This window comes from Janthinobacterium sp. PSPC1-1 (assembly GCF_049897625.1).
GTDB classification, from domain to species: domain Bacteria; phylum Pseudomonadota; class Gammaproteobacteria; order Burkholderiales; family Burkholderiaceae_D; genus Janthinobacterium; species Janthinobacterium tructae.
Genome location: NZ_JAFCWP010000006.1, coordinates 1 through 110,063 on the forward strand (window position 1 = coordinate 1; position 110,063 = coordinate 110,063).

118 protein-coding genes and 2 pseudogenes (1 of these 120 running past the window's edge) are annotated in these 110,063 nt (G+C 61.6%); 64 read left to right on the plus strand and 56 right to left on the minus strand.

The features are described from left to right. Positions 1–84 (plus strand): IS3 family transposase (locus ACP7EG_RS18770; RefSeq protein ID WP_426087111.1); only part of this gene is annotated, 84 nt, incomplete at its 5' end. Positions 85–665: 581 nt separating this feature from the next. Continuing rightward, positions 666–1,166, plus strand: coding sequence for a UmoC family flagellar biogenesis regulator (gene umoC / locus ACP7EG_RS18775; RefSeq protein ID WP_426088836.1), 501 nt, complete (start codon positions 666–668; stop codon positions 1,164–1,166). Between the two features lie 381 nt (positions 1,167–1,547). Here the strand turns inward: umoC and ACP7EG_RS18780 are convergent, their stop codons facing one another. Continuing rightward, positions 1,548–3,023, minus strand: a complete 1,476-nt coding sequence (locus ACP7EG_RS18780) for a serine hydrolase domain-containing protein (protein WP_426088837.1) — start codon at positions 3,021–3,023, stop codon at positions 1,548–1,550. Positions 3,024–3,596: 573 nt separating this feature from the next. Between ACP7EG_RS18780 and ACP7EG_RS18785 the strand changes: the two genes are divergently transcribed. Next, on the plus strand, positions 3,597–3,971 hold the full coding sequence (locus ACP7EG_RS18785) for a VOC family protein (RefSeq protein WP_426088838.1): 375 nt from the start codon (positions 3,597–3,599) through the stop codon (positions 3,969–3,971). Positions 3,972–4,118: 147 nt separating this feature from the next. Here the strand turns inward: ACP7EG_RS18785 and ACP7EG_RS18790 are convergent, their stop codons facing one another. The 6 genes from ACP7EG_RS18790 to ACP7EG_RS18815 all read right to left on the minus strand — a co-directional run bounded on the left by ACP7EG_RS18790 (position 4,119) and on the right by ACP7EG_RS18815 (position 7,158). Beyond that, positions 4,119–4,346, minus strand: a complete 228-nt coding sequence (locus tag ACP7EG_RS18790) for a GPW/gp25 family protein (RefSeq protein WP_426088839.1) — start codon at positions 4,344–4,346, stop codon at positions 4,119–4,121. Then, positions 4,343–4,780, minus strand: a complete 438-nt coding sequence (locus tag ACP7EG_RS18795; RefSeq protein WP_426088840.1) for a phage baseplate assembly protein V — start codon at positions 4,778–4,780, stop codon at positions 4,343–4,345. The genes ACP7EG_RS18790 and ACP7EG_RS18795 overlap by 4 nt, the downstream gene beginning before the upstream one ends. Beyond that, positions 4,719–4,868 (minus strand): hypothetical protein, encoded by a 150-nt coding sequence (locus ACP7EG_RS18800; protein ID WP_426089128.1) that lies wholly within the window; start codon positions 4,866–4,868, stop codon positions 4,719–4,721. The genes ACP7EG_RS18795 and ACP7EG_RS18800 overlap by 62 nt, the downstream gene beginning before the upstream one ends. A 175-nt stretch (positions 4,869–5,043) precedes the next feature. Further along, positions 5,044–6,357, minus strand: coding sequence for a hypothetical protein (locus tag ACP7EG_RS18805; RefSeq protein WP_426088841.1), 1,314 nt, complete (start codon positions 6,355–6,357; stop codon positions 5,044–5,046). A gap of 133 nt (positions 6,358–6,490) precedes the next feature. Then, positions 6,491–6,943 (minus strand): phage virion morphogenesis protein, encoded by a 453-nt coding sequence (locus ACP7EG_RS18810; protein ID WP_426088842.1) that lies wholly within the window; start codon positions 6,941–6,943, stop codon positions 6,491–6,493. Beyond that, positions 6,940–7,158: a hypothetical protein gene (locus ACP7EG_RS18815; RefSeq protein ID WP_426089129.1), complete on the minus strand. Its 219-nt coding sequence runs from the start codon at positions 7,156–7,158 to the stop codon at positions 6,940–6,942. The genes ACP7EG_RS18810 and ACP7EG_RS18815 overlap by 4 nt, the downstream gene beginning before the upstream one ends. Between ACP7EG_RS18815 and ACP7EG_RS18820 the strand changes: the two are divergent. The 5 genes and pseudogenes from ACP7EG_RS18820 to ACP7EG_RS18840 form a co-directional block, all read left to right on the plus strand. Beyond that, positions 7,126–7,383, plus strand: a pseudogene (locus ACP7EG_RS18820) (phage portal protein); the annotation flags it as partial. The gene ACP7EG_RS18815 and the pseudogene ACP7EG_RS18820 overlap by 33 nt on opposite strands. 385 nt (positions 7,384–7,768) lie before the next feature. Beyond that, complete coding sequence (locus ACP7EG_RS18825) at positions 7,769–8,098, plus strand: ArsR/SmtB family transcription factor (RefSeq protein ID WP_426088843.1); 330 nt, start codon at positions 7,769–7,771, stop codon at positions 8,096–8,098. A 56-nt stretch (positions 8,099–8,154) separates the two neighbouring features. After that, positions 8,155–8,655 carry an arsenate reductase ArsC gene (locus tag ACP7EG_RS18830; RefSeq protein WP_426088844.1) on the plus strand — a complete coding sequence of 167 codons (501 nt, stop codon included), beginning with the start codon at positions 8,155–8,157 and terminating at the stop codon, positions 8,653–8,655. A gap of 38 nt (positions 8,656–8,693) precedes the next feature. Then, a complete protein-coding gene (locus tag ACP7EG_RS18835) occupies positions 8,694–9,374 on the plus strand; it encodes an NADPH-dependent FMN reductase (RefSeq protein WP_426088845.1) in 681 nt (226 codons plus the stop codon). Between the two features lie 76 nt (positions 9,375–9,450). Beyond that, the gene (locus ACP7EG_RS18840) at positions 9,451–9,936 is read left to right on the plus strand and encodes an arsinothricin resistance N-acetyltransferase ArsN1 family B (protein ID WP_071078698.1); all 486 of its coding nucleotides are present in this window, start codon (positions 9,451–9,453) and stop codon (positions 9,934–9,936) included. 405 nt (positions 9,937–10,341) lie between these two features. Here the strand turns inward: ACP7EG_RS18840 and ACP7EG_RS18845 are convergent, their stop codons facing one another. Further along, the gene (locus ACP7EG_RS18845; protein WP_426088846.1) at positions 10,342–11,133 is read right to left on the minus strand and encodes an alpha/beta fold hydrolase; all 792 of its coding nucleotides are present in this window, start codon (positions 11,131–11,133) and stop codon (positions 10,342–10,344) included. 209 nt (positions 11,134–11,342) lie between these two features. Between ACP7EG_RS18845 and ACP7EG_RS18850 the strand changes: the two genes are divergently transcribed. Further along, on the plus strand, positions 11,343–11,735 hold the full coding sequence (locus ACP7EG_RS18850; protein ID WP_426088847.1) for a GFA family protein: 393 nt from the start codon (positions 11,343–11,345) through the stop codon (positions 11,733–11,735). Between the two features lie 178 nt (positions 11,736–11,913). Here the strand turns inward: ACP7EG_RS18850 and ACP7EG_RS18855 are convergent, their stop codons facing one another. Beyond that, positions 11,914–12,297 (minus strand): c-type cytochrome, encoded by a 384-nt coding sequence (locus ACP7EG_RS18855; protein ID WP_426088848.1) that lies wholly within the window; start codon positions 12,295–12,297, stop codon positions 11,914–11,916. Positions 12,298–12,499: 202 nt separating this feature from the next. After that, on the minus strand, positions 12,500–12,865 hold the full coding sequence (locus tag ACP7EG_RS18860; protein ID WP_426088849.1) for a hypothetical protein: 366 nt from the start codon (positions 12,863–12,865) through the stop codon (positions 12,500–12,502). 162 nt (positions 12,866–13,027) lie between these two features. Here ACP7EG_RS18860 and ACP7EG_RS18865 point away from each other — a divergent pair, with 162 nt between their 5' ends. The 6 genes from ACP7EG_RS18865 (at position 13,028) to ACP7EG_RS18890 (ending at position 15,923) form a co-directional block, all read left to right on the plus strand. Continuing rightward, positions 13,028–13,534: a GNAT family N-acetyltransferase gene (locus ACP7EG_RS18865; protein ID WP_426088850.1), complete on the plus strand. Its 507-nt coding sequence runs from the start codon at positions 13,028–13,030 to the stop codon at positions 13,532–13,534. A 30-nt stretch (positions 13,535–13,564) separates the two neighbouring features. Then, the gene (locus ACP7EG_RS18870) at positions 13,565–14,011 is read left to right on the plus strand and encodes a hypothetical protein (protein WP_426088851.1); all 447 of its coding nucleotides are present in this window, start codon (positions 13,565–13,567) and stop codon (positions 14,009–14,011) included. Between the two features lie 106 nt (positions 14,012–14,117). Then, positions 14,118–14,681: a hypothetical protein gene (locus ACP7EG_RS18875; protein WP_426088852.1), complete on the plus strand. Its 564-nt coding sequence runs from the start codon at positions 14,118–14,120 to the stop codon at positions 14,679–14,681. Between the two features lie 10 nt (positions 14,682–14,691). Then, positions 14,692–15,000, plus strand: coding sequence for a hypothetical protein (locus ACP7EG_RS18880; RefSeq protein ID WP_426088853.1), 309 nt, complete (start codon positions 14,692–14,694; stop codon positions 14,998–15,000). 161 nt (positions 15,001–15,161) lie between these two features. Continuing rightward, complete coding sequence (locus tag ACP7EG_RS18885) at positions 15,162–15,359, plus strand: DUF3079 domain-containing protein (protein WP_096234537.1); 198 nt, start codon at positions 15,162–15,164, stop codon at positions 15,357–15,359. 69 nt (positions 15,360–15,428) lie between these two features. Further along, positions 15,429–15,923, plus strand: a complete 495-nt coding sequence (locus ACP7EG_RS18890; protein ID WP_426088854.1) for a prolyl-tRNA synthetase associated domain-containing protein — start codon at positions 15,429–15,431, stop codon at positions 15,921–15,923. Positions 15,924–15,930: 7 nt separating this feature from the next. On the opposite strand, the gene ACP7EG_RS18895 is transcribed toward ACP7EG_RS18890, so the two are convergent. Then, positions 15,931–17,076 carry an MFS transporter gene (locus ACP7EG_RS18895; RefSeq protein ID WP_426089113.1) on the minus strand — a complete coding sequence of 382 codons (1,146 nt, stop codon included), beginning with the start codon at positions 17,074–17,076 and terminating at the stop codon, positions 15,931–15,933. A 256-nt stretch (positions 17,077–17,332) separates the two neighbouring features. On the opposite strand from ACP7EG_RS18895, the gene ACP7EG_RS18900 reads away from it, so the two are divergent. Then, positions 17,333–17,950: a TetR/AcrR family transcriptional regulator gene (locus tag ACP7EG_RS18900; protein ID WP_426088855.1), complete on the plus strand. Its 618-nt coding sequence runs from the start codon at positions 17,333–17,335 to the stop codon at positions 17,948–17,950. A gap of 3 nt (positions 17,951–17,953) precedes the next feature. On the opposite strand, the gene ACP7EG_RS18905 is transcribed toward ACP7EG_RS18900, so the two are convergent. Both ACP7EG_RS18905 and ACP7EG_RS18910 read right to left on the minus strand, forming a co-directional pair. Continuing rightward, entirely contained in the window at positions 17,954–18,424 is a 471-nt protein-coding gene (locus ACP7EG_RS18905) for a GNAT family N-acetyltransferase (protein ID WP_426088856.1), read from the minus strand. A 47-nt stretch (positions 18,425–18,471) separates the two neighbouring features. After that, entirely contained in the window at positions 18,472–19,131 is a 660-nt protein-coding gene (locus tag ACP7EG_RS18910) for an XAC2610-related protein (RefSeq protein ID WP_426088857.1), read from the minus strand. Positions 19,132–19,293: 162 nt separating this feature from the next. On the opposite strand from ACP7EG_RS18910, the gene ACP7EG_RS18915 reads away from it, so the two are divergent. After that, the gene (locus tag ACP7EG_RS18915; RefSeq protein ID WP_426088858.1) at positions 19,294–19,950 is read left to right on the plus strand and encodes a tetratricopeptide repeat protein; all 657 of its coding nucleotides are present in this window, start codon (positions 19,294–19,296) and stop codon (positions 19,948–19,950) included. Here ACP7EG_RS18915 and ACP7EG_RS18920 read toward each other — a convergent pair. Further along, positions 19,937–20,914: a ribonuclease Z gene (locus tag ACP7EG_RS18920; RefSeq protein WP_426088859.1), complete on the minus strand. Its 978-nt coding sequence runs from the start codon at positions 20,912–20,914 to the stop codon at positions 19,937–19,939. The two genes, ACP7EG_RS18915 and ACP7EG_RS18920, sit on opposite strands and share 14 nt — an antisense overlap. 46 nt (positions 20,915–20,960) lie before the next feature. Continuing rightward, complete coding sequence (locus ACP7EG_RS18925) at positions 20,961–22,460, minus strand: amidohydrolase family protein (protein ID WP_426088860.1); 1,500 nt, start codon at positions 22,458–22,460, stop codon at positions 20,961–20,963. A gap of 270 nt (positions 22,461–22,730) precedes the next feature. Between ACP7EG_RS18925 and ACP7EG_RS18930 the strand changes: the two are divergent. The 3 genes and pseudogenes from ACP7EG_RS18930 to msbA form a co-directional block, all read left to right on the plus strand. Then, a pseudogene (locus ACP7EG_RS18930) lies at positions 22,731–22,919 on the plus strand (hypothetical protein); the annotation flags it as partial. Between the two features lie 58 nt (positions 22,920–22,977). Next, positions 22,978–23,361, plus strand: a complete 384-nt coding sequence (locus tag ACP7EG_RS18935; protein WP_426088861.1) for a hypothetical protein — start codon at positions 22,978–22,980, stop codon at positions 23,359–23,361. 108 nt (positions 23,362–23,469) lie between these two features. Further along, entirely contained in the window at positions 23,470–25,305 is a 1,836-nt protein-coding gene (msbA, locus tag ACP7EG_RS18940; protein WP_426088862.1) for a lipid A export permease/ATP-binding protein MsbA, read from the plus strand. Between the two features lie 4 nt (positions 25,306–25,309). Here msbA and ACP7EG_RS18945 read toward each other — a convergent pair whose 3' ends face one another. Next, positions 25,310–25,717 carry a hypothetical protein gene (locus ACP7EG_RS18945; protein ID WP_426088863.1) on the minus strand — a complete coding sequence of 136 codons (408 nt, stop codon included), beginning with the start codon at positions 25,715–25,717 and terminating at the stop codon, positions 25,310–25,312. Positions 25,718–25,794: 77 nt separating this feature from the next. Here ACP7EG_RS18945 and ACP7EG_RS18950 point away from each other — a divergent pair, with 77 nt between their 5' ends. The 4 genes from ACP7EG_RS18950 (at position 25,795) to ACP7EG_RS18965 (ending at position 29,279) form a co-directional block, all read left to right on the plus strand. Further along, positions 25,795–26,916: a toxin-antitoxin system YwqK family antitoxin gene (locus ACP7EG_RS18950; protein WP_426088864.1), complete on the plus strand. Its 1,122-nt coding sequence runs from the start codon at positions 25,795–25,797 to the stop codon at positions 26,914–26,916. Positions 26,917–26,942: 26 nt separating this feature from the next. Next, positions 26,943–27,737 (plus strand): toxin-antitoxin system YwqK family antitoxin, encoded by a 795-nt coding sequence (locus ACP7EG_RS18955; RefSeq protein ID WP_426088865.1) that lies wholly within the window; start codon positions 26,943–26,945, stop codon positions 27,735–27,737. Between the two features lie 88 nt (positions 27,738–27,825). After that, positions 27,826–28,320, plus strand: a complete 495-nt coding sequence (locus tag ACP7EG_RS18960; protein ID WP_426088866.1) for a MarR family winged helix-turn-helix transcriptional regulator — start codon at positions 27,826–27,828, stop codon at positions 28,318–28,320. A 77-nt stretch (positions 28,321–28,397) separates the two neighbouring features. Continuing rightward, positions 28,398–29,279, plus strand: a complete 882-nt coding sequence (locus ACP7EG_RS18965; protein WP_426088867.1) for a toxin-antitoxin system YwqK family antitoxin — start codon at positions 28,398–28,400, stop codon at positions 29,277–29,279. Between the two features lie 72 nt (positions 29,280–29,351). On the opposite strand, the gene ACP7EG_RS18970 is transcribed toward ACP7EG_RS18965, so the two are convergent. After that, on the minus strand, positions 29,352–30,674 hold the full coding sequence (locus ACP7EG_RS18970; protein WP_426088868.1) for a chloride channel protein: 1,323 nt from the start codon (positions 30,672–30,674) through the stop codon (positions 29,352–29,354). 83 nt (positions 30,675–30,757) lie between these two features. Continuing rightward, on the minus strand, positions 30,758–31,684 hold the full coding sequence (locus ACP7EG_RS18975; protein ID WP_426088869.1) for a LysR family transcriptional regulator: 927 nt from the start codon (positions 31,682–31,684) through the stop codon (positions 30,758–30,760). A 95-nt stretch (positions 31,685–31,779) separates the two neighbouring features. Between ACP7EG_RS18975 and ACP7EG_RS18980 the strand changes: the two genes are divergently transcribed. After that, on the plus strand, positions 31,780–32,790 hold the full coding sequence (locus ACP7EG_RS18980; protein WP_426088870.1) for a zinc-binding alcohol dehydrogenase family protein: 1,011 nt from the start codon (positions 31,780–31,782) through the stop codon (positions 32,788–32,790). A 7-nt stretch (positions 32,791–32,797) separates the two neighbouring features. On the opposite strand, the gene nhaR is transcribed toward ACP7EG_RS18980, so the two are convergent. After that, on the minus strand, positions 32,798–33,697 hold the full coding sequence (nhaR, locus tag ACP7EG_RS18985; protein ID WP_426088871.1) for a transcriptional activator NhaR: 900 nt from the start codon (positions 33,695–33,697) through the stop codon (positions 32,798–32,800). A gap of 157 nt (positions 33,698–33,854) precedes the next feature. On the opposite strand from nhaR, the gene ACP7EG_RS18990 reads away from it, so the two are divergent. Then, positions 33,855–34,817, plus strand: coding sequence for a TerC family protein (locus ACP7EG_RS18990; RefSeq protein ID WP_116743640.1), 963 nt, complete (start codon positions 33,855–33,857; stop codon positions 34,815–34,817). 69 nt (positions 34,818–34,886) lie between these two features. After that, positions 34,887–35,288 carry a TerB family tellurite resistance protein gene (locus ACP7EG_RS18995; protein ID WP_096234556.1) on the plus strand — a complete coding sequence of 134 codons (402 nt, stop codon included), beginning with the start codon at positions 34,887–34,889 and terminating at the stop codon, positions 35,286–35,288. 6 nt (positions 35,289–35,294) lie between these two features. On the opposite strand, the gene ACP7EG_RS19000 is transcribed toward ACP7EG_RS18995, so the two are convergent. Further along, complete coding sequence (locus ACP7EG_RS19000; protein WP_426088872.1) at positions 35,295–35,648, minus strand: YnfA family protein; 354 nt, start codon at positions 35,646–35,648, stop codon at positions 35,295–35,297. Positions 35,649–35,737: 89 nt separating this feature from the next. Between ACP7EG_RS19000 and ACP7EG_RS19005 the strand changes: the two genes are divergently transcribed. Then, positions 35,738–37,006, plus strand: a complete 1,269-nt coding sequence (locus tag ACP7EG_RS19005; RefSeq protein WP_426088873.1) for a glycerate kinase type-2 family protein — start codon at positions 35,738–35,740, stop codon at positions 37,004–37,006. Here the strand turns inward: ACP7EG_RS19005 and ACP7EG_RS19010 are convergent, their stop codons facing one another. Continuing rightward, positions 37,007–38,023, minus strand: coding sequence for a zinc-binding alcohol dehydrogenase family protein (locus ACP7EG_RS19010; RefSeq protein WP_426088874.1), 1,017 nt, complete (start codon positions 38,021–38,023; stop codon positions 37,007–37,009). It abuts the gene before it with no gap. A gap of 105 nt (positions 38,024–38,128) precedes the next feature. Between ACP7EG_RS19010 and ACP7EG_RS19015 the strand changes: the two genes are divergently transcribed. The 4 genes from ACP7EG_RS19015 to ACP7EG_RS19030 all read left to right on the plus strand — a co-directional run bounded on the left by ACP7EG_RS19015 (position 38,129) and on the right by ACP7EG_RS19030 (position 43,207). Beyond that, entirely contained in the window at positions 38,129–39,025 is an 897-nt protein-coding gene (locus tag ACP7EG_RS19015; RefSeq protein WP_426088875.1) for a LysR substrate-binding domain-containing protein, read from the plus strand. Positions 39,026–39,130: 105 nt separating this feature from the next. After that, on the plus strand, positions 39,131–40,678 hold the full coding sequence (locus ACP7EG_RS19020) for a DUF1800 domain-containing protein (RefSeq protein WP_426088876.1): 1,548 nt from the start codon (positions 39,131–39,133) through the stop codon (positions 40,676–40,678). A 20-nt stretch (positions 40,679–40,698) separates the two neighbouring features. Beyond that, complete coding sequence (locus ACP7EG_RS19025; RefSeq protein WP_426088877.1) at positions 40,699–41,889, plus strand: DUF1501 domain-containing protein; 1,191 nt, start codon at positions 40,699–40,701, stop codon at positions 41,887–41,889. Positions 41,890–42,106: 217 nt separating this feature from the next. Next, a complete protein-coding gene (locus tag ACP7EG_RS19030; RefSeq protein ID WP_282408649.1) occupies positions 42,107–43,207 on the plus strand; it encodes an AI-2E family transporter in 1,101 nt (366 codons plus the stop codon). Between the two features lie 106 nt (positions 43,208–43,313). Here ACP7EG_RS19030 and ACP7EG_RS19035 read toward each other — a convergent pair whose 3' ends face one another. Then, the gene (locus tag ACP7EG_RS19035; protein WP_010396348.1) at positions 43,314–43,538 is read right to left on the minus strand and encodes a hypothetical protein; all 225 of its coding nucleotides are present in this window, start codon (positions 43,536–43,538) and stop codon (positions 43,314–43,316) included. Positions 43,539–43,679: 141 nt separating this feature from the next. Here ACP7EG_RS19035 and ACP7EG_RS19040 point away from each other — a divergent pair, with 141 nt between their 5' ends. From ACP7EG_RS19040 to ACP7EG_RS19050, 3 genes are read left to right on the plus strand one after another with little or no spacing between them, the layout of a single operon-like run. Then, complete coding sequence (locus ACP7EG_RS19040; protein WP_426088878.1) at positions 43,680–44,438, plus strand: phosphatase PAP2 family protein; 759 nt, start codon at positions 43,680–43,682, stop codon at positions 44,436–44,438. Positions 44,439–44,443: 5 nt separating this feature from the next. Then, complete coding sequence (locus tag ACP7EG_RS19045; protein ID WP_426088879.1) at positions 44,444–45,358, plus strand: diacylglycerol/lipid kinase family protein; 915 nt, start codon at positions 44,444–44,446, stop codon at positions 45,356–45,358. 9 nt (positions 45,359–45,367) lie between these two features. Continuing rightward, entirely contained in the window at positions 45,368–46,186 is an 819-nt protein-coding gene (locus ACP7EG_RS19050) for a metallophosphoesterase family protein (protein ID WP_426088880.1), read from the plus strand. Between the two features lie 154 nt (positions 46,187–46,340). Here the strand turns inward: ACP7EG_RS19050 and cls are convergent, their stop codons facing one another. Together cls and ACP7EG_RS19060 are read right to left on the minus strand one after the other, a co-directional pair. Next, complete coding sequence (gene cls / locus ACP7EG_RS19055) at positions 46,341–47,717, minus strand: cardiolipin synthase (protein ID WP_426088881.1); 1,377 nt, start codon at positions 47,715–47,717, stop codon at positions 46,341–46,343. Positions 47,718–47,728: 11 nt separating this feature from the next. After that, a complete protein-coding gene (locus tag ACP7EG_RS19060; protein ID WP_426088882.1) occupies positions 47,729–49,840 on the minus strand; it encodes a site-specific recombinase in 2,112 nt (703 codons plus the stop codon). Positions 49,841–50,158: 318 nt separating this feature from the next. On the opposite strand from ACP7EG_RS19060, the gene ACP7EG_RS19065 reads away from it, so the two are divergent. After that, positions 50,159–51,268, plus strand: coding sequence for a porin (locus ACP7EG_RS19065; RefSeq protein ID WP_426088883.1), 1,110 nt, complete (start codon positions 50,159–50,161; stop codon positions 51,266–51,268). Here ACP7EG_RS19065 and ACP7EG_RS19070 read toward each other — a convergent pair. From ACP7EG_RS19070 to ACP7EG_RS19080, 3 genes are all read right to left on the minus strand, one after another. Next, positions 51,256–51,834 carry a DUF3617 domain-containing protein gene (locus tag ACP7EG_RS19070; RefSeq protein WP_426088884.1) on the minus strand — a complete coding sequence of 193 codons (579 nt, stop codon included), beginning with the start codon at positions 51,832–51,834 and terminating at the stop codon, positions 51,256–51,258. The two genes, ACP7EG_RS19065 and ACP7EG_RS19070, sit on opposite strands and share 13 nt — an antisense overlap. A gap of 67 nt (positions 51,835–51,901) precedes the next feature. Then, positions 51,902–53,449: a TerC family protein gene (locus ACP7EG_RS19075; RefSeq protein WP_071078655.1), complete on the minus strand. Its 1,548-nt coding sequence runs from the start codon at positions 53,447–53,449 to the stop codon at positions 51,902–51,904. 77 nt (positions 53,450–53,526) lie between these two features. Beyond that, positions 53,527–53,802, minus strand: coding sequence for a hypothetical protein (locus tag ACP7EG_RS19080; protein ID WP_426088885.1), 276 nt, complete (start codon positions 53,800–53,802; stop codon positions 53,527–53,529). A 280-nt stretch (positions 53,803–54,082) separates the two neighbouring features. On the opposite strand from ACP7EG_RS19080, the gene ACP7EG_RS19085 reads away from it, so the two are divergent. After that, a complete protein-coding gene (locus ACP7EG_RS19085) occupies positions 54,083–56,929 on the plus strand; it encodes a M16 family metallopeptidase (RefSeq protein WP_426088886.1) in 2,847 nt (948 codons plus the stop codon). Between the two features lie 70 nt (positions 56,930–56,999). Here ACP7EG_RS19085 and ACP7EG_RS19090 read toward each other — a convergent pair whose 3' ends face one another. The 4 genes from ACP7EG_RS19090 to ACP7EG_RS19105 all read right to left on the minus strand — a co-directional run bounded on the left by ACP7EG_RS19090 (position 57,000) and on the right by ACP7EG_RS19105 (position 59,255). Next, a complete protein-coding gene (locus ACP7EG_RS19090) occupies positions 57,000–57,635 on the minus strand; it encodes an OmpA family protein (RefSeq protein ID WP_426089114.1) in 636 nt (211 codons plus the stop codon). A 214-nt stretch (positions 57,636–57,849) separates the two neighbouring features. Further along, positions 57,850–57,996, minus strand: coding sequence for a lmo0937 family membrane protein (locus tag ACP7EG_RS19095; protein ID WP_121670992.1), 147 nt, complete (start codon positions 57,994–57,996; stop codon positions 57,850–57,852). A 185-nt stretch (positions 57,997–58,181) separates the two neighbouring features. After that, positions 58,182–58,427, minus strand: a complete 246-nt coding sequence (locus ACP7EG_RS19100) for a hypothetical protein (RefSeq protein ID WP_426088887.1) — start codon at positions 58,425–58,427, stop codon at positions 58,182–58,184. Between the two features lie 165 nt (positions 58,428–58,592). Beyond that, complete coding sequence (locus ACP7EG_RS19105) at positions 58,593–59,255, minus strand: glycine zipper 2TM domain-containing protein (protein ID WP_426088888.1); 663 nt, start codon at positions 59,253–59,255, stop codon at positions 58,593–58,595. A 231-nt stretch (positions 59,256–59,486) separates the two neighbouring features. On the opposite strand from ACP7EG_RS19105, the gene ACP7EG_RS19110 reads away from it, so the two are divergent. Beyond that, positions 59,487–60,209 carry a Crp/Fnr family transcriptional regulator gene (locus ACP7EG_RS19110; RefSeq protein ID WP_426089115.1) on the plus strand — a complete coding sequence of 241 codons (723 nt, stop codon included), beginning with the start codon at positions 59,487–59,489 and terminating at the stop codon, positions 60,207–60,209. Between the two features lie 84 nt (positions 60,210–60,293). Here ACP7EG_RS19110 and ACP7EG_RS19115 read toward each other — a convergent pair whose 3' ends face one another. Further along, positions 60,294–60,512 (minus strand): glycine zipper 2TM domain-containing protein, encoded by a 219-nt coding sequence (locus ACP7EG_RS19115; protein WP_096234572.1) that lies wholly within the window; start codon positions 60,510–60,512, stop codon positions 60,294–60,296. 185 nt (positions 60,513–60,697) lie between these two features. Continuing rightward, positions 60,698–62,746 carry an AsmA family protein gene (locus ACP7EG_RS19120; protein WP_426088889.1) on the minus strand — a complete coding sequence of 683 codons (2,049 nt, stop codon included), beginning with the start codon at positions 62,744–62,746 and terminating at the stop codon, positions 60,698–60,700. 269 nt (positions 62,747–63,015) lie between these two features. Between ACP7EG_RS19120 and ACP7EG_RS19125 the strand changes: the two genes are divergently transcribed. From ACP7EG_RS19125 to ACP7EG_RS19155, 7 genes are all read left to right on the plus strand, one after another. Further along, positions 63,016–63,420 carry a DUF4398 domain-containing protein gene (locus ACP7EG_RS19125; RefSeq protein WP_071078649.1) on the plus strand — a complete coding sequence of 135 codons (405 nt, stop codon included), beginning with the start codon at positions 63,016–63,018 and terminating at the stop codon, positions 63,418–63,420. Between the two features lie 32 nt (positions 63,421–63,452). Then, positions 63,453–64,352 carry an OmpA family protein gene (locus tag ACP7EG_RS19130; RefSeq protein WP_426088890.1) on the plus strand — a complete coding sequence of 300 codons (900 nt, stop codon included), beginning with the start codon at positions 63,453–63,455 and terminating at the stop codon, positions 64,350–64,352. A gap of 95 nt (positions 64,353–64,447) precedes the next feature. After that, on the plus strand, positions 64,448–64,984 hold the full coding sequence (locus tag ACP7EG_RS19135; RefSeq protein WP_096238373.1) for a ferritin-like domain-containing protein: 537 nt from the start codon (positions 64,448–64,450) through the stop codon (positions 64,982–64,984). Between the two features lie 58 nt (positions 64,985–65,042). Continuing rightward, the gene (locus ACP7EG_RS19140) at positions 65,043–65,345 is read left to right on the plus strand and encodes a DUF883 family protein (protein WP_034786336.1); all 303 of its coding nucleotides are present in this window, start codon (positions 65,043–65,045) and stop codon (positions 65,343–65,345) included. 18 nt (positions 65,346–65,363) lie between these two features. After that, positions 65,364–65,750 carry a phage holin family protein gene (locus tag ACP7EG_RS19145; protein ID WP_070224915.1) on the plus strand — a complete coding sequence of 129 codons (387 nt, stop codon included), beginning with the start codon at positions 65,364–65,366 and terminating at the stop codon, positions 65,748–65,750. A gap of 21 nt (positions 65,751–65,771) precedes the next feature. Next, on the plus strand, positions 65,772–66,110 hold the full coding sequence (locus ACP7EG_RS19150) for a hypothetical protein (protein ID WP_071078646.1): 339 nt from the start codon (positions 65,772–65,774) through the stop codon (positions 66,108–66,110). A gap of 135 nt (positions 66,111–66,245) precedes the next feature. Beyond that, positions 66,246–67,400, plus strand: coding sequence for a patatin-like phospholipase family protein (locus tag ACP7EG_RS19155; RefSeq protein WP_426089116.1), 1,155 nt, complete (start codon positions 66,246–66,248; stop codon positions 67,398–67,400). Between the two features lie 24 nt (positions 67,401–67,424). Here the strand turns inward: ACP7EG_RS19155 and ACP7EG_RS19160 are convergent, their stop codons facing one another. From ACP7EG_RS19160 to ACP7EG_RS19170, 3 genes are all read right to left on the minus strand, one after another. Continuing rightward, a complete protein-coding gene (locus tag ACP7EG_RS19160) occupies positions 67,425–67,730 on the minus strand; it encodes a hypothetical protein (RefSeq protein WP_426088891.1) in 306 nt (101 codons plus the stop codon). Positions 67,731–67,774: 44 nt separating this feature from the next. Beyond that, positions 67,775–67,927 (minus strand): DUF3309 family protein, encoded by a 153-nt coding sequence (locus ACP7EG_RS19165; protein WP_010396415.1) that lies wholly within the window; start codon positions 67,925–67,927, stop codon positions 67,775–67,777. A 67-nt stretch (positions 67,928–67,994) separates the two neighbouring features. Next, positions 67,995–68,441: a glycine zipper 2TM domain-containing protein gene (locus tag ACP7EG_RS19170; RefSeq protein WP_099760047.1), complete on the minus strand. Its 447-nt coding sequence runs from the start codon at positions 68,439–68,441 to the stop codon at positions 67,995–67,997. A 269-nt stretch (positions 68,442–68,710) separates the two neighbouring features. Between ACP7EG_RS19170 and ACP7EG_RS19175 the strand changes: the two genes are divergently transcribed. The 3 genes from ACP7EG_RS19175 to ACP7EG_RS19185 all read left to right on the plus strand — a co-directional run bounded on the left by ACP7EG_RS19175 (position 68,711) and on the right by ACP7EG_RS19185 (position 70,927). After that, entirely contained in the window at positions 68,711–69,265 is a 555-nt protein-coding gene (locus ACP7EG_RS19175) for a hypothetical protein (protein ID WP_046682431.1), read from the plus strand. 82 nt (positions 69,266–69,347) lie between these two features. Further along, positions 69,348–69,659 carry a BON domain-containing protein gene (locus ACP7EG_RS19180; RefSeq protein ID WP_071078641.1) on the plus strand — a complete coding sequence of 104 codons (312 nt, stop codon included), beginning with the start codon at positions 69,348–69,350 and terminating at the stop codon, positions 69,657–69,659. Positions 69,660–69,730: 71 nt separating this feature from the next. Then, on the plus strand, positions 69,731–70,927 hold the full coding sequence (locus ACP7EG_RS19185; protein WP_426088892.1) for an AI-2E family transporter: 1,197 nt from the start codon (positions 69,731–69,733) through the stop codon (positions 70,925–70,927). A 55-nt stretch (positions 70,928–70,982) separates the two neighbouring features. On the opposite strand, the gene ACP7EG_RS19190 is transcribed toward ACP7EG_RS19185, so the two are convergent. Together ACP7EG_RS19190 and ACP7EG_RS19195 are read right to left on the minus strand one after the other, a co-directional pair. Then, positions 70,983–71,930 (minus strand): YihY/virulence factor BrkB family protein, encoded by a 948-nt coding sequence (locus ACP7EG_RS19190; RefSeq protein WP_426088893.1) that lies wholly within the window; start codon positions 71,928–71,930, stop codon positions 70,983–70,985. A 70-nt stretch (positions 71,931–72,000) separates the two neighbouring features. Next, on the minus strand, positions 72,001–73,029 hold the full coding sequence (locus ACP7EG_RS19195; protein ID WP_426088894.1) for an OmpA family protein: 1,029 nt from the start codon (positions 73,027–73,029) through the stop codon (positions 72,001–72,003). A 465-nt stretch (positions 73,030–73,494) separates the two neighbouring features. Here ACP7EG_RS19195 and ACP7EG_RS19200 point away from each other — a divergent pair, with 465 nt between their 5' ends. Both ACP7EG_RS19200 and pbpC read left to right on the plus strand, forming a co-directional pair. Then, on the plus strand, positions 73,495–79,266 hold the full coding sequence (locus tag ACP7EG_RS19200; RefSeq protein ID WP_426088895.1) for an alpha-2-macroglobulin family protein: 5,772 nt from the start codon (positions 73,495–73,497) through the stop codon (positions 79,264–79,266). 17 nt (positions 79,267–79,283) lie between these two features. Beyond that, positions 79,284–81,380 carry a penicillin-binding protein 1C gene (gene pbpC / locus ACP7EG_RS19205; RefSeq protein WP_426089117.1) on the plus strand — a complete coding sequence of 699 codons (2,097 nt, stop codon included), beginning with the start codon at positions 79,284–79,286 and terminating at the stop codon, positions 81,378–81,380. Here pbpC and ACP7EG_RS19210 read toward each other — a convergent pair whose 3' ends face one another. The 10 genes from ACP7EG_RS19210 to ACP7EG_RS19255 all read right to left on the minus strand — a co-directional run bounded on the left by ACP7EG_RS19210 (position 81,381) and on the right by ACP7EG_RS19255 (position 93,006). Next, positions 81,381–83,003, minus strand: a complete 1,623-nt coding sequence (locus ACP7EG_RS19210) for a type VI lipase adapter Tla3 domain-containing protein (RefSeq protein WP_426088896.1) — start codon at positions 83,001–83,003, stop codon at positions 81,381–81,383. A gap of 113 nt (positions 83,004–83,116) precedes the next feature. Then, positions 83,117–85,432, minus strand: coding sequence for a T6SS effector phospholipase Tle3 domain-containing protein (locus ACP7EG_RS19215; protein WP_426088897.1), 2,316 nt, complete (start codon positions 85,430–85,432; stop codon positions 83,117–83,119). Positions 85,433–85,541: 109 nt separating this feature from the next. Next, positions 85,542–85,775, minus strand: coding sequence for a hypothetical protein (locus ACP7EG_RS19220; protein ID WP_426056988.1), 234 nt, complete (start codon positions 85,773–85,775; stop codon positions 85,542–85,544). Between the two features lie 55 nt (positions 85,776–85,830). Further along, positions 85,831–86,511 carry a hypothetical protein gene (locus ACP7EG_RS19225; protein ID WP_426088898.1) on the minus strand — a complete coding sequence of 227 codons (681 nt, stop codon included), beginning with the start codon at positions 86,509–86,511 and terminating at the stop codon, positions 85,831–85,833. Positions 86,512–86,586: 75 nt separating this feature from the next. Further along, positions 86,587–86,895 (minus strand): hypothetical protein, encoded by a 309-nt coding sequence (locus ACP7EG_RS19230; protein WP_426088899.1) that lies wholly within the window; start codon positions 86,893–86,895, stop codon positions 86,587–86,589. Between the two features lie 105 nt (positions 86,896–87,000). Further along, entirely contained in the window at positions 87,001–88,347 is a 1,347-nt protein-coding gene (locus ACP7EG_RS19235; RefSeq protein WP_096234587.1) for a sigma-54-dependent transcriptional regulator, read from the minus strand. Then, on the minus strand, positions 88,347–90,242 hold the full coding sequence (locus ACP7EG_RS19240; protein ID WP_426088900.1) for a sensor histidine kinase: 1,896 nt from the start codon (positions 90,240–90,242) through the stop codon (positions 88,347–88,349). The genes ACP7EG_RS19235 and ACP7EG_RS19240 overlap by 1 nt, the downstream gene beginning before the upstream one ends. Before the next feature lie 122 nt (positions 90,243–90,364). Next, the gene (locus tag ACP7EG_RS19245; RefSeq protein ID WP_426088901.1) at positions 90,365–91,156 is read right to left on the minus strand and encodes an ABC transporter ATP-binding protein; all 792 of its coding nucleotides are present in this window, start codon (positions 91,154–91,156) and stop codon (positions 90,365–90,367) included. An 11-nt stretch (positions 91,157–91,167) separates the two neighbouring features. After that, complete coding sequence (locus tag ACP7EG_RS19250; protein WP_373629728.1) at positions 91,168–91,977, minus strand: ABC transporter permease; 810 nt, start codon at positions 91,975–91,977, stop codon at positions 91,168–91,170. A 27-nt stretch (positions 91,978–92,004) separates the two neighbouring features. Next, complete coding sequence (locus ACP7EG_RS19255; RefSeq protein ID WP_426088902.1) at positions 92,005–93,006, minus strand: ABC transporter substrate-binding protein; 1,002 nt, start codon at positions 93,004–93,006, stop codon at positions 92,005–92,007. Here ACP7EG_RS19255 and ACP7EG_RS19260 point away from each other — a divergent pair. Both ACP7EG_RS19260 and ACP7EG_RS19265 read left to right on the plus strand, forming a co-directional pair. Further along, entirely contained in the window at positions 93,005–93,142 is a 138-nt protein-coding gene (locus ACP7EG_RS19260; RefSeq protein WP_157750971.1) for a hypothetical protein, read from the plus strand. The two genes, ACP7EG_RS19255 and ACP7EG_RS19260, sit on opposite strands and share 2 nt — an antisense overlap. Before the next feature lie 9 nt (positions 93,143–93,151). Further along, positions 93,152–93,331: a hypothetical protein gene (locus ACP7EG_RS19265; protein ID WP_426088903.1), complete on the plus strand. Its 180-nt coding sequence runs from the start codon at positions 93,152–93,154 to the stop codon at positions 93,329–93,331. Positions 93,332–93,386: 55 nt separating this feature from the next. Here ACP7EG_RS19265 and ACP7EG_RS19270 read toward each other — a convergent pair whose 3' ends face one another. Further along, positions 93,387–93,623, minus strand: coding sequence for a hypothetical protein (locus ACP7EG_RS19270; protein ID WP_426088904.1), 237 nt, complete (start codon positions 93,621–93,623; stop codon positions 93,387–93,389). 447 nt (positions 93,624–94,070) lie between these two features. Here ACP7EG_RS19270 and ACP7EG_RS19275 point away from each other — a divergent pair, with 447 nt between their 5' ends. The 8 genes from ACP7EG_RS19275 (at position 94,071) to ACP7EG_RS19310 (ending at position 99,994) form a co-directional block, all read left to right on the plus strand. Next, positions 94,071–94,571, plus strand: a complete 501-nt coding sequence (locus ACP7EG_RS19275) for a winged helix-turn-helix domain-containing protein (protein ID WP_226938940.1) — start codon at positions 94,071–94,073, stop codon at positions 94,569–94,571. A 237-nt stretch (positions 94,572–94,808) separates the two neighbouring features. Further along, the gene (locus ACP7EG_RS19280; RefSeq protein ID WP_426088905.1) at positions 94,809–95,681 is read left to right on the plus strand and encodes a zinc-dependent peptidase; all 873 of its coding nucleotides are present in this window, start codon (positions 94,809–94,811) and stop codon (positions 95,679–95,681) included. 110 nt (positions 95,682–95,791) lie between these two features. Then, positions 95,792–96,622, plus strand: coding sequence for a transporter substrate-binding domain-containing protein (locus ACP7EG_RS19285; RefSeq protein WP_426088906.1), 831 nt, complete (start codon positions 95,792–95,794; stop codon positions 96,620–96,622). 20 nt (positions 96,623–96,642) lie between these two features. Next, positions 96,643–97,320, plus strand: a complete 678-nt coding sequence (locus ACP7EG_RS19290) for an amino acid ABC transporter permease (protein WP_426088907.1) — start codon at positions 96,643–96,645, stop codon at positions 97,318–97,320. After that, positions 97,320–98,012 (plus strand): amino acid ABC transporter permease, encoded by a 693-nt coding sequence (locus ACP7EG_RS19295; RefSeq protein ID WP_426088908.1) that lies wholly within the window; start codon positions 97,320–97,322, stop codon positions 98,010–98,012. Before ACP7EG_RS19290 ends, ACP7EG_RS19295 begins: the two co-directional genes overlap by 1 nt. Next, positions 98,009–98,752, plus strand: a complete 744-nt coding sequence (locus tag ACP7EG_RS19300; protein WP_426088909.1) for an amino acid ABC transporter ATP-binding protein — start codon at positions 98,009–98,011, stop codon at positions 98,750–98,752. The genes ACP7EG_RS19295 and ACP7EG_RS19300 overlap by 4 nt, the downstream gene beginning before the upstream one ends. 124 nt (positions 98,753–98,876) lie before the next feature. Then, positions 98,877–99,443 (plus strand): hypothetical protein, encoded by a 567-nt coding sequence (locus ACP7EG_RS19305; RefSeq protein ID WP_426088910.1) that lies wholly within the window; start codon positions 98,877–98,879, stop codon positions 99,441–99,443. Positions 99,444–99,640: 197 nt separating this feature from the next. Continuing rightward, positions 99,641–99,994: a hypothetical protein gene (locus ACP7EG_RS19310; protein ID WP_426088911.1), complete on the plus strand. Its 354-nt coding sequence runs from the start codon at positions 99,641–99,643 to the stop codon at positions 99,992–99,994. A gap of 21 nt (positions 99,995–100,015) precedes the next feature. Here the strand turns inward: ACP7EG_RS19310 and ACP7EG_RS19315 are convergent, their stop codons facing one another. Then, positions 100,016–100,882 carry a universal stress protein gene (locus tag ACP7EG_RS19315; protein WP_426088912.1) on the minus strand — a complete coding sequence of 289 codons (867 nt, stop codon included), beginning with the start codon at positions 100,880–100,882 and terminating at the stop codon, positions 100,016–100,018. Positions 100,883–101,050: 168 nt separating this feature from the next. Here ACP7EG_RS19315 and phbB point away from each other — a divergent pair, with 168 nt between their 5' ends. After that, a complete protein-coding gene (gene phbB / locus ACP7EG_RS19320; protein ID WP_219890617.1) occupies positions 101,051–101,797 on the plus strand; it encodes an acetoacetyl-CoA reductase in 747 nt (248 codons plus the stop codon). Between the two features lie 204 nt (positions 101,798–102,001). Here phbB and ACP7EG_RS19325 read toward each other — a convergent pair whose 3' ends face one another. The 6 genes from ACP7EG_RS19325 to ACP7EG_RS19350 form a co-directional block, all read right to left on the minus strand. Then, positions 102,002–102,373 carry a TraR/DksA family transcriptional regulator gene (locus tag ACP7EG_RS19325; RefSeq protein ID WP_096234601.1) on the minus strand — a complete coding sequence of 124 codons (372 nt, stop codon included), beginning with the start codon at positions 102,371–102,373 and terminating at the stop codon, positions 102,002–102,004. 110 nt (positions 102,374–102,483) lie between these two features. Continuing rightward, positions 102,484–102,903, minus strand: a complete 420-nt coding sequence (locus ACP7EG_RS19330) for a VOC family protein (RefSeq protein WP_426088913.1) — start codon at positions 102,901–102,903, stop codon at positions 102,484–102,486. A gap of 80 nt (positions 102,904–102,983) precedes the next feature. Then, a complete protein-coding gene (locus ACP7EG_RS19335) occupies positions 102,984–103,457 on the minus strand; it encodes a hypothetical protein (protein ID WP_426088914.1) in 474 nt (157 codons plus the stop codon). Further along, positions 103,442–104,266: a hypothetical protein gene (locus ACP7EG_RS19340; RefSeq protein ID WP_426088915.1), complete on the minus strand. Its 825-nt coding sequence runs from the start codon at positions 104,264–104,266 to the stop codon at positions 103,442–103,444. Before ACP7EG_RS19340 ends, ACP7EG_RS19335 begins: the two co-directional genes overlap by 16 nt. Before the next feature lie 88 nt (positions 104,267–104,354). Beyond that, positions 104,355–105,137: a 2-oxo-tetronate isomerase gene (gene otnI / locus ACP7EG_RS19345; RefSeq protein ID WP_426088916.1), complete on the minus strand. Its 783-nt coding sequence runs from the start codon at positions 105,135–105,137 to the stop codon at positions 104,355–104,357. A 233-nt stretch (positions 105,138–105,370) separates the two neighbouring features. Then, on the minus strand, positions 105,371–106,741 hold the full coding sequence (locus ACP7EG_RS19350; RefSeq protein WP_141172373.1) for a DEAD/DEAH box helicase: 1,371 nt from the start codon (positions 106,739–106,741) through the stop codon (positions 105,371–105,373). A 290-nt stretch (positions 106,742–107,031) separates the two neighbouring features. Here ACP7EG_RS19350 and ACP7EG_RS19355 point away from each other — a divergent pair, with 290 nt between their 5' ends. The 3 genes from ACP7EG_RS19355 to ACP7EG_RS19365 all read left to right on the plus strand — a co-directional run. Beyond that, the gene (locus ACP7EG_RS19355; protein WP_426088917.1) at positions 107,032–108,753 is read left to right on the plus strand and encodes a methyl-accepting chemotaxis protein; all 1,722 of its coding nucleotides are present in this window, start codon (positions 107,032–107,034) and stop codon (positions 108,751–108,753) included. Positions 108,754–108,847: 94 nt separating this feature from the next. Next, on the plus strand, positions 108,848–109,225 hold the full coding sequence (locus tag ACP7EG_RS19360) for a BlaI/MecI/CopY family transcriptional regulator (RefSeq protein WP_034758847.1): 378 nt from the start codon (positions 108,848–108,850) through the stop codon (positions 109,223–109,225). 3 nt (positions 109,226–109,228) lie between these two features. Further along, positions 109,229–110,063: the 5' portion of a M56 family metallopeptidase gene (locus ACP7EG_RS19365; RefSeq protein ID WP_426088918.1), read on the plus strand. The gene runs 599 nt beyond the window's last position; only the first 835 of its 1,434 coding nucleotides appear in the window; the start codon lies at positions 109,229–109,231; the stop codon falls past the right edge of the window.

Below are 110,063 nucleotides of genomic sequence, written 5' to 3' on the forward strand. Positions count from 1 at the left end.
CACTACTATAATCACGACCGCATCAAGCTCAAGCTAAAAGGGCTGAGTCCCGTGCAATACAGAACTCAGCCCTGGGCAACCTAGCAAACTAAACCGTCCAACTATCTGGGGTCAGTTCATTCGGGCGGTTTTTTATTGCCTGGCGGAAGCGAGCAGGGCGCCTTCGCGCCCTGCGTGTGAGATTCGAAGGGCTGGGCCTACCGGCCCAGCCCGCTCCGAATCCTCCACCTGCTGCCGCTGCGCGGCAGCTCCGCGCGCCGTGGGCGCGCGTTCGTAGTTCTCATTAGGTCTCCAACTGAGCCACCTTCCACGCCACCCAACGCATCAGTTCGTGTCCGAATGGCGGACCAGACCCTCGCGCCCCAATCAATGCCTTGTGTACACAGCTTGAATCCGCGTGTGATGTATATTGGAAGTGAAATAAGCCTGTCTCTTGGCGGTCAGTCGGGCGTACTAGTACGAGACATTCTTCGGACAATTCCAGGTTGTGCACCGTTTGACGGCACCCTGCAGGCACTCGTTTGTCAAGCATACGAAGTGATCCCTCTGCGTTCTGTTGCCGCGATTTTTCGTCACTAGCTTCACAGCCCACACCTTGCAGCTCCCTGCTTGCGGAAAGTCGTAGGTAGCGCTGCGTTGCACGTTTTTACAAAGGATAAATACATATGAGCAAACTCATTTCTGCGGTCGTTATCACAACTGTGTTCGCTATTGGTTTAGCAAATGCTCAAGTGCCCGCTAAACCTGACATGAGTGCAATGACAAATGGCGCAGTCGATATTGCAACTACTTCTGCTACCGTCGCTGCAAAAGCTACGGTGACCAGCAACGCTCCGGTTGGGGCGTTGAACGAGTGCTACAGCGCTATTGGCGATCAACCCCGGACAGCGTTGCAGTCTTGCCTTGAGGGGAAACGTCGGGAAGCCAAGTCGCAAATGAATAGCGCCTACAAAAAATTGGAGGCGAATACAAAGGAAATTGATTCAAGTGCGACTGTCAAAGCCCTGACCTCGTTGCGCAATTCTCAGAAAGCTTTCGAGAGCTTCAAGGTTGCGCAGTGCCGGTGGGTCGGCGACTCTGTGATGGGAGGCTCCGGCGCTGGAGATCTTTTAAATTCGTGCGAAGTCGATTTAATGCGCTGGAGAACGAAGCAACTTGCCAATTGATTTTATTGCCCGCTCAGAGTTGAAATCGAGCTATTTTCGCTTGCTCGATAATATGTGCCAACCACTATGATTCCCTCGCAGTCGGGTACGCAAAGACTTTTTGTGCCGATTTTCATGCGTAGGTAGAGTAGGTACGATTGGCGTATGGCGGCTTAAAAGGCGCATAAAGCTGAGACAATCGCATTACACCGTTTCCGCCAGAACTATGGAATAGTCCTTGTTTTTTCGATCCATGCTTTACCAAAAAGACAATAATTTTTCGTTTCTTAAGTTGACTAGTTGCGGAAGTGATTTCCGCAACTAGTCTGGATACTCGTCGTGAGCGTAGCTTACCAGCACCGCCTCGTACGCGCTTGCCGAATTGGCGCTACCGTTGCCGATTCAGCTGTCCGGGCTGCGGTGGGCCTTGCGCCCCCCGATTAACAGCAGGTCTTGGGCGCCATCCTGCATCAGTTCGATGATGTCGCCGGTCTCGGGGGACACCAGGCTGTTTTTGCCGGTCGGCACCAGCCGGGTGGCGCCGATGTCCGGCATCACCATCGTCCAGTCCTTGCCGTCGAAGCGCAGTTCGTAGCGGTTGGCGAATCGGCCTTCGAAGTTGTCGAGCTGGTAGATGCCGACGTGGCGTGTGGCCGTTGCCAGGTCCAGCGGCGCCGTCTGGGCCAGGCGAGGTTTGAAGTCCGGCCAGTAGTAGGCGGACGCCACCGCCTTGACGATCTCGCCGCCAAGATAGCTACCGTTGTCGCCATCGGTCATTACTACTACACCGTTGCCGCTGTCGAGATACATCGCGTAGGTGCTCTTGAAGCCGGTGTTGCCGCCGGAATGCATGAAGCGTTTGTGCTCGCCATCGCCGACCACGAAGAAGCCTTGCGCATAATTGTTCAGCGCCGGCGTCAGCAGATCGCGCGCCTTGGTGGTGCTCAGAAAGGCCGTGCCGATTTTCCACGACTGCTGGACACCGATGGCGAAGCGCGCCAGGTCGCTGGCCGTGGTCCACAGGCCGGCGGCCGCCAGTTCGGGATAGACGAAGGCCCCGCCTTCGACTTCGCTGCCGTCGGCGTAGTGGCCGCGCGCGCGGTTGTGTTCTGCCGTCGGCAATGGCTGCGCGAATGTGCTGCGCCGCATCCGCAGCGGCTGCAGTACTTGTTGGCGCATCAACTCCGCAAAAGGCGTGCGCAGACATTGCTGCATGGCGACTTGGGCGATGGTGTAGCCGCCGCCGGAATACGCATGGGCGGCGCCCGGGATGGTCTGGATGGCGACCGCCGGCGTGAGCGACGGCGGCTCGCCCTTGATTACCTGAAGGTCCGTAGGGATCGCCTGCGACGGCGGATAGCCGGGGAAACCGGACACGGTCGCCCCTGCGGTGTGGTTGAGCAAATTGCGCAAGGTCACCGGATGCTCGGGGCTTTGCTGTCCGGAGGGCAGGCTCCACGGCCGCAGGCAGGCGTCCACCGGACTATCGAGCTGGAGCTTGTTGCTGCCCGTCAGCCGCTGCGCCAGCGCGCCGGTCACGCCCTTGCTGATGGACGCGGCCTGATACAGCGTGTCGGTGTCGGCCGCAGGTGCGGACGGTTGCCGGTAGACGCCGGCCCAGGCGATCTTGCCGTCGCGGATGACCGCCACGCTGACGCTGGAGACCTTATAGCGGCGCAGGCGCTGCTGGATATCGAAGGTCTGCGCCGGCTCGCCTGCGATGACCACCCGCTGCCGCAGCCCGCTGGCGATACGCTCGGCTATATCGGACTCGCCCGCGTGGGCGGGTCCGCTACATGCCGCCACCCCCAGTAAGGCTCCCAGGCGTAGCGCGCGGCTTGAAGCATGGACTGGCAGTAGCCATAGACGAAGGCGCATAAGTTTCCCTTTCATTAATTGGATGGGCTAATCTTATCGAACGTTGCCCGAGGCTCCCTGGATTTGCGACGGACGGTGGAAAGCTTGGTCCAGGCTGATTGTTTTCAGCAAAATCTCTACGCGGCGCTAGCATTGCCAACAAAAACAGCGGGGTCAGTGCCGACAAAAGCGGGGAGCCGCCGCCGGGGTCATGGCAGCAGACTGCCATTTGCTCGCCCTGGATCTAATGGTAGGGGGGCGCAACCAATATCACCGATCATCCGGTCAGCCGGTCGACGACTTCCTGCCCTGGAACTGCGCCGCGCAGCTCCCCTCAGCTTAAAAAACATGCCGCTTCCCAGCGGTGTGATGCCATCATCTGCCAAATCAACGCCTGGCTCAAGGCGGCGCTGACATTACGCTTACCTTGATGTCGTCGCGCCCGGGGGGCGTGTGCGCAAAGAATTTTTGTTCCAATGTTCATTCGTAGGTAGCATGGTAGGTACGAATGTTATTTGGCTTCAGCCGTGAAAACCCTCGCCGCCAGATGGCGAAAATGGAAGGATTGGAATTTTGAGAACGCAGAAAAGATGCATGGGGTATGTGGCCATCGTCGTCGACGATTACGATCGGGCTATCGAGTACTACACAGAAAAACTCGGATTTACGGTGGTCGAAGACACGCCACAAGCAGGGAAACGTTGGGTGGTTGTAACGCCGAACCTAGAAAGCGATTGTAATCTTTTGTTGGCTCGTGCCTCAAACGACAGCCAGCAGGTATTTATTGGCAATCAGTGTGGTGGGCGGGTTTTCCTTTTCCTCCACACAGACGATTTTTGGCGAGATTATGCTGCCATGAAGGCCGCAGGCGTGCACTTTTGTGAGGAGCCGCGTCAGGAAGAGTACGGAACGGTCGTGGTATTTGAGGATCTCTACGGAAATCGCTGGGACCTATACCAAAACAAATGATGTCTGGTCAGCAGTTAAGCAGATTTGATATTGCGGAACTTGTTTCTGAACCTCCAAAAGTTTTTTGGGCCAAGACTTCTACCTTTTCTGGAATTACTCGAAAATTCTTTAATGAGTATTTTGAGGGGTGTCAGTTGGCGCACGCCTTTAAAGTGGAGGCAGTTCCCAGCGGCGCAGGGTAAAGGCGGTGGCCGCGTAGATGCGCAACCGCGTGGCGCTGTTCAGGGGCTGGTCGATCAGCTCGGGCACTTCGGAGCCATAGCGGCGGCGCCGGATGCGCGAACCCCTGGGCGTGGTGAGAATGTCGGTGACCGACTGGCGCAGGTGGCCCAGGCCCGTCAGGCTGCGCCCGGTGGCGGCGTGCATGCCCATCATGATTGCGGCCCACCCGACTGGTCGCCGCCGGCCTTGACGCCGCCGTTTAGGGTAGTGGCGCCGTTGACGATCAGGTTTTTCGTGACGCTCAGGTCGCCCGTGCAGATGCTGCTGGGCGCGTTCGACGTCACCTTGTCGGCGGTGATGGTGGCGGTGCCGCCGGGGAGCACTGCCGTCAGGGTGTGGGCAGCGTGGTCGTATTGCACCACGGCGCCGTCAGGATAGTGGGTGGTGTGGATGCTGTCGCTGGTTTCGGGCGCGTCAAATTCCTGCGAGTACAGCGCCGGCACGATGATGCCGCGCATCAGATCGCCGCCCGGAGAAAAGACGATTACTTGTTCGCCCACTGTCGGCACCGACCAGGTGCGCGTGCTACCGGCGCGCCGTGTGGCCCATTTCAGCCATTCGGTGGTGAGTGTCGGCCCCAGCCGCACGCGCCTTGGCCCCTTTGACCTCGGCAATGGTGCCCAGGCGGATCAGATTTTGCAGCAAGCGGAGGAGGTCGGACAGGTCGGCGTTCATGCAGTGCATGTTGCCGAAGTCCGCGTGCGGATGCACGCGGAGGCGGGTTGATATGACGCTTATTGGCTACGAGTCTATTAATGTGTCAAATTTGACGTTATATATCAGGGTTGTCAAAAAGTAATACTCATAAAAACAAAGTGTAATTCCCGTGTTTAATTTTTTCGTATTTCCATTAGATGTCAGAATTTTCTATCTCCAATAAGATTTTATTTAATGAGGTAACTTCCTCTGGGCGATTTTCGGTGATGAAAATATCTCTTAGTGCATCAATTGCCGCAGATTCAATAATTTCAACATCAATATTTAATTGCAATGTCTGAATGACTGGCGATGCTAATGTGTCGGCAAAAATTTTTGCAGTAACAATAACTTCGCAGCTCTCGGCGGCTCCAATAAAAAAGACAGTTTCTGGGCTAAGTTTCCGTTGTGGTTGTAATGCCGGTACTTCTAGGTGGCAAGTCCATCCTTGATTCGCGTTCCCAATTAAATCATGCGGATGTTTTGGATGAGTTTCTGTTATAAGTCCAAAATAACTAACTCCGGGTCTACCCTTTGGCATTTGACTCTTTGAAATGAAACTAATTTTTCCATTGGAGCTTGAAATCGATAGATCAATATAAACGTCACGAGCGCCTACGCCACCGAGGTTTTTAAGGGAGAATCTTAGGGGTTTAAAATATTGACCTATAGCTAAATTGGTAAGAAGTTCTCGGTAATAATTTTTATTTATTTGGGATTCCATAAGTAAGCCAAGAGAGCGCTTGCTGCTTGGTGTCGTTTGCAATCCACTCTTTTTTTCGTCTGAAAATATTCCATAATCCGGTATGGATTCAAACCCTGTTATGTCCAAGTATTGAGTTTTAATAGCTTGTGAATTTCCAATTTCTTTTCCGGAAGCATCTTCTGCAAAGCTTAAAATGATATCAGTTACTGGTCTAATTTCGTTTTGCCCGATAGGTTGTTCTTTTGATTGCTCGACCAATAAGGTTCTTAATTGTAATTCGATTTGCTTTGAAAGTTTATCCTTGAACTCGATGGGGCCACTATAGTTCTCGACAAGTGCACGTGGATAGGTATTTTTTTTGAACTCTCGCAACTTTCCTAGTTGATCCAAGTCTATATTCTCTGGGTCTTTTTTTGCCCGTGAAAAATAAAGCATTACTGGCTTGCCATTTTTTGCAACTCGGTCAATTTCCTCGATAGTTCCACTATCAGCTATACCTGTAGGACTTCCGATACGTGTCCAGAAAATTCCTACTACTAGATCGCAATGGTCAACCACTTGTCGATTAATAACTTCTTGCGGACGTTTTCCATATTCTGGAGAGGAGTGTGTCTCCCACCGAAGCGGTAGAAGAACAAGTTGACGTTCCGCTGAATTTAAATCATTCCATTCTTGAATGGTGCGCACAGCAATTTCTCGCTCCTCGTCAACATCAGAGGGGGACGCGATCAAAACACGAAAAACTTGTGCTGAATAAGTCAAAATGATCTCCTATATTTTTTCGTATATTAAAATTCAAACAATATTTCGCCATTTTTAGGTTTTTTTTGCAGGAAATTTTGAGCAACTTTAACCTAAAGAGCACTTGCTGTCTTTCTGACTTGAGTACTTCAGATCAAAACTGTACCAGATGACGTAATACGGAATTGTGGATCAACGTCCGATCCGTTTCACTTAATCCTATAAGCGGCCGCTCCGGGTACTTGTATAGGCCGCCTTTTTTTGACACATGGTCTTGTTTGCCAAACTGATGCACATGCGCCACGCGCGCCACCCAGCCAAAGAAACCGACATCGATCTGATCGCCGGTCGCCTTTACTTTCAGGTGCTTGGCGGTGCGAATCTTGGCGAACATTGCCGCCTTCTGCCGTTTGATCCGCCCCTTCTTCCCCTTCAATTCCTTGCGCCGCTTGCGCGCCGGATAGGTCGCGCCATCCGGTCCCTGCTGCGCCTGGCTGCGGCGCAGGTCGATGGCCACTTTGTGATTGATGGCGCGGCGCTGGGCCGGCTGCAGCTTGGCCAGCAGGGCGCCGGCCCTGGTTTCCAGCGCGTGCAGGTCGTCGCTCATGGCGTGGCCTCGGGCGTGTGCCATTCGGCCAGCAGGGTCTCGCCGTCATACAGCTTCCAGAACTCGTCCGCGTAGGCTGGCATGTGCTGTATCTCGGCCAGGTGTTTGATATCCAGGCGGCCCGCCTCGCCGGCCTTGACGGCCACGCGCTGTGCCAGGGCGGCTTTGCTGGTGGCGGCCGCCCGCTGCAGTTCGACAAGGGCCGGGTGTTTCACCTGATGGAACCGGACGTCAACCAGGAGCTGTACGGCGTGCCGCAGTACTTGAGCGCGCTGCAGTCGGCCTGGCTTAATGAGGCGGCCACCCTGTTCCGTCGCAAGTACTACAAGAACGGTTCGCACGCCGGTTTCGTCTTCTACATGACGGACGCCGCCGCCAACACGCAGGACGTGGACAACCTGCGCCAAGCCATGCGCGACAGCAAGGGGCCGGGCAACTATCTGGGGTCAGTTCAGAAAGCGGTTTCTCTATTTCCTGGCGGAAGCGAGCAGGGCGCCTTCGCGCCCTTCGAATCCTCCAACCGCTGCCGCTGCGCGGCAGCCTCGCGCGCCGCAGGCGCGCGTTCGTGGTTCTAATCAGTTTTTCGACTGAGCCAGCCTGTAACGACGGCCAACGCATCAGTTCGTGTACGAATGGCGGACCAGACCCTCGCGCCGCTCCTACATGCCATTCGAACAGAGGGCCGCATCGAGCGCGGCCATGCGCGCAATGCTGGGCCAAACAGTTAATCCAGTCGACCTAACTTAGGGGCGGCGTGGCATAAACAGGTTTACTTTCATTCCATAATTCGACTATTATGGAATTATGGAATTGACTTGGGGATATATGGAAACTAAAAAAGTTATTGCTGCCTTGGCGGCACTGGCGCAAGAATCGCGTCTGGCCGGCTTTCGCCTGCTAGTCCAGGCTGGGCCACAAGGAATGGCGGCAACGAAGATTGCCGAACACATCGGTATCCCGCCATCGTCCCTGTCATTTCACTTAAAGGAACTGGTGCACGCGGGTCTTATCGTGCCGCGCCAGGATGGACGCTTTGTCATCTACGCAGCGGATGTTGACAACATGAATGCCCTTATCGGTTTCTTGACCGATAACTGCTGTGGTGGTGGTGCACCTTGCATTACTGGGCAAGGCATTGTTTGCGACGCTGTATGAATCCAAGCGTACAAATCGAATCGCTTACCCACCATGCATTGTTTGAAGGAGTCGTCATGACCGAAAAAGTGTACAACGTATTGTTTCTATGTACTGGAAACTCAGCTCGTAGCGTGATGGCCGAGGCGCTGGTCTCTACTATGGGCAAGGGCCGCTTTCGCGGCTTTTCAGCTGGCAGCGATCCGGGTGGCAGCGTGAACCCATTCGCCATCGAGCAAATTGAAGCGACCGGCTATCCGCTCGAAAAACTGCGCAGCAAGAGCTGGGATGAATTTGGAACTACTGACGCACCGCACATGGACTTCATCATTACTGTATGCGACAACGCGGCCGGCGAGGTCTGCCCTTACTGGCCAGGCCATCCCCTCTCGGCCCACTGGGGCTTTGAAGATCCTGCTGCAGCGATCGGTACCGACGAAGAAAAGCGCGCGGTATTTCATAAGGTGTTCCGTCAGATAATGACCCGAATGAACGTCTTCGTCAGCTTGCCTCTGCACATGCTGGAAAAAAACGCGATTCAACATGAGATCAAAGCCATCGGACAAAGCGCCGTCTGATGTGTGACGCGGCCGAGGTCTTGGCTGGAAAGGGCAACATGAAAATTTTGGTATTTCTTGGTTCGATTCGCACCAGCACGCCGCCGCTGCCGGTGCGCGTGGGCGAACGCGTCGCCAAGGCCTGCGCGGCGCAGTGCGGCCGCGATGGTCACAATGTGGTACTCATCGATCCACTCGATTACGACCTGGGTGAAGTGTTCAAGCCGCACTTTTCCTATGCAAAGGGCCGGGCACCCCTGCTGTTGGAACACCTGGCAAGTGACATTGCCAGCGCCGATGGGTATGTGATGGTCAGCCCCGAATACAATCATTCGATGAGTCCGGCACTGGCGCACCTTTTGAACCATTTTGGCAGTTCCTTGTTTGCCTTCAAACCCAGTGCCATCGTGACTTATTCGACAGGACAGTGGGGGGGGCGTACGGGCGGCGGTGGGCATGCGCGCTTTTCTGTCCGAGCTGGGTTGTTTGCCGGTGTCAGCCATGGTGCACATCCCGGCCGCGCACACTGTTTTCGCTGCAGATGGTACCTTTGCGCCCGAAGTCGACAGTACGCGCTGGGTTTCCTATATCCAGCGCACCTTTTCCCAGCTGACCTGGTGGGCCGAGGCCGCTGGACGGGAGCGGGCGCGTTCTGGAGGAACAGGGCCTTCGCCGGCATTCCTGCGCGACCCTTCCCAGCGCAATGCGCCATGAGGCACAAGTGGATCAGTTATTGCTAGAATGCTATTAAAAAGCGCCATGCGCAGCTTGCGGCCGCGCCACCGCCTGTCACTTCACGTTTATTTGGATCCCCTGATGATTCGACTTGCCACTACCGCCGATGCCGCCATGATCGCCACGATCTACAACCATTACGTCAGCAGCTCCACCATCACGTTTGAAGAGCACGTAGTGGGCACCGATGAGATGGCCCAGCGTATCGCCTCTGTCGGCGCGCAGTTGCCGTGGTACGTCTTTGAGCGTGACGGAGAGATAGTCGGCTATGCCTACGCAACACCCTGGCGTGCGCGGAGCGCCTATCGTTTTTCGGTCGAATCGACGGTGTACGTGGCGCATGAGTATATGGGGCAGGGAGTTGGCCTGCAGCTTTACAGCACGCTAATCGATGATTTACGTCAGCGAAAGCTGCAGGTGGTTATCGGCGGTATCGCACAGCCTAACGACGCCAGTGTCGCTTTGCATGAACGCCTGGGATTCGAGAAGGTGGCCATGTTCAAGCGGGTCGGCCGTAAATTTGATCAGTGGATTGATGTGGGATATTGGGAGCTGCAGCTTGCGTAGTCATTTATTTATGATTATTGGATTTCCGCATCGTCCGTGTAGGGCGGTGAAAACGGCCCGTTGTTAGGCGGTAGAAAAACACTGATTGCGGAACGAAATCGCGCGTAAGTATCTGAAATGTATGAAGTATTTTGAAGGCTTAAAAACTAGCGACGGGTTACACTGTTCGTGAGATTCGAAGGGCTGGGCCTATCGGCCCAGCCCGCCCCGAATCCTCTCCTTGCGGCCACTGCGCGGCAACTCCGCGCACCGAGGGCGCGCACTGCACTCAACGCATCACTTCGTGTGCCAAATGGCAGACCTGAACCTCACGCCCTGAGTCCCTTCGCAAAGCAATTATTGGCCAAGAATCCGCACCCGGAACCGTCTGGTGTCGCCAATGCAGATCAGCACGAAACTAGACAACTAACATGTCTTGGTAATCTGATGGATAAGAAAATCGTGCACCACCTCCATGAATAAAACAGGAGAATCTTTGTAGACCTCGTGCCCCGCATATGGGATGTTCAAGAAGGCAGAACCTTTTATTTGATCTCGTAGTTCAGCGATGCACTTTAACGAACAAAGATGATCTTCGTCGCCACGCACCAGCAACGTTTTTGCCGTGATCTGCTTGATCAGATTGCCAGGGTAAGCGCTGTGTTTGATATCTGTCCAGAGAGATACAACCGATTTGATCAACGCATCAAAGTCTGGTTCTGGATTGTTCTCTCTGTAGTAGGAGACTGCATCGGGAAACTTTGTCTCCCAGAAATCAGCCGTCACGCCACTTAACATGGGAAGGATCGGGTCGTCCGCGTCCATTTGACTTTGAGCCGCCACAGCCACCAGTCCCTTGATCCGCGCAGGGGTTTCAGCGGCCATGCGCAAGGCAGTGATACCACCGTCACTAAAGCCCAGTATGGAAAAACAATCGATGTTCAAGTACGCCAGAATAGCTTCAACATCTGCTTGATATCGTTGATAGGTCAGGCGGGATTTTCCGAGCGTCGACTTGCCGTGTCCACGAAAATCGACGCCAATCAATCTGAATTCACTTGCAAGTTGAGCGGCAATGCCATTGAAGTCTGTCAGGTTGCCTAAGCCGCCGTGCAGTAACAGCAATGGACTCCCAATCGGATTACCTATGATTTCAAAGTATATTTCGGCATCATCAACGGATAGGTACTGACCTGAAGAATGAGTAAAAGTAGCCATGGTGAATTTATCCTTGTAGCCTTTTAGTTTTTGATTCGCCGATCATACATGGGGTGACTGTCAGTTTTTGTCAGTAGCTGATCGGTATCTGGCCCTCGCGCCCACACGGTGCTTTCTGCTTTAGCTGCTGAAAAATTCCTCCATGTTGACCTTGCCTGTCCAGAAGTACTGTGTAAAAATACAGTGTCAACTTTCAAAAAGGACACCCCATGATCAAAGGCAGTTGCTGCTGTGGCTCGGTAAAGTTTGAATTGGCATCACCCCCAAGCATGATGGGCATGTGTCACTGTTCTCGTTGTCGGAAGGCCGGAGCGAGTGCCTTGGCCTTTGTTGATAAAAACTCTTTTACCTTGCTGGAGGGGCGGGAATTTATTCAACGCTATGAGCCAGAGCCTCCGTTTAAATATGCAAGAACTTTTTGCAAAAACTGCGGAACTTCATTGGGGGAAATTGGCTCAGAGAGTGATTCATTTCCAGTATCAGTTAACTGCCTGGATGATGACCCTGAGGTCAGAATACAATTTCATGTTTATGTTGGCTCCAAGCCTGCATGGTATGAAATTTGTGACAATGCAAAACAGTTTCAAGAAAGTCCAACATAAATCAAAAAAAGCCAGTCAGTTGACTGGCTTTTTTATTGCACTCTTGATATTTCGAAGAATGTCGATGTTCGTTTACTGCCGTCGCGTCCTGCGTGCGAGATTTGAAGCGCCGGGCCTGCCGGCCCAACCCGCTCCGAATCCTCCAGCTTTAACTTCTTGCACCGATATTGTCTGAAAATCATCGATTCTTTGCAATCACACCACTCATGTATTGATTCAAGTCGCGAAAATCCTGAACCTTCCATGCGTACGGCGATATTTTTACGCCATTTTCTCGCAAAGTTTTTGGAATCAAGTCGCCATTCGGGCGAAGTATGACTGATGAAACAATAACGCCCGGATAATCTTTCAGACGTTTTTTGAAGGCGGAGGTTGTAAGGTCAGGCGTGGGAGGATTACTTTTATTCGCCAATGGGCCGGTTCCCTTGATATCTGTTCCATGGCACATGGAGCATCGTTGTATATAGAGATTTTTCCCGTTGATATTATCCGCGTAGGATGGTGATGCTTGAGTTAGTGATAGTATTCCTAGCGAGGCGATGAATGATATTTTGATTTTCATGTGGTCTTGTATCAATAAAATCTGAGTCGATTATTATATCTGCCGTTGTTCGGTTACACCAGATTAGTGATCCAGAAGCGAAATTGTGGTGCCAGTGGTAAGGCAGCACCGCGTGGTTCCGCTTATCTCCTCGGTTGAGCCAGTTTCTATGACGGCCAGCACCTCAGTTCATGTGCAATGCCATGGAATGACCTCGATGTGCTCATTTATGCGCCATCGGCCCCTTGTTGATGGGTACGAACACTACCCATTTCTTTTGTATCGTCGGCTTTACGGTCTGGTCGCAACTTACCGCAACATTTGGTCCAGACAGTCCATGGCTCTTCGGAACCCATTTCACGCGCAGAGATACCGCACATTTGGCAACCAGAATCTTCCGGTTCGGCTCCATGGCTTGCCACTTTGTTCCATTTTTTAGATTCTCTGCTGCGATGAACTGTACCGCAGCCTCCCTTATCTCAAACAATCCATGTATGTCACCTCGTGTCCTATCCTCGTCAAGCGTGCTGGCAAACGCCGATGAGGCACCCGCAACAAGAAAAAAGGATCCAGCAATGGTGGTGTACACGCGTTTATGCAATCGTAACGGTAGCAACATATTTATAATCCTTGCCAAGTTTGTTCTTTATCAGATAAGTTTCAGCGTGCCTGCTTGCGTGACCTGGCCGCCTCGGTCTTGATGAGCGTTAAATGCGGGCATGCATCTTGTCGATGGCGCGACTGGAGCCTCATGACGCGCCAGCCCCTGCCCGCAAGACAGAACCGCCTATTGCGCCATTATCTGGCAGAGGAGGTTTCCCCTGCGCGATTTCCTTACACCCGTGAACCAATGAAAAACATCACTGTCGAATATCGTCATAACTTTCCGCTTGATCCGTTGGATATCGTTCGCGTGTTCGATCACTCCGGCATCAAGCGGCCCACCGGTGAGCTCCCGAGAATCGCGCGCATGTTTGCCGCGCCTTGCCTGTTGTTGTCGGCATGGGTGGATGGCGAGCTGGTGGGGCTGGCCCGGTCGCTGACCGACCATGCGTATTGCTGTTATCTCTCGGACTTGGCCGTCGACAGGCAATACCAGGGCCTGGGCATCGGCAAGGAGCTGGTCAAGCGTACCCAGGCCATCATCGGCGATGAAGTGTCCCTGATATTGCTCTCCGCTCCCGATGCCATGTCCTACTATCCCACGCTCGGTTTTGAACTCGCCGGCAATGCATACGTCATTCGGCGCAAACATTGAGTGAGCGCATGCAAGAACTCTTGCACCTTTATGATACCTGTCTACACCCTCGCCGCAGCCCTGGCACAAGACCCCGCTCGCGTCGCCAAGACGCAATCGCTCACCCTCGACAGCGCCAAGCCCCACATGGGCCTGCAAGGCAGGCACGGCCTGTTTGCCTCCGACGCATGGTGGGACAGCATCAAAGCCGGCCGCATCCAGATGCAAACGGTGACGGGCAACATCGAACGCACGTATTTCGCGGGCCAGGACAGCCGCCGTGGCGATCAAGTCAACAGCTTCACCCTGCGCCTGGCTGACGGTTCGACAGTCGACGAAAGTATCTATATGCACCGCAAGCAGGATATCGCTCTGTTCGTGCCCGGCGCCATGGTGACGATGGTGTATGCGCTGGACGAACTCAAGGAACAGCCGGCTGCGGATGGCAGTGTCAATGTCGCGCGTATCGTGCTGGAAATGTCCATTTCTACGCTGTAAAGCGATTAAATGCAGTTGATACCGCTCCCCCCATACCTCTTGTGTCGTGTCAAAACCATTCCCGCTAGCATGCATTAAATTGAGGATATATCATGATGGAGGCGCGATGGACGACGAACTCAGTGGTGAAAAATGGGGGCGAAAATTTCCTGGCAGCACCAAAACCAAGGATTTATCGGGGAATTTTCGTTTGGCAGTGGAAGACTTTCTGTCTGCAATGAAAGAGGCTGGGATCAGGGTTGCAATCAATGCCACCTACAGGCCGCCGCAGCGCTCTTACCTGATGCATTATGCGTGGAGAATCGCAAGAAAACAGCTCGATCCCAAACAAATCCCAAAAATTTCGGGAGTGAATATCGAGTGGGATCACGGTGAAATTGACGCGTCTGTCAAGGCTGCAAAGGCGATGTTGATTGTCTTGCAGATTAATAATTTACCCATCAAGCCCGCACTGCGCTCGCAACACAATTCTGGTCTTGCGATTGATATGGATTTGGTATGGAGCGGAACGGTTGAGGTGAAAGATGCGAGCGGCAATATGGTGAAGATTGCCACTTTGCCGAGGACAGGCATGAACAGACAGCTGATTGCGGTCGCTGCAACATATGGGGTAAAGAAATACAGCGGACCTGGAAGCGACCGGCCACATTGGTCAAATAACGGCTATTAAAAGGAAAATCATGCGATTTTTTTTAATGATGGTACCTGTTTACTTTGTTTTTCCTTTGGCCTTTTCAGCCGAGCTACTCCCCAAGGATGTCAACAGGTTTATCTATAACGCAGAAGCATGTGAGCACTTGGCGGGAGAGTTTGATGGGGAGCTACCTAAACGGCAGCAGGATGAGATTCTCAAGGACATACATAAATACTGCAAGGCGGCGAAAAATCAGCTGAGAATTCTTGAGATGAAATACCAAGGCAACACCAAAATAATGAAGGTCATCAAGAGTAATGCTAATGATGCGGTGACCAGTTATGAGAGGGAATGACATTCGCTGGTCTCCTGGGTGAACGCGTAGGGTGCAAGCGGCCGCGACAGCAATCTTCGCAAACTTGACTTAAGTAAATTCCCAACTGAAATTCGTTTGACCGCCCCCCGCACCAGGTCTAGAGTCGTCGAAGAGATCTCAACCGACTGCATCCCCACGCCATGGCCAAGCCTTTTCCCTTGAACCCCAAGAATCCCGAACGCATCTGCTGGGGTTGCGACAAGTATTGCCCGCCGGACGCCATGCGTTGCGGCAATGGTTCCGAGCGCACGCAGCATCCTATCGAGCTGTTTGGCGAAGGCTGGAATGACTGGGGGCTGGCGGCCGCTGACAAGAAAGAGGACGAAAGCAAGCCTTAAGGCAAGCGCACCACGCGGCGCGGCGCTACAATTGCCCATCGCACACGCGCCCGCGCTGAGAAGATCACCATGCAAGAAACCCTATCCCGCTGGCTGGCAAACAGTGCCGGTGACTACACCTTGGTCGAACACCCGGCCGTGCACACCATCGATGAAGCACTGATCCACGTGCCGGCCATGTCCGGCCTGATGGTGAAAAACCTGTTCGTGCGCGACGAGAAGGGCCGGCGGCATTTTCTCGTCATCGTGCCGTTCGACAAGCGCATTGACCTGGCGGCACTGGGGCGCTTGCTGACGGCCAGCAAGTTGAGCATGGCCTCGCCCGAGCGCTTGCTGCAGCACCTGGGTATCACGCCCGGCTCCGTCAGCCTGTTTGCGCTGATCCACGACGGCGCACAGGCGGTGGAACTGGTGCTGGACCAGGCCGTATGGGAAGCTGATTCTGTGCAAGCCCATCCGCTGCGCAACACGGCCACGGTGGCGCTGTCGCATGCTGGCTTGGCTCGTTTCCTGGCGCACACGGGGCACGTGCCCCGTATCGTGAGGGTGCCGGCGATTCAATAAGGTAATCTCAATGCCCGGCCACGGGCGCGCTGCCGCTGCGCCGGCCCGGCCGGAAACCGTGCGCGCTGGCCGACCAGGCGATCACGAAAGCCAGCACCAGCAACGCCACCATGGCCCAGGGAAAGGCGCCCGCGCCCCAGGTTTCCAGCAAGGCGCCGCCCGCCACGCCCGCAGCTGCAATTGCCGCATTCCACGCCACCACATTCATCGACAAGGCCACGTCGGCGCCGCTGCCGGCCGTGTCGGCCAGCGCCGTCTGTAACAGCGTTGCCGCGCCGCCGAAGCTCAGGCCCCAGACGGCCATGCCCAGGTAGACGACGGCAGGGAGGTGCGACGCGATGCCCAGCACGAGGGCCGTCGTGGCGAACACAGCCAGGCTGGCCAGCACGCTGGCGCGCAAGTGGCGCTCGACCAGCTTGCCCGTGATCCAGATGCCGGCCATGGCGGCGGCGCCGAAGACGAGCAGGACCAGGTCGATGCGCCCCGACAATCCGGCAGGGGCCACGAACGGGGCGATGTAGGTGTAGAGAATGTTATGCGCCAGCATCCAGGTGATGACGACGGCCAGCACGGGGCGCACGCCCGGTGTCGTGAAAACGCGGCGCAGGGGCAGGCGCTCATGGACGGACTGGCCCGGGTAGTCCGGCACTTTCGCCAGCACCCAGGCGATCAGGACCAATGTCAGGGCGGAAATGATCCAGAACGCGGCGCGCCAGCCCACCAGCGAGCCGAGCAGGGTACCCAGCGGCACGCCCAGCGACAGGGCGATGGGCGCACCCACCATGGCCAGCGCCAGAGCGCGGCCTTGCTGGTGCGGCGCCACCATGCGTCGGGCATAGCCGGCCAGCAAGCTCCACGCCAGCCCGGCCGCCATGCCGGCAAAGAAGCGGGCCGCCAGGGTCAGCCAGTAGTGGGACGACAGGGCCGTGACGGTATTGAACACGAGAAAGCCGATGATGGTCAGCAGCAGCACGTTGCGGCGGCGCCAGCCGCGCGTGGCGATGGTGAGCGGAATGGCTGCCAGCAGGGAACCGAGCGCGTAGGCCGTGACCATTTGCCCGGCCAGCGCGGCGCTGATGCCGAGGCCGGCGCTGATCTGTGGCAACAAGCCGGCGGGCAAGGTTTCCGTGACGATGCAGATAAAACCCGTCATGGCCAGTGCCAGCAGGCCGGCGACGGGGAGGCGGTCGGCCAGCGCGGGGCTGGTTCCGGTGGTGAGCGTAGCGTGATTCAAAGCTGAATATCCTTGGAAGTGTGACGAGTCGGCCGGGCGCAGGAGTGCTCCCGACCGTCATGGCGATACATATGTATCGATCGGTATGAATATAGGCGATGACGCGCTCCGTTGTCAATGACTTCTGTATCGAGTAGTATGTAAGTAGTGGTGAGTAGATGAGAAGGAGCGAGGGATGGCGCAAATGGGACGGCCGCGCACGTTCGACCGGCAGGCAGCGGTCGAGCAGGCCATGTTTTTATTCTGGCAGCAGGGATATGAATCGACGTCCTTGAGTCAGCTCAAGGCGAGCCTGGGCGGCGGCATTTCCGCGCCCAGCTTTTATGCGGCGTTCGGCTCGAAGGAAGCGCTGTTTCGCGAGGCGGCGCAATGCTATCTGGATACCTTTGCGCGCGTGACGGCGTGTTTGTGGGACGATGGCCTGGCGCCGCGCGCGGCCATCGAGCTGGCCTTGCGCCAGTCGGCCAGCATGCAGTCCGAGCCGGGGCATCCTCCGGGCTGCATGGTGGCGCTCGGCTGCATGAGCGCACCGACAGCCGAACATGCGGCCGTGGCCGCACCGCTGACCGCTTCGCGCGCGCGTACGCGTGCCGGCTTCGTGCACTGTGTCGAGCGGGGCATGGCCAGCGGAGAGTTATCTGCGCAGACGGATGGGGTAGCGCTGGCAGCCGTGTTTGACAGTTTTTTATCGGGCGTGGCTATTCAAGCCCGCGATGGCGTGGGCTACGCCGTGTTTGACCCTGCCATCACGCAGATCCTGCGCGTGTGGGATGCCAGCCGCGTGCCGGGCTAGGCGCTAGGCCGTCCAGCGAAACTCCAGCACATCGTCGCCATACTTGTCGGTCTCTCCCGTCGCGGTCCAGCCCAGGTAGCGGTAAAAGCCGTAGGAGCGCGAGGCGGGATCGCTGGAGCAGCCGAGGAACAGCCGTTGATGGCCTTGCGCGCGCAGCTCCATCATTACCAATTCCAGCAAGGTCTTGCCGATGCCCAGACCTTCGAATTCCGGCAGCAGGGCCAGGACGATGATTTCGCCCGTGTTGCGCTCGCCAAAGCAGTAACCGACCAGCTGGCCGTCATGATGGCAGACCTGGCCGGGCAGGCTGCCTGAGCGCATCATGTCCGCCCAGGATTCGGCCGTGATGCCCACTTCTTCCAGGCGTTCCTTGGGGATAGCGTTTTGCCGCGTCTTGCCGCGCAATGCGATGAAGGCCGGGGTGTCTTCCGCCTTGGCGGGATGGAAAGTGATCGATGCTGGATGTGTCGTCATGTGTGCGTTAATTGTTGGATGGTAGTGAAGGATTTACTCCCCAGGATTTATTCCCAGGATTTGCGCATGATGCGCGCATGGCGTTGCCAGTCATAGGCTTTGGTATTCTCGATGGCCTGCTGGCCGGGATTGCCGCTATCGATGATTTCATCCTTGACGATGATCAAGTCATTCTTTTCATTCAAGCGGTATTCCCGATAGCGCTCGCAATCCTGTTCGCGCCGGGCGATGGCGATCAAGGTGTTTTTCCGCCAGGCATAGCTGTCTTCATAAAAGCACTGTGCCGCGCAGCCGCAATTGGCGATACCGCCTGTGATTGCTTGATCGGCGATGCTGATATCCAGATTCGGAATCGCCGATAAGGGCTTGTTGAAACGGTATTGCTTCGCTGGCGCATCCCACAGCCACACATCGGAACAGCGGATGCGTCCCTGGCTATCTGTGTAACCGGTCACCCACAGATCGGCATGGCCGTCAAAATTCATGTCCAGCAGCAGCGCGTGCAAATTGCCCGTGCCGCTGCTGTTGCAGCTGCCAGCTATCCACTGCTTGCCGATTTTCAGCTGGTAAGTCTGCTTTTCATCGTGATTGACATAGCGGATATCGGCCGCTTGCCGCACTTTGCCTGTCGCGGCTTTGTCCAGGTGCAGCGTGGCGCCATAAGCGGAGGTGGAAAGCAGGGATAAAAGCAAAACAATCAGTTTCATGGAGATATTCTTGGGCTGGCACTTGTCGTTGTGCCGCAATTAAATCGTGCGGTGAACGATCATAACGCAGGATTTGGGCAATGCGCCACACCGTTCCTATCGTGCATTCGGCGCGGAACAGTGCTGTGTACAATGCCCAAAATCCCCGAACAAGGAATCTTCATGAGCGTATCGACAGCATCTTTTAATGAAGCGGGCATCCTCGCTTATAACGACGGCAATTACGCCGAGGCCTTTAAACAATTCGACGCGGCTGCGCGCACCGGCGATCCGGCCGGCCAGCATTTATTGGCCAGCCTGTATTACCAGGGCCATGGCGTGACGCAAGACGTGCCGAAAGCAGTGGAATTGTTCACGGCGGCGGCGCAAGCGGGCTTTCCGCCGTCGCTGGCCAACCTGGCCCTGATGTATGCGAGCGGCGATGGCGTCGTGCAAGACATGGCGCAATCGCTCGCGTACGGCCGCCAGGCGGCCGAGGCGGGCGATGGCCAGTCGCAATTCAACCTGGCGCAGGCTTACCGCAAGGGCGATGGGGTACCGCAAGACTATGCCGAAGCGGCGTTCTGGTACAAGCAGGCGGCCGAGGCCGGTTCCCTGTCGGCGCAGAATGAATACGGCTTGCTGTACGCGCAAGGGCAGGGCGTGGAACTCGATTACGTGCAGGCGTATGCATGGATCGCCATGCCGGCCGATGCGGGCAGCGCGCAATCGATCAAGAACCGCGACCAGTTGCTGGAAATCCTCACACCGTCACAGCAGCAGGCGGCGCGCGCGCTGGCGGCCGAGTATGTGGCGCAGTATGGCGTCAATCCCCACTAGATTTCTTTACCGGCAGCTTGCTGAGCACGCCTGCCGCATCGAGTTCATAGCTGTCGAAATCGCGCGCGAGGAACAATTCACCCGAGTAATGCAGCCGCGCTTCCGCTTCCAGTTCGGCCATGCCGTCCGCGTTGTGATAGCGGGCGCTGAAGTGCGTCAAAATCAGATTCGGCAGGCGCACCGCTTCGGCAAACTGCGCCACGCGCTGCACCGAACTGTGCGTGGGGCCGGGGCCCACCTTTTGCAGCATCGCTTCCGTGTAGGTGGCTTCATGCACGAGCAGCTGCGCACCGGCACAGGCGTCCGTCAGCAACGCCGGCGTGTCGTTGTCGCCGCCGATCACCACCGTGGCGCACTGCGTTTCCGTCTGGCGGAAAGCGGTGGCGTGCAAGACCGTGCCATCGTCCAGGATCGCATCCTGGCCCGCCTGCAACAGTCCCCAGGCGGGGCCGGGCGGCGCGCCGGCTGCCTGCAGGGCGGCCTTGTCCAGCTTCCATCTGCTCGTTTCCAGCGCGAAACGATAACCGACGCTCGGTGCGCGGTGCGACAGCGCATGGCGCGAGATGGTCAAGCCCGCTTCCTCATGCACGACTGGCGCGCTGTCCACGTCGATGTGGATCAGCGGATACGTCAAAAATAGTTCCGTGTGCAGCAGGGTCGCGTCGATCCAGGCCTTGATGGCGGCAGGGGCGATCAGCAGCAGGGGTTTTTTGCGCCCCGTCATCGAGGCGCTGGCGAGCAAGCCCGGCAGCCCATAGCTGTGGTCGCCATGCACGTGGGTGATGCAGATGCCCACCAGTTCGTGCACGGACAAGGGCAGGCGCTGCAGCCGGTGCTGCGTGGCTTCGCCGCAATCGATCATCCACCAGTCGCGGTTGTGCGTGGTTTGCAGGGCCAGCGAGGTGACGTTGCGGTGGCGCGTGGGCACGCCGGAAGACGTGCCGAGAAAAGTCAGTTTGAACATGCCCGCATTATGCGGCAGGCGTGCCCGCTTGCCAACGCCGCAGGCCTCAGCCTGCCAGAGGCGCGCTCAATTTGTCCTTGTAGATGCGGCCGTTTTTCATGATCAGGAACAGGCTTTCCTCGGGCTGCGCGAGGAAATCGAGGTTTTTCGTGGGGTCGCCCTCGGCCACCAGCAAGTCGGCCAGCGCGCCTGCTGCCAGCTTGCCCAGGGTGCCTGGGTAGGGCGCGCGCTGGCCGGACAGGGCCAGCAATTGTCCATTCTGCCCCGTCGCCTGTGCCAGCAAGGTCAGGGGATCGTAAAAGCGCGTGAGTTTGGCCAATTGCCGGCCCTGCGTGGGCGTGTTTTTCGCGTTGAACAGGATATCCGTGCCCCAGCCCGTTTTGATGCCGTACTTTTGCGCCAGCGCATACGCCTTCACCGTGCCTTCCGAGACGATGGCCTGGCTGGCCTTGCGCGCCGCATCGGGGTAGACATTCGCATCCGCGTCTTGCAGGAAAGGTTGCAAGCTCCACCACGTGCCCGTGTCGCGCATCATGCGCGCGGATTCGTCGTCGGCCAGCTGGCCGTGCTCGATGCTGCGCACGCCCGCGCGGATGGCCCGCTGTATGCCTTTCGGCGTGTACACATGGGCCATCACATACGTGCCCCAGTCGGCGGCCGCTTCCACGCCCGCGCGCAGTTCGCGTTCCGAATACTGCGTGCTGTCGAGCGGGTCGTACATCGACGCGACGCCGCCGCCGGCCATCATCTTGATTTGCGTCGCGCCCAGCATCAGTTGCTCGCGCACGCGGCGCAACACTTCCGCCTCGCCATCGGCGATCATGGCCATGCCCGCCGTTTCCGCCATGCCCAGCGGTGCGTTGGCCGCGCGGGGAATCTCCGAGCGCAGGCGGAAGTCGCCATGGCCCGAGGTTTGCGAAATCATGGCGCCGGACGGGAAGATGCGGGGGCCGTCGACGATGCCTTCGTCGATGGCGCGTTTTAATGCAAAGGCGGGGCCGCCAGGATCGCGCACGGACGTAAAGCCCCGCAGCAGGGTGCGCCGCGCTTCCTGCGCCGCCACCAGATATAAATAGCCGACGTCGGACGTCATGGCCGTCACCTGGTTGATGGCGGCCAGCATGGTGTGCCAGTGGGCGTCGATCAGGCCCGGCATCACCAGCTTGCCCTGGCAATCGATCACTTGCGCGCCCTCGACTTTCTCGCCGGCCGGCAGCAGGGCGGTAATGCTTGCCCCCGTCACCAGCACATTAACACCGGAACGGGGCGCCTTGCCCGTGCCGTCGAACAGGCGCAGATTGGTCAGCAGCAGGGGGCGTTCGGAGGTCTTGGGCTGCTGGGCAATGGCGTTGCCGGTGGACAGGCCGAGGCCGATGAAGGGCGCCAGCATGGCGGCCGTGCCGCCGAGAAATTGCCGGCGCCGCATGTCCGCCATCACCCGCTGGTGCAGGATGGTAAAGATGGTGCCGCCGCAGTCGCAGGCGCGCGGTTTCAAGCCGCGCGTTTGCCACGTATCCATCAGATGCTGTTCTTGTGCCAGGGCCATCGCCGCCATCCTTTCATCGCTGCCGCAGCAGGAGACTGGCAGCAGGTAAAGTTAACAATAGGAAACTATTGCCATTGAAAGCCCGCAGCGTCGGCAAGTCAAGCGTGCACTTGCTTTACGGAAAAAAATGTAGCATCGGCTTGCCAGACGGTAAGCTTGCCCCGTGTTTCCTCCGTCAATGTGGTGGCATGTCGCCAGCCGTGTAGTCGACGAAGCCGTCGCGGCGGCAAAAACTGAGCAGTTGCATGCCGGCGAGGCGGGCGTCAATTTGTCGGTTTCTGCCGCGATATCACGGTGACCATGGGCATGCTGCGGCAAATGTATGGCGTAGGCTATGATGGCGTCAGCAAGACGGACAGGCTGCTGGATTTTTCCACGCCGCTGTCGTCGGCGATCTATTTCGTGCCCAGCATCGATGCCTTGCTGGCCGTGGGTATTTCGCCGGCCGATCCCGGCTGAGGGCCGCGCCGGCGGTTCCAGGTCCTGTCCCTATTTTTTACTTTACAAGGAGTTTTCCATGCGTATTCGTCCCGCCACATTGCTGTCCGCCCTGATCTTCGGCAGCGTCGTCTTCAGCGCTTCCGCTTCCGCCGTCGGCCTGGGTTTCCTGGCCGATACGCCGATGGCTTACCTGAACAAAAACGACAAGCCCGTCTTCGTGAAAGCCGTCACCGACGTACTCAATGACAAGACGGATGGCGAAACCGTGCAATGGAGCAATGAAGGCTTGCGCAATTCCGTGCGCATCGCCGCCGAGATCACGGCCAGCGACACGCAAAAGACGGACGCGCAAACCTGCCGCAAGGTGCAGGTGGGCTTGAGCGCCAAGGGCCAGGAACAAACCCTCAAGCTGAAAGTCTGCAAGGCCGGCACGGCCGCCTGGAAAGTGGCGAAGAGCTGATTGCCCGTGCATTGCCCTTGCCGGTTCTGCACCGGCAAGGTGCGACTTTCCTCTAGGTAAGTCTGGCAGCGGTTAGAATCACGCTTTACCCTTACTTTTCTCACCTGCATGCAGCAAAGTCGCCTCCTGTTTTTCCGCCTGGCCGGCCAGTTTCGCCGCTATGGCGCCATCGTTGCCGCCACCTTGCTGGCTGTCGGCGTGGCGTCCGCCACCGATGTGTTGTTAATCCGCCAGTTGCAAAACGTCGTCGACGCCATGCGCACGACGGCCAGCGAGCAGGTCGCGCCCGTGTCCGGCGTGATGGGCATGCTGCAGGGCTGGGTCGACCGTTTCCTGCCGGCACAGGCTGGACAGGTCGATTTGTGGGTGATTCCCGCCACCATCCTGGGTCTGGCCGTGCTGCGCATGGTGTCGAGCTTTGCCGGCGACTACGGTTCCGTATGGCTATCGAGCCGGGTGCAGGCCGATTTGCGCGAAAAAATGTTCGCCACCATCATGCGCCTGCCCAGCCGCTTCTTCGATACCACCACCACCAGCCTGACGCAGTCGCGCGTGGCCTTCGACGCCAGCCAGGTGTCGCAGGCGGGCTTGAACGTGCTCAACGTGATGGTGCGCGATTCCGTCGCCACCATCGGCTACCTGATCCTGCTGTTCAGCATCGACGTGAAACTGGCGCTGTTCTGCATGGCCTCGATGCCCATCGTGGCCATCGTCGTGACCCTGGCGGGACGCCGCATGCGCCACCTGAGCAAGAGTTCGCAGCAAGCCGTGGGCGAGCTGACGTCCGTGCTGGACGAAAGCATCGCTGGCCAGCGCGTGGTGAAAATCTTTGGCGGGCAGGATTATGAACAGGCGCGCTTCGTCGACGTCGTCAAGCGCAACCGCCAGCTGGCCGTCAAGCATGCCGCCACCTCGGCCATGAATTCCGGCTTCATCATGATGCTCGTCGGCATTACCTTGTCTTCCGTGATTTACTTTGCCATGCTGCGCGCGCAAAGCGGCGCCATCACGCCGGGCGCCTTCGTCGCCTTCATGGGAGCGCTGATGGCGATGCAGTCGCCGATCAAGAATTTAACGAAGATCAATGAGCCGCTGCAGCGGGGCCTGGCGGCGGCCGAATCCGTCTTCGGCCTGATCGACACGCCGCTGGAACCGGACCCGGGCAGCATCGCGCCGGTGGCCGTGCAGGGCAATCTGTCCTTGCGAAACGTCCACTTCCGCTACAACAGCGACGATCCCGATGCGCCCACGGCCTTGAGCGATATCACGCTCGACATCCGTGCGGGCGAAACGGTGGCCCTGGTAGGCGGCTCGGGCGGCGGCAAGACGACCTTGCTGGGCTTGCTGCCGCGCTTTTACGACGTCAGCGGCGGCCAGATCCTGCTCGACGGCGTCGACCTGCGCGACTACGCGCTGCTGGCCCTGCGGCGCCAGTTCGCCCTCGTCAGCCAGGATGTGATTTTGTTCAACGACACGATGGCGGCGAATATCGCGTATGGCGACCCGGCCCCGGACCAGGACAGAATCGAAGCGTCGGCGCGCGCCGCCTACGCGCACGACTTCATCATGCAGTTGCCGCAAGGTTATGAAACGCAGGCGGGCCAGAACGGTTCGCGCCTGTCGGGCGGGCAACGCCAGCGCCTGGCCATCGCCCGCGCCCTGTACAAGGACGCGCCGATTCTGCTGCTCGACGAAGCCACCAGCGCGCTGGACACGGAGTCGGAGCGTTCGGTGCAGGCGGCGCTGGAAGTGCTGATGCGCAACCGCACCACCATCGTCATCGCCCACAGGCTGTCCACCATCGAAAGCGCCGACCGTATCGTCGTCATGCAGGGCGGGCGCCTGGTGGAGTCGGGCAGTCATGCCGCCTTGCTGCAGCAGGGCGGCGCGTATGCGCGGCTGCATGCGAGCCAGTTGTCTCCCGTCAAGAATGGCGCGGCTTAGAGTCTTAGAACACGTGAATGTCCTGTAATACCAGCGTGGCGCCCGACGCCGCGCTTTCCACGCGAAAGGTGGCAGTCAGGTCCGACCAGGCGCCGTTCAGGGGCAGGGAATGGCGCGCTTCGGCAATCGTCGCAGCGCCATCCTGGCCGTCAGGGCGCTCGACGCAGCGTTCATGCGGCGCGCCGCTGGCCAGCGCCACCGGCGTGACGCGATACACCGTGCCATCCGCATACGGCTCCGGCGAACCATACCCTTCGATCACGGCGCGCAGCAGCGCCGGCGTCCAGCCGTAATACGCGTCGTGCGCGGTGCGCGCATGGGCACACGCGTAATCGCCGCGCGCCAGGTCGGCGATCCAGGCGTCGATGATGTCCAGTATCCGGGTGTCGCTGGGGGCGGCGGGCAAGTGCATGGCTTTCTTTCGTGACAGGGGAAAACGTTGCCTTCCATTATGATGGCAGCCGCACAATAACATCGCAACGGAACACAATGCACACACCACAGACGACGCGCGCGGCACTGGCAGCACTGCTGGGCATGGCCCTGGCCTTGCCGCTGGCGGCACAGGAACAGCCGGCGGCGGCAACGCCAACCTTACAGGAGGAAGACCACAGCATGTATCTGGATGAAAATTTCATGCCGAGCAATCAGCGCCGCGCCGTGTACGCGCTGCGCACGCCGCCCGTGCGCGACGAGGCGCTGGGCGCCTGGCATGTACGGCTAGAATTTCCCGACACGCCGGGCGTACTGGCCTTCGAAACCTATTCCACGGACCTGGACTTGAGTCAGATCAAGTTCGTGCGTTTTCGCAAGTCCTACTACGAGAATGGCCAGCTGCTGCGCGAAACCTATTTCAATGCCCAGGGCGAGGAACTGCTCGGTGGCTGCGTGTACTTCGAGAATGGCCAGGTCCAGCAGCGGGTGACCGCCTTGCCGAACGGGCGCGACAGCATCTCGGAAACGTATCACGAGAATGGCCAGCTGGCGCACAAGACGCTGTATCACGGCGACGAGATGGCCGATGGCGAGCAAGTGTCGTATGGCGCGAATGGCGCCGTCAGCAGCCGGTCGTATCGACGCAATGGCGAGATGCATGGCGTGCAGGAATCGTTTTATGCGGATGGCAAGCTGTTCCAACGGGGACAGTTCGTCGATGGCAAGCGCGAGGGCGAGTTTGTCACGTATGCGCAGGATGGCAGTGTGCTGGCCAGGACCGTGTGGGTGCACGGCCAGCCGGACGGCTGGTCGTTTGAAAGCCATGGCAATGGCGTCGTGTCGAACAAGTCGCTGTACCAGAAAGGTGCCGTGCTCAGCTTGCAAACGTGGGGTCCGAATGGCCGGCCCGTGTTTGCCTGGCAGAAAGATGCGCAGGGGCGCGACCATGGCGACACGACGGACTGGCATGCCAACGGCGTGCGCGCCAGCGTGACCCCATTTGTCGAAGGCCAGCGCCACGGCTTGCTGCAGACCTGGTACAGCGATGGCAGCCTGCGGCAGATCGTGCCTTACGAACACGGCAAGAAGCACGGCATCGAGCGTCAGTGGGACCAGGCCGGCAAGCTGGTGCTGGAACAGGCGTGGCAGGATGGCCAGCCGGTGGCGGCGAAGTAGGGGATCGCATGTCATATCGACGGACTATGCGGACCATGCGCCTGGCGCTGCTGGCGGCGTTGATTGCCTTGCCGCTGGCGGCGCAGGGCGATACGTCGTTCTATGACAACGGCCAGCTCAAGCAAAAGGTGACCCTGCTGCCAAATGGGCGCGACCGGATTGTCGAGACGTACCATGAAAATGGCCAGCTGATGAACCGCATCCGCTACCACGGCAAGCAGATGGCCGATGGCGAGTACGTGTCGTACGGGCCGAATGGCAAGATGAGCAGCCACGCCTTCCTGAAAGGCGGCAAGATGCATGGCTTGCAGGAAGTGTTTTACGCCGATGGCAAGCTGTTCCAGCGCAGTCATTTTATCCATGACAAGCAGGATGGCGAGTTCCTCACCCTGGCCGAGGATGGCAAGGTGCTCGCGCGCAAGGTCTGGGTGGATGGCGAAGCCGATGGCTGGTCGTTTGAAAGCCATGACAATGGCCAGCTGGCGCAAAAGGCCCTGTACCGCAAGGGCAAGCTGCTCAGCATGCAGAAGTGGGGCAGCAACGGCAAGCCGTCGATCGCCTGGCAGCAGGATGCGCAAGGGCGCGAGCAGGGCGATGTCACGGAATGGTATGACAATGGCGTGCGCGCCAAGGTCGTCCCCATGCGCGATGGCCAGCGACATGGCTTGCTGCAAGTCTGGGCCAGCGACGGCAGCCTGCTGCAGCTTGTGCCGTATGAGCATGGCAAGAAGCAGGGCATCGAGCGCCGCTGGGACAAGCGGGGCAAGCAGGTGTGGGAGAAGGCTTGGCAGGCGGGAGCGCCAGTGCCTGCCGGGCTATAGGCAGTAGGGGCGCGAACGTCTTTGCAGGTATCATGCAGGGATTCCGGCCCGCCAGCAGGCGCGCAGCCGGGTCTGACAACTGGAGGCAATGGTGGTGGAAGCGGAAGTTTCGGCGGTGGCCCGGGCACAGGGCATGGCCTTGCAAAACATGCGCGTCGTCATGCGCGCGGCGCAGCGGCACTCGGCGCAGATCGAGAAGCAATGCGGTGTATCGGGCGCGCAATTGTGGGTGATGCAGGAATTGCTGGAGCGCCCAGGCCTGCGCATGGGCGAGCTGGCCGGCAAGATGTCGATCCACCAGACGACGGCCAGCAACCTGGTCGATGCGCTGGTGAAAAAAACCTATGTACGCAAGGCGCGCGACCAGCCTGACCAGCGCGTGGTCACGCTGACCCTGACGGCGGAGGGCCAGGCCGTGATCGCCGGCGCACCGCAGCCGGCGCGCGGCTTGCTGCCCAGCGCGCTGGCCCAGCTGGACCCCGACAGCCTGGCGCACCTGAACCAGGGCTTGAACGCCTTGCTGGCCATCGTCGCCCCAGACGACCGCCAGGCGGGCATGCAGCCGTTTCCTTTCACCATGTAGTGACGCGCAAGCGTGTGGCTGGAGCGCTCCGCTTGCCATTATCATCGGCGCCGTCGCAGCGTTGATGAAAGCATGCATTGAAGATATTCACTTCCGTTTTGCTGGCCGCCATCCTGGCCGGTTCCCCTCCCATGTCCATTGCCAACCCGGCCTTGCCTTCCGGGCAGGCGCCAGCTGCCCTGTATTTTGACGCGGATTACCAGCCCGCCACAGCCGCTGCTGCCGTGTACGAGCAGCGCGCGCCACTGCGCCACGATGCGGCCCGCCAGGCCTGGCATTGGCAGCTGCATTTCGCGCAGCCGCCAGGCAAGCTGCACATGGATGCCTGGCTGCGCAGCATGGACCTGGAGTCGCCCCGCTACACCTATCAGCGCAGCGTGTATTTCGCCGATGGCCAGGTGGCCCTGCTGGAAGAGCGCAATGGGGAGGGCGACTTCGATGGCGTGAACGTCGCCTACCATGCGGATGGAACAGTAAAAAGCCGCAAGGCTTACCGCGACGGCGAGTACGAGGGCTTGCATAGCCACTATCATGCGAATGGCCAGCTGAGTCATGCCTTGCTGTATCACGCGGGCCAGCCCGCCGATGGCGAGTACCTGAGCTTTGACGAGCAGGGCCAGATCAGCAACCGCGCGCATTTTGCCGACGGCGTGCTGTCGGGCGAGGCGCAAGCGTTTCATCCGAACGGTCGGCTGGCCGAGCGGGGGGCCGTATCTGGAAGGTCAGCGCAATGGCCTGCACCAGACCTGGTGGCCGGACGGCCGCGAAAAGTCGCGCCTCAATTTCCTGCATGGCAAGCCGCAGGGCTGGTCGCTGCTGTATTTCGCAAATGGTCAGCTGGACCAGAAAAACCTGTTCGAGGATGGCGTCATGCTGAGCACGCAAAGCTGGCGCGACGATGGCACGCCGCGGCATGCCGTGGAGTATCTCGACGGGCGCAAGCACGGCCTGGAGCGTAACTGGGCCGAGGATGGCACGCGTACCGTCTGCGCATGGCAGGACGGCCGCTTGCTGCGCCCCTGCAGCCATTTCTAGTTCGGCGGCGCTGGCAGCCGTTGCAGCTGCAATTGCGCCAGCGCTCCGTACAGCGGTTCGCTGAGCACGCGCGAGACGGTGCTGGCCACCACGGCGCAGGCCATCAGGCTCAGCACCATGCCGTGGCCGTCAACCATTTCCATGACAATGATAAACGCCGTCAGCGGCGCTTGCGTGGCGGCGGCCAGGAAACCCACCATGCCCAGTGCGATCAGGGCCGGCGCGTGTGGGTAGTGCAGCAGCACGGCGATATCGTGGCCGATGCCGGCGCCGATGGCTAGCGACGGTGCAAAGATGCCGGCCGGCACGCCCGACCACACGGTCAGCCACGTCGCCACATATTTGAAGGCGACAAAGGCGGGGGCTGCCTCGGACGAGCCTTCCAGCATGGCGCGCGTGGCCACGGTGCCGCTACCGAACGTGGCGCCGTGGCTGGCGATGCCGATGGCCGCCACCAGCAAACCGCAGACGGCGGCGAACAGCACGGGACGGCCCTTTCTCCACGCAGACAATTTCCCCAGCGGGTTGCCGCGGGCGGACGCCAATAGCAGCCGCGCAAACAGGCCGCCGGCCACACCCGCGACCAGGGTCACGAGTAAACCTGGCAGGGCCAAGGCCAGGCCGATGGGGCCGGGATGGATGATGCCGAAGTGGGTGGCGTTGCCGTGGATGGAGACGGCCATCATGCCGGCCAGCACGATGCCGGCGACGATGAGGCCGCTGTTGCGCTGCTCGGGCGAGCGTGACAGTTCTTCGATGGCAAACATGACGCCCGCCAGCGGCGTGTTGAAGGCGGCCGCGATGCCGGCCGCGCCACCGGCCACCAGCAGGGAATGGGCGCTCACCTGAGAGTGGCGGGGCAGCAGGCGGCGCGCGGCCAGCATCACGCCGGCGGCGATTTGCACGGACGGCCCTTCGCGCCCCAGCGAGAGTCCCCCCAGCAAGCCGCCCGCCGTCAGGACGATTTTCGCGGCACTCAGTTTCAGGGACACGAACAGCGAGCGCTGCTCGGGTGCCACGGCCGGGTCCAGGGTGGCCATCACTTGCGGGATGCCGGAACCGGCCGCACCCATGGCGTAGCGGCGCGTCAGCCAGACCAGCAGGGCGGCGCAGGCCGGTGTCCACAGCAGGGCGAACCACCAGGCCTTGCCGTTAAAAAAGAGAAACAGGTCCAGCGCTTCCTCCGCCAGCCATGTAAAGCCGACGACGACGAGGCCCGCGATGGCGGCCATGCCGACGACGACGGCACGCGACCACCACAGGCGCGGGTTGGCAAATTCATGCTTGAAGGCAGAGGGGATGTCGTGCAAGTGCTTCATTGCGGCAAGTCCAGGAAGGGGCGCGCAGGGCGTCGGGAAGACTTGTCATTATATAGATGTATTTGTTCAAATGTATTTCAACCTCATCTTCCGTGGGCTGCTGGCAACAGTATGTCTGTTTCTGCCAGGAAATCGACGAGGGCGCGCACTTTCGGCGCCAGGTGCGGTCCGGACGGCCACAGCAGCCAGCAACTGTGGGCCAGATGGTCGGCGATCGCGTAGTCCCTCAGCACTTCGACCAGGCTGCCGTCGGCCAGCGCGTTGCGCACATGAAAATCGGGCAGCCAGGCGATGCCCAGGCCTTGCCGCGCGAAGTGCAAACGCGCTTCGACGTTGTTGCACACCATGGACAAAGGCAAGTCTGGCATCGGCACCTCGGCTTCCTGGCGCAGCTGCCACTGTTCGATCTTGCCGCTGTGGCGGAAGCGGTAGTGCAGGCAAGCATGTTGTTGCAGCTCCAGAGGGTGGCTGGGCGTGCCGTGGCGCGCCAGGTAGGCGGGCGAGGCCACGAGGCAGGAGCGGAACTGGCCCAGCTTGCGCGCGGCCAGGCGCGAATCGCGTGGTGCGCCGATGCGGATGACGGCGTCCAAGCCGTCGCCGACGACATCGGCCAGCGCGTCGGAAAAGTCCAGGTCCAGCGCAATGGCGGGGTGCTGCCGGGAAAATGCGGACAGCGCGGGCAGGAACAGGCCGCCCAGTTCCGGCAAGCCCAGGCGCAGACGGCCGCGCGGCGCGCGCTGGCCCGCCAGCTCCTCTTGCGCTGCCTGCATTTCCGCCAGGATGCGTTCGCTGCGTGCGAGGAAGAGCTTGCCTTCCGCTGTCAGGCTCAACTGGCGCGTGCTGCGCTGGAACAGGCGCGCGCCCAGCCGCTGCTCGAGCCGGGCCAGGCTCTTGCTGACGGCCGAGGGCGAAATGCCGGCCTGGCGCGCTGCGGCGACAAAGCTGCCCGCCTGGGCCAGTTGCACGAACAGGGCCACGCCGGAGAGGTTATCGATGTCTTGGTTTTGCATGATTCATGACAGTTTGGTCAGGTGTGAAACGCATTGAAGCATATTTTTCTTTCTCGCGTGGCTGCTTACCATGCAGATTTACTTGGGAGCATGCAATGAAGATGATCGGTTTCAAGAAGGGCAGCAGCGTGGACGACGAGGATGGCTTGTTCGATATGACGGGAGAGATGCCCGAGCCCGGCCCGCGCGAGGTGCTGGTGCAAGTGCGCGCCGTGGGCGTCAACCCGCTCGACACCAAGGTGCGCGCCGGGCGGGTAGACGTGCCCGAGCGTGTCGTCACGCTGGGCTGGGATGTGGCCGGCATCGTGCATGCGGTGGGCAGCGAAGTCACCCTGTTCGCGCCTGGGCAAGCCGTGTATTACGCAGGCTCCTTCGACCGCGCGGGCGCCAATGCCGAGTACCACTTGGTCGACGAGCGCATCGCCGCGCGCATGCCGGCGACCCTGGATTTTGCGCAGGCGGCCAGCGTGCCGCTGGCGGCGCTGACGGCGTGGCAGCTGCTGTTCGAGCGTTTTGCCATCACGCCCGGCGACCGGCAGCCGCGGGGCAGCCTGCTGGTGCTCGGTGGCGCGGGCGGCGTCGGTTCCGTGCTGACGCAACTGGCGCGCCAGTTGACAGGGTTGACGGTGATCGCCACGGCCTCGCGCGGCGATAGCGCCCACTGGTGCCGCGCCATGGGCGCGCATCACGTGATCGACCATACTTTGCCCCTGCCGGCGCAGGTGGCGGCATTGAACGTAGCGCCGGTGTGCCATATCGCCGCGCTGTCGCATACGGCGAGTCACTTCGCGGAATTGGTGGAGCTCATCGCGCCGCACGGCAAGTTGGCCGTCATCGACGACCACGATGCTTTTGACGCGGCGCCGCTGAAGGGGAAAAGTGTTTCCTTGCACTGGGAAATGGTGTTTACGCGGTCCTTGTATGCTACCGACGATATGCAGGAACAGCAGCGTATCCTGACCCGCGTGGCGGCGCTGCTGGACGAGGGCGTGCTGCGCCACACGCTGCGGCAGCGTTTGTCGCCGATGGACGCGGCCACCGTGTTGCGCGCGCATGCGCTGCTGCAGCGGGGCGGGCAGCCGGGGAAAATCGTCGTCAGCGATTGAATCTGGCTTACACGAACAGCTCGTGCCGCGCGCTCTGGCTGATGGCGATGGTGGCGGGGTGGCTCAGGCGCCGTTCCGTGGTGATCGCATACACTTGCTCGATCAGGCTGTCGACCCGGCCCAGCGCCACCACGGCATATTGCTCGCACACCTGGGGCGCGATGACGGTGGGGGCAAAGAACAGGCCGGCGCCGGACTGGCCGAAGGCCTTCATCATGGCGCTGTCGTCGAATTCGCCCACGATGCGCGGGTGCAGATGGTTGTCGCCGAGCCATTGCAGCAAGCGCCCGTAAATGGCGAAGTCTTCGCCCGGCAGCAGCAGCGGCGCGCCGTCCAGGCATTCGGGGAAGCCCCCGCTCAGGGTGGCGGCCAGCGCTGGTGTGCCGAACAGGGTCATGCCGCTTTCACCGAGCAAATGGTTAAAGCCGCGCACGCTCAAATGGGCGGGCATGGGGCGGTCCGCCATGATCAGGTCGAGCCGGTGCACGGCCAGATCCGCCAGCAGGCTGGCCAGCCGGCCTTCGCGGCAAATGATGCGCAGCGGTTCGGCCAGGCCCAGCGCCGGCGCGACGAGGCGGCAAGCGATCAGTTTTGAGACGGAATCGGCGCAGCCCACGCGAAACGTCGTCGTCGCCGTGCGCGATTGGTCGCGCACGATTTCCAGCAATTCATCGCCCGTGTTGAAAATATTTTCGGCATGGCTGAGGATGCGCCGGCCCGTGTCCGTCAATTCCAGCTGGCGCCCGCTGCGGCGGAACAATTCCACGCCCAGGGTGTCGGCAAATTCGCTGAGCTGCCCGGAGATCGATTGTGGCGTCAGGTGCAGCTGTTCGGCCGCGCGCGCGATGCTGCCCGTCTTGGCCACCATCCAGAAATAGCGCAAGTGCTTGAAATTGAGTGTCGACATGCTTTTCCCTGAAGTTAATACATCGAATTTTTCGATGTATTCGTAAATTATATTCGATTTGTTCGATGTTTATATTCAGACTATGATGGCTGCTCAATTCATGCAAGGAGAGTGCCATGGTCATCAGGATAGAAACAGACAGTTGCGGAGGCCACCGATGAACGGCCTGGAGAGTATTGCAACGGCACCCATGTGGGCCGGCTTCATCGCCTTTGTCCTGGCGATGCTGGCGCTGGACTTGTTCGTCTTTGGCGGCAACAAGGCGCACAAGGTCAGCGTCAAGGAAGCGGCGACGTGGTCGCTGGTGTGGGTCAGCCTGGCCCTGCTGTTCAACGGTGGCCTGTGGTGGTATCTGAACGGCACGGCCGGACCCGAGATCGCCAATCAGAAGGCGCTGGAATTTTTCTCCGGCTACCTGATCGAGAAAGCGCTGTCGGTCGATAACGTGTTCGTCTTCCTGCTGATCTTCAGCGCCTTCCAGGTGCCGATCCAGTACCAGCGCCGCGTGTTGATTTATGGCGTGCTGGGTGCGATCGTCATGCGTGCCGTGATGATCATGGCCGGTGCATGGGTGGTAAGCGAGTTCAGCTGGGTGCTGTACCTGTTTGGCGCCTTCCTGTTGATTACCGGCATGCGCATGCTGGTGGCGGCCGACTCAGAGCCGGACGTGGCGAACAACCCCGTGTTGCGTTTTGCCCGCCGCCACTTGCGGGTAGCCGATGGCGACCACGGCGAGCGTTTCTTCGTGGCAAAAGGCGGTTTGCGCTATGTCACGCCGCTGTTCCTGGTGCTGATCCTGATCGAGGTGACGGACCTGGTGTTTGCGGTCGACTCGATCCCGGCGATTTTCGCCATCACGACGGACCCGTTCATCGTCTTCACGTCGAACCTGTTCGCCATCATGGGCTTGCGTGCCCTGTACTTCCTGCTGGTGGATGTGGCTGACCGCTTCCACATGCTCAAGTATGGCCTGGCGATGGTGCTGGTGTTCATCGGCGCCAAGATGCTGATCATGCCGTGGTACCACGTGCCGGTGGAAGCGTCGTTGCTGGTGGTGGCAGTGCTGATCGTATCGAGCTGCGTGGCGAGCGTGTTCATCACCCGCAGCGACAAGAAGTAAATGCAGTACGGCGCGCCCCGCCTGGCGGTGGCGTGCCTTTTAATTGACTAATAGAAAGAGTAGAAAATCATGCGTACTTATGAAGCGAACAGTCCCCAGGCAGCGGGACGTATTCTGGCCCTGATGATGGTAGTCGATGGCAACCTGGCCAGCGCCGAGCTGCAAGCCATGCACCGCAGCAAGATCCTCGAGCATATCGACCTGGCGCCGGCCGCTTTTCAACAGTTGCTGCAAGACTTGTGCGACGACATGCTGACCTCGACCGTGCATGGCGCCGTGCAACTGGCCAATGGCGTGATCGACAGCCTGCTCGATGAAATCGATGATCCGGACTTGCGCCGCAAATTGCTGCAAGCCATGTGGAAGATTGCCGATGCGGACGACTGGCTGGCCGATGGCGAAGCCGTGTTGCTGGCCCGCGCCAGCGCCGTGTGGTCGGCGGAAACGAACTTCCGCGCGCACGGTGCCTGATGCACATCAAGCCGTCTTGTGCCCCATGGCAATGATGGCGGCGCCGGCCAGGGCCAGGCCCACGCCGGTGATATCCGTCCAGGCCGGCGTGATGCCGTCCACCAGCCACAGCCATCCCAGCGCCGTGGCGATATAGATGGCGCCATACGTGGCATACACCCTGCCGCTGGCGGCTGGATGCAGGGTCAGCAGCCACACGAAGATCAAGAGGCTGATGGCGGCCGGCAACAGCAGCCACGCGCTGCCCTTGTTGCTCAGCCACAGCATGGGCAGGTAGCAGCCCAGCAGTTCAGCCACGGCCGTGACGGTAAACAGCCCGAAAGTGCGGGCTAGACTGGTCCATTCGATGGCGTCGCTCATTGCATTCCTGCTCGTGATCAAGCCGCCATTGTAGCCTCCGGACGGCGCCGTCCCTGCTATGATCGGGTTCGGATACCGGAGGAAACACCATGACGACGACCCCAGCGCCGCGCGCCTTGCTGCAAGCCATGTTTCAGGCCGCCATCGAAGCAGCCCAGCCATCGCACTGCATACCGCCCCATCTGCCGCCCGCGCCCAAGGGGCGGCTGATCGTTATCGGCGCCGGCAAGGCGTCGGCCGCCATGGCGCAAGCCGTGGAGCGGCACTGGCCGGGGCCGTTGTCTGGCCTCGTGGTGACGCGCTACGGTTACACCGTGCCGTGCGAGCGCATCGAAATCGTGGAAGCGTCGCACCCCGTGCCGGACTCTGCCGGCATGCAGGCCGCGCAGCGCATGCTCGATCTGGTCGCCAACTTGCAGGCCGACGATACGGTGCTGTGTTTGATTTCGGGCGGCGGCTCGTCGCTGCTGGCCTTGCCGCTGGACGGCATTACATTGGAAGACAAGCAAGCCTTGAACCGCGCGCTGCTGGCGTCGGGCGCTACTATCGGCGAAATGAATTGCGTGCGCCGCCATTTGTCCGCCATCAAGGGCGGCAGGCTGGCGGCCGCCTGCCATCCGGCCCAAGTCATCACCCTGGCCATTTCCGACGTGCCCGGCGACAAGCTGGGCGATATCGCTTCCGGCCCCACGGTGGGCGACGCGACGACCTGCGAGGACGCGCTGGCCATCGTGCGCCGCTACGGCATGGACTTGCCGAACAGCTTGCGCGCGGTGCTGGAAAGCGGGCGTGGCGAATCCGTGAAACCCGACGATCCGCGTCTGGCGCGCACGCAGACGACCCTGATCGCCACGCCGCAGATGGCCCTGGAAGCAGCCGCTGGCGTGGCGCGCGCGGCCGGCGTCACGCCGTATATATTGGGCGATAGCCTGGAAGGCGAGGCGCGCGACGTGGGCAAAGTCATGGCTGGCATCGCGCTGCAAACGGTCTTGCGGGGTCAGCCGTTTCCCGCCCCGTGCGTGCTGCTGTCGGGCGGCGAAACGACGGTCACCGTGCGCGGCAACGGGCGCGGTGGACGCAACGTGGAATTTTTGCTGGCGCTGGGCATCGCGCTGGACGGGCAGGAAGGCATCCACGCGCTGGCGGGCGACACGGATGGCGTCGACGGCCAGGAAGACATCGCCGGCGCGGTTCTGGCGCCGGACACCTTGCAGCGCGCCTGGGCGCTGGGTATCAAACCGCGCGAGAGCCTCGACAACAACGATGGCCACGGCTTCTTCCAGGCGCTGGGAGATTCCGTGATCACTGGCCCGACCTTGACGAACGTCAATGATTTCCGGGCTATTTTGATTACCTGATTAGTTAAAGTTTTCCAGCACGATTTTCCCTTTTGCCGTGTTGCTTTCCAGCAGGGCATGCGCGCGCTTCAAATTTGCTGCATTGATCGTGCCGAAGCGCTCGGCCAGGGTGGTCTTGATGGTGCCTGCATCCACCAGCTGCGCCAGTTCTTCCAGCAAGTCATGCTGCTGGATCATGTCGGCCGTCTGGAACAGCGAACGGGTAAACATCAGTTCCCAGTGCAGCGACACGCTCTTGCCCTTGAACTTGCGCACGTCGATGTGCTCGGGGTCGTCGATCAGGGCGAACTTGCCTTGCGGCGCGATCAGTTCGACGATCTGCTCGAAATGCTTGTCCGTCTGGTTCAGGCTGATGACGTAATCGACGGGCGGCAAGCCCAGGCGCGTGATTTCCCCTGCCAGCGGCAAGCTGTGGTCGATCACGTGGTGGGCGCCCAGTTCCCTGACCCAGTCGGCCGTTTCCGCGCGCGAGGCCGTGCCGATGATGGTGACACCCGTCAATTGCCGCGCCAACTGCACCAGCACGGAGCCGACGCCGCCGGCCGCGCCGATCACCAGCAGCGACTTGCCCGTAAGGTTCTTGTCGCGGCTGAGTTGCAGGCGGTCGAACAGCAATTCCCAGGCCGTAATCGCCGTCAAGGGCAGGGCGGCGGCGGGAGCAAAGTCCAGGCTGGCGGGCATGTGGCCGACGATGCGCTCGTCGACTAATTGAAATTCGCTGTTGCTGCCGGGGCGGTTGATGGCCCCCGCGTACCAGACCTTGTCGCCGACCTGGAACAGGGTGACGTCGGGGCCGACGGCGGTGACGACGCCGGCCGCATCCCAGCCCAGCACTTCCGGCTGGCCTTCTTGCGGCGCGCGGTTCTTGCGCACCTTGGTGTCGACGGGGTTGACGGAGATGGCCTTGACGGCGACGAGCAGGTCGCGCCCTGTGGCGACGGGTGTGGGCAGCTCGATATCGAGCAGGGCGTCCGCATCCGTGATGGGCAGGCTGTGGTGGTAGGCGATGGCTTTCATGCTAATCCTTGGTCAAGAGTGGGAAGGCGATGACGTATGATGGTTGCTTTCGCGTCCGGGAAAAAGAGGGCGCGTAGCGAAACACTTTCAAAGGAATGCTGAAAATTGCTGCGACTCGATGACTTGCAGGTATTTGTCCGCACGGCCGACCGGGGCAGCCTGTCGGCGGCCGCGCGCGAGATCGGCATTTCGCCCGCGCTGGCCAGCGCCGCCGTCAAGCGCTTGGAAGGGGAGCTGGGCTTGCGCCTGCTGACCCGCACGACGCGTTCGCTGAGCCTGACGCCGGAAGGCACGCAATACCTGGAACATGCGCGCGAAGCCTTGCGCCTGCTGCGCGCGGGCCACGACGCGCTGCTGGCCGGCAAGGACAGTTTCGGCGGAACCTTGAAAATTGCCATGCCGTCCGACCTGGGCCGTAACCTGATGCTGGGCTGGCTGGACGAATTCCAGTTGCGCCACCCGAAGCTACAGTACCAGCTCAGCGTCAGCGACCGGGTGGCCGACATGGTGCGCCAGCAAGTGGACATTGCCTTGCGTTACGGGCAGCAGGACGATTCGTCCATGATCGCCATGCCGATCGCGCCCGCCAACGACCGCGTGCTGGTGGCTTCGCCCGACTACCTGCGCGCGCAGGGCCCCCTGCTGGCGCTGGAAGACTTGTCGCAGCGCAATTGTCTGCGCTTCGCGCTGGAAGATGGCTTGCACGACCGCTGGACCTTTTATCGCCTGCCGCAGCGCGAGCAAGTCACCGTGCCAGTGAGCGGCAACCGCAGCGCCGACGATGCCGACCTGGTGCGGCGCTGGGCCGTGGCGGGCCTGGGCATCGCTTATAAATCGCGGCTCGACGTTGCCGGCGACGTGGCGGCCGGCCGCCTGCACGTGTTGCTGCCCGAGGTGGCGGGCGAGGCCGCGCCTTTGCAGCTGCTGTGCATGCACCGGGCGCAAGTGACGCCGCTGGTGCTGCAGCTGCGTGATTTCCTGCGCGACAAGTGTGCGCAATGATGCAAATGGCATTACTGATTACAACTCGTTGCAAATGGCAATCATGCGCGGGTCAACCTGGGCGTACCCTCAGGCATTCTGCATGAAACCGCTTGAAGGATGGCCATGAACCCGAACCGACTGTTGCCGACGACCTTGATGTGCCTGCTGTTGCTGGCCGGCTGCGCCGCGACGGCACCGCCGGCCGCGCAGCATGCCGCCGCCGCGCCCGACAATGCCGCGCAAGGCATCGCCATGCTGGAACGGGTCAGCTGGGGCGTGAATGGCGGCAGCGTGCGCCAGTTGCAAAAGGACGGCTGGAGCGCTTACCTGCAGGCGCAGTTGCACCCAGGTAAAACCAGCCTGCCGCCCGCCGTGCAGGCGCAGATCGACGCCATGACCATCAGTCAGGTACCGCTCGATCAATTGGTGATGTCGATGGAGCAAAAGCGCAAGGAGTCGGCCGCCGTCATGGACGACATGGCGAAGCAGCAGGCGCAAAAGGATTACCAGCAGGAACTCAACCGCTTGGCGCGCGAGGCGGCCACGCGTTCGTTGTTGCTGGACGTGTATTCGCCGAACCAGCTGCAGCAGCAGTTGAGCTGGTTCTGGCTCAATCATTTCAGCGTGCACCAGGGCAAGCACAACTTGCGCGCCATGGTGGGCGATTACGAGGCGAATGCCATCGCGCCGCATGCTTTGGGGAAATTTCGTGACTTGCTGGGCGCGACCGTCCACCATCCGGCCATGTTGCGCTACCTGGACAATGAAGCCAACGCCGTCAAGCGCATCAATGAAAACTATGCGCGCGAACTGATGGAGTTGCACACCCTGGGCGTCAACGGCGGCTACAGCCAGACGGACGTGCAGGAACTGGCGCGCATCCTGACGGGCGTGGGTGTCAATCTGGGAGAGGACACGCCGAAAGTCAAACCGGCGCTGCAATCGCAATACGTGCGCCGGGGCTTGTTCGAATTCAACCCGAATCGCCACGATTACGGCGACAAGCAATTCCTCGGGAAAACGGTGAAGGGCAGGGGGCTGGCCGAACTCGACGAAGCGCTGGATCGCCTCAGCCGCAGTCCCGCCACCGCGCATTTCATCAGCGGCAAGCTGGCCCAGTATTTCGTGGGCGACAATCCGCCAGAGCCGCTGGTGGCGCGCATGGCCGCCACCTTCCAGAAAAGCGACGGCATGATCGCCGACGTGCTGCAGACCATGTTCAACAGTCCCGAATTCAGGCAGTCGCTGGGCAAGAAATTCAAGGACCCCATGCATTATGTGGTGTCGGCCGTGCGCCTCAGCTATGACGACAAGCCCATCCTGAACGCGGGCCCCATGCTGAACTGGCTCTCGCGCATGGGCCAGCCCCTGTACGGACGCCAGACGCCCGATGGCTATCCGCTGACGGACGCCTCTTGGGCCAGCCCCGGTCAGATGAATACGCGCTTCGATATCGCCCGCACCATCGGTTCGGGCAGCGCCGGCCTGTTCAAGACGGATGGCCCGCAGCCGCAGGAAAAGGTGGCGTTTCCCCAGCTGGCCAGCGCCCTGTACTACCAGTCGCTGCAGCCGACCTTGAGCCCCGCCACGCGCCAGGCCCTGGAACAGGCCGCTTCGCCGCAGGAGTGGAATACATTTCTTCTTTCTTCACCCGAAATGATGCACCGCTAAGTTGAAACCGGAGGATTGCCATGCACCGTCGTGACCTGTTGAAAGCCCTGGCCGCCGCGCCCCTGTTGTCGCATGCAGGCAGCTTGCTGGCCGCACCCGCCACGAATGCCAGGCTGTTGTTCGTCTTTTTGCGCGGCGGCTATGACGCGAACAACTTGCTGGTGCCGCTCGGCAGCGATTTTTACTATGCATCGCGGCCGAATATCGCCATCGCGAAACCCGGTGCGGACAACGGTGCGCTGGCCCTGAATGCGGACTGGGCCTTGCATCCAGCCTTGCGCGAGACCATTTACCCCATGTTCAACGGCGGCGAGGCGGCTTTCATTCCATTTGCGGGCACGACGGATTTGACGCGCAGCCATTTCGAGACGCAGGACAGCATCGAACTGGGGCAGGAGATCGGCGGCCGGCGCGATTTCCGCTCGGGCTTTTTGAACCGGCTGGCGCAAAGCCTGAATGCCAATCAGGGCAAGCACGCCATTTCCTTCACCGACCAGCTGCCCCTGATTTTCCAGGGCGGCGTGCAAGTGCCGAACATGGGGCTGCGCTCGGTGGGCAAGTCGGGCATCGATGCGCGTCAAAGCCAGGTCATCGCCGCCATGTACAAGGGCACGCCCTTGCAGCAACCCGTCAGCGCGGGCTTTGCCGTGCGCGACGATGTGACGAAGGAATTGACTGGGGAGATGCAGGCGGCCAACCGCAACGCCATCAGTACCAAGGGTTTTGAACTGGAAGCGCAGCGCATCGCCCGCTTGATGAAGGACAAATACAATATCGGCTTCGTCGACGTGGGCGGCTGGGATACGCACGTGGGGCAGGGCGGCGCCAACGGCTACCTGGCGGGGCGCTTCGATGAGCTGGGGCGGGGCCTGGCCGCGTTTTCGCAGGAAATGGGCAGCGCATGGCGCAACACCGTGGTGGTGGTGGTCAGCGAATTTGGCCGCACTTTCCGCGAAAACGGCAACCGCGGCACGGATCACGGCCACGGCAGCGTGTTCTGGGTGCTGGGTGGCGGGATCAAGGGCAAGCAGGTGGCGGGCGAGCAGGTGGCGATTTCGCAGGCGACCTTGTTCCAGAACCGCGACATGCCTGTGCTGAATGAATACCGCGCCGTGCTGGGCGGCTTGCTGCGCCGCACCTTCGGTTTGACGCCGGCGCAACTCGAGCACGTGTTTGCCGGCGTCAAACCGGTGGAGCTGGGGCTGGTGTGATGTAACGAACCTCCGTGTTACGCTACGCCTGCGCAATTGGCGCGTAACTAAAAACACCTAACAAAACCGTAGCGAGCGGAAGGAAGTTGCGGTTGAGAAGCGCAACTGTACGAAGGTACAGTGAGCATCGCAGACCGCACATTACGACGCGCAGTAGGTTTTGATAGGTGTCCTAAGCCCCGTCCCTGTCCCCGGTGCGAGGCACGAATGGAGTGGTATGACCGATACCCAGCGCGACATCGTCAGCGCAGGCTTTTCCCTGGCCCTGATTGCCGTGACGGCCTTCGTCATGCAGCGTTTCTTTTTGCCGCTCGTGTGGGCCGGCATCCTGTGCGTGGCCACCTGGCCCCTGTACCTGCGCGTGCGCGCGGCGCTGGGCCAGCGCACCATCATCGCGGCGGCCGTGTTGACCCTGGCGTTCGCCTGCATCTTCATCATCCCCGTGCTGTTCGGCGTGGCGCAGGCGGCGCGCGAAGTGCCCGTGCTGGCCAATTTTGTCGTCCATGCGAATACCGACGGCTTGCCCGTGCCGGACTGGGTGGCGCATATTCCGCTGGCCGGCAGCGCCATCGGCGACTGGTGGCTAGCCACCCTGAGCCAGCCCCATGGTCTGGGCCACTTTTTTGCGGGTAGCGCCGTGGGCGGCTTTCACTCCGCGCGCGACATCCTGAAAATCCTTGGCGCGGACGTGTTCCACCGCCTGGTCGACTTCGGTTTGGCCTTCTTGTGCCTGTTTTTCTTTTACAAGGATGGTGAAGCGCTGACGCGCCAGATCACGGCCGTCGGCAGCCATTTCCTGCGTCCTGAGCGCTGGGGCCGCTATGCGCAAAAGATTCCCACAGCCATACGCGCGACAGTCAACGGCCTGGTGCTGGTGGGCCTGGCTGAAGGCGTGCTGATCGGTATCGCCTACGCCATCGCCGGCTTGCCATCACCGGCCCTGTGGGCGTTCGCCACCGGCATCCTGGCCATCATCCCGTTTGGCGCACCGTTGGCTTACCTGTGCGCGGCCGCCTTGCTGGTCATCCAGGGCAATGTGGGCGCCGCCATCGGCGTGGCCGTGTGGGGCACCGTGGTGCTGTTCGTGGCCGATCACTTCGTGCGTCCCGGCATGATCGGCAACGCCACCCGCTTGCCCTTCCTGGCCGTGTTGTTCGGCATTCTGGGCGGCGTGGAAACCCTGGGCCTCGTGGGTCTGTTCATCGGCCCCGTCGTGATGGTGCTGTTCGTGACCTTGTGGTACGAAGCGAATGTGTCTGACAAGGTGCTGCCAGTGCAAACACCTGCCAGCCCGGCCGCACCGGAACGCACACAGTAATGAGGGGTCGGCCAGCGTTGCCGCTGGCCGGTACTGGCGCGTTCCCGGCGTGGCCGGACGAGCTGACTTTACAACAGGGTGCGAGCACCTTGTTTTAAAGTCATTCTTAATGCGCCTTGGATAGAATAAGCAACCAACGGCGCATCAGCAGCACTTCAACATAGCCCGGCTCGATGCCCGTACCGCACTCGATCAATGGATTGACGGTGTAGTAGCGCTTGCGGAAGTCGCGGCAGACGAGGATTTCGCGCTTGCCCATGCGGACGAGGAAAGAGCTTGGGGCGTATTCCAGGCCGAAGCGTGAGCCAAAACCGCTATTCAATGTTGCCATGACAATTCCTTTGAGGGAGATGTGTTGAACGAGTCATCAGAATAGCATAACTACTGTATGAAAACACAGCTACTGTATGAATAAACAGTATTTTTTTAATGGTGTGGTTTTTTTGATCATCACCAGGAACATGAAAGAGAGATGAGTTTGCAAGAGAAAAATGACATGGGCGTGACCACGGGCTGGACCATGAAACTGCGCCGCTTCGTCGAGGCGCGCCTGTCGCCCGAGGGCGAGCTGGGCCTTCATATGACGGTGGGTGTGGCGCTGATGCTGGTGGCCATCGTGGTGTTCCACGAGATCGCCGAAGCCGTGATGGGCATGGCCCAGATCACGGTGATCGACTTGCAGGTGGCGCACTGGTTCAACCAGCATGCCGTGCCGTGGATCACCAGCTGCCTGCTAGTCGTCACGCATCTGCACGGCGTGATCGGCGCCATTGCCCTGGCGACCATGCTGGGCTGGTATCTGCACCGCAAGGGTGCCACCTACTGGCTGTTTACCCTGGTCATTACCATGCCGGGCGTCATGTTTTTGAACCTGCTGCTAAAGTACATTTTTGTCCGTGCGCGGCCCAGTTTTGACGAGCCCCTCCTGCAGACGGCCCTGAGCACGTACAGCTTTCCGAGTGGCCATACGGCCACGTCGACGGCCCTGTACGGCTTGCTCGCTGCCTACCTGATTTGCCAGACGGCGCCCGGTGCATGGGGCAAGCGCATCGCCATCGCGCTGGGCGCCTTCCTGATGGCGTCACTCGTGGGTTTCAGCCGCATTTACCTGGGCGCGCATTACCTGAGCGATGTGCTGGCGGCCATGGCGGAAAGCTATGGCTGGCTGGCCATCTGCATCGCCGGCGTGTCGACCCTGCGCCGCCGCCGGCATATCCGGCAAACCAAATAAGGGGAATGATCCTGAGTAAAATTGCAGTCATCATCAACGGGGGCGCCGGCTGCGGCTATGCGCCCGACTGGGCGCAGCAGCTCGAAGCACAGTTTCTGGCCGTGGGCCTCGACGCCGCCATCACCCTGGCACAAAGCGGCGCCGACATGATCGCCACGGCCGAGCAGGCCTTGCGCGATGGCGCGCCCATCGTCGTGGCCGGTGGCGGCGACGGCACCATCAATGCCGTCGCCTCCGTCGTTGTCGGCAGCGGCACGCCGTTTGGCGTCTTGCCGTTGGGTACCTTGAACCATTTCGCCAAGGATTTGAATATTCCCTTGGCGCTCGAGGCAGCCATCGCCAATGTGGCGCAGGGCGTGCTGCACCAGGTCGACGTGGGCGAAGTAAATGGCCGCATTTTCCTGAATAATTCCAGCCTGGGCCTGTATCCGGACATCGTGCGCGACCGCGAAAAGCAGCAGCGCCGGCTGGGACGGGGCAAGTGGCTGGCCTTCAGCTGGGCCCTGGTGGCGGCCTTGCGCCGCTATCCGTTTCTCAGCGTGCAATTGAAACTCAACGACGCCGTGCATGCGCGGCGCACGCCTTTCGTCTTCATCGGCAATAATGAATACCTGATGGAAGGCTTGAATATCGGCGAGCGCGAGCGGCTCAATGGCGGCCAGCTGAGCCTGTACGTGGCGCAGCGTCCGGGGCGCCTGGGCCTGGTGCGCCTGGCCTTGCATGCGCTGTTCGGCAAGTTGTCGCAAGCCAAGGATTTTGATGTGTTGACGGCCACCGACCTGGAGATCGCCACGAAGCACAGGCGATTGCGCGTGGCCACCGATGGCGAGGTAACCGTCATGAATACGCCGCTGCAGTACCGCATCCGCACGGCTGCGCTCGATGTGATCGTGCCGGCGCCCGTGCCCGCAGCCAGTTAGGAGAGCACCATGCGTACCATCGTGCATTTGTCCGATTTGCATTTTGGCAGGGTCGATCCTGCCCTGCTGGCGCCCTTGCGCGCGCTGGTCGAGCGCCTTGAACCGGACGTCGTCGTCGTTTCCGGCGACCTCACGCAACGCGCCCGCAGCGCCCAGTTCCAGCAGGCGCGGCACTTTCTCGACAGCTTGCCGGGGCCGCAGGTCGTGGTGCCGGGCAACCATGACGTGCCCCTGTATAACGTCTTTTCCCGCTTTTTGACGCCACTGGTGAAATACCGGCGCCATGTGACGGACGATTTGTCGCCCGAATACGTGGACGAGGAAATTGCCGTGCTGGGCATCAACACGGCCCGCTCATTGACGTTCAAGGATGGCCGCATCAGCCACGAGCAGATCGATGTCCTGCGTGAACGCCTGGGCCGTTTGCCGCCTGGTTTGACGCGCATCATCGTCACGCACCATCCCTTTGACTTGCCCGAGCATTTCGACAAGGATGACCTGGTCGACCGCGCGCCGCTGGCGCTGCAAATGTTTTCCGAATGCGGCGTGGACCTGTTGCTGGCCGGCCATTTGCACGCCAGCCATGCGGGCGACACCTCGGCGCGCTACAAGATCGACGGCTACGCCGCCCTGATGGTGCAGGCGGGCACGGCCACGTCAACGCGGGGCAGGGGCGAGTCGAACTCGTTCAATGTTATCCGCATCGAAGACAGCGGCATCAGAGTCGAGCGCTACAGCTGGAATGAAGACAGCGCCGACTTTGAAAAGGTCAGCACGGAAGCGTTCGAGCGCCACGGCGGCGTGTGGGCCAGCTTGCGGCCGTTGTAGGTCGGATTAGCGCGGCGAAGCCGCGCGTAATCCGACGCTATTGTTGGCGGTGGTGGTTTTCGTAATGGTGTCGGCTTACGCTGATGTCGGCTTACGCTGCGCTAAGCCGACCTACGCCGACCTACGCCGATCTGCCGGGGCACACTTCTGTGCCTTATAGCCAGTAATTCATGAAACGCGCCGCCCATTCCTTCATGCGGTCCGAGATGGGCCGCGTTTCCCATTTTGCCCTGGTGATTTCTTCCGAGTCGCGCAAGTCTTCCTGGAAGGCGTTTTCCATTTCACGGCCGAAGCTGTCGCCCAGCACGATCACGTTCAGTTCGCTGTTATGCAGGAAGCTGCGCATGTCGATGTTGGTCGAACCTACCGTTGACCAGGCGCCGTCGATGACGGCCGTCTTGGCATGCAGCACGGCCAGTTTCAAGTGGAAGATGCGGATGCCGCCGGCCAGCAATTGATCGTACAGGGCGTGTCCCGCATGAAATACCAGGCCGCTGTCGGACACGCCGGGCAGCACCACGGTGACGTCCACGCCCCGCTTGGCGGCCGCCACCAGCGCGTCGACCGTCTGCTGGTCGGGCACGAAATAGGCGGACGTGATGTGGATGGATTTTTTTGCTTCCTGGATGGCCAGGATATACGCCTTGTAGATTTCGAAGCCACCGTCCGGCTCGCTGGCCACCACGCGCACCAGCTTGTCGCCTACTTCGGACAGCACGGGGAAATAATTGGCGTCCGGCAAGTCTGCCTGGTCTTGCTGGGCCCAGGTGCGGATGAACAGCCACTGGAAGGCGGCCACGGCCGGACCTTCCACTTTCACGTGGGTATCGCGCCAGCCCACGTCCTTCTTGTCGGTGGCTTTCGATTTCGAGCGGAACAGCGAGCTTTTGGCATAGGTATCGCTGATATTGATGCCGCCCGTGAACGCCATCTTGCCGTCGACGATCAGCACCTTGCGGTGGTCGCGGTTGTTGATCTTCCAGTCGTCGCCCTTGAGCTTGGCGGGATTGACGGGATTGAAGGCCACCAGGCGCACGCCGGCCGCGCGCATGCGCTCGAAAAACGCCTGTGGCACGCCGAGCGTGCCCACGCTGTCATAGATGACGTTGACCGTCACGCCCGCTTGCTGCTTTTCGATGAGCATGTCGGCAAATTTCAGGCCCAGCGGGTCCTGGTCGAAGATATACGTTTCCAGGTTGATGCTGTTCTTCGCCTCGCTGATGGCCTTGAACATGGCGTCCATCGTTTGCGGGCCGTCAAACAGCAGGGTCACCTTGTTGCCCTTGATTAAAGGTACGCCCGTGGCCGCCTCTTCCAGCGCAGCCTGGGTCTTCAAGTCCATGCCGGACTTGGCCCAGCGCTTGTTGAGCAGGGCGGCCCGGCTGTTGACGTTCAGCAAGGCGCCCTTACCCGTGATCACATTGGGCCTGGCCACGGGGGCCAATGTGGTGTTGAGGTTCTTGACATTGGGCAGCGAGGCGCATGCAGCCAGAGTCCAGCACAGCAGTAGGGCGGTGAGGCAGGGTTGCATGCGCCTGGGGGTCATTTTTGAGCCTTGGTCGTGGGTGACAGGTTTGCCGAGTCATCGGCCAGTGCCAGCGGTGGCGGGTTTTTCGAGCCGAAGAAGAAGACGATGGGCGAGCGCAGGAAGCGCTTGCCCAGAATCTTCAACAATTGCATGCCGTGCTTGAAGCGCACCTGGCGCGAACGCAGGGCTACCCACAGGGCCAGGCCGAAGCTGACCAGCAGGTTGGCCGTGCCGATGGCGAAGATGCCCGACAGCGACTTGACGGCCAGCTGCCAGCTCATGTTGTGGTCCAGGCCCACCAGCGCCGTGGCAAAGTTGGCGGCCGAGAAGGTAATGTGGCGAATATCGATGGGCAAGCCGATCAGGAAACCCAGGGTGCCGATGGAGCCCAGCAGGATACCGAAATAGAAGTTACCCATCAGGCCGCCCAAGTTGTTTTCCAGATACCAGCCCAGGCGCTGCAAGCGATCCTGGCCGATGATGCGGCCCAGGCCGCGCAATTGCGCGATGCGCTGTGCCCAGCGCGTGTACAGCGCCTGGTTGTCATAGTAGCCCGAAATCAGGCCGGCCACGAACAGGCACACGCCGGCGATCATGGCGTAGAAGATGGCGGGGCTGCCGATGGGGTCGATATCGTGCAGCAAGTGCATGGCTTTTTCCGGCGACACCAGGTGGTGGCCCGTGATCGCCTTGTAGCCGAGCGCGATCAGCCACGCCGTGGGGATGGCTGTCGCCAGGTTGCCCAGCACGGCCATGTTTTGCGTGCGGAAGACCTTGTTGATCAGTTCGGCCATGCTGTCGAGGTCGATATTCCGTCCATCCTTGCTGTGCAGGCCGGCGGCGATGCGCGAGGCCGTCATGGCTGGCTGCTTGGTGGCCACCGTGAAGTGCAGCAAGTGGATGAACATGAAGCCGATCGAGTAATTCATGCTGAACATGAACGCTTCCACCAGCGGCGCCGAGCGCAGGTAGGACATCAATATCTTGAACAGGGCCATGAAGCCGATGATCACGCCCGCGCCCGCCGACGAGAGGAACATGGCGCCCATCTCGCGCCGGTTTTCCGCGATGTAGTGCTCGCCCGTGCGGCTGGCGTTTTCCGTCACGTTGCGCGCCAGCAAGTTGATATTGTCGGAAAACAGGTCGCTGACCTTGTACTTGTGGTTATGCGCGCGGATCAGTTCCAGCGCCAGCCCCACGGCGCCCGCGCGGCGGCGGCTGACCGGTTGCGGGTGCAGCAAGTCTTGCGTGGCGTCCACCGTGATGGCGGCGATATCCACGTTGCTCGATGCGGGCAGCTCGCCGCTCGTGTCGACCAGGAACAGCAGCTTGCGCAGGCGGTCGATGCTTTGCGCCAGCGCCACCAATAAATAGGTGAGGGGAATGCTGGTGCCCTGGTACAGGGCCTTCTTGCGGATCTTGGCGATGACGGCATCGCACTGGTCCAGCATCACCAGCAGGTGGCGCGCGTCCTCGATGTGCTCGATATTGCCGTGCAGCAGATTCGAGTAGGCGTCCAGGTAGGCGTTCACTTCCGTGTTCTGCACCATGAATGGCGACTGGAACACTTCGATTTCACTGTGAAAGCGTGTCAGCTCCGGTTCCAGGCCCATGGCGCAGACGCGATAGGACAGGGTGCGGATGGCGTCGAGTATGCCGGGCAGCATGATATTGCCATCGCCGACGGCCAGTTCGATATCGTCGCTGGTGAGCACGTCGAACAGTTCCAGCCAGTCCGTGGCGGGCACGTTGCTGATCCATAAATAATCGGTCTTCAGGTACAGCACCTGGTCGAGCGCGTCGTTCAGGTATTCGTCGCCTAGGGCGGGTGGCAGCATGCGGTAGGCGATGCGGCGTTTCAATTCGGTGAAAAAACCGCTGTTCGACAGCACGCCGATGTCCGTGTACAGGCTGGCGTGGCGGCGCGCGGCCAGCACGCGCAGCACGTATTCGTGCAGGGCGCGCGCTTGCGCGGGGTTACCTTTGAGTAGCTGGCGCAGGGTGCGCACGTTGGCGATCGCGGTAGCGCTGTCGTGCGGGCGCTTGGGACGCAGTGAGTTGAATAATTCCACCAGCAAGTCGATATTGCTGGAGTTGGGGTCAATGCGTTCGAGGATAGCTAGCATGCAAAAAAAACGGGCGAGCCGCTGTCGGTAAAACCAGTAGTGTACCGCCTGCGTCAAATCGCGCAACGTTCGCCACCGAACATTGCTTTGCGGCAGGGCCTGCTTTTAACGCCATTTTGCCGCGGATTGCCACAATCATGGTCAAACTTGCGTGTTGTCAGTGCGCGACGTGTTTCCCGGGGCTAAGCTGAAGTTTCTGTTGTACAACGCACGGATGGCTGGACAAAAAGCGAGGATAAGGTAACACTGAGATCAGACACACAGCGCATGTCCTGATCAATACCGGGAAGTTTCACCCACGTCACCGAGATATTTATCATGAAGACCTCGTATTTTGCGCTTGCTGTGATAGGGATGGGGCCGTTCGCGCTGGGCGCAACGGCCCAGGCCGCCGATGGCGCGGGCAGTGCCGCATCGAGTAACGTTGCCGTGTACGGCGTGCTTGACGCGGGCATCGTTGCCGAACGGGGCTGTGCCGCCAATTGCGCCAGCAGCAAGGTGTCCGGCGGCGTCGCGTCCGGCTCGCGCCTGGGGCTGCAGGGCCGCGAAGCGCTGGGCAATGACGTGTCCGCCATATTTACCCTGGAAGCGGGCGTGCAGAACGACACGGGCCAGTCGGAAGACGGCAGGCTGTTCGGCCGCCAGGCTTACGTGGGCCTCGACAGCCGCCTGGGCGCGCTGACCCTGGGGCGCCAGTACAACTTGCAGTACCTGGCGCTCACCGATGTGGCCGACCCGTTCAAGGGTGGCATGGCCGGCAGCGCCAGCAACCTGGCCGGCTACAGCGTGAAACGCTACGACAATACCGTCAAATACGTGTCGCCTGCCTTGCGCGGCGTGTCCGCCAGCGCCATCTACAGTTTTGGCGAGTCGCCGTACAGCAGCGCCAACAACCGCGCGTATGGCGCCACGCTCGGCTATTCGGCCGGCGCAGTGAATGTCAGCGTGTCGCACCAGCGCAAGAACAACTTCATCCTCGCCTCCGGTACCTTGCCCGCCATCGACATGTCGTCGCGCAACACCCTGATCGCGGCCAATATCGACCTGAAAGTGGCCACCGCCTTTGCCGCCGTGGGCGTGAACAAGGGCTATGGCAGTTCGCCGTGGGACCCGAACAACGCCTACAGCTCGCTGGCCCTGTCGATGTCGTCGTCGGACAGCCGCGACACCCTGCTGGGTGTGTCCGTGCCCGTGGGCGGCTTCAAGCTGCTGGCGTCCTGGGTGCACAAGGATGACCGCGACCTGGCCAACCGCGACGCCAGCCAGGCGGCCGTCGGCCTCACGTATTCCTTGTCAAAACGCAGCGATTTCTACGCGTCCTACGCGAAGATCCACAACAAGAACGGCGCCCGCTACACGGTGGGCAATGCCAGCGACGCGGGACGCGGTGACGCCGCTTTTAATCTGGGCTTCCGTCACGGCTTCTGAACTGCTGTCGTAGCAGGGGCCGGGCAGCTGGCGCCCAGCCACTTGCCGTTGCTCGTCACATTCACCTGTTCCGGCGTGCCGCGCGCGCTGGTCGTCACGGCCAGTTGCATGCTGAACGCCTGCTCGCCGGTGAACATGACCTTGCCTTCGCCGCTCGATTTCGGGTTGGCGCACGTAAACGACACATGCATGCCGCCCGCGATATCCGTATTTTTCGATTTGCAGTCGCCGGGCTGGCCCGTGGGAATCTGCTTGCGCGCAGCCATGTCCGGCGTCACGCAGGCCGTCACGCGCACGGCGCCGTCGGCGCCCACGGTGGGCATGGCCATGCCGCGGCTGGCGGCCATGCTTTCCAGCTGCTTGCGTTGATCGGGAGGAAGGTTGCCCAGTTGCTGCAACACCATGGACATGGCATTGTCGGTGGCGGCATCGGGCGAGGCCATCTTGCTGTCGACTTGCCACAGGCCCGGCTTGATGGCGGCGGCCTGCGGGGCGGCCATGACATTGGCTTGGGCGCCCAAGGCGGCGCAAGCCAGCAGGGTCAGGCGTAGCAAAGAGTGTTTCATGTTGGCGTCTCCAAAAAAGGCAGACCCCAGCATACGGCATGGCAAGCGGGGCACGCTTGCCATTGTGTTACAAACTGTGATCGGGCTCGATGCGGCGCACGTCCACGCAGGCGATGCGGCGTTCGTCCGCTTCGACGATTTCATAACGCAGATCATCGAGTTCCAGCACTTCGCCCACGGCCGGCATGTTTTCGAAGTGCGCCAGCAGGAAGCCGGCCAGCGAGTTGTAGTCGCCGTCTTCGCTGACCAAGGACTCCGTCTCGAACACTTGCTCCAGGTAATGCAGGTCGGTGGCGCCATCGATGCGCCAGTGGCCGGGGCCCAGCACCTCCACGTCGGGTAGCTCGTCCTCGTCGGGGAATTCGCCGGCGATGGCTTCCAGGATGTCGATGGGCGTCAGCACGCCTTGCACGGTGCCGAACTCGTCAACCACCAGCACCAACTGGCCGCGCGAGCGCTTCAGGGTTTCCATGGCTTTCAGCACGCCGGCCGCTTCCGGCACGACGACGGCTTCGCGCATGCTGGCCGGGTCGATCTTGCCGTGCGAGACGAGGTCTTCGATCAGGTCCTTGCTGCGCGCGATGCCGACCACATTGTCCAGGTCATCATTGCAGACAGGAATCATGCTGTGCGGCGTTTCGCGCAGCAGTTGCAGCATTTTCTCGCTGCTGTCGTTAAGGTTGACCCACGAGACGTCGCCGCGCGGCGTCATCACCGAGCGGATCGAGCGTTCGGCCAGGGTCAGCACGCCGCTGACCATGTTGCGCTCTTCCACGCCGAAGGCGGAGACATCGGGCATTGCCTTGACTTCATGCTCTTCGACGGCTTCGCGGCCCTTGCGTCCGCCCAGCAGGCTCAGGACGGCTTGCGCCGTGCGGTCGCGCAGCGGCGCGTTCGATTGCAGCTTGAGGAAGTTGCGGCGCGCCAGCTGATTGAAGAACTCGATGACGATCGAGAAACCGATGGCCGCGTACAGATAGCCCTTCGGAATGTGGAAGCCCAGGCCCTCGGCCACCAAGGAGAGGCCGATCATCAGCAGGAAGCTCAGGCACAGCACCACGACGGTGGGGTGGGCGTTGACGAAGCGCGTCAGCACTTTTGACGCGAGCATCATGACGACGATGGAAATGACCACGGCCGCCATCATCACGTACAGGTTGTCCACCATGCCGACGGCCGTGATGACGGCGTCGAGCGAGAAGACGGCGTCGAGCACGACGATCTGCGCCACCACCAGGCCGAAGCCGGCGTAGACTTTCGGGCCCGTCTGGGCGTGCGTGATGCCTTCAAGGCGCTCATGCAGCTCGCTGGTCGCCTTGAACAGCAGGAACAGGCCACCGAAGAGCAGGATCAGGTCGCGTCCCGAAAACGAGAATGTCCATAGGGAAAACAATGGCGTGGTCAGGGTGACCAGCCAGGAAATCAGGGAAAGCAGGCCCAGGCGCATGACGAGAGCCAGGGTCAGGCCCAGTACGCGCGCCTTGTCACGCTGGTGCGGCGGTAGTTTCTCGGCCAGGATGGCGATGAAGATCAGGTTGTCGATACCCAGTACGATTTCCAGTACGACCAGCGTCAGCAGGCCGACCCAGATTGTCGGGTCAAATAACCATTCCATGTGTGTAACCTTGTAAATTCAGTAAGTATCAAATTTGCCTGGCGGCAAGTGCCCCAGGCGTGATGGGTGCTGCGGTGTCAGTGGCGGACGCGCGGCGGCCGGGTGGCCTGCCGCGCGTCCGCTTCGGCAAGTGCGCCCGGTCCCGCCTGCCAAATGATGGCGCAAAACGGCGCGCCCTGGCGCGAGGTCGGGTACAGCGTGATGGGATCGTTGTCGCATTCTTCGGCGTCGCAGCTGTCGCCGGACAAGCCGGCGTGGACGCTGGCGTCGGGACAATCGATGCCGAAGGCGGGCGTGGCGGTAGCGCCGGCCGCGATTGCATGCTGGAATGGGGAAGGGCTGGCGTAAGCCATGCTGGCGAACGCCTGGGGCAAGGCGATGAAAACAAAAAGGCAGAGCAGGACGAGAGCTCGTCTCATATACAGGCAGATAGTTCTGGAATCGCGAGTATAACACGGGCACATAACAGCTTGATGACAGGGACTTGCGTAACTGATAAGTATGCCGTAAATTGTGAGAGCAATCATTGCACCGGGCAGCGAAGACGCAGCGCGGGGCCGGTGACAATTTTTGCGTTTGTATCGTATGGCGCTTGCGCTTCTTTATCTAACGTAGTGTTACCAGGACTTTGCCTTGAAACCAATTACCGCCCTCCTGCTTGCCGCCGGCATCCTGTCGCCGTCGTTCATCCTGGCCGCCACCCCGGTGGAAGCCGCACCGACCCAGAAAGCCGGCAAGGCCGCACCCAACCGCGGCGCCGCCGTCAAGGTCACCTCCGTCGAAGGCATTACCGAATACCGCCTGGCCAATGGCTTGCGCGTGCTGTTGTTTCCCGATGCCAGCAAGCCGACCCTGACCACCAACATCGTCTACCTGGTCGGTTCGCGCCATGAAAACTATGGCGAAACGGGCATGGCCCACTTGCTGGAACACCTGCTGTTCAAGCCCAGCGCCAACTTCGGCATCAAGAAGGGCACGAAGACCCCCGTCGAGATCCTGAACTCGACGGGCGCGCAGTTCAACGGCACCACCTGGTACGACCGCACCAATTACTACGCCACCTTCCCCGCCAACGACGACAACCTGCGCCAGATGCTGGCCATGGAAGCGGACCGCATGGTCAACGCGGCCATCGACCAGAACGACCTGTGGAATCCGAAGACGCAAAAGGGCGAAATGACCGTCGTGCGCAATGAATTCGAGATGGGCGAGAGCGATCCGATCGGCGTGACGAGCGAACGTATCCAGGCCATCGCCTACGACTGGCACAACTACGGCAAGTCGACCATCGGCGCCCGCTCCGATATCGAGCAAGTCAACATTCCCCGCTTGCGCGCGTTCTATCATAAATATTACCAGCCGGATAATGCCGTGCTGATGGTGGCGGGCCGCTTCGATGAAGCCAAGGTCTTGCAGCAGATCAATGCGCTGTTCGGCAAGATCCCGAAACCCACGCGCGTGATCGAACCCACCTACACGGCCGAGCCCGTGCAAGATGGCGAGCGCGCCGTGACGGTGCGCCGCAGCGGCGGCACGCAATTCGTCGGCGCCGGCTACCACGTGGCGCCGTCCGGCAACCCGGACGCCGTCGCCATCGATGTGCTCGGCCACGTGCTGACGGACGCCCCGGCTGGTCGTTTGCACAAGGCGCTGGTGGAAACCAAGCTGGCCAGCAAGATCGAATACAACTCGGTGAGCAACCTGGAGCCGGGCTACAACCTGTTCGGCGCGCTGGTGCCCGTCGATGGCAACCTGGATGCGGCGCAAGCGGCCATGCTGAAAGTGCTGGAAGACTTGAAGTCGCAGCCGATCACGGATGCGGAAGTGGCGCGCGTGAAGCAGCAATTGAACAAACAGATCGAACTGGCCACCTCGAACACGGTGCGCCTGACGATCGCCCTGACGGAGTCCTTGGCGGCCGGCGACTGGCGTTTGTTCTTCTTGCAGCGCGACCAACTCGACAAGCTGACGACGGCGCAGGTGCAGGCAGCGGCCGAGAAATACCTGAAGAGCTCGAACCGCACCCTGGGCCGTTTCATCCCCACCGATGCGCCGGACCGCACCGTTGTGCCGGCCTACGCCGACGTGGCGCCGCAACTGGCCGGCTACACGGGTCGCGCCGTGGTGGCGCAGGGCGAGGCATTCGACCCGAGCCCCGAGAATATCGAAGCGCGCACCCAGCGCTTCACCTTGCCGAACGGCTTGAAGGGCGCCTTGCTGCCGAAGAAAACCAAGGGCAGCACCGTCAGCGTCGTGCTGAAATTGCAGATCGGCAGCGAAGAGAGCTTGCGCGGCAAGGGACAAGTGGGCAGCTACACGGCCAATCTGTTGTCGCGCGGCACGGATAAACTGTCGCGCCAGGAAGTGAAGGACAAGTTTGACCAGCTGGGCACGCAAGTGGCGATCACGGGCGGCGCCGAGGGCGTGACCGCGATGCTGATGGGCAAACGCGAGAATTTGCCGGCCGCCATGGATCTGTTGGCGCAAGTGTTGCAAAAGCCGGCCCTGAACGCAACGGAATTCCTGGAATTGCAGCGCGAAAGAGTCGGCCGCGCGGAGCAGGAATTGCCTGAACCGCAGCCGCTGGCCGTGAACGCCTTCCGTCGCCTGCTCGACGCCACGCCGGAAGGCCATGTGCGCCACGTGGCCACTCTTCCGGCTGAACTGGCACAATGGAAAGCCATCCAGGTGACCGATGTGCAAGCCTTCCATGGCGCTTACTATGGCGCGTCGAACGCCACCTTTGCCGCCGTGGGCGACTTTGACCCGGCCGCACTGAAGGCGCAAGTGGCCAGCCTGTACGGCAGCTGGAAGGCGCAGCAGCCGTATGTGCGCATTCCCGACGCCGTCAAGCCCGTCAGCGGCGAAAAAGTCACCCTGGAAACTCCGGACAAGGCGAATAGCGTGCTGTTCGCCATCCAGCCGATTCCTCTCAAGGATGACGCCGCCAGCTATCCGGCCTTGCTGATCGCCAATCACATGCTCGGTGGTGGCGCCTTGCGCAGCCGCCTGGCCGACCGCATCCGCCAGAAGGAAGGCCTGTCGTACGGCGTCGGCTCGCAAGTGAGCATCCCGTCGCGCGAGCCGGCCGGCTACTGGATGGCGTACGCCATCAGCGCGCCGCAAAACACGGTCAAGGTGGAAGCGGCCCTGCGCGAGGAAATCGCCAAGGTGCTGGCCGACGGCTTCACCGAAGCGGAACTGGCCGAGGCGAAGAAGGGCTGGCTGCAATCCCAGGAAGTGGGCCGCACGCAGGACAGCGGCCTGGCGCGCGAACTGGCCGGCTACCTGGCGCAAGACCGCACCATGGCCTACGACAAGGACCTGGAAGCGAAAGTGGCTGCCCTGACTCTGGCGCAAGTGAACCAGGGCTTGCGCGAGTACCTGAAGCCATCGGCCGTGTCGGTCGTGACGGCGGGCGATTTTGCCAAGGTGGCGAAAGAGGGCGAAAGCGGCGCCAAGGCAACGACGTCGAAATAATCCGTTTCACATAGAAAAAACCCGCTGGCAAGTCACCTTGCCAGCGGGTTTTTTATTGATGCGTGTCAACTTAGCGTGGTGCCATTTCGGCTACGTATATCTCGACACGGCGGTTGCGCGCGCGTCCCGAGGCATCGGCATTCGAGGCGATCGGCTCGCGGGCGCCGCGGCCTTCCGTGACGACGCGCGTTGGCGATACGCCGCGCATGGCCAGGTAGTCGCGCGTGTGGGCCGCGCGTTCCACCGACAGCGGTTCGTTGATGGAAGCGCTGCCCGTGCTGTCCGTATGGCCGATGATGCTGACCGTGGTGTTCGGGTTGTCATTCAGGGTGGCGGCAAAGCGGTCGAGAATCGGGCGGAAGTTGCCCTTGATGTCGGCGCGGTTGGTGTCGAAGGAAATATCACTGGGGATTTCCATTTTCAGGCGGTTATCGGCCGTCTGCGACACTTGCACACCGGTACCCTGTGTCGCTTGTTCCATCGCGCGCTTCTGGTTTTCCATGCGGTTCGACCAGATGTTGCCGACCACGGCGCCCGCTGCCGCACCGAGCAGGGCGCCGCCGGCCGTACGGCCGCCGCTGCCGCCACCGGTGGTGCCGCCGATCAAGGCGCCCAGGCCCGCGCCGATGCCGGCGCCCGTGGCCGTGCCACGTTGCGTCGAGGACATATCCGCGCAGCCGCTGGCGGCCAATGCGATCACCAGCATGCCGATCAGGGATTTGGCGCCAGGGCCTTTTTTGAATGTTTCTTTCATGGATTTTCTCCTTGTTTTGTTATTGGGACATACCCAGGACTACCCGTACACGTTACTGCAAAATGCAGTTGCTTGCCAGTGCGTGCCCACTGTCGCTAAAAGCGGCAAAAGAGCGGCGCCCGTTTGCACGCGCGCCGCTCTTGTCAGGCCAGGCTAACGGCCTGGGCTATAAACCGCGCCCGCTGATCAGGCGCAACAGGATCATGATGACGGCGACCACCAGCAGGATGTGAATGAAGCCACCAATGGTATAGGACGTCACCAGGCCCAGCAGCCAAAGAATAATGAGTACGACGGCGATTGTATACAACATGATATGTCCTCCGAGGGTAATGTGTGGATGACGGCGACTGCCTTGGCCTTGCGAGGCGCTGGCGTCTGGCGCCGTCATCGGTTTTTTGTCATTGCGCGGCGACTATGTCGCTGAACGCTGATGCCATGACTAAGTGTCTACTTTGTTTCGCTTGAGTTCTGTACGCTGTCGTACACAAGGATCAACTATCGGGACCGGTCAGCGTGGTCATCTGCCATGCCCGGTATCCAGGCCAGCATGCCGGCCATGCCGACGGCGCCCGCCAGGCAGCTGACCATGCCGCCGGTCAGCAACAGCATCACGCCGAACACGGGTGCGCTCGCTTGCAATGGCGCCAGGTCCAGCGCGCAGAAGCCCAGCGCGGTGGCCAGGATGCCGCCACCGATAAAGCCGAGCCAGATCCGGTTGCCGCCTGCCTTGTCGTTTTCCATCGCAGCTCCTTGAAGATATTCGTTGAACTTTCCTGAGTGCATCATCTCGCGGGATGGCGTACTCATCTGTACGCCAACGAACATTGCTAAAAAGAAAACGCCCGGACAGGCCGGGCGTGTGTTGGATTTGTCACGCTGGCGAGCGGCCTGCTTGCCGCCAGCCGCTTAGCCGATGGCGCGCAAGCCGCCGTTGACGACGCGTACGCGGTCGCCCTGGCGCCAGTTCGGCGCGGCGCTCTGGTGCACGGTGCGCGTCTTGCCGTTATCGAGGCGCACGACGATGTTGTAGCTGCGCGTGGCGCGCACGCTGCCCTCGATCTGGTTGCCGGCCACGGCACCGCCAACGGCGCCCAGCACGGTGGCCAGTTGCTTGCCGTGGCCGCCGCCCACCTGGTTGCCCAGCAAGCCGCCGACGACGGCGCCGCCGGCCGCGCCGACGCCGCTGCCTTCGGCGCGCGTATTGACTTCATGGATGGCTTCGATCACGCCGCAATTGCTGCACACCTGCGGCGCCGGGGCTGCCGCATATTCTTGCTGAGGTTGTTGCTGTGGCTGCTGAGGCTGTGGTTGGCGCACGGGTTGCTGCGGAGGCAGGGCCGCCAGCGCTTGCGCGCCGGCAGGCTGCAAGTTCGCTTGCGGCTGGTTCGCCTGCAAGCTGGCCAGCTGTTCGGCCGAGGTGCTGGCCGCCAGTGGCTGGGCATCGCGCTGGGACGAGGGCAGCCAACCCATCAGGGCCGCCGTGCCCACGCCGCAAAACAGCAGGACGGCGACGGCGGCGGCAAGCACCAGCGGATGGAGGGATTTGGTGGTGGTGGTGGTGGTGGTCATGGAGAGCTCCTTGGTTTTTTTGAAATAATGAAATGGGTAGTGCGTGTTATCCGTGCATGCAGCCAGTGTGCTGTGCCGCGTGCCCCGCTTCCGTGCGTCACCGTACATACAGGCACGGTACTGCACCGTAGGCTAAGTAAAAATTATGTCGAGTTGTAACGACACCAAGGAAAAGCAATGCCACCAACGAACGCCAGCATGACCCTGTCCCGCGATGCAGGCCGATCCGGCATGGGCACGCCTGCGGGCGCGCTTGATGCCGGTAACCGCTTGCTGGCCAGCCTGCCCGAGCACGACTTGCGGCACCTGACGGCGCTGTTCGAGAGCGTCACGGTCGAGGTGGGCGAGGTGCTGTACGAACCGGGCCAGCCTATTGGCCACATCTATTTTCCCGGCGATTGCCTGATCTCGCTGCTGGCCGTGGCGGAAGGCCGCATGACCCTGGAAGTGGGGTCCGTCGGCCGCGAAGGCGTGCTGGGCGCTTCCGTCGCGCTGGGTCATGACTTGGCGCAAGTGCGTGCCGTGGTGCAACGTTCCGGTACGGCCAGCCGCATCGGGCGGGCCGAGTTCTGCGCCGAGTTCGCCCAGCTCGATTCCCTGCAGCGCCTGCTGTACCGCTATACGGACACCTTGCTGGCGCAAGCCATCCAGATTGCCGTGTGCAGCCGCTTTCACGTGCTCGAGGCACGCCTGGCCCGTTCGCTGCTGATCACGCGCGACCGCCTGCAGTCGGAAAAATTTCATCTGACGCATGAATTCCTTGCCCATACCCTGGGCGTGCGGCGGGTCGGCGTGACCAAGGCGGCCAGCGCGCTGCAGCAGCAAAAACTCATCACCTACAGCCGCGGCAATATCGAGATCCTCGATTCTGCGGGCCTGGAAGCCGTCTCCTGCCGCTGCTACGCGCTGGTCAAGGACAGCGGCGCCATCGGCATGGCCAACGTCTTCGTCTGATCTTCCTCATCCTCATCCTCGTGCCGCGGACGCAAAAAAGCGGGGCGGGCGCCTGGGCGCCCACCCCGCTTTCTTGTGTACCAATTACTTCGGCTTGACCTGGTTACCGATCACGCCACCGACGGCGGCGCCGCCGATTGCGCCGACGGCGCTGCCGCCCGTCAGCACGGAGCCGGCAACGGCGCCGACACCGGCGCCGATGGCGGTGTTTTTATCCTGGCCCGACATATTGGCGCAAGCGGTCAAGCTCAGCAGCAGAGCGGCAACGGAAGTGGTAGCGGCGATTTTTTTAATGATTTGCATGATAGTTCTCCTATGAATTCGGACCTCGTGGCGCCGGCATGGTATGGGCCGGTGGGACTTCGTGTCGCCACGTGTTTCAGGCACGATCACAGAATAGGATTGTGGCAAGGCAGGGTCTGTTCGGCAACGCACATAGGGGTGTAACAATTGTAATCATGCACGGCAGCCCTATCTTGCCATCTTGTTCAGCGGTGTTTGCGCGGTGTCTTGCCCGGTTTCGGCGCCACCGGTTTCACGCGCGCCTGGGCCAGCAGGGCTGCGCATTCGCTGTCCTCGCCAGGACCGGTATTGACCAGCGGCAGCAGGGCGGCCACGGGCGCCACCACGGCCAGCGCCAGGGCACCGCCGGCGCGCAGGGCCAGCACGCCCTTGTCGACGCTCACGTCGGGCTTGCTGAAAGTGCCCTGCACATACAGGGGCGAGCGCAGCGAAAAGATGCGCAAGCCCTTGCTGTCCGGCTGCAATGTCAGGTCCAGCTGCTCATTGGCCAGGTTCACCGTGCCGTCGACATGCAGCACGGCATCGTCCGTGTCGACGAGGAACTGGCGCGTGCGCATCAAGCCCTTGGTGACGACGAAATCGGCGGCCATGCAGTTCAGCTTGACCTGCTTGTCGCCCACCAGCTTGGTCAGCACGATGCTGCCGATATTCAAGCCCATTTCTTCCAGCAACAGCTTGCTGATGCTGCCCCGGTTGATCAGTGCGCGCACTTCGCCGTTTGAACTGCCCAGCAGGCCGGCGACGGAATTGCCCGTGGCCGACAGCGACGCGTCGCCATTGATTTCGCCCACGCTCGCTTGCAGGGCCGGCAGGCGGGGAAACAGTTGCTGGATGTGCAGATGGCGGGCGCTGGCCTTGAGTTCGGCCGCGATGCCGTTGGCGATGACCTTGCCGCTGCCGTCGAGCCTGATCTGCGACGTCAGGGTGCCGCCCGCCACATTGAAGTTGAGCGGCGTCAGGGACAGCACGCCATCCGTCAGCACCACATGCGTGTCGAGCTTGCTGATTGGCAACTCGGCGTCGCGCGTGATTTTATCGGCCGTGTAGCGCACGTCGGCGTCCAGGCTGGTCCAGCGCTCCGTCTTGAAGGTTTCCACCGGCAGCACGCGGCCGGCCGGCTGCGTCGACGGCACGCCCCGTTCCTTCTTGCTGGCGCTGGAATCGGCGCCCACCAGCGGGCCCAGGTCGGAAAACTGCAGCAGGCGCGAGTGCACCTCGCCCGTCAGGCGCTTGCGCGGCGTGCTGGCGGAAAACGCCAGCTTGCCTTCGATGTCGCTGGAACCCACCTTGCCGCTGAACTGGTCGTAGACCCATTCGCCGCCGCGCGGCGCCAGGGTGCCCGTCAAATGGCCTTCCGTACTGAAATGCGGCGTTTCCGGCAGCAGCACGCCCGTCAATGGATACAGGCGCGCCATGCTGGGCCCGGATATTTTCAGGCGCACGTCGAGCGCGGCCAGGTCCGCCGGACGCGTCAGGGTGCCTTCGATGGCCACGCTGCTGCCGCTCGCGCGCATGTCTGCCTGGATGGGGAAGGGCGTGCCTTGCTGCTGCAGCGACAGCACGCCGCCCGCCTTGCCGCCGCCCTGGATGCTTTCGCCGCGGTATTTGCCCGACAGCTTCCAGGCGATGCCGTAGCGCGCATCGTCCGCGATGGTGTCGACGTCGGCGCGCATCGCCGTGTTTGTGACAGCATCGTCCAGGGTCACGCTGCCCTTGCTGAAGACCACGCTTTGCAGTTCCAGCTGCCACGGCGACGGCTGCTCCTGTTTGTCGAAGGTCCAGTTGTTCTTGCCATCCTTGCCGCGCAGCAAGCGCACCTGCGGCGCGTCGAAGCGCAATTGCGGGATGACGATTTTCTTCTCCAGCAGGGCCAGGGGATTGAGGGAAAACGCCAGCTGGCTCACGCTGGCCAGCTGCGCCGGCTCATCCGTTCCTGCCATGGCGCTTGGGTTGCCCAGGCGCACGTCCTTGGCCTGCAGGTGCGGCCACGGCAGGTAGGCGCGCCAGCTTTGTTGCCCCGCAGTGCTTGGCTGCTGCCACGTCAGCGACAGGTCGCCCGCAATGGCAAAGGGCCGTCCCAGCGCTTCGCTGGCGCGCGCATTGAGCCAGGGCTTGGCGCGGTTCCAGTCCATATTGAGCAAGGCGACGGCGGCGACGGCGGGTAAGGCGATGAGTGCGGCGGCGCTGGCGAGGGCGATTTTCCGGCGGCGCGAGAGAGAGAGAAAACGTGGCATAGGGTGTGAGGTAAGAAGTGTTTCTTTCTGGACAGAAGCACGATGCTACAGGAATCGCTACAAAACCGGTCCCGTTTCAGGTTTTGCAGGCGTGCAGGTGCGCTGGCGCACGTTACCCATGCAAGTATTGTCGATTTCTTACTCTATGTGCGGCACCGAACGGATATGCGGGGAGCCGGAGCCTATAACGTCATACATCAAACGCAGTTCCTGATTCCAGATGTACCGACGTTGATACCTACCGATTAACATTCTCCAGGAGAAAAAAAATGACAAACCGAGATTTCATCAAAACCCCCATGACCGCTCTGGCCGCCTGCCTCACCGCCGTTGTCCTGATGACGGGTTGCTCCAGCCTGAAAACGCCTGCGACGGCCGACGTCGCCGTGTCGCGCGCCGCCGTCGATAACGCCGCCAGCGCCGGCGCCGCCGAATTGGCCCCCGATGAAATGCGTTCTGCCCGCGAGAAAATGCGCATGGCTAACCAGGCCTTGAAAGACCGCGACTACAAACTGGCGCGCGACCTGGCCGACCAGGCGCAAGCCGATGCCAAGCTGGCGCAAAGCAAGGCCAACTCGGCCAAGGCCACCAGCGCCGCCGATGAGATCAACGAGAACATCCGCGTCATGCGCGAAGAACTCGACCGTGCCAATCAGCAAGCGCCAAAACAATAAGCAACAACAATAACTAATAACAGGATTCCATCATGAAAAAATCTACCTACACCACGATTCCCGGCCTGCTGGCCATGGCCGCTTTAGTTGCCGCCTGCAGCTCTGCACCGACCACCACCAGCCTGCTCGACCAGACGCGCGGCGACTACATGGCGGCGCAATCGAACCCGCTGGTGTCGACCTATGCGCCACGCGAATTCCGCGAAGCGAGCGCTGCGCTGGAAGCGGCGAACGCGGCCGCCACGCGCCAGGATGACAGCGAAAAGGTCGACAAGCTGGCCTACCTGGCCAAGCAAAAGATAGCCACGGCGCAAGAAGTCGCCAAGCAGAAGGCCGCGGAAGCCGATGTCGCCAACGCCGGCAAGCAGCGCGACCAGTTGCGTCTCGATGCGCGCACGCAGCAGGCTGACCAGGCCACGGCCCGCGCCCAGTCGGCGCAAGCGGATGCGGAAGCGGCCAAGGCCCAGGCGCAAGCGGCTGAAGCATCGGCCCGCGATGCGCAAGCCCGCGCCGCCGGACTCGAAGCGCAGCTGGCCGACCTGGCCGCCAAGAAAACCGAACGCGGCATGGTCATCACCCTGGGTGACGTGCTGTTTGGCACGGACAAGGCAAACCTGACGGCCGATGGCACGAATACGGCGCGCAAGCTGGCCGACGTACTGAAAAACAACCCGCAGCGCACCGTGCTGATCGAAGGCTTTACGGATAGCACGGGCGGTTCCGCGCATAACCTGGAATTGTCGCAACGCCGCGCCGAATCCGTGCGCAATGCATTGCTGGAACAAGGCATCGGCCGCGACCGCATCGCCACGAAAGGCTACGGCGCCGCCTATCCGGCCGCCGGCAATGACAGCGCGGCGAACCGCCAGCTGAATCGCCGGGTGGAAATTGTGCTGTCGGAAGATAACACGGCCATTCCCGCCCGCCGATAGTATTGGGAACAACGCCGCCCAGTGCGGCAGTAGAAAGGCAGCACCGGCCGAAGGTTGGCCGGTGGATACCCATGCAAGACTTGAAAGGAAACATCATGACCCAAACATCTGTTGAGATTCCAGCTGGCATCGATACGGCCGCCATCCGCGCGGCCGCCAAAAACCTGGGCGACGGCGCCGTGACGGCCGGCTACCAGGGCGACCGCCAGGAGTTGATCGCCCTGCTGAATGGGGCGCTGGCCACCGAACTGGTGTGTATTGCGCGCTACAAGCGCCATTACTACACCGTAAGCGGGCGCGACAACGGCAGCATCAAGGCCGAGTTCCTGGAACACGCGCAGCAGGAGCAGGAACACGCCGACTGGCTGGCCGAACGCATCGTGCAATTGAACGGCAAGCCAGATTTTAATCCTGCAACATTGCTTGCACGTAGCCATGCCGAGTATGATGACTCCGAAGACGTGCAAAGCATGGTGCGTGCCAATCTGATCGCGGAACGGGTGGCGATCGAGTCGTATCGCCAGATGATCGTGAAAATTGGCGACAAAGATCCGACCACACGCCATTTGTTGATCAAAATCATGGCTGTCGAAGAAGAGCACGCCGATGATATGCGCGATCTAATGGAATAGTGTTTTTGAGTAAAGTAGGTATAGTAACTACATTCATCCACAGCTAAGGAGCTAAACCATGTTGGAAAACAATATCACCACCGTCAATAACGATGTCAAAACCCTGGTCAAGGATGCGCAAGCCCTGTTCAGCGCCGCTGCCGCCCTGACCGGCGAAAAAGCCGATGAAGTGCGCGTCAAGGGCATGAAAACCCTGGACGCCGCCCTGGCCAAGGCGCACGAAGCGCAAGCATCGGCCATCGTTGCCACCAAGCAGCTCGCCTCCCAGGCGGACGGCTATGTCAAGGAAAACCCATGGCGCACGGTGGCCGTTGCCGCTGGCGTCGGCGTGCTGGTCGGCTTCATCCTGGGCCGCAAGTAATCCACTGTCAGGAGCGATATGGACAAGTCTGCTTCGTCTCACCAGGGGCCGGGATTGATCGGCTCGGTCGCCGGCCTGGCCAAGAACGCCGTCGGACTGATGTTGTCGCGGCTGGAACTGGCCACCATCGAACTGTCGGAAGTGCGCAATCACATGCTGCAGCTGGTGGTCATTTTCGCGCTGGCGACGGTGGCGGGCTTGTTTGCCATCGCTTACGGCAGCGTGCTGATCGTTTTCCTGGCCTGGGATAGCCTGGGCTGGAAGATCCTGGCGATCATGACGGTCGTGTTCGTACTGCTGGCGATCGCCCTGGTCATGTATGCGCGCGCCATGCTGCGTCAAGGAAAGTTGTCCATGCCCGCCACCATGGCGGAATTGAAGGCCGACCGCGACATGCTGATGTAAGCTGCCTTACTAGGAGAATTCATGTCGGAAAACGACAAACTGGCGGCGCAAGCCGCCCGCAAGCGCCTGCTGATCGCCCAGGGCGAAATGTATCGCGTCGGCATCGTGCATGCGCGCGCCAACGTGGGTTATGCATTGCGTCCCGAATCGCTGTTGCAGGGCGTGGTCGAGACGGCGGTCGGCTTTGCCGGCCACCGCGTCGAGTCCCTGCTGGCGCCGGGTGGCATGCGTTTGCAAGGCGCCATGCCCTACGTGCTGACGGCGCTATCGTTTATCGGACGCAAGAAGCTGGTCAAGCCGGCCCTGGTCCTCGTGGCCGTTGCCGCCGTTGCCGCCAGCTGGCTGCGCCGCAAGCGCTGAACGCCAGCCATGTTGCACAGGAACGCCGTCATTGACGGCGTTTTTTTGCCTGCACCCAAGGTCCGACGCGCACTGACGCAATCCCTTACAATGATACCCGCCGCATTCCGCGCGGCGGACAGAGGGGCCATCTTGATGACGAATTCGAAGACACCGATCAATCAGTTAAATCCCTCGCGCCTGCGCATCGTGCTGGTACTGCAGGGCGGCGGCGCACTGGGCGCCTACCAGGCCGGCGTCTACCATGCGCTGCACGAACATGGCCTGGCGCCCGACTGGGTGGTGGGTACCTCGATCGGTGCCATCAATGCGGCCATTTTGGCCGGCAACAAGCACGAGGACAGGCTGGTGCGCCTGAAACAGTTCTGGCAGCGCGTGGCGCACCGCGACAGCATCGACATGAACCTGGTATCGGACCAGCAGCGCCGCTCGAACATCTGGCTGGCCACGCTCGATACGGTGCTGCGCGGCGTGCCCGGCTTCTTCAAGCCGCGTGCCTTCAGCTTGTTCCCGGCAGGAATCGCCGTCAAGCCGGAAGAGGCCAGTTACTACGACACGAGCGAGTTGGCCAGCACCCTCGATGAACTGGTCGATTTCGATTACCTGAACCAGCCGGGCGGCATGCGCCTGACGGTCAACGCCCTGCGCGTCAAATGCGGCAGCCTCACCAGTTTCGACAGCCAGCAGCAGCCGCTGACGGCCGAGCATATCCGCGCCAGTGGCGCCTTGCCGCCCGGCTTTGCCGGTGTGCGCGTCGATGGCGATTTATATTGGGATGGCGGCCTGTACTCAAACACGCCGCTGGAAACCGTGCTCGACGACACGCCCCACGTCGATACCTTGGTCTTCATGGTGGATTTATGGAGTTCGGAAGGCCCGGAACCGACCACCCTGGATGAAGTGCAGACGCGGCAAAAGGATGTCACCTTCGCCTCGCGCTCGAAGCGGCATATCGAAGATTACGTCAATACGCATACCTTGCAGCACAAATTGCGCGAACTGTACGCCAAGTTGCCCGACAGCGCGCACAACCGCCAGCAGACGGAAGAGTTGGTAGCGCTGGGCTGCGACAGCACCATGCACATCGTGCGCCTGCCGTACGCGGGGCGCGACTGGCACATGGCGGCCAAGGACATCAATTTCTCCAGGGGCTCCATCGAGTGGCGCTGGGAGCAGGGCTACCAGGATGCCCTGCGCGCCATCAAGGCGGCCGGCTGGCTGGCTTTTGTCACGGAAGACACGCCGCTGGTGGTGCACGAACTGCCACCCTACGAGCGCGACGCCGCCTGATCAGGCGGCGTCGCAGAGAACGGTTTATGGCTGCGGATGCGCCGCTACACGCAGTTTTTCCGCGTTCGCCATGTCTTGGCGGTAGGTATCTTGCGCATCCTTCAGGCAAGTGGCGTGCGTGGCGGATGGTTCCGAACGGCAAGCTTTTTTGGCCTCGGCCAGGGCTGCGGCGATTTCCTTGCGCAGGGTGCGCAGCTGGGCTTGCGCCGTGCTGTCTTCCTGGTACCAGCGTTGCGGGTCGCCCGGCTGCGGCGTGGCCGTCTGGGCCAAGGCCAGTGGTGCCAGGCTGCAGGCGAACAGGGTAGCCAAGAGTGTGTTGTGGATAGTCATGATATTTCCTCCTTAAATTAAAAAAGGCGCCGCGGCGCCTTTTTTTACAACCTGCCCGTCAGTAATAGCAGGATCAGTATCACGACGACCAGGCCGGCGATGCCGCTGGGGCCGTAACCCCAGTTGCGGCTATGCGGCCAGGTAGGCAGGACGCCGACCAGGGCGAGGATCAAGATGATCAGAATGATGGTGCCCATGGCAACTCCTTGTTATCGTACGACTTATGCGGGATGGCGGACGCTTGCTGGCAAGCTCCGCCGAAAATTAATACCGGTAGACGCGGCCGTCAACGACGCGCACGCGGTTGCCCGGGCGCAAATCATTCGCGTTGTCCTGCACCACGGTGCGGTATTCGCCGTTGTCGAGGCGCACGCTGATCTGGTAGGCCTGCGCTTGCTGCCTGCGGCCTTCCACCTGATTGCCGACCACGCCGCCAGCGACGGCGCCCGCCACGGTGGCGGCCGTGCGTCCGCCGCCCGAGCCGATGGTATTGCCCAGCAGGGCGCCGGCGATGCCGCCGACCACGGCGCCGGCGCCGCTGGTCTGTCCGCCGCCTTGCACGATCTGGATGGAGTCGACGGTGCCGTACATGGCGGACTCAGGCTGGTTGGCCGGGTAATATTGTTGTGACTGGGTAGGGCCGGTGGCGCAACCGCTGAGTACGGCGGTGGCGGCGAGCATCAGTGCAGCCAAAGTGGCGTTGGTTTTCATTTTATTCTCCTGACGAGGTGAGGGTGTAGTGCCATCTTAGTCACGCCCCTGTCCTTGGTCTGTACGCTGCCGCACGCACTTATTTGCTGTCGAATCTGGCATTGTGGGCTGGAGCGATCCAGCAAAACGTTGTTATTTCTCCCTGTCTGCCTCCTGCTTGCAAAATAAATTACTTGTGTACGGCAGCGTACAGAAGAGCGGCGACTATCCACGTAAAACGGTAGTCATGCCAAGCAGACATGCTTGTCACCACCAGGGAGAAATACAACATGAACAAGAATAAGCTCTTCACCGCCATCGTCGTCAGCCTGGCATGCGCCGCCTGGGGCGGCCAGGCAGTGGCCGCCACGCCGGAAGCGAAAGCAGCCTACAAGGCAGCCAATGAACAGGCTGGCCTGAATTACAAGCTGGCGCATGCGGAATGCGAAAAAATCACGGGTAACCCGAAGGATGTCTGCATCGCCGAAGCGAAGGCCGTGCGCACCTACGATGAAGCCGTTGCTCAGGCGCAATATACGAATACCCTGCGTGCCTACACCAAGGCGCGCATCAAGATTGCCGATGCCAACTACGACGTCGATCTGGCCCGCTGCAATGCGCTGACGGGCAACGACAAGGATGTCTGCGTCAAGCTGGCCAAGTCCACCAAGGTGGCGGCCCTGGCCGACGCCAAGGCAGACAAGAAAGTCATCGAAGCGCGCAGCGATGCGCGTGAAGCAAAGAGAAAAGCCGAGTACAAGGTCGCGACAGAAAAATGCGATGCATTGGCCGGCGCAGCCAAGGATGACTGTATCAAGGCTGCAAAAACCCAGTTTGGCTACTGAGCTCCCTCGGGCGCGCAGTCACCACACTGGTATAAGAAGCTCATTGTGAGCACATTGATTGACCACTCCTAAGGAAAAAACCATGAAATTCACTAAATCTATCGCTACTGGCCTGTTCATCGCTTCCCTGTTCGCCGTTGCAGGTTGCGCTTCGACCCCAACCAAAGAAGGCACGGGCGAGTACATCGACGACGCGGCCATCACCACCAAAGTGAAAGCCAGCATCTTCAATGAGCCTACCCTGAAATCGACGGAAATCAACGTTGAAACCTTCAAGGGCGTGGTTCAGCTGAGCGGCTTCGTTGCCCAGCCAGCTGATGCCGCCAAAGCGGGCGAAATTGCCCGTGGCGTCAAAGGCGTGAAGTCGGTGAAAAACGACATCCGCGTCAAGTAATGGCCTGACCTGCCGCAGGCCCAGCCCCACGGCTGGCCCTGCGGCCCTCCACCGACCGTCGCGGGAATCGCATGCATATCCAGCCTACAGATACCCCGCCCGAGCCGGTGGCGGCTGCCTCCACCGAGCCTGTCGGGCCACCTCCCGGCGCGCCCGGGGAGCACCTGGACGCATCCTTGCGCCTGCCGCTGCATGTCAATGCGCGCGGCCTGGCCCTGGGCATCATCGCCACCGTCAGCTTCATCTATGCGTTGCAGTGGGCGCAGAAATTCCTCATTCCCGTCATCTTCGGCATTTTCATTGCCTATACCCTCAATCCTGTCGTCGCCTGGCTGGAAAAGCTGCGCCTGCCGCGCGCCATCGGCACCACCATCGTCACGGCCCTGATACTGTTCGGTTCCGTCGTCGTGGTCGACCGCGTGCAGGGCGAATTCGAATCCATCGTGGAAGAGTTGCCGGCCGCCACACAGAAACTGTCGCGGCTGATCGCCGAGAACACTGGTGGCAAGAACAGCACCTTCCAGAAGATGCAGGCCGTGGCCAATGCAATCGAGCAAGTGGCCGCTGGCGCCGAGACCCGCCGCAACAACCGCCGCGCCGCCGCCGCCGAGGCGCCCAACTTCAAGATCATGGACTGGGTCTGGGCCGGTTCGCTGGGCCTGGTGGGCTTTCTCAGCCAGGCGACCATGGTCATCTTCCTCGTGTTTTTCCTGCTGCTGTCGGGCGACACCTTCAAGCGCAAGCTCGTCAAGCTGACGGGACCGTCGCTGAGCCGCAAGAAGGTCACCGTGCACATCCTGGAAGACATCAATACCTCGATCCAGAACTATATGTTCATGCTGCTCGTCACGAATGTCTTGCTGGCCGCCATGATGTGGATCGCCTTGCGCGTGATCGGCCTGGAAAACGCGGGCGCCTGGGCCATCGTGGCCGGCTTGCTGCACATCATGCCGTATTTCGGCCCGCTGCTCATCACCATCGCCACGGGCTTGGTGGCCTTTTTGCAGTTCGAATCGCTGCAAATGGTCTTGCTGGTGACGGGCACGTCGATGGCCATCGCCACCCTGGTGGGCACCTTTGTCACCACCTGGATGACGGGACGCATCGCCCGCATGAATCCCACAGCCGTGTTCATCAGCCTGCTGTTCTGGGGCTGGCTGTGGGGCGTATGGGGCTTGTTGCTGGGCGTGCCCATCATCGTCATGGTGAAGGTCGTGGCCGAGCGCGTGCAGGGCATGGAAGTGGTGGCCGAGCTGCTGGGCGAGTAGTTGCCTAAAATGCAAACGGCGCCCGCAGGCGCCGTTTAGACATGCGTCAGCCTGCTCAGGACTGGTGGCGTTTCAATATCTTGACTTGCACATCGCCGTCTTCCGTCTTCGGCATATCCTTCATGCTGCCCAGCTGCAGGGCGAACTGGCGCGTGAATTCTGCGCCCAGGAAGAAGATTTGCGCCGAGTAATACACCCACAGCAGCAGGGCCACCAGCGAACCGGCCGCGCCATAGCTGCTGGCCACGCCGCTATTGCCGATATACACGCCAATCGCATATTTCCCCAGTGAAAACATGAAAGCCGTGCCGATGGCGCCGATCAGCACGTCGCGCCACGACAGGCGCACGCGCGGCAGCATTTTATAGATGACGGCAAACAGGCTGGCGATGACGGCAAAGCCGATCAGGTTCGACAAAATGGTAAACAGCACGGCCGTGTCTTTCCACACGCCTTCCCAGAAGTTGGCGAGAATGGCCATGGCGGCATTGACCACCAGCGAGACCATCAGCAGGAAGGCCAGTACCAGCACCAGGCCGAAGGACAGCAAACGCGTGCGCAGCATGTCCCAGGCGCCCGCTTCCTTCAGCGGTGGTACTTGCCAGATTTCATCGAGACTCGCTTTCAGTTCGGCAAACACGCTGGTGGCGCCAAACAGCAGCAGGGCGCTGGCGATGAGGGTGGCGATGCGCCCCTGCTCATGGTTCTTCGCGCCGGCCAGTACCAGCTGGATGGCTTCGGCGCCTTGCGTGCCCAGCAAACCCTGCAATTGCCCCATCAGCTCGCCGCGCGCGGCCGCCGGACCATAGAAAAAGCCGGCGATGGCAATCACCAGCACGAGGATGGGGGCGATGGAAAACAGGGTGTAGTAGGCGAGGGCAGCGCCCTTGCTCGAGGCGCGGTGTTCCAGCCATTCGGTGACGGAACAGACGATGACACTGCGCATTTGCTTGCTGAACGGCACCAGGCCGGCCAGTCTTGGATAACGGGTAGAAAAATTCATGCTGGCTTTCAATGCAAAAAAGGGGCGCGAGCCCCTTTTTTTATTCACAAGTGGCGTACCACTGTTGAGTTTACTGCACGCGGCGTTCGATGGTGATTTGTTCCACTTCAACGCGGCGGTTTGGTTCCAGGCACTTGATCAGGTCGGCACGCTTCTTGTTGTCGCAGGTGACGACAGGATTGGTGGAGCCCTTGCCTTCAGCTGTCAGGCGGTTGGCGGCGACGCCGTGGGCGACCAGGTATTCCTTGACTGCATCAGCGCGCTGCTGTGACAGTTTCAGGTTGTACTTGGGCGAACCGATGCGGTCGGCATAACCACTGATGACGACGTTGTTGACGTCCGGCGCTGCGTTCAGCACGCGGGCGATCTCGTCGAGCTTGGTCTGTGTCGGACCCAGCTTGGCGCTGTCGAACGCGAACAGTTCCGTTGCCGCCATCGTCACTTTTTCAAAGCGTGGCGGTGGTGGCGGTGGTGGCGGCGGTACGACCACGACGACTTCTTCGCGCACTGGCGGCGGCGGTGGCGGTGGTGGCGGCGGTGCAGGCGGTTTGTCGAACGCGAAGTTCAGGCCCAAGGTGACGTAGTAGTTGTTGGCCTTGCTGCTTGGGTCGAAGGTATTGCCACGCAGGAAGCCGTGCACATTGCGTACGTCAGCCTGGAACGACAATTGATCGTTGATGGTGGACTGGAAGCCCAGACCTACGCTGGCGTATGGCGAACTCTTCGAGCGTTCACCGAAGGCGAAGCTGGTGTCCTTGTCGCGCTGCATGCCGGCACCCACCAGCAGGAAGGGGCGGAAGGCTTTGCGCGAGAACATGTACAGACCGTCTACGCCCAGCGTATTTTGCTGATAGCGCTGTTGGCCATCCTTCGAGCGGGCATACGTGGTGCCCAGCTGGATATCCCAGTCCTGGGAAACAGGTTTACCGAAACGCAAGCCTGCGCCATAGCCGGTTTTATCCGTGGCAAAGTCGGAATCTGGCTTGAGTGCGTTGAGGCTGGGTTGAATGTACCAGGAGGGATTGATTTCCTGGGCCTGTGCGCCGAGGGCGGAGCACAGTACTGCGGCGGCAACGGCGATTTTTTTTAGATTATTCACAAGTAACTCCCAACGTTGATAAGAGATTTTCTCTGCTGCATCAATGCGACAACTGCCAGACATGCTATTGCTAGAGATAGACGACAATTCCAGGTGCGCTTTCTTGCGATAAATGCACGGCTGTTGGACTAGAGAATACGATGGCAGGTTCGCAAGGTCCGTGCGTTGGCGCACAAAGCATTGTGGTATATCAATGGTGTTGCAGATTCACGACAAATACTTTGCTGTTGAAAAAAACTAATTTGCCTCGTGAACATTTTGCAATCACGGCCACTTCCGGGCGCCGCGAAGGGAGGCAATCGTACGACTTGTTACTGACATGCCACTGTATATTAGCAACAATGATGAGCTTGACAACTAATATTACATTGATGTTGTATTCCTGTCGCGTTGCCTTGCCGGGCTTCCACCGGGCAACTTTTACGCGCCGCAGCCAGCTCCGCCACTTTCATCAAGGAGTCACCCGTGCCTGACCTGTCCCGTGTTGTTTCTTCCCCGCTGTCTGGCAAACTGGGCCCGCTGGGTTTGCTGGGTTTGCTGTGTCTGCTGCTGTCGCTGGGCCTGGCTATGCCGGCCTGGGCCGATAGCGGCGTGGCCTTGTTTTCACCCAGCGGCACGGTCAAGGCCGTGCGCCAGGTGCGGGCCCAGTTCGCCACGCCGATGGTGCCGTTCGGTGACATGGGCTTGCCCGCACCGTTCGCCATCGATTGCGGCAAGGCCGAGCCTGGCGTCGTGGCGGGCGCGGGGCGCTGGGCCGACGAGCGCAACTGGAACTTTGATTTCGAGCGCGATTTGCCGGCCGGCGTGGCTTGCAGTTTTAGCTTGAAAGCGGGGCTGAAGGACCTGGCCGGCAAGCCTTTGCAGGGGACGGCGTCGTACCGCTTTTCCACGGGCGGTCCTGCCATCGTCGAGGCCGTACCATATGACGGCCAACCGTATATCGATGAAAACCAGATCTTCGTGCTGGGGCTCGATGCCGCGCCGAACGAGGCCAGCGTGGCCGCGAACGCGTATTGCCGCGCCGATGGCATCAATGAAAAAATTCCCGTGCGCTTGTTCAAAGGCAAGGAACTGGAGCAGGTCTTGACCCTGCGCAAGAGCTTCCTCGACCGCTACCTGACTGTCTACTTCAAGAAGCGGGGTACGCTCTGGAAAGTGGGCATGCCCGTCGCCAGCAGGGGCGCGCCGCCGCTGCCCGTCACCGTACTGCAATGCAAACGCAGCTTCCCCGCCAACGCCAAGGTGTCGCTGGTGTGGGGCGAGGGCATTGCCAGCGCCAGCGGCATTGCCACGGACAAGGCGCAAACCCTGCAGTTCAAGACGCGGCCCGATTTCACGGCCAAATTCAGCTGCGAACGCAGCAATCCCAAGGAACAGTGCATCCCCTTCCTGCCCATGCGCGTGCAATTTTCCGCGCCCGTGAGCGCGGCGCAGGTGCGCGCCATGACCCTGAAGGGCGGCGGCAAGACGTATGCGCCGACGATTGCAAAAGACGAAGAAAAGGCGGAATTCCTGTATGGCGCCACCTTCAACGGCCCCTTCCCCGTGCAAGCCAGTTTTGTGCTGAACCTGCCGCCGAAGCTGACGGATGACGCGGGCCGCGCCTTGCTCAACCGCGCGCGCTTTCCCATGACGGTGCGCACGGGTGAACAGCCGCCGCTGCTGAAATTCCCGGCCCCGTTCGGCATCATCGAAGCGAAGGGCGACGGCTTGCTGCCCGTGACCGTGCGTAATATCGAGCCGGTGCTGTCGGGCAAGGAAGTGACAGCGCCATCGGCTGCCGCCACGGGCGCCACCTTGCGCGTGCCCGACAATGATGACAAGTTCATCATCGAGTGGATGCAGCGCCTGGCCGGCAATGGCGACGGGGGCGAGTACTGGCAACCGTACGCCCAGTATGCGGGCAACATGAGCAAATCCGTGCTGGCCGGCGCCGCCGGTACGCGCCCCATCAGCCTGCCCCGTCCGGACGGCAAGAAAACCTTCGAAGTGATCGGCATTCCACTGCAAAAACCGGGCTTCTATGTAGTCGAGCTGGCCAGCCCCATCCTCGGCAAAGTGTTGCTGGGCAAGCCGACCACCGCCTACATCCGCACGGCCGCGCTGGTGACGAATCTGGCGGCCCACTTCAAGCATGGCGCGCAATCGTCGCTGGTGTGGGTGACGTCTCTGGACAAGGGCGCGCCTGTTGCGAAAGCGCAAGTGGCCGTGCGCGACTGCGGCGGCAAGCTGCTGTGGCAAGGCGCCACGGGCGCGGACGGCGTGGCGCACATTCCCGGCGAGCTGGCTGCATCCAGCTGCAAGAACAATGGCCGCTACTTTATCAGTGCGCGCAGCGGCGGCGACATGACGTTTACCCTGTCGGACTGGGTGGGCGGCATCGAAGCCTGGCGTTTTAATTTACCCACGGATGACACGCGCGCCGACAACACCTTGCTGGCCACGGTATTTGACCGCACCCTGCTGCGCGCGGGCGAAACCGTGCACATGAAGCATTTCATCCGCAAGCACACGGACGAGGGCATGAGCCTGGTCGACAAAAATAACGGCCCCGGCAGCACCACCTCCGTCGTCATCACGCACCAGGGCAGCGACCAGAACTATCAGCTGCCCCTGCGCTGGTCGGCCGGCGGCACGGCGGAAAACGACTGGCTCATTCCCGCCGACGCCAAGCAGGGCGAATACAGCGTCACCATGGCGGGCCGCCCGTCCGGCAGTTTCCGCGTGGAAGCGTTCCGCGTGCCGACCATGAAAGCCATGCTGCAGGGCCCGAAAGCACCCGCCGTGCAGGTGAAACAGCTGGCCCTCGATGCGCAAATCACGTATCTGGCCGGCGGCGCGGCCACCAACGCGCCCGTCAAGCTGCGCACGGTGCTGCAAGACAAGAGCGTGACGTTTGCCGACTATCCCGATTTCAGCTTCAGCAATGGCGACGTGAAGGAAGGCCTGGTGAAGCAGGGCACGGGCTACGACGACGATGAGGGCGAGTGGCAGGACGAAGGCCATGGCGCGGCCGGCGCCGGCGCGACGGCGGCGCGCACGCAAAGCTTGACCCTCGACAAGTCGGGCGGTGCGCGCATCGTCATCGATCAGCTGCCGCAGCTGTCCACGCCGCGCGACCTGGTGGCGGAAATGGCTTTCCAGGACGCAAATGGCGAGACGGCTTCCGTCGCCACGCGCGTGCCGCTGTGGCCATCGAATGTCGTGATCGGCATCAAGCCCGACGCCTGGGCCTTGAGCAAGGATGCCTTCAAGTTCACGGTGGTCGTGCTGGGCACGAATGGCAAGCCCGTGGCGGATGCCCCGGTTGCCGTCGATTTCTTCCAGCGCAACAGTTACTCGCACCGCCGGCGCCTGATCGGCGGCTTCTATGCGTATGAAAACAGCAGCGAAGTGGTCAAGCTCGGTCCTGCCTGCAATGGCAAGACGGACAACAAGGGCCTGTTGATTTGCGACGTGAAGGCACCCGCCAGCGGCAATCTGGTGTTGCGCGCCCGCACGCAGGATGCGTCCGGCAACGCGGCCGTCGCCAACCGCGAAACGTGGGTGGCCGGCAGCGGCGACTGGTGGTTCAACGCCAGCGACAACGACCGTATCGACGTGCTGCCGGAAAAGAAACGCTATGAACCGGGCCAGGAAGCGAGCTTGCAGGTGCGCATGCCGTTCCGTTCGGGAACGGCCTTGATCACGGTCGAGCGCGAAGGCATCCTCGACACCTATGTGCGCCAGCTCAATGGCCGGGAACCGGTGGTGAATATCCCTGTCAAAGCGAATTACGCGCCGAATGTATATGTCTCCGTATTTGTCGTGCGGGGGCGTGTCGATGGCGTGCAGCCGACGGCCCTGGTTGACCTGGGCAAGCCGGCCTACAAGATGGGCATCGCACCGCTGAACGTGGGGTGGCAGGCGCATGAGCTGAACGTCATGGTGGTGTCCGACAAGGAAGTGTATAAAACGCGCGACAAGGCGGAGGTATCCGTGCGCGTGCGCCGCGCCGACGGCAAAGCCTTGCCGGCGGGCGCGGAAGTGGCGCTGGCGGCCGTCGACACGGGCTTGCTGGAACTGATGCCCAACGATAGCTGGAAATTGCTCGACACCATGATGGCGCAGCGCAGCCTGCAGGTGGAAACGGCGACGGCGCAGATGCAGGTGATCGGCAAGCGCCACTTCGGCCGCAAGGCCTTCCCGGCCGGCGGGGGCGGCGGCAAGGGCGCCAGCCGCGAACTGTTTGACACCCTGCTGTTCTGGAAGGGCACCGTCAAGCTCGACGCGAAGGGCGAAGCGACGGTGCAAGTGCCGCTCAACGATTCGCTGACGGGATTTCGCATCGTTGCGATTGCCAGCGCCGGCAAGCAATTGTTCGGCACGGGCAGCACGGACATCCGCAGCTCGCAAGACTTGATTTTGATGTCGGGCTTGCCGACCCTCGTGCGCGAAGGCGACCAGCTGCGCGCAGGCTTTACTGTGCGCAACACCTCGGCCGCATCCTTGAACGTGGACCTCAACGCCAGCGCGGCCGGCAAGGCATTGCCGCGCCAGAGCTTGAGTCTGGCGGCGGGTGAAGCGCGCGAGGTGGGCTGGGATTACCAGGTGCCGCTCGGTGTGGCAAGCATCGTGTGGGACATTAGCGCCAAGGCGGGCAGCGGGCTTGGCAACACCTCCGATAAACTGAAAATCACGCAAAAAGTGGGCCAAGCCACGCCCGTGCGCACGTATCAGGCCACCTTGCTGCAGATCGACAAACCCATCAATATGTCCGTGCAAATGCCGGCCGGCGCCTTGCCGGGCCGGGGCGGCGTCCAGACCAGCTTTGTCGCCAAGCTGGGCGGCGAGCTGCCCGGCGTGCGCGAGTATATGGCTGCGTATCCATACACTTGTTTCGAGCAAAACACGTCGAAAGCCATCGCCCTGCAAGACCAGGAGGCGTGGAACAAGCTGGCCGCCAGCTTGCCCGCCTATCTGGATAGCGACGGCCTGCTGAAATATTTTCCCATCATGGAGCAGGGCAGCGACAGTCTGACGGCGTATGTGTTGTCGGCCACCCGGGAAGCGGGCTATGCGATTCCCGAACAGACGAAGAACCGCATGGAAGCAGCCTTGACGGCCTTCGTGCAGGGCCGCATCGTGCGCCATTCCGCGCTGGCCACGACCGACCTGGCCGTGCGCAAGCTCGCTGCGCTGGAAGCGCTGTCGCGCTCCAATAAAGTGCCGCCCGATGCGCTGGAAAGCATCAGCATCAGCCCGAACCTGTGGCCCACGTCCGCCGTCATCGACTGGAGCTTGTTGCTGCAACGCACGCCAAGCCTGGCGCGCCGCGATGCGCTGCTGGCCGAGGCGCAGCAGATCCTGCGCAGCCGTTTGAACTTCCAGGGCACGACCATGGGCTTCTCCACCGAGCGCAAGGATAACTGGTGGTGGCTGATGGTGTCCGGCGACGTCAACGCCAACCGCTTGTTGCTGGCCGTGATGGACGACCCGGCGTGGAAAGACGACATCGGCCGCCTGGTGCGCGGCAGCATGGGCCGCCAGAAAAAGGGCCGCTGGGATACCACGGTGGCCAACGCCTGGGGCACGCTGGCCATCAATAAGTTCTCGGCCAGGTTCGAGTCGACACAAGTGACGGGTGCCAGCGCCGTCAAGCTGGGCGGCGATACGCAAGCGCTCGTGTGGAATGGCGCGGCGAAAGTGGGACCCGTGCTGCAAGCGTGGCCGAAAGGCATGGACACCTTGGGCCTGGCGCACAGCGGCACGGGTAAACCGTGGGCCACCGTGCAAAGCCTGGCGGCCATCCCGCTCAAGGCGCCCGTGTCCAGCGGCTACACGATCAAGAAAACCATTACGCCAGTAGAACAGAAAACCACTGGCCACTGGTCGCGCGGCGATGTCTACCGCGTGCGTCTGGAGTTGTCGGCGCAGGCGGACATGAGCTGGGTGGTGGTCGATGATCCGATTCCCGCCAGCGCCACCGTGCTGGGCAATGGCCTGGGCCGCGATTCGCAGCTGCTGACGGCCGGTGAAAAATCCACGGGCTGGGTCTGGCCCACGTTCGAGGAGCGGGCCTTCGACGCCTTCCGCGCCTACTACGCGTTTGTACCAAAAGGCACGTGGAGCGTGGAATACACGGTGCGCCTGAACAATGCCGGGGATTTCAGCCTGCCGGCCACGCGTATCGAAGCCATGTATTCGCCCGAAATGTTTGGCGAGTCGCCAAATGCGAATGTGAAGGTGGGGCAGTGAAAGGGTTTGTTTTAATGATGAGCTGCCTGCTGGCCGGCCCGGTCTTCGCTGAAGCGATATTGACGCCGGCCCAGGTGCAAGCCGCCTACCGCAGCTCGGAAGCGCAGTTGCTGGACCGCAGCGGCGCGCCGCTGCAATCGTTACGCGTGGACATGAAGGTGCGGCGCTTGCCGTGGGTGCCGCTGGCCGATATTTCACCCGCCGTGCAGCAAGCCGTGCTGCTGGCGGAAGACCAGCGCTTCATGCGCCATGGCGGCGTGGATGTGTCCGCGCTGGCCACGGCCGCCTGGGATAACCTGTTTTCGAAAAAGCCCCGGGGTGCCTCGACCATCACCATGCAGCTGGCGGGCCAGCTCGATGCGGACTTGCAGGCATCTTCGGGCGGGCGCAGCCTGCGCCAGAAATGGGACCAGATGCGTGCGGCCCAGGCCATCGAAGACAGCTGGAGCAAGGCGCAGATTTTCGAAGCCTATTTGAACCTGGTGTCGTTCCGCGGCGAGCTGCAGGGCATCGCCTCCGCCTCGTACAGCCTGTTCGGCAAGGCGCCGTCGGGCCTGAACCAGACGGACGGCATCATCCTGGCCAGCCTGGTGCGCGCGCCAAATGCGCCTCCGGCCACCGTCACGCGGCGCGCCTGCGCGCTGGCGCAGGAATGGCGCATGGACAGCAGTTGCCAGCTGATCGGCCAGCGCGTGCAGACGGCCTTGCAGCGCACGGCCCTGTACGCCGACCTCGCACCGGCGCCGCAAGTGGCGCAGCAGCTGCTCAAGCAATCGGGTGCCTCCGTGCGTAGCACCCTCGACGGTCCCCTGCAGCGTTTCGCGCAGGAAAACCTGCGCCAGCAACTGGCCTCCTTGCGCGAGCGCAATGTCAACGATGGCGCCATCATCGTGCTCGACAACCGCAGCGGAGACATTCTCGCCTATGTGGGCAATGCGGGCGGCAGCCACGTCGATGGCGTGACGGCCCTGCGCCAGGCCGGTTCCACCCTGAAACCATTTTTATATGAACTGGCCATCGAGCGCCGGCTGATGACGGCCGCCTCCGTCATGGACGACTCGCCGCTGGACGTGGCCACGGCGTCGGGCATGTATGCGCCGCAAAACTACGACCGCAACTTCAAGGGTTACGTCAGCGCCCGCACCAGCCTGGCCAGCTCGCTCAACATTCCCGCCGTGCGCACGGTGCTGTTGACGGGGCAGGACGGGTTCTACAACCGCCTGAAGGACGTGGGCCTGTCGAGCCTGACGGAACCGGCCGAATACTACGGCCCCTCGCTGGCCCTGGGCTCATCCGAAGTGACCCTGCTGGAACTGGCCAACGCCTACCGCGCGCTGGCGAATGGCGGGCTCTACAGCACGGCCAGCCTGCAGCCGGGGCAGGCGGGCAAGGACAGGCGCCGCGTGATGGAAGCGGGCGCCGCCTTCATCGTGGGCGACATCCTGGCCGACCGCGCCGCGCGCAGCATGACTTTTGGCTTGCGCAACGAGCTGGGGACGAATTTCTGGAGCGCCGTCAAGACGGGCACCAGCAAGGACATGCGCGACAACTGGTGCATGGGCTACTCGGCGCGCTACACGGTGGGCGTGTGGGTGGGCAACTTCGACGGCAAGCCCATGTGGGACGTGTCGGGCGTGACGGGCGCCGCGCCCGTGTGGCGCGACGTGATGGATTACCTGCACAAGAACGTGCCCAGCCATGCGCCGAAAGCGCCGCCAGGCGTGTTGCAGCAGATGGTGGCGTACCAGCCCGCGCTGGAAGCGCCGCGCCGCGAATGGTTTATCGCTGGTACGGAAAGCCCCGTCATCGCCGTGCTGGGCGACACCGTGAAGCCAGCCGCCATCGTGTATCCGGCCGAGGACAGCATCCTCGCCATCGACCCCGACATCCCGCCCGCCCTGCAGCGCGTGTTTTTCCAGGCGCAGGGCAGCCGCGACTTGCGCTGGGTGCTCGACGGCAAGGATCTGGGCGCCGCTCTTGATAGCATCAGCTGGCGCCCCGTGCCGGGCAAGCATGCGCTGGCGCTCGTCGATGCTGCCGGCAAGACGGTGGCAAGGGTGGCGTTCCAGGTGCGGGGCAATGCCTTGGCGCAGCTTGCCGTACAGGGTAAATAATCAGTTCGATGGATAATTCGCCGGGTCGATGGCCGGCGTGGCGTAATGCCGCAGCACATCGCCGCCGTGCGGGTGTTTTTGCGTACGGCGTTTTTCGTCCGACGGCGGGCTGACCAGCACGATGGTCGCTTCGTCCGGGTTGCGCAGGTTCACCACCGCGCTGACGCCGCCATCGCGGTAGCTGCCCATCACGCCGATGGCCATCTGCACGAACAGGGTGGCCGCGCCCGTGTTGCCCAGGCGCTGGTCCGTATCGATCCACTGCGCCGTATTGCCGCTGTCGAGTTCCGTGCCGCCATCTTCCGCATGTTTCAGCAAGGTCTTGTGCAGTGTCACCAGTTGGGCCTGATTGCCGCCCGTCGCGGCGACCAGGCGCGCCGGCGCGGCGGGCCGCTCCGCTTCCGGCAAGCTGCGCAAGGCTTGCTGCCAGCCCGCCTGCAAGGCTTGTTCGCGCTGATCGCGCCGCGTGAGCGGCTTGCCATCCTTGTCGACCATCCTGACGAATGTGGGCCGGTGGATGAAGCCGAAGGTCGGCAGGCGGTCCAGTTGGGCCAGCTGCTCCTTGTTGAAGGGCAGGGGAAACCAGGGCGTGGGCTGCCAGTCTTTGGGGGGCTGATAGGTCTTGTGCTTGAGCCTGTCGACCATGCTGAAGCTGCCCGTGCCGCGGATATCGGAGCGCTGCGCGAATTGTGCGGCGACGGGGAGCCATTCGGCGATGGTGGGCTGGCGCTGGGTGAATGCACTCGGGTCTTCTTTTTTGTCTGGATGGGGCACTGCCCGCATCAATTTGTCATATGCCAGATACAGGCGCCGCGCCACGCCGTAGGTGTTGAGGTCATCGACGCTGTCCTCGGGCGGCGCATCGTCATATGCAAACTTCCGCACGGCGTCGATGCGCTCGCGCCGGGCCAGCACGAACAGAGCGGAGGCGTCGGGCATTTCGGGGATGTAGTAGCCATCTTTGAGCAATTCAGGAGTGTTGGGACCGCGATTGATATCGCGCGATTCCATGCCATCATGTGAATTCAAGATGATGTATGGCACGTCAGGATGGGTGTCAAAAAATGCGAAAACATCTTCCAGAATATGCTCCGGATGTTCGTCGAAGCGTCGTGGTCCCGCCACAAACAGATGCCAGTGCATGCCGGAAGAGGCGGCGCTGCCTGCCAGACCCATAATGGGCGAGTGAGGTGTATCTTGCAGTGCCGGGTCTGCAATGGGACCTTCGGCGTTAAATATGGGTACGGCAAAATACATTGGCGTGTTCAGCGCGCCATTTTCGAGTGAGTCCCCCGCACGTCCCCCACTGGTGCCTGCTTTGTCCAGGCTGCTCCATGGATATTTCTTCTTATCTTGTTCGCGGATGCTGGTATAAGCGTTTCCCTTCTGCAGGGCTTCCCACAGCTTGCCCTGACGATACTTGTCCAGGGTGACGCCGAGGCCGATAACCTCCAGCACATATTCGCGTTTTTCCTGCTCGGTGGGCGCCGCCAGTTGCACTTGCGGCTTTGCGACGGCCACAGGCTTGGATGAATGCAGCCAGCGCGAACCGAGCAATGTGGCCGCGAGGATGGGCGGGATCAGCAACAGCCAGTGCAGGTGGCGCCATATTGTGCTGCTCATCGTTGCCTCCAGCAAGAAAGGTGAGTGATTGCTCAGTGCAGAGCAAAGCAGTAGCAGTGCCAGTGCGCCAAGGCCAGCAGCGAGCGGATAAGTCAAGCGCGGAAGCAAGTTGTTCATTTTGGGATGTCATCGCTGGCTTTGTGGACGACTGGCGTGATGACCGATTCGGTGCGTCGGCCAGTTACGGTTTCACATACGACGGTGGAGGGCAGGCCCTCATGTAGGGCGAGAATGCAGGCGGGAAGTTCTCCCGAACTGTAATAGTGCGCATTACCTACGATGATCGCTTTACGCGCCGCTGGCTCGGCGGACAAGTAGACCGCGAAATTTTTTGCAAAGGTATCCCATTTCAATATGGATGGGCGCGGTATTTTGTCATCCGTTTTCAGCCGCCAATCCGCCACCGCACACAAGTACCGATAAAACCTCGGATCGCTGCTCGCCTTGCCTCCGCCGATGGCCACGTCATACGCCGTTACGTTGCGGTGGTTTTCCGCGTTGCCGATGATGGCGCCGTGGAAGGATTTGGGGCTGACCTCGTTCTGCCAGCGTTTGCGCGCCTCGTTCGGGGTTTCTTCGCGATTCACAAGCAGATTGTCGCCGCCGCCCGGATGGCGCGAGACGCGGTTGATCTTGCACTGGTCGCCTGCTTCCTTGCCCAGGTTCAGGGCTTTTTCCACCTGATCGCGCTGGCCCGAGCCGAACATGCCGACGCCGTATTCGGGAATGCGATGCTTGAGCGGCCGAGGATCGGCAATGATTTCCTGCTTGCGCATGCGCAAACCTTTCTTGCTGGTCACCGCGATGGCCGCATCGATGGGGTCGACTTCCTCGCACGGTCCTTGCTGGTCGCGCGGTAGCTTGGCCTGGTCGGAATCCTTGGGGAATTGCCCAGGGCGGATCTCGCCACCATCCAGCACCGCCGCCCTGGGCACGCGCAGCGCTTCGCCATTGATCGTGCGCAAGCCTTCGCGCCGTCCCGCTTCCGTGGAAAAGATATTCCATTTGCCGGGTTTGACGGGCGGCCACGGCGCCTCGTCGTGCATGCCGCGGTGGCCACGGTTGGCGCCGGCCACGTGGGCATGGTCGTCCTCGCCTTCCAGGCGCAGGGCGAAGTCGTGCGGCGGCAGGCCCACCAGCACCGGCCCGTTGTTCTTTCCTGCCGCATCGGGGCGTTTTTTGTTAGTAAAGACGCGCTGGTAAAATCCCTTTCCCAGTTCCACCAGCGGCTGGCGGCGCTGGAATTCCTTTTCCCAGTAGGTGGGGCCATCACCCCAGATGCTTTTGTCCGTCTTGCCCTTGGTTTTGGACAGGCCATGACCGTCGATGTGGTCGGGTATCCCCTGCCAGCCGATGCCCTGCATATTGTCCAGCGCTACCGTCATGTCTTCGGGGCAGAAGTACAGGTAGACCTTGCCCCGGTTGTCGCGGTCCGCTTCCGCGCGCCATGCGGCGCCCGCCATGCCATGGCAGACGGTATGATCCTTGATCTGCGCAAAGGCGGGTGTGGCGTGCTTTTTGGCCACCACGCCTTGCACGATCTGCGCCAAGGTTTGCAGGCGCGCATGCAGGGTCTGACGGTTGTCAATGGCGTCGTATTGGCTTTCCATCGCCGCATCCCGGCCGCCGCCAAAGATGCGGCTGGTTTCTGCCGCGCCAAAAAACATGGTCGTGTCTTCCACCAGGCTGTAGGGGGGATGCGTGAGGATCAGTGTGTCGGCGGGGCGCTTGCCCTCGTCGAGCAGGAAGGCTTGCGCCAGCAGCGAGATCAGACAGCCCTGGCTGTGCGCGACGATGGAGACCACGTCATCGCTGTCGTAGTCGCGGATCATGGCGATGAGGGCGGCCAGGCGCTTGGCGGCTAGCACCATGTACATGCGCCCAGGCGCCGTCATCAGGGGGCGCACGGGGTCGCCGCCCACGTCGTAGGGCGAGAACAGCCCCTTGTTCCACATGTCGGGCAGGGTATTGGTGGCATTGCCGAACGGGCCGCCATTCTTCGACATGTCCTTGTCCAGGCGGTTGCCGTAGCGGTCCGTGTTCTGGCCGTTGACCACTTTGCTGGCGTTGCCTTGTTCGCGAAAGCCCCAGTAAAACGGGATCACGGGGCTGTACGTCGTGTCATCAGGCTGGCGCTTGAAATAGATGGCGTCCGGATCTGCGATCACTTCACGCTTGTCGGATTCCTGCGGCAGGCGGTAGGTGGCTGGGGTGAACACGTGGCCGCCGCCATACATGCGCGCGTCGAGTCCCTGGCATAAACCCTTTTCCAAGGCGCCAAAACTGGTACCCACGTCATTGACGCCATGGATGACGATGACATTGCCTGGCAGCTCAGGGCGGATGCGCACGATGGCGTCCTGCATGCGGCCGCAATGGAGCAGGGCGGTGCTCTTGCCGCTGGTGTAGGGAAGTTTGGGATACGCCATCGCCGCTCCATGCTGACCAGACAGGACAGTGTAGAGGGGCGCGATGGCGGATTAGTTGTGCTTGCGCAAACTTTGCGAGGAAGCAGGCTGCGATGCGCGGCGGATGGTCCTATCGCTGGGCCAGTTTTTTGTCTGCCAGGCCAGGTGCCAGCCACAGCAGCAATATCCAGAGAAGAAAAGAAAGGCAACGCTGCAGCGGCACGCAGCACAGGCTGAAAATAGTAACCCAGGCCAAAGAAAGCGTGCGTGGTACTTGCGCGCAATCGAGCAGCCACAGCGTGGCGCCCATGGCGAGAAACATGACCGGCATGGCAAACCACCATTTGCGTTCGATCTGCGACATGATTTCCTCATAAGAAGTGTGTGTCCCCCGATTCTAACGTAAAAGTTGTCAAAAATTACGGCGCGCTGATGATCTTCGTCAGCGCGGTGCGATACGCCGGCTGCACATCGCCATCCTGGTCCAGCTTGTCCGTCATGATCACGCCATAACCTTGCGCATACCACACGTATTCGCCGCTTTGACCCTTGCTCTTGCCACCGACGTCGCGCAGTTCGAACTTGCAGGCGTCGGGGAAGCGGCGCCCGCCCAGTTCCAGGCGTTCCCAGCCGAGGAAAGTGATCGAGAAGTCGCGCTTGTCCGTGCGCGTGGAGGTGGTGATCTTGTCGGACAGGCCAGCCAACGGGTAGTGGGTGCTCGTTTGCGTGTCCGTGAATTGCACGCGCACTTCCTGGCCGGGGCGCATGGCGGCGGGGATGGCGGACTGCGCCGCGTAGACGTTCTTGCTGCGCACGCTGCCGTCTTCGTTGTAGTGCACCATGCCAGTCAGGAATACCTGGCCGTCGCGGATGTCCTGGTAGGACGTGGCCAGCAGGACGCCGCCGTCGAGGATCAGCTGCGTACCCTTGAGTTTCTTGCCCTCGAAGGTTTCCTCGACGTTGACTTGCGCGTCGCCATTGTTCTTGCTGAACTTGATGCCCGTGGTCAGTTCCATGCACTCGCCCACCGTGGGCGCCGCCTGTACCTCTGTGGCCGCGAATACGCCTGCCGCCACCATCATTTGCCATGCTGCCTTCATTGCCATCCTTGCTATTTCTAAAGGATGTGATGATAGCTTGCCTGGGATTAATGTGGCGCAGCCCTGGAGGCGGACTTAGCGGGCCGGTGCTGCCGGTGTCGCTGGCGGCGAGGTGGCCGATCCGCTGGCTGCCGGGGTGTCCGGCGTGGCGACGGGCTTGCCGCGGCGGCTGCGCTTGTCCGTGCGCGTTTTGCCGGGCTTGGCGTCGTGCACCAGCTTGCCCTTGTTGTCGAGTTTGTCGGACTGGTCCGATTTCTGGCCCGGATCATTTGGATTGTTGGTGTGGTTGCCCGTCTGGTTGACATTTGTCGTCGACTGGGCTTGCACCCAGGCGCCGCCGACGGTCATCAGGGTGGCGGCCAGCAAGAGAGCGGCGGTTTTCATGGCAGTGTCCTGTGCAAGTGTTGATTCGAGCTGGCATTGTCACACACGCGCCCGCCTGCGCGGGTAGGACGGCGCCTCATGGCTGTGTCGGTTAGTTGCCTATGATTATCGAAATTGTTCCGTCGAGATATCAAATCGCTTGAGCTTGTCGTACAGGGTTTTCTTCGGGATATTCAAGGCAGCCGCCGCCTCGATGACGTTGCCATTGTGGCGGCGCAAGGCTTCCTCGATGATGGAGATTTCGAAGGTGTCGACTTGCTCGGCCAGCGAGGCTTCGCGGCAGCCGGCCGGACTCAGGGTATCGTCGAGCAAGCCCAGCACGAAGCGGTCGGCCACATTGTGCAGCTCGCGCACATTGCCGGCCCAGCGCTGCGCCATCAGGGAGGCGATCAGCTCTCCGCTGACGAGGGCGGCCGGCTGGCCATAGCGCAGCGCCGCCTGCAGCACGAAAAACTCGAACAGCAGGGGGATATCCTCGCGCCGGTTGCGCAGGGCGGGCAGCGTCAGGCTGGCCACGTTCAGGCGGTAATACAGGTCAGGCCGGAACTTGCCCTGTTCGGCCAGCACGCTCAAATCTTCCTTGGCGGCGGCAATCACGCGGAAATTCACGGATATCAATTTGTTCGAGCCGAGGCGCTCCACTTGCCGTTCCTGCAGCACGCGCAGCAGTTTCACTTGCAAGGCCAGCGGCATGCTTTCTATTTCATCGAGGAACAGGGTGCCGCCGTTGGCGTATTCGATCTTGCCGATGCGCTGGCGCTGCGCACCTGTAAATGCGCCTTCCTCGTGGCCGAACAGTTCCGACTCGAAGATCGACTCGGGCAGCGCGCCGCAATTGATGGCCACGAAGGGGTGGTCGCGCCGCTCGCTGAAGTCGTGCAGGCAGCGTGCAATCAGTTCTTTTCCGGTGCCCGTTTCACCGAGGATGATGATATCGGCCGACTTCGGCGCCAGGTTCAGTACCAGCTGGCGCACCTTGGCCATGGCCGCGCTGCGGCCCACGATGCGCGCCTCGATGCCGACCCGCTGTTCGAGCTGGCGGCGCAAGTTCATGTTTTCCAGCACCAGATGGCGTTTGTCGAGCGCGCGGCGGCATACTTCCACCAGCAAGTCGGCGGAAAACGGTTTTTCGATGAAATCGTAGGCGCCACGGCGCATGGCGCCCACGGCCATCGACACGTCGCCGTGGCCCGTGACGAGGATCACGGGCAGGCTGGCATCCTGCGCCACGGCGATATCGAGCAGTTTCAAGCCATCCATGCCGGGCAGCTTGATATCGCTCAATAAAATGCCGGCAAATTCGGGCACCAGCCAGGGCAGCGCTTCCTCGGCCGTGGCGACGGCCGTCACTTGCAGTCCGGCCAGTTCCAGCGATTGCCGGGCACCCTTGCGCACGACGGCATCGTCTTCCACCAACAGCACTTGCATGCCTTCAAAATTATTCTCGTGCATCAGATGTTTCCTTCGTCTCTATCCCCCGGGTCGCAGCTCAGGGTGATGGTAAATTGTGCGCCGCCCCCTTCCTGCGCGCTGCGGTTGCGCACGGCCAGTGCGCTGCCGGCCGCGCGCAGTATGCCTGCGCTGATCGACAATCCCAAGCCCAGCCCGTGTTCCTTGGTGGTATAGAAGGGGTCGAAGATCTTGTCGAGCGAGGCCAGCGGAATGCCGGGACCATTATCGGTGATATGGATGATGGCCAGTGTGCCTTCGCGGCGCACCTGGAACCAGATCTGCACGGGCTCGCTTTCCGGCACCGCATCCATGGCGTTGGTGATCAGGTTGCTAAACACCTGTTCCAGGCCGATGGCGTTGCACAGCACGATGATGTCGTCCTCCAGCCAGCTTTCATGCAGGGTCAGGCGCTGCGAATGCTTGCGCGTGCGGATTTGCAGCATGGTTTGCGCAAACGCCTGGCGCACGCTGACGGGTTTGCGGGCATCGTCGCTGCGCCGCGCAAAGCCTTTCAATTGCGATGTGACATAGCCGAGGCGCTTGACGAGGTCGGAAATGGTCGACAGGTTGTCCAGCGCATCGTCGATGCGGCCGCGCGCCAAAAAGACTTTGGCATTGTCGGAAAAGGTTTGCAGGGCGGCCAGCGGCTGGTTCAGCTCGTGCGTGACGCCGGCCGCCATCTGGCCGATGGCCGCCAGTTTTCCGCTTTGCACCAGTTCCGCCTGGGCATAGCGCAAGGTTTGCTCGGCCCGCTCGCGTTCGGCCACTTCCGCTTGCAGGCGGCCATTCGCATGCACCAGGTCGGCCGTGCGCTGCTCGACCTTGATTTCCAGCTGTTCATAGGCGCGCGCCAGCGTCTGCTGTGCATTGAGCTTGTCGGCGATGCGGCGCCGGCGCTGGCGCGCATACATCAGGGCCAGCAGCAGCAAGGCCCAGCCCAGCGCGGCGGCCATGGCTGCGTTGCGCGCCGCCTCGTTCACCTGGTCGAGTTCGGCCAGCACGGTAATTTGCCATTGCAGCGGGCCAAGAGCGCGGTTCACGGCCAGATAGTCCACCTTCTCGGCGCTGCCGGACAGGGCCGGCGTGTCGCCCGACTGCTGGCGCTCCAGGGTCATGACGCTGGCGCCGTCGGCGAACTGGCGCAGCACCTTGTGCGGCAGGATGGGCAGGTTTTCCTGCAGGAACTGGCGCTGCGCGCTGATATCGTTCTTCGCGGCCGGCGACAGGGGCGCCAGGGTCTTGAACTTGAAGGCGGGAGTGGTGGCCAGGATGATCACGCCATTCGCATCCTTGACCCAGATCTGTTCGCCCGCACCGGGCGTGCGCCACGATTGTTCGATCCAGTCCAGGTTGACCTTGGCGGCGACGATGCCGATGATGCGCCCGTCGCGCTGCACAGGCTGCGAAATGAAATAGCCGGCTTCGAAGGTGGAGAAGCCGATGCCGTAGAAGCGGCCGATGCCGCCTGCGATGGCGTTCTTGAAATAGGGGCGGAAGCCGTAGTTGACGCCCACGTAAGAGCTGCGGTCTTGCCAGTTGCTCGATGCCAGGGTCGTGCCCTTGTCGTCGAGCACGTAGACGGCAAAGGCGCCTGCGCGGCGGTTCATGTCGACCAGGTAGGCGTTGATCTGCGTGACTCTGTCGGCGCTGGGCTGCTCCAGCAGTTGCGCCACGGCATCACTCTGGGCCACGGCCAGGGGCAGGAATTCGTATTTGTTGAGGGCGCCGCCGATGGACGCTGCATACAGTTCCGCGCGCGAATCGAGCGTGCGGTGCAATTCATCGAGCTGGCGCTGCTTGACCCAGGCATACGACGCCCACGTCAGCAGGACCAGCGACCCCACAGCCAGCAGGGGGGCGAGCGCGGGTCTCAAGGGCCATTTGCCGAGTGCCATGGTGCTCCGTGTGTCGGGTTGAATACGGCGGTATTGTAAAGCTGAAACCCGCAAGTCGAAGACTGGGGTCGGACCTTAAGGTCCGACCCCAGCACTTGCTTTGGGGTTTGGTCGCACGACGACTAATCTGCCGTACTCGCCATCGTTTCCGCATTGTGATGGCGCTGCTGCTCTTCCATCACCATCTCGCCCAGCATGCGCTTGAGGCGGTTGAACTCGGGGTCGCTCGGGTCGCGCGGGCGGGGCAGGTCGATGGCCACGTCGCGCTTGATGGTGCCGGGACGGTAGGTCATGACGATGGTGCGGTCGGCCAGGTAGATCGATTCCTCGATCGAGTGCGTGACGAACACGATGGTGGTGCCGAAGACTTTCCAGATTTTCAGCAATTCATCTTGCAGGTTGCGCCGCGTCAAGGCGTCCAGCGCGCCGAACGGTTCATCCATCAGCATGATGGGCGAATCGAGGGCCAGCACGCGGGCGATGGCCACGCGCTGGCGCATGCCGCCGGACAAGTCTTTCGGGTAGCGGGCACGGAATTCCGTCAAGCCCAGCATGCTTAGCAGCATGTCGACGCGTTCCTTGATTTCAGCCGGCGTCTTGCCGGCGATTTCCAGGCCGAAAGCGATATTGCTCTCGATGGTCATCCACGGGAACAGCGCGTATTCCTGGAACACCATGCCGCGGTCGGGGCCGGGCTCGGTGATCAGCTTGCCGCCGGCCAGGATCTGGCCGGAAGTCGGCTGCGAGAAGCCGGCGATGGCGTTCAGGAGGGTCGACTTGCCGCAGCCGGACGGCCCCAGCAGGCAGATGAACTCGCCGCTGGCGATTTCCAGGTTGATGTCTTTCAGGGCGATGACGTCGGCGCCGCCCGTGGTGAAGATTTTATTGACTGCATTGATAGTGATCGTGGTCATGGCCGTTCCTCTCAGTGTTCCAGGCCGCGGTGCCACTGCAGCAAATGATTATTCAGGGCATTCATGGCCATATCGATGGCCAGGCCGAACAGGCCGATGGTAAACATGCCGGCGATAATCTTGTCAGACCAGAAGTACTCGCGCGCTTCCAGGATGCGGAAACCGAGGCCGCTGTTGACGGCGATCATTTCGGCCACGATCACGACGATGAAGGCCGTGCCCATGCCGATGCGCGCGCCGGCCAAAATATACGGCGTGGCCGCTGGCAGGATGACGCGGCGAAACATCGTCATCTGGCTGGCGCCCAGGTTACGCGCGGCGCGGATATAGATGCCGTCGACCTGGCGCACGCCGGCGATGGTATTCATCAGCACGGGGAAGAAGGAACCGATGCTGATCAGGAAGAAGGCGGGCGGGTTGCCCAGGCCGAACCACAAAATCGCCAGCGGGATGTAGGCGATCGGCGGAATCGGGCGCAGCACCTGCACCAGCGGGTCGAACAGTTTATAGATGGTCTTGTTGGTGCCCATCAGCAAGCCCAGCGGCAAGGCCAGGCCGGCGCCGATGGCGAAGCCGCCCAGCACGCGCGACAGGCTGGCCCAGGCGTCGTGCGGCAGTTCGCCGGAGAACATCCACACCAGGTAATTGCCCGCTTCGGGCGTGTACGCTTGCATGGGGATCAGGTATTCATACCATTTCACCACCACGGCCACGGGCGAGGGCAGGATTTGCGGATTGATCCAGCCGAACGTGGACAGCGCCTGCCAGAACAGCAACACGACCACGGGCACGATGGCACCGTGCGCGAAGCGTTTCATCATTTGAATATTCATCGTGACACTTTCAGATTAGCGTGGAGCGTAGGTTTTCTTGGCTTTTTCCAGCAGGTCCAGCTTGACCCAGTCCTGGGCGGCAGGCGGCTTGGCCATGCGGCCAACGCCGAATTTCACCATGTAGTCGGTGGTCAGCTGCACATGGCTCTGCGTGATGTCTTCCGTGAAGATGGCGTTGTCGATGGCATCGCGGTAATCCTCGGACGTGATCTGGTTCTTGAACATCGATTCGCGCACGTATTTTTCCGCCAGTTTCGGGTCGGCCAAAAACGCCCGGGTGGCGGCGACGAAGCAATCCATGAAGCGCTGGGCCACAGCCGGCTTTTCCTTGTACATTTTTTCTGTCATCACGAGGGCGCGCACGGGCTCGCCCAGCGGCGTGTCGTAGGGTTTGATGATGGCCGAACCGTATTTCTTGTGGATCGCCTGCGTGGAGTAAGGCTCGGACTGGCTCATGGCGTCGATGTCGCGGGTCAAGAGAGCCTGGTTCAGGTCAGGATAGCCCATGTACAGGATCTGCACGTCCTTGCCCGGCTTGTCGGACCAGGTCAGCTTGGCCTTGGAGAGTTCGGCAAACAGCAGGATTTCCTGCGGGCCGCCGCGCGTGACGCCGACTTTCTTGCCTTTCAGGTCGGCAATGCCCTTGATGTTCAGGTCAGGACGTCCGACGATTTGCACGCCGCCCTTGGCGAAGCCACCCACCAGGTACACGGGCAAGCCCGTGGCGCGGCCCGTGATGGCCGCTTCCAGCGCGCTGGCGGAGACGTCGATTTCGCCGGCGATCATGGCTGGCACGATGTCGAGGCCCTTGGCGAAGATGCGTTCCTCGATTTTCAGGTCGTATTTCGGCGCGATTTCCTTCATGTAGGCGACGGCGCCGTAATGGGCGAATTTCAGGTTGCCCAGGCGGACCAGGTCGGCCGCGTGGACGGCGAGCGGGAATTGCGCGGCCAGTGCGACGGCCACGGCCAGTGCCTTGGTGTTCAGGAAGGACGAGATACGGAAGGTGCTTGCCATGCTGTTGTCTCCAAAAAAGGTAGATGGATTTTATATTGGGTCAGGCTGCCGCTCTGATGGCGGTTATGAAAATATAAAAGCATCTTCCGTGCCAGTGGAGCGCATTTTGGCGTTTATTGCAAGTGATTGTTTATAAAGGTTTAATTTGATTCTATTGAAAATGGGAAATATCGATATTCCGTCTTTCCGCACGGCGAGGGGGAAGCTTGTGCGGATTGCCGCATTCCTGGCGCTGCGCATGCGGCACGGCATGCAGGTGAACCTTCACGGCGTGGCCGACTCCAATCGTAAAAAAACGCGTTGCAAACAGGCTGGCAACGCGTAACTCCCCCGTGGAGTAGGGGCGGCGCGGGCGCCGGATCGATCGCCGTCTGGCGGCCTTATTTTGGCGTGGTGGCGGGCGGCAGTGCCGGCGCGGTGGCCGGATCGGTCAGCGGCGCGGGCGGCGTGACGTGGCCGGGACCGGCTTCCGGTACGGCTGGCGTGACGGGAGCTGGCATCACCTGCGGTGTGGAAGCGGGGTTGGGTGCCATTTCGGGCAGTGGCGCATCTGCCGGTTTTTTACAGGCGGACAGGGTGACGAGCAAGGCGGCGGCCAACAGGGCAGGTATTTTCATGATGATTCCTTTGCAAGAGTCGAGGTATCGCGATGCGGCGGCAGGCGCCGCGCGTGAAGTTTGAATTTATGGCAAGAATGGCGATGCTTCTGTTCGCCACTTCACCTTGAGCGCAGAAATGTCACTGCATGTAGATGCTTTTTGGAAATAATTCAGTGAGGAAATATTTTTCACTTTCTTGTTCCTAATGTTCGTTAACGCACAGACCAAGGAAGAGCAGGGTGGCATTCTGTGTCCAGACGCTCAGGATTCGTGGTGTTCTGGTATAAAAATTGCCAAGAACTTAACAATCCGGGCTACCGGCAATCGTTTAAAAGGAGTATTCAAATGCATGCAATGACTCAGTCTCACGTGAAGAGCGAATTAAAGGCAGCGCACCAGGAACTTCGTAGCCCCGAAAAAGGCTCGCAATTGGTAGAACGCGCAGCACCCATCCCCCCGGAACGCATGAATCCCATTTCCATGGCACCGATCGAGCGCGTGCGTTCGACGTCGGCTACCCTGCGCCGCATCGAAAACATGCAAAAGCTGATCGGCGAATTGTCGCTGCACGAGATGCTGGCCGATGAAATCGCCTGGTTCCTCAAGTTTTCGCCATCGGGCGCCCGCAAATACATCCGCGACTTGCGCGAAGCGGGCGTGATCGAACTGGCCCGCTACATCGAAGGCACCGCCACCTATCTGGGCAAGGCAGTGTACCAGCTGACGCCAGACCCTGAGCGCGTGCGCGCCTTCCTGGCCGCCATCGTCCAGCCGAAACGCGAAGGCGCGCCACCGCGCAAGGACCGTCCAGGCCTGCGCGAGCAAAGCATGGCAGGCAGTGGCCGCCACTTTCACATCCTGGCCGATGACACGCATTACGCCATCCGTGTCAACCGCGGTCCCGTGACGCGCGATCCGCTCGTCGCTGCCCTGTTCGGTGCACCGCAGCAAAAAACGGCCGAGTAACACCCGACGGTTTTGTCGAGGGTTGTGAGCTTGTAATGAAAGCCGGGTTACGTCCCGGCTTTTGGCGTTGGCGCCAGCCCTTTGGATCTTGGCGGATTGAAAAGATGTTAATCAACCCCATGTGGGCTGGACTGCCCGCCCGTTCCGCTGCGGGTTCATTCGAAGGAGCTTGTCCTTGTCTGCCTACACCGTCTCTCTTGGCCTGATTGCCCTCGCTGTCCTGAAGCGGGCCGCCACATGAATCCGCTGCTGTGGATCGCTCTCGTCACGGTCGCCATCGTCTTGTCGCTGTGGTTTCCCCGCTGGCGCTTGAAGCGGGCCCTGGCCAGGCCCTTGCCGCCCGAAGGCCTGGCCGTGCTGGAAAAGAATATTCCCGTCTATCCCCGCATGCCGGCGCCGCTGCAGGAACAATTGCGCCGGCTCGTCGTGCAATTCCTGTACCAGAAGAAATTCGTTGGTTGCGGCGGCCTGGAGATCACGGACGAGATGCGCTACACAATCGCCGGCCAGGCTTGCCTGCTGCTGCTGAATCGCCAGACCCAGGTGTATCCGGAACTCGATACCATCCTCGTGTATCCCACGGAATTCATCGTCACGCGCAATGAAGTGGGGCCGGGCGGTGTGGTCACGCCATCGGCCAACGGATTGTTGGGCGAGTCCTGGGGCGATGGCCGCGTGGTGCTGGCCTGGGACCACGTGCAGCGCGGCGCGGCCGACTGGACCGATGGCCACAATGTGGTGCTGCATGAATTCGCCCACCAGCTCGACAGCGAATCTGGCGCCGCGAATGGCGCACCGTATCTGCCCAGCGTGTCGAGCTACCGCAGCTGGGCCACCGTGCTGTCGCGCGACTTCGACAACCTGCGCCATGACGCCATCTACCAGCAGCACAGCGTGATGGACCATTACGGCGCCACGAATCCTGCCGAATTCTTTGCCGTGGCCACGGAAACCTTCTTTGAAAAGCCCTACCAGATGGCCGAGCACCATGCGGAGCTGTACGCGCAATTTTTGCAGTACTACAAGGTCGACCCGCGCGACTGGATGGCGCCGCCTGTCGAGCCCGAGCACATGGCCTCGCCATTCCCCAATTACGCGCCGCAATGGTAGGCGGTAGCGACTTACATGATTTACTCATAAGCAAGGCTGAAAAGATTCCTTTTTGGAAATAAGGGCGCTGCGGTCTAATGGCGGCATTCATTATCCACCAGAGGAATCCCATGCAGACCCGCCTTCATTTCGCCGCCCTGTTGTTTACCAGCATCGCCTTCACACAGGTGGCGCAAGCGGACCAGCTGGCCGCCATCAAGGCGAAAGGCGAGCTGGTCTGCGGCACCCTGGGCACGGACGAGCCGAACAGTTTTATCGATGCCAAGTCGCGCCAGCTGGTCGGCTATGAAGTGGACCTGTGCCGCGCCATCGCCCAGGGCCTGGGCGTCAAAGCGGTCGTGAAACAGCTGGCCGTGGCTGCCCGCATTCCCGAATTGCAGCAGGGGCGCATCGACATCCTGACGGCGTCCCTGACGCACAACAAGGAGCGCGAAGCGCTGATCGATTTTTCCCTGTCCACGTTTTACACGGGTCAGCGGGTGCTGGTCAAAAAAAGCAGCAATATCACGACGGTCGCGGGCCTGGCCGGCAAGAAAGTGCTGACCGTCAAGGGCGGCACGCAGGAACCGAACATCCGCAAGGCCGTGCCCGGCGTGGAGGTGGTGACGTTCGAGACGGCGGGTCAGGCCTATCTGGGCTTGCAGCAAGGCAAGGGTGTCGGCTATGTCGACGATGAAGTCTCGCTGCTGAACAACTACGCCAAGCTGGGCACCGCGCAAAAAGACTACCTTGTGCTGCCGCAAAACATCAGCCAGGAAGTGTTTGCCTTTGGTATCCGCAAGGGTGAGAAAGGCGTGAAAACAGCCGTCGACCAGGTGTTGCGGGGACTGGAAAAATCGGGCGAGGCCGAAAAACTGTTTTTCAAATGGTATGGCCCGACGAGCAACGTGAAGTTCCAGAAACGCACATTTAAAATTGAATCGGACAAGATCGACGCCTGAACCTCGCCTGACGCTTCCGCATGTTTGATCTGAACTTTTTGCTGTCCGGCGACTACCGCGACTGGCTGGTCTCCGGCTTGCTGCTGTCCTTGCAACTGATGGGCATTACCTTGCTGTTGTCGCTCCCGCTGGCGTGCGGCGTGGCCATGCTGCGCCTGGCCCCGTCGCGCCTGCTCAATGGCCTGGGCGCCGCCTATGTCGAGCTGATCCGCAACGTGCCCTTGCTGGCCCACTTCCTGTTCTGGTATTTCGGCGCGCCCGAACTGCTGCCCGACTCGTGGAAGGAGCGCTTGTATGCCGGCAATATCGAAGCGGCCAGCGCCATCGCGGCCCTGACCTTGTACACGGCAGCCTACATGGCGGAAGACATCCGCAGCGGCATCCGCGCCATTCCCGCCCAGCAATTCGAGGCGGGCCGGGCGCTGGGCTTCAGCTTTCTCGCCACCATGCGCCTGTGCATCGTGCCGCAGGCGCTGCGGCTGGCCGCGCCGCCGCTGCTGTCGCAAACCTTGAACCTGTGGCAAAACACCAGCATCGCCACCGTCATCGGCGTGGCCGAGTTGATGTACCAGACGCAACGCGTGGAAGCGGCCTCGTTCCGCAGCGTGGAGGCGTTCGTCTTCGCCAGTGCGGCCTACCTGGCCGTTTCGCTGCTGATCGCGGGCCTGGCGGCCTTGCTGCAAAGGAAGGCGTCCTGATGCTGGAACTCATACACGATTACTGGTTGTATTTTCTTGTGGGACGCTATCCCGAGGGGCCGCTGGGCGGCCTGGCGCTGACGGTCTTGCTGGCCAGCCTGGCGCTGGTGCTCAGCCTGCCGCTCGGCTTGCTGCTGGGGCTGGCGCGCCTGAGCCCCTGGCGGTTGCTGCGCTGGCCCGTTGCCGCGCTGATCCACGTGGTGCGGGGCATCCCCTTGCTGCTCGTCATCTTCTGGGCATATTTCTTCCTGCCCAGCATTACGGGCCATGAAAGCGGGCAATTCGGCACCATGCTGGCGGCCCTCGTCATCTTCGACGGCATTTATCTGGCGGAGATCGTGCGTGCCGGCGTGCAAGCCGTGCCCACGGGACAGGGGGAGGCGGCCCGGTCGCTGGGCTTGAACTATCTGGACAGCATGCGCACGGTGGTGTTGCCGCAGGCGCTGCGCCACATGCTGCCCTCGCTGGTGAACCAGTTCGTCTCGACCATCAAGGAAACTTCGCTCGGCACCATCATCGGCCTGGCCGAAGTGTCGTTCATCGCTTCGCAAGTCAATGGCCTGGTGCTGACCAAGCCCGTGCAAGTGTATTTTTTGCTGGGCATGACGTACTTTGTTTTATGTTTCAGCCTGTCGCGCGCTGCCTTCTGGCTTGAGCGGCGCCAGGCGCGTCTTTTGAAAGCGGCAGCATGATCACCTTTGACAACGTCAACAAATACTATGGCGACTATCACGCCTTGAGCGGCATCAATGAACACGTGGCCAAGGGCGAAGTGCTGGTCGTGTGCGGGCCGTCCGGCTCCGGCAAGTCGACACTGATCCGCACCATCAACCGCCTGGAGGCGATCGCTTCGGGCCGCATCACGGTGGCGGGCCAGGATATTTACGCGCCGGGGCTGGACGTGAATGCATTCCGCTCGCACATCGGTTTTGTGTTCCAGCAATTCAACCTGTTTCCCCATTTATCGGTGCTGGACAATTGCGCGCTGGCGCCGCAGCGCTTGCGCAGCCTGACCCGGCGCGAAGCCGAGGAGCGGGCGCAGGCCCTGCTGGAACGGGTGGGACTGGCGCACAAGGCGCGCGCCATGCCGGCGGCCCTGTCGGGCGGCCAGCAGCAGCGCGTGGCGATTGCCCGCGCGCTGGCCATGCAGCCGCCGCTGATGCTGTTCGACGAACCGACCAGCGCGCTGGATCCGGAAATGGTGGGCGAAGTGCTGCAAGTGATGCGCGACCTGGCGCAGGGCGGCATGACGATGGTGTGCGTGACGCACGAGATGGGTTTCGCGCGCGAGGTGGCGGACCGCGTCTGGTTCATGGATCACGGGCACGTGCTGGAGCGGGCCACACCCGAGGATTTTTTCGCGCGGCCGCAACATGCGCGCGCACAGCAATTTCTCTCCGATATACGCAGCCCGTTCGGCGTATCCGCATGATTGAGCACATGAGTGGGCGTGAGTGAGCGGCTGTGTGCGTAAGCGAACGGTATTTCGCGGCGGTCAGGCGCACGCTGGAACGGTGGCGCACGGTGCGCCCGCAGCCGACCAGGAGGGCCGTATCATGTCACGCATCATCGCAGGTCATTTTCAGTTGCAGGAACAGATAGACGCCGCGCGCGCCGCCCTGAACCAGGCGGGTTTTTCCGATAGCCGCATCAGCGCCTTCTTTGTCAACCAGCCGGGGCAGCACGATTTGCACGCGCTCGGCGGCGACCGCGACATGTCGCCCGGCGCCAAAGAGACGCCGGAAGGCGTAGTGGAAGGCGTGGCCGTGGGCGCCGTGGTGGGCGCGGGCGTCGGCGCCGCCGCCACCCTGGCGACAGGGCCGCTCGGCCCCGTCGTCGGTGCGCTGGTGGGCGCCCACGTGGGTTCGCTCTACAGTTTCAATAAAATGAAGGAGGCGGGCGAGTCCGAAAAACATGGCGAAAACAAGGGCGAGAACCGCCGCCAGCCGCGCCACCCTGGCATGCTGATCGCCGTCGCGCTGGGCGGCCTCGACGAGCGCGAACGGGCGCTTGAGGCGCTGCACCGCCTGGGCGCCGAGCATATCGAGGAAGCGGAAGGCACGATCGCCAATGGCGACTGGCACGATTTCGACCCGCTCAGCATTCCCGTGCTGGTGGCGTGAACCGGCGCCTCTGTGGCGCAAGATGCATAAATGCCGCGTTGCATGAAATTTTAGGTATGATACTTGTCAGTATTCGTAATAATTGGTAAACAATGCCGACAGGGATAGTTTCCGCGCGCCCGTAGTGACACTGGACCAAGGTGACTGCCTGTAGTACTTGCCTCGCATGCTAATGAGTATGAATAGGAGGTCGCGTCATGACACAGGCATGGTTCATTCTGACACGAGCTGATGGGCGCGACATCTGCGCGCCCTCGCCGGCACAGCTGGCCGATGCGCTGGCTGAGGTCTACCGCAGCGCCACGCCGGATGGCAGCCCGGCCGCCGTCTTGTTGCGCTTTGGCTACGACGACGGCCTGATGTATCAGGTCGAGGTCGCTAGCGGAGGCGAAGTCACTTTCGAGGAATGGTCGGACCGCGATTGCGAAATCGCCCTGGCCAGTCCGCGCCACATGTCGGCCCTGCCGCAGGGCGACGCGCTGCAGCTGTGGCAGTGGCTGGCGCAGCGCCAGGTGGCGAAGATCCGCAGCCAGCCCTGGCAGGGCGGCTAGTCCGGCCGTTTTATCAAAGGCCTAGTGCGCCATCAGCACGGGAATCGTCATGCTCTGCAAAATCGTGCGCGTGACGCCGCCCAGGATGGTTTCGCGCAGGCGCGAATGGCCATACGCTCCCATCACCAGCAAGTCGGCCGACAGGTCGGCGGCCTGCGACAGCAGCGCTTCGCCGATATCGCCGCGCCGCACGCCACCGCCATCGAGCAGATGCAGCCGCGCTTCCACGCCGTGGCGCGCCAGGTAGTGCGTCAGTTCGGCGCCCGGCTGTTCGCCGTGCTCGGCGGCATGCACCTGGGCGTCGAAGATGGCCACGTGGACTTGTTCGGCACGTTGCAGCAGGGGCAGGGCGGCGCTCACGGCGCGGCTCGCTTCCTTGCTGGCGTTCCAGGAAATGAGCACATTGCGCGCGGCCGCCGGCGGCGCCAGCAGGGGCAGCGGCGGCGCATATGGCACGATCAGCACGGGGCGGCCAGAATGCAGCAGCACATAGGCGGGAAAGTCGCGCATCACGGACGGCGATTTATCCTTGGCATTGTATTGGCTGATGACGACCAGGTCCGCATAGCGGGCAAGCAGGCTGATGCCGCCCGCCGCCTCGTCATCGAGCACGCGCTGTTCGAACGAGGCGACGCCGGCCGCGCGCACCTGCGCCTCGAAACCGTCGAGGGCGCGCGTCGCCCGTTCGCGCAGGAAGTTCAAATGCAAGCTCAGGTTCGGGTCGGCATCGAGGTCGGGCTGGTTCTGGTACAGCAGCCGCGACACGCCCGTCAGCGCCACGCCCGTCAGGTGGCCGCCGCACGCCTGGGCGATGCTGGCTGCCGCGTCGATGCGGGCGGCGCGCCCGGCGCTGTCGTCGATGTGGAGCAATACGGTTTTATATGTCATGGCCTGTCCTCTCGCTGTGCGGTAGGGGCCATTCTGGCACAGTCCGGGGTGCGGGCCGCGCACGACTGCATCAGGCTGAGCACTTGATCTGGCGCAAAGCTGGCGATAAAAACTGCTCCTACACTTGATCCCACGCAGAACAACCATAACAAGCGGGGAGAGACAGCAATGAAGGAACAAAAAGTAGCACTGGTCACGGGCGGCATGGGCGGCCTGGGCACGGCCTTGTGCCGCCGCCTGCATGCGGCGGGCTTTGCCGTTGTAGCGGCGCATACGCCGGGCAATGCGCGCGTGGCAAGCTGGCTCGACGAGCAACAGGCGCAGCAGTATTATTTTCACCCGCTGGCCATCGACGTGAGCGATTTCGCTGCCTGCAGCGAAGCCGTGGCAAGCGTGCTGGCGCAGTTCGGCCGCATCGACGTGCTGGTCAACAATGCCGGCATCACGCGCGACCAGAGCATGCGCAAGATGGAATTGCCGCACTGGGCCGAGGTCATGCGCACCAATCTCGACAGCCTGTTCAACATGAGCAAGCAGGTGCTCGAACCCATGCTGGAAAAAAAGTGGGGCCGCATCATCAATATCTCGTCCGTGAATGGCCAGAAGGGCGCGTTCGGCCAGTGTAACTACGCGGCCGCCAAGGCGGGTGTGCATGGTTTCAGCAAGGCGCTGGCGCTGGAAGTGGCGCGCCACGGCATCACCGTCAACACGGTCTCGCCCGGCTACCTGCGCACGCAGATGGTGACGGCCGTGCCGGCCGATATCCTGGAAACGAAGATCCTGCCGCAGATTCCCCTGGGCCGCCTGGGCGAGCCGGACGAGGTGGCGGCCCTGGTCGCTTACCTGGCGTCCGACGAGGCGGCGTTCGTCACGGGCGCGAACATCGCCATCAATGGCGGGCAGCACATGAGTTAAGCAAGCTGAGTCAAGCAAGCTGAATCAAGCAAGCATATTGCTTGCAGTAGGGCAATGGCAGTAGAGGAGACCCGTCCACCCAGCCGGCACGCACGATGCTGGCGGAGGACGGAAGGCAATGGTAGTCACGCTGGAAAACAGGGGGCAGGGCAGCGATGCCTTGCCCTTTGTTGTTGCGCAGCCGTCATGGTAGGGTCACGCTGTTCAGCGCTGGGCTTTTTCCAGCCGCGTCTGGCAATCGATGCACAGGCGCGCTTCGGGGCGCGCGTTCAGGCGCGACAGGCCGATGGCTTCGCCGCAGTTGTCGCACAGGCCGTAGCTGCCATCGGCAAATTTGGCCAGCGCGTGCCTGATGATGGCCAGCTGCGCCAGGTTGTGCTCGGCCGCTTCGCTGACGAGGGCGTTCAAGGTGCGCACGCTGGCGTTGTCGGCCGGCGAGGCTTCGATTTCATTGAGCAGCGAGGCGCGCGCATCGGCTTCGGCCGCTTCGTTCTCGATCTGTTCCAGCAACGCCAGTTTGCGTTGCTCCAGCACGCCTTGCAGGCGTTGCAACTGGTCTTGCGGCAATCCATTCATGGCCATCACCCGGTAGAGGTTACTTCCATCATGGTAGTCCAAGATCGGCCACTCTGCTTGCGCTACTGCCCGCGCCGCGTTTGATGCGGCGCAGGCAGGCATGGGCTGTTCTATGCTGGCTCCTTCAGGCAGTTGACCATCCAGGCGACGCCGAACTGGTCTTTTAGCATGCCGAAGCGCTTGGCCCAGAACGTTTCCTCCAGCGGCATCTGGATGTTGCCGTCACGCGCCAGTGCATCGAAAGCCCGTTCCGCCTCCTCCGGCGTGTCGAGGGTCAGGCAGACCGAGCAGCCACTCATGCCCTTGGCGCCATCCTCGGTGCAGCCGCCGTCCGAGCCCATGAGCATGGTGGCCCCAAGCTGCACGGAGCCATGCATGATCTTGTCGTACCAGTCTTCCTTGACCTGCTCCTGGCCCGGCGAGCCGCGAAACGGCATCAGGCACAGGTCTGTGCCATGCAGGTGCTGGCGGTAGTATTCCAGCGCTTGCGCGCAATTTCCATTGAATTGCAAATACGGTTCGATACGCATATTGGCCTCCTCTGGTGCTCCCGCGGGCACGATTGCCACGCCGGGACGTCCCAGTATAGGCGCTCGGCGGACAAATTCAATCAGTCCGGCGCCATCTCTTGCAGCCGCTCACGCACCTTGCCCAGGGTGCCGAGGATGCGCTCGGGATTGCCAGCCAGGACGGCGCTGCCCAGGTGCAACAAGCTCGTCGCCAGGCTGATCCAGTGCCGCACGTCGTCGTTGCGGGCGATGCGCAGGCGCACCGTGTCGAGCAGGCCGCTGAGCTGGCGCTGCGCCGTTTCCAGGCCGGCCACCGTATGCCCGGCGGCATCGGCATACAGCTGGTTGGCTTGCTGGCGCAAGGCCACTTCCAGGGCGAAGACGGCTTGCGCCTGACTGTGGCTGATAGCGTTTTCTCCCTGGCTGGCGCGCTTGCGAATGGCGCGCATGACGGCGCCATGCAGGGTGACGGCCGCCTGCGACAGGCTGTCGGCCAGTTGCTCGACGCGCATGGCGCTGCTCAGAGCCGCTTCGCGGCGTTCGCTGTCGCTGCTCCTGCCTACCGATCCGTCCATCTTGCCTCCGTGGTGGTGAGGGCGGCAGCGAGCTGGGCGTGTTCACGCCCCAGTGCCGCCAGTTGCCGGCGCGCCAGGGTATGGCGCAATCCAAACAGGCGATATTCCTCGGTTTTGCTTTGTTGCATGTTTTTCGCCAGCACGGCCAGCAGGCGCTGCTGCGGCTTGTCGGCATACGCGATTTCCACTTCCAGCAAGCCGAGCACCATGTCGCGCTCGTTGTCGCCGCTCTTGTCGTACAGCGCCAGCAAGTTGTCGAGCGCGGCCAGCAGGGCTTGCAGCGGTGCATCGCCGTCGTGCAGTACCTGGGCCAGGTGCGCCTGCTGGCTGGCTGCGCCGCCCAGGTTCGAGAGTTGCTGCAGCAGCAAGGTGTAGGCGCTGACATGCCGGTCATCGATGCCGCTGCCCGGCCAGGCGCGGATGGCGGCGCCGGCACTGGCCAGTTCGGGCTGCACGTCATACGCGTCCGCTTGCGCCAGCCGGCCCAGCGCCTGCAGGTACAGGCGCACGGCTTGCGCCAGGCGCGCGACATCCGCTTGTGCGGCGCGGCGCTGGGCATCGAGCAGGCGTTCGCGCGCGTCTTCGGCCAGCGACAGATAGGGACGGGCGCGCCGGTAAGTGTCGACGTGGCGCTGCGACAGTTCGCTGAAGGCGGTCAAGGCATCGGTGCCGGCGGCCAGGGCGCGCACCTGCGCCAGCTCGGGGTGTGAAGTGGCGCAGCCGCACAGCACGCCAGCCAGGAAGAGGCTCAGGCTCAGGTACAGGTGCAGGCCAAGGGCGCGGCCATGGCGGGCGGGCAGGGCGGACACATCACCTCTCGACAGGAAATACTGTATGGAAAGGTATTGTCGTGCCGGCCTGCGCTGTCCGCCTTGTGCGGGCGCAAGCGTGCTGCGATCAGGCGCCCGTCAATTGTTCACGCCAGCCCAGTCCGGCCACGGTATCGCCAACGGGACGGTATTCGCAGCCGACCCAGCCTGCGTAGCCGACCTGGTCGAGCAGCTTGAACAGATGGCGGTAATTGATTTCGCCCGTGCCCGGTTCGTGGCGGCCAGGCGTGTCGGCGATCTGGATGTGGCGGATCAGGGGCAGCAGGGCGCGGATGGTGTTGCTCAGTTCACCCTCCATGCGCTGCATGTGATAGATGTCGTACTGCAAGAAAATATTGCTGCGCTGACAGTCGGCGATGATGTCGGCCGCTTGCTGGCTATGGTTCAAAAAGTAAGCGGGCATGTCGTAGCGGTTGATGGGCTCGATCAGCACGTGGATGCCGTGCGGCTGGCAGGCGTCGGCTGCATATTGCAGGTTGCCGATCAGGCTTTGCCGCGCCCGTTCCAGGCTCATGCCGGGCGGCACGATGCCGGACATGCAGTGCAGCTGTTTCGCACCCAGCGCGAGCGCGTAGTTGAGCGCCAATTGCACGTTGCTGCGGAATTCTTCGCCCCGGCGTGGATCGCAGGCGATGCCCCGTTCGCCGTTTTCCCAGTCGCCGGGCGGAAAATTGAAGACGGCCAGCTGCAGATGGTGGCGTTCCAGCCGCATGGCGATCTGCCGCGCCTCGACGGCATAGGGAAACAGGAATTCGACGGCATCGAAGCCCGCTTCCCTGGCGGCGGCAAAGCGGTCCAGGAAGGGCAGCTCGGTAAACATCATGCTGAGGTTGGCAGCGAAGTTCGGCATGGCAGCACGCAGGTGAGGATGATGGACACTATCCTAGCCCAAATCGGCAATTGGTGGCGTGCATGAAAAATGCGCCCGCCAACTAGGTTGGGGAGCGCATCTCAAGAAATATAAACGGGGCCTGAAAGCGTAGCGAGCGGGAGTGATATTGCGTTGAGTAGCGCAGCCGTACTGGAGTACGGCGAGCAACGCAAACGCAATAGCGCCCCGCGCAGTAGCTTTAAGGCCGCGTTTTAGCGACCGCGGCCGCCGGAGCGATGCGAAGCCGCCGAACGCGGCGCATTGCCGGAACGGTTGCCGCCGCCACCGCCGCCCGCCGGGCCGGCGCTGCGTGGCTTGGCACCGCTGCCGCCGGTTTTCACGCGCACCACGGCGCCGGCTGGCGCGCGGCTGTTGTTGCGGTGACCGCCGGTGCCGCTGCGCAATTGCACAGGCTGGGCGCGGGCGTTCAGGTCCGGCTCGAAGCCTGCGATGACTTCGCGCGGCAGGGTTTGCTTGATCAGCTTTTCGATGTCTTTCAACATTTCGTGCTCATCCACGCAGACCAGCGACACGGCTTCGCCCTTGGCGCCGGCACGGCCCGTACGGCCGATACGGTGCACATAGTCTTCCGGAATGTTCGGCAAGTCGTAGTTGACGACGTGCGGCAACTGGTCGATATCGATACCGCGCGCGGCGATGTCGGTGGCGACCAGTACTTGCAGGGTGCCATCTTTAAATTCCGACAGGGCGCGCGTGCGCGCCGACTGGCTCTTGTTGCCATGGATGGCCAGGGCGCCGATGCCGTCCGCGCCCAGTTGCTCGACCAGTTTATTGGCGCCGTGCTTGGTGCGCGTAAATACCAGTACTTGCGTCCAGTTGTTCGACTTGATCAGGTAGGACAGCATCGGATGCTTCTTGTCGCGGTCGACCGGATGGATCTTTTGCTGGATCACTTCCACGGTCGAATTGCGGCGCGCTACTTCGATCATGGCTGGCTTGTTCAGCAAGCCGTCGGCCAGGGCCTTGATCTCTTCCGAGAACGTGGCCGAGAACAGCAGGTTCTGGCGTTTCGGTGGCAGCACGGCCAGCACTTTCTTGATGTCGCGGATGAAGCCCATGTCGAGCATGCGGTCGGCTTCGTCGAGAATCAGGATTTCCACTTTCGACAGGTCAACCGTGCCCTGGCCCATGTGGTCCAGCAGGCGGCCCGGCGTGGCGACGAGCACGTCGACGCCGTGTTTGAGCTGCTTGATTTGCGGGTTGATGCCGACGCCGCCGAAGATCACGGTCGAATTCAGCTTGGTGTATTTGCCGTAGGTGCGCACGCTTTCCTCGACCTGCGCGGCGAGTTCGCGCGTCGGTGCCAGGATCAGGGCGCGGATCGGGCGCGTGGACGTGTTGCTGGTGATGGCCGCGCCATTCGCGTCAGTCGACAGGCGGTGCAGCAAGGGCAGGGTGAAACCGGCCGTCTTGCCGGTACCGGTTTGTGCGCCGGCCAGCAAATCGCCGCCAGCCAGCACGGCGGGAATCGCCTGCGTCTGGATGGGGGTCGGCACGGTGTAGCCGTGTTCGGTAACGGCACGTACGATAGCGTCGGACAATCCGAGGGAGGAAAAGGACATGGTAACTTTATTGTGAGATCGGCCTGTCGCCATCGGGGGGCGCCAGTCGCAGGCAATCAGATTAGGGGTCGAAAGACAGCGGCAAGGGGACTGGTCATATGTGCCGCACACGCGAAGTATAACAGCATGGCAAAAAAGCGCCGGGTTTGTTTCAGGTACGCAATGCCACAGGTAAAGGAAATGCGTGGCTAGGGCGCGCTCCGGATTGGCGTTATTCACTATGATTGCCTGTAGCACTCCATGCGCGGGACTCACCGTGGCGCCGGGGTGTTCATTCCTGGAGGAATATCATGCGTATCGCCGATCTTCGCATCGCCACCCGCCTGTATGGCGGTTTCGGCACCATCGTCCTGTTGCTGGCCGCCCTGGTCACCGTCGCCACGCTGAATGTCTCGCGGCTGGCCGACGCCAATGCCATCAATACCCATACTTATCAGGTGCTCGCTGAAAACAGCGCGCTCCTGGAAAGCCTGATCAACGTGGAAACGGGCCAGCGCGGCTACGTGATCACGGGCGCGGAGGCGTCGCTGGAACCGTACAAGGCGGGGCAGGTCGCGTTTGGCACGCACCTGGTCAAGGCGCGCGACATGACCAGCGATAACCCTGCCCAGCAGGAGCGCCTGGCGAAGCTCGATGCTGCCAAGCAAGCCTGGTTGGCCGGTGCGCTCGATCCCGTGATTGCCATGCGGCGCGCCGTAGCGCAGGGCACGGCGGCCATCGAGCCCGTGCTGGCGCTGGAGAAGGAAGGCCGGGGCAAGCAGGGCATGGATGCCATGCGGGCACTGCTGGGCGAGATTGGCCAGGCGGAAACGGTGCTGCTGGCCCGCCGCTCGGAAGCGGCGGCGGCCTTGCAGGCGCGCACGCACTGGACCTTACTGGGCGGTGGCGCGGCGGCGCTGATTCTGGCCGCCCTGATCGCCTGGTGGCTCGCCCACAACATTTCCGGCCCGCTGCGCGCGGCGATCGACGTGGCCAGGCAGGTGGCGCACGGCGACTTGACGGTGCAGGTGGACGTGCGCTCGAAGGATGAGACTGGCGAGCTGATGCAGGCATTGAAAGACATGACGGCCAGTCTGCTGCGCATTGTCACCGAAGTGCGCGGCGGCACGCAAGCCATCGCCACGGCGTCGCGCCAGATTGCCTCGGGCAATATCGACCTGTCCGCGCGCACGGAACAGCAGGCCAGTTCGCTGGAAGAGACGGCGTCGTCGATGGAGGAACTGACCAGCACGGTACAGCGCAATGCGCAGAATGCCAGCGAGGCCAACAGCCTGGCGGCGTCGGCCTCCACCGTGGCCGGCAAGGGCGGCGCAGTGGTGGCGCAAGTGGTGGAAACCATGGGCTCGATCAACGACTCGTCGCGCAAGATCGTCGACATCATCGGCGTGATCGACGGCATCGCCTTCCAGACGAATATCCTGGCCCTCAACGCGGCCGTGGAGGCGGCCCGGGCGGGAGAGCAGGGGCGCGGCTTTGCCGTCGTCGCCACGGAAGTGCGCAATCTGGCCCAAAGATCGGCTGGTGCAGCGAAGGAAATCAAGGGCTTGATCAACGATTCGGTGGCGCAGGTGGAAAACGGCGCGCGCCTGGTTGACGAGGCGGGCCACACCATGCGCGAAATCGTCGATAGCGTGCACAAGGTCAGCAGCATTGTCGGGCAGATCTCGGCCGCCAGCGACGAGCAACGGGCTGGCATCGAGCAAGTCAACCAAGCGATCGGCGAAATGGACCAGGTGACCCAGCAAAACGCTGCGCTGGTGGAAGAGGCTGCCGCAGCGGCGGAATCCATGCAGGAGCAGGCCGCCCGGCTGGCCGATGCGGTGAGCGTGTTCAGGACCGCGCAAGTGGATGCCATTCCGGCGCTCGCGTCCCGGCCCGCCGCGCACCGGCCGGTGCCGCTCAAGGTGGCGCACGCGCCTGCCCGCGTGAGTGGCAAGCCGGTGGTGCGCCATGCGCCGCAAGTACCGGCCGGCAAACAGCGCTCGGGGGAAGATGAGTGGGAAGAATTCTAATGAGGTAGTGCGTGCGACAGATGTCGCGCGTAGCGCTTGCGTTCGTGTGACTGTTGTCGCATAATTGTGTCAACAGTCACTGAAAGGAATCTCCATGAGCACGCCCTCCGTCACCGAACTATCGTTATTGAAAGCCTTGTGGAAAGACCATCCGCTGTCCGCGCGTGAATTGCACGCCAGGGTGGAAGACGAGCTGGGATGGTCGTTTTCGTCCACGCGCAAGACGCTAGAGCGCATGCTGGACAAGGGCATGCTGCTGCAGCGCAGCGTGCATGGCGTGCTTGTGTATGAGGCGAACGTGGACAAGGTGGCCACCCTGGCCGCGTTTGCCCACGACTTTGGCCGGCGCGTGATGGAAATCGACAGTCCCTTGCCGGTCAGTATGTTTACGGGCAGCAAACTGGTGGACCAGCAGGAACTGGCGGCGCTGGAACAGCTGCTGCAGGACTGGCCGCTCGAGGGAAAGGAATAAGCGATGCTGCTGTTTTCTCTCACGCTGTTGCAGGCCAGCGCCGCCTGTCTCGTGACCGGCACGCTGTTGTGGGCAATGCTGAGCCTGGCGCAGCGGCGCTGGCCCGCGCTGGCGGCGCAGCGCAGCGTGTGGCTGGGCGCCCAGCTGGTGCTGGCCGCCGTGTTTGTGCTGCCGCTGCTGCCGGACACGCGCCAGCTGAGCGTGGTGCCCGAGGTGAGCGTACCCGTTTTCCTGGCCAGCGCAGCACCCGGCGTGCCGCTGGCCATGGCTGCGCCAGTTGCCGGGCTGCCATCCGCTGCTTCGTGGCTGGTGCTGGTGCCGTCCGCCTGGGGCCTGATCTACCTGCTGGGCATCGCTTGCGCGGCCTGGCGCTGGCAGCGTGGCCACGCCATGTTGCGCACCTTGCTGCAACTGGCGCAGCGTCGTCGCCTGCACGGCATGGATGTGCTGGAAGTGGCGGCGCCGATCTCGCCGATGCTGGTGGGCGTGTGGCGGCCGCGTTTGCTGTTGCCGGCGCACCTGGCGCAATTTACGCCGGAACAGCGGCAACTGGTGATCGCCCATGAGCTGACCCATGCACGCCGGCGCGACCCCGTGCTCCTGCTGCTGGCCAAGATGCTGCAGGCCCTGCTGTGGTTCAATCCGGCCGCGCGCTGGCTGGCCGGCAAGCTGGCTTGGGCGCAAGAGCTCGGTTGCGACCGCCAGGTCCTGGCCGGCCGCGCGCCGCGCCAGCGCCAGCAATATGCGGCGGCCCTGGTCAAGCAGCTGGGGCTGCAGACGCAGACGCAGCCACTGCCGGGGCTGGCCTTTGGCGGTGGCCTTATGGCCGAGCGCCTGC

Coding starts and splice junctions, on each gene's coding strand:
- ACP7EG_RS18895 (WP_426089113.1), bottom strand. CDS start 17,076: ATGACGGGTTTTATCTGCATCGTCACGGAAACCTTGCCCGCCGGCTTG.
- ACP7EG_RS19180 (WP_071078641.1), top strand. CDS start 69,348: ATGAAATTCACTAAATCTATCGCTACTGGCCTGTTCATCGCTTCCCTG.
- ACP7EG_RS19245 (WP_426088901.1), bottom strand. CDS start 91,156: ATGACCACGATCACTATCAATGCAGTCAATAAAATCTTCACCACGGGC.
- ACP7EG_RS19190 (WP_426088893.1), bottom strand. CDS start 71,930: ATGAATTTTTCTACCCGTTATCCAAGACTGGCCGGCCTGGTGCCGTTC.
- ACP7EG_RS19080 (WP_426088885.1), bottom strand. CDS start 53,802: ATGGCTTACGCCAGCCCTTCCCCATTCCAGCATGCAATCGCGGCCGGC.
- ACP7EG_RS19105 (WP_426088888.1), bottom strand. CDS start 59,255: ATGACCACCACCACCACCACCACCAAATCCCTCCATCCGCTGGTGCTT.
- ACP7EG_RS19330 (WP_426088913.1), bottom strand. CDS start 102,903: ATGCGTATCGAACCGTATTTGCAATTCAATGGAAATTGCGCGCAAGCG.
- ACP7EG_RS19285 (WP_426088906.1), top strand. CDS start 95,792: ATGCAGACCCGCCTTCATTTCGCCGCCCTGTTGTTTACCAGCATCGCC.
- ACP7EG_RS19185 (WP_426088892.1), top strand. CDS start 69,731: ATGCATATCCAGCCTACAGATACCCCGCCCGAGCCGGTGGCGGCTGCC.
- nhaR (WP_426088871.1), bottom strand. CDS start 33,697: ATGTCGACACTCAATTTCAAGCACTTGCGCTATTTCTGGATGGTGGCC.
- ACP7EG_RS19155 (WP_426089116.1), top strand. CDS start 66,246: ATGACGAATTCGAAGACACCGATCAATCAGTTAAATCCCTCGCGCCTG.
- ACP7EG_RS19240 (WP_426088900.1), bottom strand. CDS start 90,242: ATGGCACTCGGCAAATGGCCCTTGAGACCCGCGCTCGCCCCCCTGCTG.
- ACP7EG_RS19220 (WP_426056988.1), bottom strand. CDS start 85,775: ATGTCGCAGATCGAACGCAAATGGTGGTTTGCCATGCCGGTCATGTTT.
- ACP7EG_RS19215 (WP_426088897.1), bottom strand. CDS start 85,432: ATGGCGTATCCCAAACTTCCCTACACCAGCGGCAAGAGCACCGCCCTG.
- ACP7EG_RS18835 (WP_426088845.1), top strand. CDS start 8,694: ATGAAAATTTTGGTATTTCTTGGTTCGATTCGCACCAGCACGCCGCCG.
- ACP7EG_RS19230 (WP_426088899.1), bottom strand. CDS start 86,895: ATGAAAACCGCCGCTCTCTTGCTGGCCGCCACCCTGATGACCGTCGGC.
- ACP7EG_RS19250 (WP_373629728.1), bottom strand. CDS start 91,977: ATGATGAAACGCTTCGCGCACGGTGCCATCGTGCCCGTGGTCGTGTTG.
- ACP7EG_RS19045 (WP_426088879.1), top strand. CDS start 44,444: ATGATCCTGAGTAAAATTGCAGTCATCATCAACGGGGGCGCCGGCTGC.
- ACP7EG_RS19120 (WP_426088889.1), bottom strand. CDS start 62,746: ATGCCACGTTTTCTCTCTCTCTCGCGCCGCCGGAAAATCGCCCTCGCC.
- ACP7EG_RS18950 (WP_426088864.1), top strand. CDS start 25,795: ATGCACACACCACAGACGACGCGCGCGGCACTGGCAGCACTGCTGGGC.
- ACP7EG_RS19070 (WP_426088884.1), bottom strand. CDS start 51,834: ATGAAACACTCTTTGCTACGCCTGACCCTGCTGGCTTGCGCCGCCTTG.
- ACP7EG_RS19295 (WP_426088908.1), top strand. CDS start 97,320: ATGCTGGAACTCATACACGATTACTGGTTGTATTTTCTTGTGGGACGC.
- ACP7EG_RS18925 (WP_426088860.1), bottom strand. CDS start 22,460: ATGGCCCTGGCACAAGAACAGCATCTGATGGATACGTGGCAAACGCGC.
- ACP7EG_RS19300 (WP_426088909.1), top strand. CDS start 98,009: ATGATCACCTTTGACAACGTCAACAAATACTATGGCGACTATCACGCC.
- ACP7EG_RS19325 (WP_096234601.1), bottom strand. CDS start 102,373: ATGAATGGATTGCCGCAAGACCAGTTGCAACGCCTGCAAGGCGTGCTG.
- ACP7EG_RS19050 (WP_426088880.1), top strand. CDS start 45,368: ATGCGTACCATCGTGCATTTGTCCGATTTGCATTTTGGCAGGGTCGAT.
- ACP7EG_RS19025 (WP_426088877.1), top strand. CDS start 40,699: ATGCACCGTCGTGACCTGTTGAAAGCCCTGGCCGCCGCGCCCCTGTTG.
- ACP7EG_RS18880 (WP_426088853.1), top strand. CDS start 14,692: ATGCGATTTTTTTTAATGATGGTACCTGTTTACTTTGTTTTTCCTTTG.
- ACP7EG_RS18870 (WP_426088851.1), top strand. CDS start 13,565: ATGATACCTGTCTACACCCTCGCCGCAGCCCTGGCACAAGACCCCGCT.
- pbpC (WP_426089117.1), top strand. CDS start 79,284: ATGAGCTGCCTGCTGGCCGGCCCGGTCTTCGCTGAAGCGATATTGACG.
- ACP7EG_RS18955 (WP_426088865.1), top strand. CDS start 26,943: ATGCGGACCATGCGCCTGGCGCTGCTGGCGGCGTTGATTGCCTTGCCG.
- ACP7EG_RS18800 (WP_426089128.1), bottom strand. CDS start 4,868: ATGAACGCCGACCTGTCCGACCTCCTCCGCTTGCTGCAAAATCTGATC.
- ACP7EG_RS19075 (WP_071078655.1), bottom strand. CDS start 53,449: ATGGAATGGTTATTTGACCCGACAATCTGGGTCGGCCTGCTGACGCTG.
- ACP7EG_RS19225 (WP_426088898.1), bottom strand. CDS start 86,511: ATGAAGGCAGCATGGCAAATGATGGTGGCGGCAGGCGTATTCGCGGCC.
- ACP7EG_RS19030 (WP_282408649.1), top strand. CDS start 42,107: ATGACCGATACCCAGCGCGACATCGTCAGCGCAGGCTTTTCCCTGGCC.
- ACP7EG_RS19150 (WP_071078646.1), top strand. CDS start 65,772: ATGTCGGAAAACGACAAACTGGCGGCGCAAGCCGCCCGCAAGCGCCTG.
- ACP7EG_RS18915 (WP_426088858.1), top strand. CDS start 19,294: ATGAGCGTATCGACAGCATCTTTTAATGAAGCGGGCATCCTCGCTTAT.
- ACP7EG_RS19270 (WP_426088904.1), bottom strand. CDS start 93,623: ATGAAAATACCTGCCCTGTTGGCCGCCGCCTTGCTCGTCACCCTGTCC.
- ACP7EG_RS19145 (WP_070224915.1), top strand. CDS start 65,364: ATGGACAAGTCTGCTTCGTCTCACCAGGGGCCGGGATTGATCGGCTCG.
- ACP7EG_RS18855 (WP_426088848.1), bottom strand. CDS start 12,297: ATGAAAATCAAAATATCATTCATCGCCTCGCTAGGAATACTATCACTA.
- ACP7EG_RS18980 (WP_426088870.1), top strand. CDS start 31,780: ATGAAGATGATCGGTTTCAAGAAGGGCAGCAGCGTGGACGACGAGGAT.
- ACP7EG_RS19335 (WP_426088914.1), bottom strand. CDS start 103,457: ATGGACGGATCGGTAGGCAGGAGCAGCGACAGCGAACGCCGCGAAGCG.
- ACP7EG_RS18920 (WP_426088859.1), bottom strand. CDS start 20,914: ATGTTCAAACTGACTTTTCTCGGCACGTCTTCCGGCGTGCCCACGCGC.
- ACP7EG_RS19315 (WP_426088912.1), bottom strand. CDS start 100,882: ATGACATATAAAACCGTATTGCTCCACATCGACGACAGCGCCGGGCGC.
- ACP7EG_RS19115 (WP_096234572.1), bottom strand. CDS start 60,512: ATGCAAATCATTAAAAAAATCGCCGCTACCACTTCCGTTGCCGCTCTG.
- ACP7EG_RS19160 (WP_426088891.1), bottom strand. CDS start 67,730: ATGACTATCCACAACACACTCTTGGCTACCCTGTTCGCCTGCAGCCTG.
- ACP7EG_RS19210 (WP_426088896.1), bottom strand. CDS start 83,003: ATGAGCAGCACAATATGGCGCCACCTGCACTGGCTGTTGCTGATCCCG.
- ACP7EG_RS18885 (WP_096234537.1), top strand. CDS start 15,162: ATGGCCAAGCCTTTTCCCTTGAACCCCAAGAATCCCGAACGCATCTGC.
- ACP7EG_RS19020 (WP_426088876.1), top strand. CDS start 39,131: ATGAACCCGAACCGACTGTTGCCGACGACCTTGATGTGCCTGCTGTTG.
- ACP7EG_RS18825 (WP_426088843.1), top strand. CDS start 7,769: ATGGAAACTAAAAAAGTTATTGCTGCCTTGGCGGCACTGGCGCAAGAA.
- ACP7EG_RS19100 (WP_426088887.1), bottom strand. CDS start 58,427: ATGGAAAACGACAAGGCAGGCGGCAACCGGATCTGGCTCGGCTTTATC.
- ACP7EG_RS18910 (WP_426088857.1), bottom strand. CDS start 19,131: ATGAAACTGATTGTTTTGCTTTTATCCCTGCTTTCCACCTCCGCTTAT.
- ACP7EG_RS19310 (WP_426088911.1), top strand. CDS start 99,641: ATGACACAGGCATGGTTCATTCTGACACGAGCTGATGGGCGCGACATC.
- ACP7EG_RS19355 (WP_426088917.1), top strand. CDS start 107,032: ATGCGTATCGCCGATCTTCGCATCGCCACCCGCCTGTATGGCGGTTTC.
- ACP7EG_RS19095 (WP_121670992.1), bottom strand. CDS start 57,996: ATGTTGTATACAATCGCCGTCGTACTCATTATTCTTTGGCTGCTGGGC.
- ACP7EG_RS19165 (WP_010396415.1), bottom strand. CDS start 67,927: ATGGGCACCATCATTCTGATCATCTTGATCCTCGCCCTGGTCGGCGTC.
- ACP7EG_RS19060 (WP_426088882.1), bottom strand. CDS start 49,840: ATGCTAGCTATCCTCGAACGCATTGACCCCAACTCCAGCAATATCGAC.
- ACP7EG_RS18875 (WP_426088852.1), top strand. CDS start 14,118: ATGGACGACGAACTCAGTGGTGAAAAATGGGGGCGAAAATTTCCTGGC.
- ACP7EG_RS19275 (WP_226938940.1), top strand. CDS start 94,071: ATGAATCCCATTTCCATGGCACCGATCGAGCGCGTGCGTTCGACGTCG.
- ACP7EG_RS18975 (WP_426088869.1), bottom strand. CDS start 31,684: ATGCAAAACCAAGACATCGATAACCTCTCCGGCGTGGCCCTGTTCGTG.
- ACP7EG_RS19290 (WP_426088907.1), top strand. CDS start 96,643: ATGTTTGATCTGAACTTTTTGCTGTCCGGCGACTACCGCGACTGGCTG.
- ACP7EG_RS18790 (WP_426088839.1), bottom strand. CDS start 4,346: ATGATGGGCATGCACGCCGCCACCGGGCGCAGCCTGACGGGCCTGGGC.
- ACP7EG_RS19090 (WP_426089114.1), bottom strand. CDS start 57,635: ATGCTGGTGATCGCATTGGCCGCCAGCGGCTGCGCGGATATGTCCTCG.
- ACP7EG_RS18995 (WP_096234556.1), top strand. CDS start 34,887: ATGCGTACTTATGAAGCGAACAGTCCCCAGGCAGCGGGACGTATTCTG.
- ACP7EG_RS19235 (WP_096234587.1), bottom strand. CDS start 88,347: ATGCACGAGAATAATTTTGAAGGCATGCAAGTGCTGTTGGTGGAAGAC.
- ACP7EG_RS18990 (WP_116743640.1), top strand. CDS start 33,855: ATGAACGGCCTGGAGAGTATTGCAACGGCACCCATGTGGGCCGGCTTC.
- ACP7EG_RS19040 (WP_426088878.1), top strand. CDS start 43,680: ATGAGTTTGCAAGAGAAAAATGACATGGGCGTGACCACGGGCTGGACC.
- ACP7EG_RS19140 (WP_034786336.1), top strand. CDS start 65,043: ATGTTGGAAAACAATATCACCACCGTCAATAACGATGTCAAAACCCTG.
- ACP7EG_RS18850 (WP_426088847.1), top strand. CDS start 11,343: ATGATCAAAGGCAGTTGCTGCTGTGGCTCGGTAAAGTTTGAATTGGCA.
- ACP7EG_RS18785 (WP_426088838.1), top strand. CDS start 3,597: ATGGGGTATGTGGCCATCGTCGTCGACGATTACGATCGGGCTATCGAG.
- ACP7EG_RS18865 (WP_426088850.1), top strand. CDS start 13,028: ATGACGCGCCAGCCCCTGCCCGCAAGACAGAACCGCCTATTGCGCCAT.
- ACP7EG_RS18945 (WP_426088863.1), bottom strand. CDS start 25,717: ATGCACTTGCCCGCCGCCCCCAGCGACACCCGGATACTGGACATCATC.
- ACP7EG_RS19305 (WP_426088910.1), top strand. CDS start 98,877: ATGTCACGCATCATCGCAGGTCATTTTCAGTTGCAGGAACAGATAGAC.
- msbA (WP_426088862.1), top strand. CDS start 23,470: ATGCAGCAAAGTCGCCTCCTGTTTTTCCGCCTGGCCGGCCAGTTTCGC.
- ACP7EG_RS18970 (WP_426088868.1), bottom strand. CDS start 30,674: ATGAAGCACTTGCACGACATCCCCTCTGCCTTCAAGCATGAATTTGCC.
- ACP7EG_RS19010 (WP_426088874.1), bottom strand. CDS start 38,023: ATGAAAGCCATCGCCTACCACCACAGCCTGCCCATCACGGATGCGGAC.
- ACP7EG_RS19125 (WP_071078649.1), top strand. CDS start 63,016: ATGACAAACCGAGATTTCATCAAAACCCCCATGACCGCTCTGGCCGCC.
- cls (WP_426088881.1), bottom strand. CDS start 47,717: ATGCAACCCTGCCTCACCGCCCTACTGCTGTGCTGGACTCTGGCTGCA.
- ACP7EG_RS19175 (WP_046682431.1), top strand. CDS start 68,711: ATGAACAAGAATAAGCTCTTCACCGCCATCGTCGTCAGCCTGGCATGC.
- ACP7EG_RS19135 (WP_096238373.1), top strand. CDS start 64,448: ATGACCCAAACATCTGTTGAGATTCCAGCTGGCATCGATACGGCCGCC.
- umoC (WP_426088836.1), top strand. CDS start 666: ATGAGCAAACTCATTTCTGCGGTCGTTATCACAACTGTGTTCGCTATT.
- ACP7EG_RS18890 (WP_426088854.1), top strand. CDS start 15,429: ATGCAAGAAACCCTATCCCGCTGGCTGGCAAACAGTGCCGGTGACTAC.
- ACP7EG_RS18905 (WP_426088856.1), bottom strand. CDS start 18,424: ATGACGACACATCCAGCATCGATCACTTTCCATCCCGCCAAGGCGGAA.
- ACP7EG_RS18935 (WP_426088861.1), top strand. CDS start 22,978: ATGCGTATTCGTCCCGCCACATTGCTGTCCGCCCTGATCTTCGGCAGC.
- ACP7EG_RS18960 (WP_426088866.1), top strand. CDS start 27,826: ATGGTGGTGGAAGCGGAAGTTTCGGCGGTGGCCCGGGCACAGGGCATG.
- ACP7EG_RS19000 (WP_426088872.1), bottom strand. CDS start 35,648: ATGAGCGACGCCATCGAATGGACCAGTCTAGCCCGCACTTTCGGGCTG.
- ACP7EG_RS19350 (WP_141172373.1), bottom strand. CDS start 106,741: ATGTCCTTTTCCTCCCTCGGATTGTCCGACGCTATCGTACGTGCCGTT.
- ACP7EG_RS19260 (WP_157750971.1), top strand. CDS start 93,005: ATGCTGTTGTCTCCAAAAAAGGTAGATGGATTTTATATTGGGTCAGGC.
- ACP7EG_RS18780 (WP_426088837.1), bottom strand. CDS start 3,023: ATGCGCCTTCGTCTATGGCTACTGCCAGTCCATGCTTCAAGCCGCGCG.
- ACP7EG_RS18810 (WP_426088842.1), bottom strand. CDS start 6,943: ATGAGCGACGACCTGCACGCGCTGGAAACCAGGGCCGGCGCCCTGCTG.
- ACP7EG_RS19255 (WP_426088902.1), bottom strand. CDS start 93,006: ATGGCAAGCACCTTCCGTATCTCGTCCTTCCTGAACACCAAGGCACTG.
- ACP7EG_RS19110 (WP_426089115.1), top strand. CDS start 59,487: ATGGGCACGCCTGCGGGCGCGCTTGATGCCGGTAACCGCTTGCTGGCC.
- ACP7EG_RS19170 (WP_099760047.1), bottom strand. CDS start 68,441: ATGAAAACCAACGCCACTTTGGCTGCACTGATGCTCGCCGCCACCGCC.
- ACP7EG_RS18900 (WP_426088855.1), top strand. CDS start 17,333: ATGGCGCAAATGGGACGGCCGCGCACGTTCGACCGGCAGGCAGCGGTC.
- ACP7EG_RS18840 (WP_071078698.1), top strand. CDS start 9,451: ATGATTCGACTTGCCACTACCGCCGATGCCGCCATGATCGCCACGATC.
- otnI (WP_426088916.1), bottom strand. CDS start 105,137: ATGCCGAACTTCGCTGCCAACCTCAGCATGATGTTTACCGAGCTGCCC.
- ACP7EG_RS19280 (WP_426088905.1), top strand. CDS start 94,809: ATGAATCCGCTGCTGTGGATCGCTCTCGTCACGGTCGCCATCGTCTTG.
- ACP7EG_RS19035 (WP_010396348.1), bottom strand. CDS start 43,538: ATGGCAACATTGAATAGCGGTTTTGGCTCACGCTTCGGCCTGGAATAC.
- ACP7EG_RS18830 (WP_426088844.1), top strand. CDS start 8,155: ATGACCGAAAAAGTGTACAACGTATTGTTTCTATGTACTGGAAACTCA.
- ACP7EG_RS19005 (WP_426088873.1), top strand. CDS start 35,738: ATGACGACGACCCCAGCGCCGCGCGCCTTGCTGCAAGCCATGTTTCAG.
- ACP7EG_RS18845 (WP_426088846.1), bottom strand. CDS start 11,133: ATGGCTACTTTTACTCATTCTTCAGGTCAGTACCTATCCGTTGATGAT.
- ACP7EG_RS19065 (WP_426088883.1), top strand. CDS start 50,159: ATGAAGACCTCGTATTTTGCGCTTGCTGTGATAGGGATGGGGCCGTTC.
- ACP7EG_RS19360 (WP_034758847.1), top strand. CDS start 108,848: ATGAGCACGCCCTCCGTCACCGAACTATCGTTATTGAAAGCCTTGTGG.
- phbB (WP_219890617.1), top strand. CDS start 101,051: ATGAAGGAACAAAAAGTAGCACTGGTCACGGGCGGCATGGGCGGCCTG.
- ACP7EG_RS19130 (WP_426088890.1), top strand. CDS start 63,453: ATGAAAAAATCTACCTACACCACGATTCCCGGCCTGCTGGCCATGGCC.